Raw genomic sequence first — 115,343 nt, 5'->3', positions numbered from 1 at the left:
AACAGATGGATAACGTGCATCCACGCAGTAGCGGTAAAATGTTTTCGGGTCCATCGCTTCCAAATCTGGATGATGTTTTTTCATGTGTTCCAAATAATTTTGGTAATCCGGAACGCCCACCATTAAGCGAAAACTTTGCTGCAAACGCTGCCACAAGGTCGCAATGCGTGACCAGTTTTTCGGATTTAGGATCAAATCCTTTTGCGACATGATGGTCATTTTAATGATTTTATAAATCACCGTTTTTCCACTTTTTGCAAACTTTAGATTCATCACCATCTCCTGCTTAGTGCTGATTCGATGCAACAATGTCTTCAGGGTCACGGTAAACCGCTTCCGCTTCATGCACAGTCGGCACTGGGCTAGCTAAAGCTCTGCGCACCACGCCAATCGCAGCAATCACCATCACCACAGCAACAATCATAAAGAAGCCACACAACACGGCATTAATTTGATTGGAGAATGCAACAGTCTGCATTTCAGCCATATTTTTTGCTGGTGCCAAAAGTTCATTCTTCGCAATGGCTGCATTGAAACGGTCAGCCTGCGCCAAGAAACCAATTTTTGGGTTGGAGTGGAAGATCTTTTGCCAGCCAGCTGTCATACAGGTAATGAAGAGGAAAATTGTTGGAATAATCGTGATCCAAACATATTTCTCTTTCTTCATTTTGAACAGAATAACTGTACCCAAAATCAGCGCCATCGCTGCCAGCATTTGGTTACCAATACCAAACAGCGGCCATAAGCTGTTGATGCCGCCTAGCGGATCAACCACACCTTGGTAAACGAAGAAGCCCCAGCCTGCAACTGCAACCGCTGTACCGAGCAAATTACCAAAGAAGTTATGTGATTTTTTTACCGCTGGAATCACAATACCGACAGTATCCTGCACCATGAAACGGCAAGCACGCGTACCCGCATCAACTGCGGTTAAAATAAAGAGTGCTTCGAATAGAATGGCAAAGTGATACCAGAACGCCATCATTGAACGGTTATTGAAAATTTCCGTAATGATATGCGCCATACCAATCGCAAATGTTGGTGCGCCGCCGGTACGTGACAGAATTGAGTTTTCACCCACTTCTTTTGCCAATAAGCTCAGTGTTTCCGGTGTTACCACAAAACCGAGATTGCGTACGGCTTCAGAGGCAGATTCTACAGTCGTACCGAGTACGGCTGCCGGCGCATTAATTGCAAAATACACACCCGGCTCTAGTACTGTTGCACAGACCATCGCCATAATCGCAACGAAAGATTCCATCAGCATGCCGCCGTAGCCAATCACGCGGATATCCATTTCGTTATTGACCAGTTTTGGCGTTGTCCCAGAAGACACCAGCGCGTGGAAACCTGAAATCGCGCCGCAGGCAATGGTAATGAATAAGAATGGGAACATCGAGCCTGCAAATACAGGGCCTGTGCCATCAACGAAATGCGTCACGGACGGCATTTTCAGCATTGGCATTGCCACCATAATGCCGACTGCCAAACCTGCGATTACCCCAATTTTTAAGAAAGTGGATAAATAATCACGCGGCGCAAGCAATAGCCAAACAGGCAAAACTGAAGCAATAAAACCATAACCAATCAGCCACCACGTTAACTCAGTGCCTGAAAGGGTAAAGAATGGGCCCCAATAAGGATGCTGCGCTACATCACCGCCATAAATAATGCCGGCCATCATCAATACAAAACCGATGATTGAGACTTCTGCAATTTTACCTGGACGCAGGTAACGCATGTAGATGCCCATAAAAATGGCAATCGGTACAGTTGCAGCAATACTGAACACGCCCCATGGACTATTGGTCAAGGCTTTAACAACCACCAGTGCCAACACGGCAAGGATAATGATCATTACGCCTAAAGCACCAAGCATGACAATCACGCCAGCAAAGGAACCCAGTTCCTGTTTAGCCATTTCACCCAGTGAGCGGCCATCGCGGCGGGTCGAAATAAACAGCACTAAAAAGTCCTGTACTGCACCGGCTAACACAACGCCGATTAACAGCCAGAGCGTTCCCGGCAAATAACCCATTTGTGCAGCTAGAATCGGCCCGACCAAAGGTCCTGCGCCAGCAATAGCGGCAAAGTGATGTCCGAACAACACACTTTTATTGGTCGGCACATAGTCTAAACCGTCATTGAGCCGATGCGCTGGCGTTAAACGCCGCGGATTCAGTTCAAAAACTTTTGTGGCGATAAATAAACTGTAAAAGCGGTATGCAATGCTGTATACACAGATTGCTGCCAAGATAAGCCACACGGCATTAACATGCTCACCGCGGCTGACTGCGAGTATCCCAAAGGAAACTGCACCGACAATTGCGACAAGAATCCAAATCAGCTTTGACACTGCTCCGGGCTTCTTTTGAATAGATTCCATTTCAATCCCTCATAATCTGTTTGCATAAAATCAGCTTTAACTTTTTTCTTGTTCGAGGTACTGCTGTTTCTTCCCTTGCGACTCTACTCCTCATGCTTTACTTTTCATGTAATACTTTGGCATAAAAAAAGGGATGATTTTGATCATCCCTTTCGATAATAGTCTATTTTCAAACCATTATGCACGTTCTAAATAATCACCCGTACGAGTGTCTACACGAACGCTTTCTTCTTGCTGTACGAACAATGGAACACGCACTACAGCGCCAGTTTCCAATTTCGCTGGTTTGCCGCCGCCGCCAGAAGTATCACCGCGCACGCCTGGATCAGTTTCAACGATTTTCAATACCACGAAGTTCGGCGCATTCACAGTTAAAGGAACGCCGTTCCATAACATGATGGTGCACAATTCGTTAGAGTCATCTTTCAGCCATTTAGCCGCTTCGCCCATTGCGATTTTGTCAGCCGCGATTTGTTCGAAAGATACTGGATCCATGAAGTTCCACATTTCGCCATCGTTATACAAGTAGTTCATTTCTACTTCTTGGATGTCAGCAGCTTCTAGTGAATCGCCAGATTTGAACGTTTTTTCTAAAACTTTACCAGTTTTAAGGTTACGTAATTTTACGCGGTTAAAAGCTTGGCCTTTACCTGGTTTTACGTATTCATTTTCCATGATTGAACATGGGTTGCCATCAAGCATGACCTTAAGGCCCGACTTGAAATCATTCGTAGAATAATAGGCCATGACTGGCTCACTCCAAACTTACTAACTTTAATCTATAGATGCTATGGGCTGTAACATGTCATTTAGCAAGAACTGACTTGAACATTGGCTGCCGCATGCACATTAATGTGATATTGCGTATTCTAAATGACCAATGCCGGTTGCCGCAACGAAAAATTCCCCAATAAAGGGGCTAAGCTGCTTAACTTGCATGCAGACATGACAGAACTTTGTTTATACAACGCTTGCGAACAGGTAAAATTAGCAATTATCAAAAGTTGAATTGAATGTTTCGCCGCAATTCTTCCATTTATAAAATGTCGAGAAACCTAAGCCATTTTATAAATGGAAGAATTGCATTCAACTTTACTCTCCAATCACTACCCTGCATTTTAAACATCCGGCATGATAAACTATTTATTTCAAGAGCAAAACTGGCAAACTCAGCTGAGTGATCTGATTACCGATCCTCAAGAATTACTCGAAACACTTGAGCTTTCACAAGAGCAGCTTTTATCAGGTGCGGTGTTGGCTGTGGATCAGTTTCGCTTGCGCGTGCCGCGTGCATTTGTCGGAAAAATGCAAAAAGGCGATCCACAAGATCCATTGCTGCTGCAAGTGCTTCCTCATCATTTAGAGCTGGAAGAGCATGAAGGTTTTGTGACCGACCCGCTGGGCGAAGAACAAGCCAATCAGCAACCCGGTGTCCTGCATAAATATCAATCGCGTTTCTTGCTGACCCTGACTGGCGCTTGTGCAGTCCATTGCCGCTATTGTTTCAGACGGCATTTTCCTTATCAGGAAAATCTGCCGAAGACTGAAGATTGGCCAAACATTCAGCAGTACATTCAGAGCCAGCCTGATATAAATGAAGTGATTTTAAGCGGCGGCGACCCGCTGACCCTGTCTAACCGCAAGCTGAAAGTCTGGATTGAACGCTTAGAATCATTGCCGCAAATAAAATTTTTGAGAATTCATTCACGGGTTCCAATTGTAATCCCCAACCGTGTCGACGAAGAGCTGATTTCTATTTTAAAAAACAGTAGGCTGCGCATTATTCTAGTGGTACACTCAAATCATGCATCTGAGTTAGATGATTTTACCAGCAGCAAACTTTCAGAGTTAGTCAAGGAACAAATCACCGTACTGAATCAAGCTGTATTATTAAAAGGGGTAAATGATACTGCTGATGCATTGGTCAATTTAAGCTACCGCTTATTTGATGCGGGCGTAATGCCATATTATTTGCATGTTCTTGATAAAGTAAAAGGCGCACATCACTTTGATCGTTCGCCAGAGGACATTGACCGGATTTACGCCGAAGTGCTAGCCAGACTTCCAGGTTATTTGGTGCCTAAGCTTGTACGGGAAATTGCGGGCGAAAAAAACAAAACACCGCTTTTTGGGGTTTCAACTTTTTGAGTTAAATAATAAAGATGACTAAGCATACTTCAGATATTTTTCAGAATCCGACTGAGCTCAAACTGGATAAATTGAGCTTCTGTCCGACCAATGCTAAAGGCCTGCAAGAATGGCTTAGCGGCGTGTCTATCTTGCAGCTGGGCACATCTTCTCAATCCTTATTTAATGCGCTGCTTGAAATTTCAGAACTGAAATGCCAGGAAATGCTCCGTTTTGACTTGGTTCAGATCCTGCATCCCACACTTGAAAATATTTTAACCAGCTTAGAAAAACATTTTTCAAATCAAGGCCTGATCACCACAGAGCGCAACGATCAGATTATTGAGCTTTCAATGCTGCTGCGCAGTCATTTTGCCAAAATTTATATTGATATCGCGAAACGCTGCGAACAGCAGCTGGGCCAGCAAAAGTTTTCCATTTTTTCTTTTGGCCATAAAAAAAGCCTGCAAACTGCCCGCATGGCCTCTATTTATTACGCCATTCAGCAGCTCACCATGCTGCTGTACCAGCAGCAGATGCTTTATACCACGCCGATGGCTGGTCAATGGCTGGCTGCCCATCAATTAATCAGCTGCGCAATTCAGCATAATTTCTATCAAAGCAATTTAAACCAGATTCTCGGCACACAGCACCCGATTTCGACCATTGCTCAAGCCTATTCACAGCTGATTTTACTGGATATTTTCAATACAAACCAAATTCGGCCAGCTGAAATTCAGGGCCTGTTCCTCTGCAGTGAAGACTGGGCAAAACTCATTCAGATTCTGCCGAAAGAAACCACATTATCCCGTTACACAGTAGATACTGCGAAAGACCATCCGCCCATCTTCAATACAGAACAAACGGGAAATCACGCAACCAATATTTATATTTCTACGCAGAGCCTGCTGGACCATTTGAGCGAAACGCAAACCAAAAATGGCCAATATCTGTCTAAAAATGAAAAGCTGTTCTTAACTCCGGCCCTGCATTTCCATATTCATAATTTATTGACCAACAATACCGAGCGCCGTCATGAGCGCTATGAATACTCAGCGCAGATCAATATTTGCTTCAGCCTGTCTGTTGCGCATTTCTATTTATCCAAAGGCAAAAACCTGAACGAGACATTGGATTTAGAAGCGAACTACAATTTCCACAATGAAACAAGTTTTGTAAATTCCATGGATACCAGCACTCAGGTCTCCATGTCGAATGCCAAAGCTTTAGACCGTGAAGCAAAACAGATTCATTCAGCAGAAGTTCTGGATATCAGCGTCAATGGCTACCGCATCAAATGGACAGGCGAAACCCCTGCCCAGCTTAAAACCGGCGAATTCATTTTAATTCAGGAAAATGCTCAAAGCCAATGGCGCGGCGGCGTCATCCGCTGGATCAAGCAGTCTACAGATAAAAGCCTTGAATTGGGCTTAGAAGTGTTAACGCAAGATATGTACCCGTGCGCAGCGTATGTACGCACGGACCGCAATTCGCAGAATTTCCAGCCGGCCCTGCTGGTGCAAACCTCCCAGCTAGATCAAATAACGACAACGCTTATTTTGCCAGGTTCACATTTATTCAGAGAAAAACAGACCATTCATTTGCGTTTAGGCAAAGAAGAATTAAAAGTTTATTTAACGAAAGCGCAGCTGATCACTCAAAGCTTTATCCGCTTTGAATACGAATTACTAAATGATCAGCAGGAAAGCACTGTGAAAGATTTTATTAGCAAACAAGTCAATGAAATCAAGAATCACGATTTATGGGAAGCATTGAAGTGAGAAATCCGTTATTGTCTAAAAAGTTAAAACGTACTGAAACACGTTTGCTCATTATCGATGATAATCAAATCCGTTATAACCAGATCCGTGATCTTTTAACTGACAGCGAGCATCATGTACAGGCAACGCTGCTGGATGATCTTCAAAACTTTGAAAAGCAGCTGAATTTACCATGGGATTTGGTCATTTTCGGCCGTGCCTATGATTTGAAATATGATCAAGCGCTCAGCTTAATCCGCTTATCCAGCCAGCCGAATCTGCCGCTGATCCTTATTCAGCCGGATGATTTTGATCCAGCTCAATATGCAGCTTTTGTGCATAAAGGCATTTACGATATTCTTGACCTGCATCACACAGAGCAGTTCTATATTGGCTTTATCCGCGCACTTTCATTCAGCCGCTTGCTGCAAACGCAGCAGCATTTAATGGATGAGCTGGAAACAGCGCAAAGCCAAGCGCAATCTTTTGTTGAAGACAGCAATAAAGCCGTTGCCGTTATTCAGGAAGGCATTCATTTTGAAGCCAATAGTGAATATTTAAAGCTATTCGGCTTCAAATCGAGTGACGACATTATTGGGCTGCCGCTGCTGGACGTTCTGCAGCCGCAAGATCTGAATGATTTCAAATCCCGCTTCAAAAAAATCACTCAGGGCCAGTTTGATTTCGGCCGTTTTGAGCTGAGTTCATTGAATAGCCATATTACGGTGCAAAACCCGCTGAAAATTGAATTTATGCCGGCGTCAGAAGATGATGCGCTGCAGATTGCAATTGATATCGGCGATGCATCAGCAGGACAGGCTCCAGCAGATAAAGCCCCAGTCAAAGCCAATGCCTTCCAGCAAATTAACAGAGCCATGACCAAACAGCCTTCTGACATTAATGCCTTAGTCACTTTCTCGCTTGCAGCCTGTGACGACAGCATTTTACAGGCGGACTGGAATACCTACTCGGCCTATTTCAAAGGTATTTACGGTTTTATCAAAGAACAAACCAACGCTCCCTTATTCAAGATGGAAAGCGGTATTTATGCCGGTTTATTCCAAGCGGAATCCACAGCTAAACTGGACTCTAAACTCATCGGCTTAAATGCATTAACTAAGCCGCAGCTGATTAATGCCAACAATGAAAACCATCCATTAAGCCTGCGTATCGGCTATACCATTTTGGAAGGCGATCTGCGTGATGAAGCGCAGCTGGATCAATATACAGCCAAAGCATTTGCAACGGCCTTGCCGAAAAATCAGCCGGCCCCAGAATTAGACCTTTCTATTCCTGAACTCCAGTTCTCTATTCAAGAGTCTGACACTGCAGCTGTAGTAAAAGAAGCACCAGCTGCTGCTGAAATTCCGCTGAATATCAACTTTACTAAGCCTGAAATTGCAGCAGCGCCTGTGAACTTGAATGAGCCTGCCGTCATTAAAGCCTTGCGCAGCAGTCTGGAACGCGGTGAAATTCATCTTAAATATCAGCAGCTATATGATAAAGAAGATCTGAATCTGTACACCTATGAAGTGACCAGCGGCTTTATCTTTGAAAATAAATGGAAAGATATTGCGGCCCTGCGCGAATTGGCGGAAGATCAGGAACTCTCGATTAAATTAGACCGCTGGATTTTAGTTGAGTCGTGCAAGCAATTACATAACTTCATCACCCAATATCCTGATGCTAAGCTCATCATTAATTTAAACAAGGAAGTGCTGCTGCATGACCGCACTTTCCCTGAGTTTATCTCCAAGCTGATCAGCATCATCAGAAGCAAACTGCAGTACCCACTAATTCTGCAGTTCTCTGAATTAGATATTGAGCAGCATATAGACGCTGCACAAAAGGCAATGAAAGAACTGCGCAAAAACGGCGCTGAAATTGCGCTGCGTGATTTCGGCCACTCGATGTTCAGTGAAACTTTACTGCGTCAAATCGACATCAATTGCTTGACCCTGCATCAGAACTTAACGCAAATGCTCAGCTCTGATAAGCAATGCAATGAGCTCCGTGAGAAAATCACCGCTTATCACGACATCAGGCCTTCACAAATCATGCTTCGCGAACTGAATGACATGACCTTGTTTGCCAATGCATGGAATGTTGACGCGCGATTTATTCAGGGTGACTACTTCCAGAAAAAACTGGATCACTTGATTGATGTGCAGGACCAGTAAAATTTAAGCATTCGAAAAGGCTGATAGATTTTCTATCAGCCTTTTTTTATATTTCAATTTTTTATTTGCAGATGAAATATCTAAAATACAGATATAAAACGCGGGCATAAAAAAACGGGCTAAAAGCCCGTTTTTTCTCATTTTGAGGATTAGTCGCGTTTGATTGAACGGGACATGCCAGCAAAACGCTGTTTGAATTTGTCGATACGGCCGCCAGTGTCCACATTCTTTTGTTTACCAGTATAGAATGGGTGGCAAGCTGAACATACGTCAAGGTAAACAGTTTCTTTACCAAGCGCAGAACGAGTTTCGATTACGTTACCGCATGAACATGTAGCAACTAAAGTATCATATTTTGGGTGAATATCGGCGCGCATCGTCGATTACTCCATAAAGTTTAAGAAGGTTTTGCTGTCATCGCAATTGACCACTCTCCTGCATGCAGGAGGAAGTGCTGTCACCAGCAGATCAACACCATAACAGACCATTCTTTTGGCCCACCGAGACGGCTTCCGTCAGAGCTAAGCACAACAAGTTGAGGCAAATTATAGCTGATTTTTTATTGTTAATAAATAGCTCATTGCGGCTTAGCCGCTTTCTTCAGCGCTTCTGCTTGATTTAGAATTTTTTTGTACTTCATTTCTACACTTTTCTGGAAAGCTTGCTGATCAAAATGCTGCATGCGCTGAATCAGCACTGGACAATAAGCAGCTGCATCTACCTGCTGCAATGATCTGCTCATCTTTTCCAGCATTTCTTGAAACTGCTGTTTAAAGTCAGCTTCTATAGGCGAATTAAGTGCTTCTTCTTGCAATATTGCTATGCCTTGTTTACGGACAGAGATACCCCCTCTTTTGCAGCTTTGAGCACTTTTGCTTGAGCACCTGCATAAGCTTGTTCAAGTTCGGCATTGAGCTGCGGCTGTTTATCGCGGCAAAAATCCAGCATCGGCTGCAGCGTCAGCAAAGGCATTTTTTCCAACATGTCTCGATTGGTTTAAAGCGTTAAATCTTCACGAGCATGACATAGCTGGCCAATACTGAGCATTAAAATGAGTACAGCAATTCCTTTTTTCATTTTTGTCCATTCTGATTATAAATTTGAGCCATATACAACAAACTCAGTTTACATGATCCATTAAAAAAACTCGGAATATTCCGAGTTTTTTAACACTATAATTCGCAGATCAAATGCAATTTATTCAATACCGCGGCTTTGCTTTGACCATAAATTGGCAATGACACCGCAGACCATCAGCTGGATTTGATGAAAAATCATGATCGGCAAGACAATCATGCCCAAAGGCTGCCCGATGAACAGAATTTGCGCCATCGGCACACCGCTGGCCAAGGTTTTTTTTGAACCGCAAAAGAAGATGGCTTTTTGGTCAGCACGGCTAAAGCCCATCCAGCGCGGCACATACAGCGCCAGCAGCATAATCACGGTTAAGAATACCGAGCAGGCTAAGATCAGCAACATCAAAGTTGTTCCGCTGACTTGCTGCCACAGCCCCGCCACAACGGCGCTACTGAATGCGCCATAAACCACCATCAAAATTGAACCTTGATCAAAGACTTTCACAATCTTCGGCAGTTTCTGCATATATGGAAAAACATAAGGCCGTAAAATTTGCCCCAAAATGAACGGCACCAGCAATAGAAGCGTAATTTGAACAATAGACGCTGTCGGATCAAAGTCATGCTTCGTTTCACCCAGAATAAACAGGCTGACTAATACAGGGGTAATGAACATGCCTGCAATATTGGAAAATGAAGCGCTGCATACGGCGCTCGCGACATTACCTTGCGCAACTGAAGTAAAGGCAATAGACGACTGTACCGTTGAAGGCAAAAAGCACATGAACAGAAAGCCCCAGTACAGCTCCTGCCCCAGCATCGGCACCAGTATAGGTTTAGCCATTAACCCAAGAATAGGAAAAAGCGCAAAGGTAAATGCAAAAACGACCGCATGCAGTTTCCAATGCATCAAGCCCTCAAGGACGGCTTCACGGGATAATTTAGCGCCATGCAGAAAGAATAAGATTGCAATTGCCGCCGTTGTGACCACACCAAAAATATCAGCCGCCTGCCCCGAAACAGGCAGAAAAGTCGCCAATATCACCATTACAAATAAAAGTATCGTAAAACGGTCCAACGCCAGCAATTTCAGCATATCTACATCCTGTATTTAAAACTGTCTCAGTTTAATAAGCTATAAAATTATGAATAAACAAAAGCCCAATAAGATTTATTTACCATACGGTAATTTCCATCTTACTGGGCTGAAGCAATAAAGCCAGTTTTTCAGCGCAATGTTCAACATTTCGCTCAGCTATACTGCCTAATCTGCATGGGCTTCACTGCATTACAGCGCCTGCTCTGCATTAATTATTGCGGGCATTGCTGTCTTGCTGAATCAGCTCAATCTTGTAGCCATCTGGATCTTCTACAAATGCAATAACCGTTACGCCGCCTTTCATTGGGCCAGCTTCACGCACGACATTGCCGCCGCGCGCTTTAATTTCTTCACAGGCCTTGTAAGCATCGTCTACGGCAATCGCAATATGACCATAGGCATTGCCCAGTTCATATTTGTCGGTATCCCAGTTATGGGTTAGCTCAAGCACAGTATGGTTTTCTTCATCGCCATAGCCGACAAATGCCAAAGTAAAACGACCTTCTTCATAGTCACGCTTACGAAGCAAAGTCATACCGAGCACTTCAGTATAGAACGCCAAAGAACGTTCTAAATTGCCTACACGTAACATGGTATGCAGCATGCGCATGTTATTCACCTTTCTCATTCAATTGTGCATTGTTATGGTCACGCAGTAATTTTCCAACCCAAACCACCAGCACCAGAATTGGAATGCCGATTAAGGTGGTCATCAGGAAAAATTTTGGATAACCGATATTGCTGACTATAGTACCTGAATAGCCGCCCAAAATCTTAGGGGTTAAGGTCATCAGCGAGCTGAAAATGGCATATTGAACAGCCGTAAACGATACGCTGGTTAAACTGGATAAGAATGCGATAAATGCCGCACCCGCCAAGCCTGAAGCCAAATTATCGACAATAATGGCGAAATATAGCCAAAGTGAACTGTAAGATTTGATTACTTTGCCTTTCAGCTCAATGTGCCCCTGATCTGCCGCAGCCAAATTAATCGGCTGAATATCAATATCCAGCACTCCAGCCATATTGGCCGATGTATTTACTTCATAGCCATGATCCAGGCTGGCTTGCACTTGCTGGCCATCCAGCAGCTGTGCAGTCACTTTTTTAGAAGTAGAAGAAACCAAAGCTTTTCCTGGAATCGCGGCGCTGAAAATACCGTCCTTATCCAGTTTGGCTTCAAAAGGCTTGCCATCCAGCAGCACCTGCAGCTTTTGGCTGTCATTTAATGGCTGCGCAAACTGTCCGCGCACCACAATGCTGTTCTGGCTTTCCTTGGCATTAATCACGTTATCTGCCGTGATTGGCAATAACAGCAGCTGATTAGCAGCAGCGCCATTTAAATATGGCATAGACACAGTTACTGGCGCAGAATCATCCTGCTGATAGCCGGCGCGCGCCTGAATCGACTGCCCCTCCTTTAAGCTGTCCGCTGGAACTCGAAGTTTCCAAGCGCCTGTTTCATCTGGATGCACTGTATAGGTTTGACCGCCTGCAGTGACTTCAACATCACTCAATGGCTGGCCAGATTTCACTAAGCCAATAAAAATCAAATTGGTTGAGCTTGCCAGCACTGCACCGATAAACATCAGCTTCATGATATTCATGCGCTGCGCCAGCAGGCCGCCTAAGAAACCGCCAACCAAACTGAAAATCACGCCATAAACTTTAACGGCTTCTGCAATCTGCTCTTTGCTGAAGTTCAAATCTTGATAAAACACATTTGAAATCACGCCGGCAATAATGTCTGAAATCCGGTAAAAACCAATGAGTAGCAACAGCACCAGCGCCAGTTTCATGCCGTAACGCTTAAAGAAGTCGGCAATCGGATTGACCCAAGTCTCATAGGCCATCTGCTTATTCACTGCACCCATTTTGACCAGCGCCGAACCGACCGCCAAAGCAACCGCGCCCGAACCGATAAAACGCACTGATTCCAAGCAAAACAGCAGGAAGGAATCTTCTATTTTCAGCTGATCTTTCAACACTTCAACCGCATTGCCTGAATAAATGTAGCTCAGCACAAAACCAATCACCGCAACAAAAAACACCGCGACCAAACGGTAATAATCCACCCGTTTATAGACTTTGTACGCGCGGTCCACTTGAGGTTCACGAATAATCAATGTGGTGCAGATGCCCACCAGCATCACACCCGCCATCGCCAGATAGGTGGTTTTCCATGCCTCGTAGATATAGTTGCCTTTGGCCGTGCCTAAATAAGCCGCCAAAAATAAAGCGCCGGCGCCTGCAACAATCATCCCGATCCGGTAGCCGGCATTATATGTCGAGGCTAGCACGGTCTGCATTTCTGTTTCGGCCAGTTCAATCCGGTACGCATCAATCACAATATCCTGCGTCGCCGCCGAAAAGCCCAGCAAGACTGCACCAGCCGCCATTTGATATAAATAGCTTTGGCCCAGTGAAGGATCTGAAAAAGCCATAATGCAGATGGCGCAGATAATCAGGCACTGCGCGATCAGCAGCCACGCGCGCCGGCGCCCGAGCATTTTGGTTAAAAACGGCACAGGCAGCTCATCCACCAGCGGCGCCCAGACAAATTTAAAAGAGTAACCCAGCGCCGCCCAGCTGAAAAAAGTGACTGCGCTTTTATCAATCCCGGCTTCACCCAGCCATAAAGATAGGCTGGAAAAAATCAGCAGAATCGGAATACCCGCAGAAAAACCTAAAAACAGCATAATCAACGCACGGCGGTCTAAAAATGCCGTAAATGCCGACTTCCATCCGGATGTTTGTGTTGCCATTGGATTATTTTTGTCAAAAAACGATTGCTGCTATTCAAACGCTTAATGGCTTTGGTTTCAACTAGATTTACGCAATGATTGTTTTATTTATCGAGAAAAGCATTGCGCTTGCTTGATCTTTCGGATGAATCCAGTATACCTTTAATTTCTGCCGTCATTTATTTGTTTTGGATTTAACAGTGCCGCAAAAACTAGACAATATTCAATCTTCACTATCCACTCAACTTTCAGAACAAAACAATTCCGAACACACGGTACAGCCAGCGCAAAATCAATTGAACAGCGTGTTTGACTGTCCAGAAATTCAAACGACATTAAACAAGACCAAACTGGCTGCTGAACAGCTGACGCATCCGACCAATTTAAAGAAAATTCCAACATCGACCAAACGCATTAAGCCGTTAAATGATTTCTTAGGCCAAGACCGCGCCCGCGCCTCGGTTGAAGCGGGTATTGCCCTGCCTTATTCAGGCTACAATATTTTTGCTGTCGGCACTGCAGGCTTAGGCAAGCGCACCATGATCAAGCGCCTGCTGCAGCAGCACGCCAAAAATATGAAAACCCCGAATGACTGGGTGTATGTTTATAATTTTAAATCACCGCGCCAGCCGATTGCCCTGCGGCTGCCTGCGGGCCAAGCGCCAAAATTTCAAAGCGCGCTGCACCAGACGTGGCAAATTATTTTAAAACAGCTGGAACGCCGTTTTACTGCCGAAACCTATCACAACCGCATTGAATTGATCCGCCAGCAAGCTGGTGATGAACAGCAGCAGGCGCTGATTGAATTAACCAAAGAAGGCGAAGAGCTGGATTTAAAGCTGATTTCACAAGACGATGAACATTGTTTCGTTCCTGTCCATCTCAAAGACAATCGAATGCAGGAAATGACCAAAGATGAAATCAATGCGCTGAACAATAAAGAACGTGCAGAAATTGCCTCCAATATCCGCTACATGAATAAAAAGCTGGAGCGCCTGGGCCTGCACTTGGGCGATTTGGAAGATGATGCCCGAGATCAAGTGCAAGTGCTGAACCGCGATATTGCCAAACAAGTGGTTTTGCCCCGCATAGACTCCCTTCTGAATAAATACATTGATGTTGATGGGCTGGAAAACTACCTGAAATATTATGCTGAAGACATTATCAACAATGTTGAAATTGTGCTTGAGCAGGAAGAAGATGACTTTACACCTGGTGTATTCAGCCGCGTGCCGTCACGCTATCAGGCCAATATTATTGTATCGCATAAGCCGCATTCCGGCGCACCGGTCATCTTTGAAGATTTTCCAACGCATTATAATTTGCTGGGCCATGTCGAGCAGCTGACCCAAAACGGCACCATTACTACAGATTTCACGCTGATCCGTCCCGGCGCTTTGCATAAAGCCAACGGCGGCTTTTTAATGCTGGAAGCGGAACAGCTGCTGGAACAGCCTTATGCATGGCAAGGCCTGAAACGCGCTTTAAAATCCGGCCAGCTGAAACTGTCCTCTTTAGAACATATGCTGACTTTAACCGGCAGCATTTCTATTGAACCAGCGTCTATTCCTTTGGACATTAAAGTGATTTTGCTGGCGGAACCTGAAATTTATTATGAAATTTTAGAGCTGGAACCGGAACTTGGCAGCGTATTCAAAATCCGCGCAGATTTTACCGACACCCTGCAGCGCAATGAAAGCAATGAACAAGCCTATATGCAGCTGATCGCAGATTATGTGCAGGCCGATAAACTGCTGCCCTTTGACCGTTCCGCCCTCGCCGCGCTGCTCACCGATTCCAGCCGTCAGGCCGAAGATCAAAGCTCGCTGTCACTGCATGCCCTCACCTTAGGTGATTTAATCCGTGAAGCGCATCATCACGCCGCCAAAGCGGGCGACACCATGGTGACCGCACAGCATATCAATACAGCCTTGGATCACCGCAAATACCGCTTAGGCTATTTGCGCGAGCTGTACTGGCAGGATCTAACCCGCGGCACACAGCTGATCGAAACCCGCGGCCACCGTCTCGGCCAAATTAACGCCTTGTCGGTCATTCATTATGCCGATGTCGAATTTGGCCTGCCTTCGCGCTTGACGGCTTCGGTGTATCAAGGCGGCGGTGATATTTTAGATATTGAACGCAGTGTAGAACTTGGCGGCTCTTTGCATGCCAAAGGCGTGCTGCTGATGTCCAGCTTTTTGAAAGCGCACTTTGGCCGTGAACAGATCCTGCATTTTTCTGCCGCCTTGGCCTTTGAGCAAAGCTATGGCCAAGTCGATGGCGACAGTGCAACCGTTGCAGAATTGTCTGCACTGATTTCCGCAATCAGCCAATTGCCAATTGACCAGTCTTGGGCCATTACCGGTTCGATGAACCAATTGGGCCAAGTGCAGCCGATTGGCGGGGTGAATGCCAAAATTGAAGGCTTCTATGACGCCTGCAAACTGCAAGGCTTAACAGGCAAGCAAGGCGTGATTATTCCGCGTCAAAACATGCAGCATCTGATGCTGCGCAAAGATGTGATTGAAGCGGTTACAGCCGGCCAGTTCCATATCCATGCCATTGATACCATTGATCAGGCGCTTGAAATCCTCATGGCCCGCCCTGTCGGCACACTGGATAAAAAAGGCCGCTACAGCAAAAACTCCATCTTTGCTGCGGTAATGGAACAGCTGGAATACTGGCAAGCGATAGAAGACGGCGCAGAGCTGGAAGAAGAGCCGAAGAAAAAGAAAAAAAAGAAGAAAGACAAGAAAAAGGCCAAAACGGAAAAAAAAGCGCTTGAACAGGCTGAAAAATCAGCTGAAAGTGAGCAAACAGAAGCGCCTGCAGAAGATTAATGCAGGCTTGCGCTTCAGCTAGAAGCGCATAAAATTCAACGCAAAAAAAAGCGCCTCTTTAGGCGCTTTTTATATCGTCTGAATTAAGCTTCAGGCGCTGGGCTGTATTGTTCAACTAAAGGCTGCAATTCACCTTTTTGGAACATATCCAGCATAATGTCGCTGCCGCCGATCAACTCACCGTTGATCCATAATTGCGGGAAAGTCGGCCAGTTTGCAATTTGCGGCAAAGTTGCGCGGATATCCGGGTTTTCCAAGATATTTACATATGCAAAAGGACGGCCAATTTGACTGAGCGCTTCTACAGCACGAGCAGAGAAACCACATTGTGGAAATTGTGGTGTGCCTTTCATATAAAGTAGAACTGCATGTTTAGCAATTTGGTCACGAATTAACGCTTCTGTATCGCGTGCTTGTTCAGTCATTGATATATCCTCAATAAATCTGCTTCGCATTATACCCAAAACTGAACAAAACAGTATGACTAAAGCAATAATTCCAATTTTATTTGCAATCAGGCTTTAAATCTTAGGGAGTTTTTGCTTATATAGAACGTCTTGGCGCATAAATATATATTGTGTCCAGCCGCATTTATTTCAATCCACCTAACAGATAAGAGTTAGTCATGAACAACATTACCCTTGCCCCTGTGCAAACTGATCAACCATCTCATTTGATGCCTGTATTTGGCCGTCAGCAGATCAGCTTTGTCCGAGGACGAGGTTCTTATCTTTATACCGAAGATGGCACAGAATACTTTGATGCGCTGACAGGCATCGCTGTTTGCGGCTTAGGCCATTCGCATCCGGCGGTTACTGAAGCCATTGCAGATCAGGCCGCCACCCTCATTCATACCAGCAATATCTTTGAAGTGCCTTGGCAAACTGCCGCTGCGCAAAAACTGGCTGAAGTTGCCGGCATGGAAGAAGTCTTCTTCTCAAACTCCGGCGCAGAATCAAATGAAGGCGCAATTAAAATTGCCCGTAAATTTGGCCATATGCAAGGCGTTGCCAACCCGAAAATTATTGTTGCAGACCATTCGTTCCATGGCCGCACACTGGCGACGCTGTCGGCAACTGGCAACAAAAAAGTGCAAGAAGGCTTTGCGCCGCTGGTTGAAGGCTTTATCCGCGTGCCATTTGGCGATATTGAAGCTATTGAAGAAGCAGCCATCAACCATCCAGACATCGTGGCGATTTTAGTTGAACCGATTCAGGGTGAAGGCGGTGTGAATACTGCGCCTCAAGGCTTCAGCTACTTGGAAGAAATCCGTCAAATCTGCAACCAGCACAACTGGCTGATGATGCTGGATGAAGTGCAAACAGGCAACGGCCGTACTGGCAAATACTTTGCCTATCAGCACACCAATATCGTTCCAGATGTATTGACCACAGCCAAAGGCTTAGGCAACGGCTTCCCGATTGGCGCTGTGATGACGCAAGGCCGCGGCGTGGGCGTATTGACTGCAGGCAACCACGGCTCGACTTACAGCGGCACTCCGCTGGGTTCACGCGTGGTTTACACAGTCATCGATACTATTCAAAAAGAAAATCTCGTGGCAAATGCCGCTGAAAAAGGCGCGTACATTGTAGCGCAGCTGACTGAAAAGCTGGCAGATGAAAATGTGACTGTCCGCGGCTTTGGCTTGATGATTGGTATCGAATTGCCAAAACCATGCGCAGAGCTTGTGAACACTGCACGCGATGAATATCACCTGATCATGAATGTGACTTCCGGCAATGTCATCCGTTTGCTTCCAGCACTAAACATCACTCAAGCCGAAGCAGACCAGCTGATTGAACGCATTGTAAAATTAGTGAAGGCTTTTCTGGCTTAATTGCGCCGCATTGAAACAGCCATAAAAAAAGCCGCTTCTGCGGCTTTTTTATGGCTTATTTAAACTTCTGCTTTCAGCAGAATTGCATTCCAGTGTCTATATTTAATTCTTAAAGATTTAAGACTTAACATTCAAGATCTCAGCTGCACTTCAGCCCCAACCGCGGCCTGCAAATTAAGATGCTTCCTGATAAACACGGCCGCATGACAGCTGACTGAAATATTGTTTCAGCACATCTAGACAGCGAAGCACTTTAGCCTGCGCCTCTTCCTGTTTGACCACCACTGCATACAGCGTAAATGCCGGCAGCTTCCACTCCGGTAAAACTTCAATAAGTGAGCCCTGCATCAGATCTTTTTGCACATCCAAAAACAGGATTTTTGCAATCCCTTGATGATGAAGGCACATTGATTTTGCAGCCAGCACATTATTGGTTGATAATCTTGAAGAAATATCAACATTGACTTTTTCGCCAGATATCGTGTTTTCAAAAGAATAGGTATTCTGGTTTTTCATCATATTCAGCGCAATCACATCATGCGCGGCTAAATCTTCAGGACGCGTAATTAAGCTGGAATGATTGATAAAGCTCGGTGACGCCACCAAAACCTGTTCAACACGGGCCAATGGAATGACGCTCAGATTTTGATCGTCCAGATTTGGACTCAAGCGCAGCGCAATATCAATGCGCCCTTCCATCAAATCGATATATTGATTGTCTGCTTCAAAATGCACTGAAAGGCCGCGATGCGCAGAAAGCCAATGCGCAAGCGCCGGCGTAATATGATTTGCGCAAAGTTCAGGCGTAGACGCTATCCGAAGCTCCCCCACCAAATCATCACGCAGTTCATTGATGCGGACTTTGCCGCGTTCCGCCGCAGAAAGCATTTCTTGGCAGCTGTGCAAAAAAGCCTGTCCAGCTTCAGTCAGGCTGAGCTTGCGCGTCGAACGATGCAGCAAGACCACATCCATATCCTGTTCTAATGACCGTATTTGCTGACTGACCGCACTAGTGGTAATGCCGAGCTCTTTGGCTGCGCCGCTAAATGAATTATTTTCTACAACGCATGCAAAAACACCCATTGCCCTGAGTTGGTCTAACATAAATTCCCCTCAAATTTATGAAATGCCTTTAATGTACGTACATTAAAGGCAATTTTTTGCATTATACGAGTATATTTATGTTTTGCATCAGTTAAATTTAATTAACCGGTAAAACCGTTTCAGGATTAACCGGCTTGCCGTCTAAGCGGACTTGGAACTCAAGCATAGTGCTGCTCGCGCCTGTAGAGCCCATTTCTGCAATTTTCTGACCGGCTTGAACATTTTCTCCACTTTTCACGATCATTTTACTGTTATGCGCATAAGCGGTAATGTAGCCATTGATGTGTTTTAGCAGAATCAGATTGCCATATTCTTTCAGGCCATCAGCAGCATACACCACCTGTCCATTCGCGGCTGCATAAACCGGGTCTCCGGCATTGCCGCCAAAACGGATGCCTTTGACGTTAGACGCCAAATCAAACTTCGCAATGACTGGGCCATTGGATGGCTTAACCCAGCGCAATGCCGAACTCTGCGCGCTGACTGCTGGCGCAGGCTGTCTTTGCACCGCAGGCGCGGCTGGCGCTGCATTTTGCGGCAATGGCACAGTCTGACGCTGAATCGGCGCAGTTTGCGTCATGGCTTGCGTAGATGCAGCGCGGCGTGAAGCCGAATTTTTCAAGCGGATCGACTGACCCACATAAATTCGGTACGGAGGCGCAATGTCATTCATTTCAGCAACGCTGATATAGCTCAAGCCATACCGGCCAGAAATGCCGCTCAAAGTGTCGCCTGAACGCACAGTATAAAAATCTGGCGCTGCAGCATAGCGTGTCGCATTGTTAATTTGCGGCTTGGATGCACAACCACTCAAAATAACCGTCGAAACAGCAGCCACGGCAAGAACCAGTGACTTGATGAAACCTGTTGGCGCTGCGTTTAAGCGATATTGTGACACCAGGGACATTATCTTCCTCTCTACACGAAAAATGGGATGCGATGATAAGGCTAAGATTAGCAAAAAATGCCATCAAAAAAGCTGCATCATCTGCATTTTCACAAAGTTATAACACTACTTACGCATTTTTAGAAAATTGCATATGCAAGTTATTCAAAATTTCATAATTTGTCGCATCCATTTGAATCGGGGTAATGCTGACATAGCCATTGGCGACCGCAAAGAAATCAGACTCTATATCGGTCAAGCCTTTTTTCGGCTCGGCGACCGCTTCACCGGATAAACCGATCCAATAAACTTGACGGCCGCGCGGATCGACATGGCTGGTAATCGGCTTGGACTGGCTACGGCGCCCTTGATAGGTAATTTTCTCACCTTTCAGCACAGCCGTATCCGGGATGTTGATATTTAAGATATGGCGTGCCGGCACAGCTGGCAGACCGGCAGCAATAAAGTCATGCACCCATTTGGCTGCTGCGGCGAAATCATCCGGTGTTTCATAAGAACGGACATTCGGGCCAGCCAAAGATACAGCAATCGCTGGCTGCGCCATTAAGCGACCTTCAAATGCCGCACCGACTGTGCCCGAATACAGCACGTCATCACCTAAATTTGCACCGCTGTTGATGCCGCTGACCACCAAATCGAATTCAAAATCAAATAAGCCATTCATTGACAGATAGACGCAGTCTGCTGGCGTGCCGTTGACGGCCCACATATCCGGCGCAATCTGAATGGGACGCAGCGGACGGTCTAAGGTCAACGCGCTGGAAAAACCGCTGCGCTCAGCTTCAGGCGCAACAATGACCACACGGCCTAATGGGCGCAGCGCATGGGCTAAAGCTTGGATACCGGGAGCAAAAACACCATCATCATTGGCAATCAAAATATTCACTAGCTAAAATCTCGTATCTAAAAAATGACTGAACAGATCTTTTCGTTGAAAAATATCAGGAATTATATATATTTGAGGCTCAACATCCATCATAAATGTGTGATTTTCAAATGATTAAAACTATATCATTTCGCAGCTTATTAAGTTTAGGTTTTGCTGCAGTTTTTTCTCAAGCTGTTATGGCTGATGAGGGGTTAACGCAGGCTGAAGCAAATACAATCGTGAAAGAAGACATTGCTTCTGCTCAAGTGATGACTGAAGTCTGCCCAGGCGTGATTGGTCAAAATGCCAAATTTGACGGCAACATTAAAGTGCTGATTCAAAGCTACCTTGCAGATTTTTCTGACAAATCGATGACTTATGAAAAACTTCAGTCTGACAGCGAATATAAATCAGTTTTAAACGAAGCGCGCCAGACAGCCAAAGAAACTTCGGCGGATGAACAAAAATCGGTGTGCGGCGACGTTTTGGGTTATCAGCCTTAAAACTGCGCACTGATCTTTAAAAAAGGATAATGTGGGGTACATTATCCTTTTTTATTTCACAATTCCTTAACTTTTCAACAGCTTCAATACAAAGTGCTGCTTTCTTTTATCAAAAATAGTTTTAATCTAAACGCATTGTTTAATTTCACTGAAATTCTTAGGTTATTTTTGAATGAAAAATATTTTTGTTAAAACCTTATCGGCTCTTTCCCTATCTGCATTTGCTTTTACAGCCGGTTCCACTTTTGCCGCTGATGAAAAAATTGAAGTTACCCCCACTCCAAAAGTCACCAGTCAAGAACTGGCCGCAATTTACGTGCTGTCAGAAGTGTGCCCGAAACTGGTCAGTGATCAGGCGAAATTTGAACAGGGCTATGCCAAGCTTGCCAAAGAATACTTGCCGAATGAAAAAGCCCCAGTTGCTGCTTTAGAAAAACTCAGCAAACAAAAAAGTTTTGCCAAAATTTTAAAAGAAGCGCAAGCCGATGCTGAAAAAGCGGGCGATGCGAAAAACAAAGAAATTTGCAAAGAGCTCACCGCTTACGCAAATTAATTTCACTTGGTTACAATACTTTTAAAATAAGCCATTTTCACCCGTAGAAGTCAGCCTAGCTTTGTCCTAAAATGCTAGGCTCTTCGCGCTTATAACAAGTTATTGGAACCACCCAGAATGACCCGAAAAACCGCCCTTGCCGCATTACTACTTGCACCTAGTTTTTCTTTCGCGGCAACTGTCCTTTCTGCACCACCAGAATTAAATAATAAATCTTATGTGCTGATGGACTACGAGACAGGGCAAATCCTTGCTTCAAAAAATGAAAATGAGAAATTAGCTCCAGCATCAATGACAAAAATGATGACCAGCTACATCATTGAACAAAAGTTATTGAGCGGCGAGCTGACCGAAAATGAAAAAGTGCGCATGAATGAATCTGCATGGTGCCGCGGCAGCAGCTCAGAATCATGCATGTATGTTCCATTAAACGGTACGGCGACTGCGCTTGAAATGCTTCGCGGCATTATCATTCAATCAGGCAATGATGCATCTAAAGCCATGGCGGAACATATTGCCGGCAATGAAGGCACATTTGCCCACATGATGAATCAGGAAGCGAAACGCATCGGCATGGTGAATACGCAATTCATCAATGCAACCGGCATGCCGGCTGAAGGCCATTATTCAACAGCAAAAGACATGGCGGTATTGGCGCAGCACATTATTCATGACAGCTCTAAATACTACCCAATCTACTCTGAAAAAGAATTCAGCTTTAATGGCATTAAGCAAGGCAACCGCAATGCCCTGCTTTATACCGACCCAAGCGTTGACGGTTTAAAAACAGGCCATACAGATGAAGCGGGCTACTGCCTGACCACTTCAGCTAAGCGCGGCCCATTGCGTTTAATTTCAGTAATCTTCGGCGCGCCAAGCATGAATGAACGCGCATCGCAAACCCGTGAAATTTTAGCGTGGGGCTATGCAAACTTTGAAACTGTCAAAGTGCAGCCGGCCAATCAAGTTTTAGCCAAAGCCAAAGTTTGGTACGGTAAAGAAAACGAAGTTCAAATTGGTCTTGCTGAAAACTTTAACGTCACAATGCCTAAAGGCGATGCCAACGCAATTAAAACTCAATTGGTTGTTCAGCCAAAACTGACTGCACCTTTAAAACAAGGTCAAGTTGTGGGTAAATACGTGGCGACGCTGAACGGCAAAGTAATTGCTGAAAAACCGTTAGTGGCATTAAAAGCAGTTGAAGAAGCTGGCTTCTTTGCAAAAATGATTGATCACATCAAACAATTTTTTGCAAACTTGTTCTAAGATTTCTCGACAGCTGATTTTTTCAGCTTAGACTAAAGCATCCCTGCCTCGGTTCGGATGCTTTTTTATTTTATACTTCTCCTATTCAACGTTTTGCGATGGACCGTTATGAAAAAGAATATCCGCCCCTATTTAGAGCATCATCCTAAAATTGATTCGACTTGCTATGTTGATGAAATGTCTGTGGTGATTGGTGAAGTGACTTTGGCGGAAAATGTGTCTGTCTGGCCTTTTGCGGTGATCCGCGGTGATGTGAATCAGATTAAGATTGGCCGAAATTCAAATGTGCAGGATCATGCCATGCTGCATGTCAGCCATAAAAAAGCCGACAAGCCTGAAGGTTCTCCGCTGATGATTGGTGAGGATGTGACCATTGGCCATCATGTCACTTTGCATGGCTGCACAATTGGCAATCGGGTCTTAGTGGGCATCAACACCATTGTTTTAGATGATGTCATTATTGAAGATGATGTGATGATTGGCGCAGGCTCTCTGGTGCCGCCGCGCAAGCGGCTGGAAAGCGGCTATTTGTATGTCGGCAGCCCAGTGCAAAAAGTCCGTCCTTTAACGGATAAGGAAAAAGAGTTTTTGCCGTATTCGGCACAGCATTATGTGAAAGTGGCGGGGAATTATTTGGAACAGAACTGAGCGTTCTGCAAAGGCCCATAAATTGGGCCTTTCTTATAAGCTTGCATTATGCTGATTTTAGAAAAGCTCCATTTTTAAATGCAAAACTGGATAAGGCTTACCTTGGCCATCCAATTCAGATCGATTTTTAATTTTAAACCCTAGTTTTTGATAAAATCCAAGTGCTTGAAGGTTTTGTTCATTCACATCGACGTTTTCAATTTTTAATTCTGCAACTGCAAAATGAGTGAGGATTCGTCCTATCCCTTTAGCTCTAAACTCAGGATCAATAAACAGCATTTCGATGTTGTCACTGCTCGTGCCAATAAAACCTATGATCTGCCCATCTTGAACATATTTATGAAGCAATACATGATGAAAGTATTCATTCAGAATTAAAGGCTTTAAGTTATTGATTTCGTCTTCAGGCAAGAAATCATGAGTCGCTCTTACCGATCTTTCCCAAATATCAATAAGAATAGGAAAATCAATTTCAGAAGCTTTTTGCAGCATGGAATATCCTAAAATTATTGAGCATATCATACAAAGTAAAACAGGCTCATTTAACACCATAGCGACTATATGAAATGCTTTTTTAATATTAATTTAAGATCAGTATCTTATCTTAATTCATACCCTCTGGAACGCTCTCGTTCAACCGACTTAGAAATAAGCCGGTTTTTTTATGAGCAGCTTAATACTTCTCGCCAATAAAATTGATTAAACCTCAATCATTTTTTCATTTTGTTCTGACTTCTCAATACGCTCCATCCCGAACCTATCCCAATTTCTGCGGACAACTCTTGGGATAAAAAACAACCAATTCTGTAATCCTGAGCGCACAGCAATTTAGGGGTTTTGCGGATATTCACCTATCCCCCGTTTTTACTATCATGAAGTCATCAGGAACAGGAAGTTCCGCACAACAATAAAAATACAGATACGCACAAGGGCAATAAGGTACGACAGGAGTTATACCGAGCAAACCCATACGAAAAAGCCCGACAGGATGTCGGGCTTTTTTATGTCTTGAATCCAGATTTTGTATAAAAAGTTCTATGTTAAATAGAAAAACTATAGTAAGTAGTTTTTACTTCCTATATCTTAATAATTAAACAAAATAAGAAATTTTTTTGACATGCAAAATTGTATAAAGCAACTGGTCGAATTAGGTAAATTTCCAACTGCTGATGAATCTGTCATGGATCCTCATGGGCAAGAGCATATAGAAGAAGTAGAGAGATTAATTAAAAGTATTTCCTGCCCTGTTTCTAATGAGGAGGCCCTAGCTCTATCAAAAGTTTTTGGTGAAGATGGGTATTTTGGCTTAGCTCAAACATTAATGCATATAATTGAAACTGCACCTAATTGGCCTCTTCAACAAGTTTTCGAAAATAATGAAAATGAATGGATCAGAATGTTAAAACATCGGGCACGATTTATTAATCACTGAATAGAAAAGCGCCATAAATTGAGTTATGCTATTGTTCTAATATAAAAAATCATTTTCACCATTTAAATCCTTTACATTTGATTAAAAAGCCAAATGTAAAATTCTTTTCAATAAATTCATTAAGATTTTAAATATGCTCCTTTAAAGACGTACCAAATTTAACAAACTCTATAAATTCTGATTAATAATGAAAACTCAAATAAATTTACTTTTTGAAGAAATTGTAAAAAAAGGATTTACCGAAATTCTTAAGCCAATAGGCTTTAAGAAAAAGGGGAATAATTTTTATTTAGAACTAGATGGTTTAGGCCAAATAATTAGTATTCAAAGATCGCGCTGGAATAACCATGATCAAATTGAATTTACAATTAATTTTGGCATTTTTCTACCAGAATACTGGCTTTCAGAGTTTAACTTTCATAATAAAGAATTACCTAAATTTCCTTCAGAAGCGGAGTGCATGATCCGATATCGAATTAGTGAATTATCACATCAGGATGATATCTGGTTTATTTTGAATCATGCTTCATCTATTGATGAGCTCATTACAAGCATGCATCAAAACATCTATGAGCATATTTTGCCTTTCTTTAAAAAGACAAATAGTAAAGCTGAGCTCATCCAATATTTAGATGGTCATGATCTTCCGTATGGAACGCATCTTGCAAAGTTAATTTCTTATACCGCATGCGGGGAGTTAGCCAAAGCTCAAAATGAGTATATAAACTTAATACAAGATCAAACTTTAACAGGATACATTCATAATAAAGCTCAAATCATTGCAACCACTTATAAACTCAATAAAGATGCATAACGCCACTCTACACCTGATCTTTATTTTCAATCGGCATATTAGTCAATAAATTGGTTTCTGATACAGTTGTAACTAAATAAGCCCAGCGGTTTTTTTATTTTATTTTAAATCAAAATCTTATCACATATCAAAAAGCCTAGACATACTGTTGCGACCTTTTTTATTGATCTTCCACATTCCATGCTTATTATTTAACACATACACCACAATACTTTTTAGTTAAACGCAAAAAGCACCTCCTCTAAAGAAATCCCCAGCGAACATAGCCACACACCCCAAAATTTTATACAATAGCGCATCCCTTACCATGGTGCTTTTCTATGACCGCTTGGACTGCTCACGTTACCGTTGCAACTGTCGTTGAAAAAGACGGAAAATTCCTATTTGTTGAAGAACATACAGAAGGCGTAACGCACACTGTGTTCAATCAGCCAGCCGGCCATGTAGAATGCGGTGAGTCAATTATTCAGGCAGCCATACGTGAAACTATGGAAGAAACAGGCCATGCCGTAGATGTCGATGCCCTTCTTGGCATTTATACCTATACGCCGCCTATGTTTCCAGACCGCACCTATTTCAGATTCTGCTTTTTAGCCCATGTGCTGGAATATTTTCCAGAAGCAGAATTGGACAAAGGCATTGTCGGTCCAAAATGGATGACTTTAGAGGAACTGCTGGAAACCGCCCGTGCGCGCAGTCCACTGGTGATTAAAGCTGTACAAGATGCCCTTTCTGGTCAAAAATATCCTTTATCGCTCATTTACGAGCACCAAAATTCTCCCTTAATTTCAAATTTGGATGCTTAATCCTATGCAACAACGTGTCATCGTCGGTATGTCTGGTGGTGTAGATTCTTCTGTTTCTGCAGCGCTGCTTCTTCAACAAGGCTATCAAGTTGAAGGCCTGTTCATGAAAAACTGGGAAGAAGATGACGGCACGGAATACTGCACGGCGATGGAAGATTTAGCCGATGCGCAAGCCGTTTGTGACAAAATCGGCATCAAACTGCATACAGCCAACTTTGCCATGGAATACTGGGACCGCGTGTTCGAGCATTTCTTGGCGGAATACGCTGCAGGCCGTACACCAAACCCAGATATCCTGTGCAACAAAGAAATTAAATTCCGCGCATTTTTAGATCATGCTGTGAACTTAGGCGCAGACTTCATTGCCACAGGCCACTACTGCCGCCGCGGTGAAACTCTGAAAAATTCACGCGGTGAAGAATATGCGCCTTTGCTGCGCGGTGTCGATCAAAATAAAGACCAAACTTATTTCCTGCATGCTGTGCATGGCCGTGAAATCAACAAAACCCTATTCCCTGTTGGCGAAATTGAAAAACCTCAGGTCCGTAAAATTGCCGAAGAACTCGGTTTAGCCACCGCCAAGAAAAAAGATTCGACCGGTATCTGCTTTATTGGCGAACGCCGTTTTAATGACTTCTTAAAACAATATTTGCCTGCGCAGCCCGGAAAAATTTTGCTGGATAACGGCAAAGAGGTTGGTGAACATCACGGCTTAATGTACTATACGCTCGGTCAGCGCGGCGGCATTGGCCTTGGCGGTTTAAAAGGCGCTGAAGAAGGCGCTTGGTTTGTGCTGCATAAAGATATTGCGGGCAACCGTCTGATTGTTGGCCAAGGCCATGAACATCCGCTGATGCAAAGTACTATACTTTGGAGTGAAGCGATTGACTGGGTTGCAGGTGAACAGGATATTCCTGAATCAGGTTTCCGCTGTACGGCCAAAACCCGTTACCGCCAGCCAGATCAAGCCTGCACCATTTATAAAGACCCAGCTGCGCCAACAGGTGTTCGCGTTGAATTTGACGAACAGCAGCGCGCTGTGACACCCGGTCAAAGCGTGGTGTTTTACTCAGGTGAAGTTTGTTTAGGCGGCGGCGTGATTCATCATACCAATGCGCCTAAACCGGATTTTATAGAATAAGGATTGTTTCGGCATGACAGAGTTACCGTTTCAACAGTCTCAAACTCTGAATGTACGCCAGAACCGCGCATTGGCGCTCGCTGGCGTATTTCAAGCAGCCCAGCTGACGCATATGACTGCGCTCACGGGTCAAAAGAGCATAGGCGAAAGCGGTAACTTTTATTTAGAACAGCTGATTAAAGCCAGTTTAAACATCCGCCCCAGCGGCAAATGCAATAATCAAACTTTAGATTTCTTCAATCAGCTGGCCGATATCTCCTTAGGCCTTAAAACCCTCGAAAGCAGCATCAATCAGCCGTTCAATACTTCGCCAGCTTCCAGAATTCCAAAACTGTCCAGCGCAAAACTCCCAATGAGCTATGCCATGGCTTTGCTGCAATTAGAAAAAAAAGTTTATAGCAATCCTAAGTTTGTCGAAATTATTGAACAGTCGCAGCAAAAAATACTCAGACAGCTGTCGTTCTTTGATCATAATTACCTGCACCCCAGTGTCCTTGCCAGCCTTGCACAAACCTATGTTGACACGGCGGGGCAAATCAACCCGCGCATTATGGTGCGCGGCAATGCAGAAGCCTTTAAGGACTCTTCGCATACCAACCGCATTCGCGCTTCCCTCTTTACCGGCCTGCAAATGGCGCATTTATGGCGTCAATGCGGCGGCAGCTCGTGGGGCATGATTTTCAGCAAACGCAAACTGCTCAAAGATATTCAAGATCTTGCTCGGCTTCAGTATCAGGTGGTCTAACTTGAATTGCAGCCAGCTTTCTGTTTTACGTTTAATTCCAAAGTTTAAGGAATCGCTATGAACGCTTTAACCGCACTTTCTCCATTAGATGGACGCTACGCTAGCAAATGTGATGCTCTGCGCCCTTTCCTCTCTGAGTTTGGTTTGATCCATGCTCGTGTGACTGTTGAAGTGCGTTGGTTGCAAGCGCTTGCGAACCGTCCAGAAATCACTGAAGTTCCAGCTTTTTCTGCTGAAACCAATGCTGCGCTTGACGCAATTGTTGCGAACTTCTCCGAAGACAATGCAAACCGCATTAAAGAAATCGAACGTACAACTAACCACGACGTTAAAGCGGTTGAGTATTTCCTGAAAGAGCAAATCGCGCATATTGATGAGCTTAAAAATGCAGGCGAATTCATTCACTTTGCATGTACTTCTGAAGACATCAACAACTTGTCTCATGCGTTAATGCTGAAAAATGGCCGTGAAGTTCTCGTTGCAGCCATGCAGCAAATCATCGATTCAATTGTAGCTTTGGCTGAACAGCACGCAGAACAGCCAATGCTGTCTCGTACACACGGTCAAACGGCTAGCCCAACAACTTTGGGGAAAGAAATGGCGAACGTGGCTTACCGCCTTGCACGTCAAATCAAGCAATTCAAACAAGTTGAACTTCTCGGCAAAATCAACGGTGCTGTCGGTAACTACAACGCGCACTACTCTGCTTACCCAGAAATCAACTGGCCTGCACATTCACAAGCTTTTGTTGAATCTTTAGGTTTAACTTTCAACCCGTACACCACTCAAATTGAACCGCATGACTACATGGCGGAACTTTTTGATGCGTTACGTCGTTTCAACACCATCTTGATCGACTTTAACCGTGACGTTTGGGGCTATATCTCTCTTGGTTTCTTCAAACAACGTTTGAAAGAAGGCGAAGTGGGTTCTTCAACTATGCCGCATAAAGTTAACCCAATTGACTTCGAAAACTCTGAAGGTAACTTGGGTATTGCAAATGCAGTACTTGCACATTTAGGCGAAAAACTTCCAGTATCTCGCTGGCAGCGTGACCTAACCGACTCAACTGTACTTCGTAACATGGGTGTTGGTTTCGCGCAAAGCTTGATCGCTTTTGAAGCATGCTCTAAAGGTATTGGCAAACTTGAATTAAATGCTGCGCGTATTCTTGAAGATCTTGACCATGCACAAGAAGTTCTTGCTGAACCAATTCAAACCGTTATGCGTCGTTATGCAGTTGAAAAACCATACGAAAAACTTAAAGCTCTGACTCGTGGTCAAGCAATGACTCGCGACATGATGGTAGACTTCGTAAATGGTAACGAACTTTCTGCAGTACCTGCTGAAGATCGTGCTCGTCTTGCAGAGATGACGCCTGCAACTTACACAGGTAATGCTTCTACTCAAGCTGCACAAGTTAAAGAGCTTATTTCTAAAATCTAATTTTAGATAAATCAAAAAAACGAGGCTTTATGCCTCGTTTTTTTATCCAACATTTTTATGTCTAAATTAACAAAAACAAAACTCCTTCTCCCCTTGGGATAAAGAGCATTGCTCTGCAAGGAGAGGGAATTTTTATTGCATTGGGCAATATTTCGCCCAATCGTCTTTCATACGCTGCAACTCACAGCCTGTTAATACATCACTGTAATAAATATAGTAAGTGACTTCAGGATACTGAATTTCGTGACGGTACAGCATGCCGCGCAAAGACACAGACAGTTCTTCTGGAAAATCTTCCGATAAATCCAATTATTCAAAGTCATAATTAAAATAGCAATTCTGTTTTGCTTCGAATGCTTCTATAACAGCCATCAACACTACCTAGAAAATTTAAAAATATAAATACAGTTTAAGCGATTCAGTTATGAAAAGCCCTTGCCGCAGTCTCATCACCCTTATAATTAATTTATAAAATGGCTTAGAAAACAGCAATGAATATTCAGCTGTTTTAACAGTCAATCAATCCGCTTACGCCGCTAAAAAAGCAATCGAATTCCACCTCACACATGCTTTATGCAAAATAAGCAAACAAAAGATGGCATTGCTTAAATTTCATTTGCCATTACACTGAGACAGCTCGGCTTCAGCCCCGCCTTTTATGCCTTATTGATATTTACATTGAACATAATAAATGATTGAAACCCAGTTTAGCCTTAAACACTGGATTTGCCTCGCAATACTCTTACTGGCTGTGGCGATCGCCAGCATTCATCCGCTCGAATTTGACTCCTATTTACTGCATCAGGCAGGCACAGCATTTATGCTGGCGGCGCTTTTGTTCTGCCACAAAAAAATTGGTTTCACCTTTTACAGTTTTGCCTTATATATTGGTTTTTTACTGATTCATATTCTAGGCGCGCATTATTTATATTCTTATGTGCCTTATAATGAATGGCTGATTCAGTATTTTCATTTTGATTTAAATCAAACCATGGGCTGGCCACGCAACATGTACGATCGGTTCGTGCATCTTGCTTATGGCTTATTGCTCTATCCGGTCTTTCTCCGGCTGTTTCAAGTTTGGCTGCCTTCACTCAAACCATTTACGCTATATGTATTGGTCATTCAATTTGTGATGGCCACCAGCCTATTGTATGAATGGATCGAATGGCTAATTGCGATAGGCTTATCCCCAGAGGAAGCTGAAAATTATAATGGCCAGCAAGGCGACAATTGGGATGCGCATAAAGATATGCTGCTAGCAACGGCTGGCGCTATGATCACAGGAACGATCTGCTTGCTGAAAAAGCCGGTATCACCGCTGAAATAGCGGCCACGCTTTACCTGTCCATGAAATCAAGACACAATCATTGATCTGCGGCTGCAGTTTCCAGCTGCAGCGCCACTTTATCCGCCGTTTAAAAGTAAGGCTTTTCTTCACAAATGCGATATATTGAGCGTCTTCAGCAAATGCTCACAAATTCAAAGGGGCATCCTTTATACAGATGAGAACAGATATACTGCAGTACAAAACAGCAGACAAACCGCCATTAAAATCACTGTTGAATCAAACAGCGCGGCATGTGCCGTAAAGCGAATATTTGCTGTTTTTATCGTAAAAACCACTCATCAAAGACGATATTTTTCAAGCCAATCGTGCCAAAAAAATATGCCTGAATTTAACGCTCAGCAAACTCTTTTGGCGGCAAAGCCGCATTATCATCCACTGCGCCAGTTCAATATTTTAGATTCAGCCAAGTCTGGATTTTTAAACTTGTCCAAATATTCAAAACACACTTGCTCCCCTGTCCGTTTCCGGTCAATGTGTTCATCAAAACGCAAGTGCCGATTATATTGCCCACCATCAAATAAGATCGCAATCCGCTTAAAATGATCATGCCTTAAGGAATAGGTTTTATAAAACTGCACAGTGCCGCAGGCTTTGGATATTTCAATCGGCCGGTCTGTTTTGATATAGGCAGCCAGCGCTAAAACACATGCGCCCGGCAGCAAGCTGAAAAAAGGCAATGTTTGTTTATGATTGATATTTTTTAATCGAGGCACGACAAAGAGATAGCTTAAAAATGGCAGCAGCACCAAACTCAAAATGCCGCAAAAGACCAAAAAAGCATGCATATTTTAGTTGCCTTGCATGAGTATCACACTCAAAATCTGCCATATTGCAAACATAGCGGCACCCTTTCTCTTTTCATGCTCTTTATCAACTCTGGATAAAAAACCAGCACTTCAATAGTGTGTCGAAAAGCCAAAAATAGAACTGATCCCCCAAATAATAAAGCAATCAGGCCAAATAAAACAGCGGATGGAATATTGCTGAAAATCAGGCCTAAGCGATTGAATGATCCATAAAAAAAGCCCGCTAACGCGGGCTTTAATTGCAAAATCATTATCTTCTTAAAGTTTAGGATCGCGCAGCTGAACCAGGCTGGCATTGGCCTTGCTCAAAGACTCCATAACTTTTGACATAACAGCAGGCACCAATGAATCAGCCACTTGCGCAGCTTGCAGTCCTATTTTTTCGCCTAAAGTCGGTTTTTTGCGGGTTTCAATGACATACACATCATGCTGAGGCAATAAACTCAGCAGATATTCATCGGAAGTTTTCAGCTGATCGACCAAGTTCAAATCCAGCGCATCTTGTCCATACCAATGCTCACCGGTCGCCACTTTTTCAACATTCAGTTTCGGACGGTATTTTTCTACAAAGTGCTTGAACAGCTCATGCGTCTGCTGCAGCTCTTCTTCAAACTTGGCTTTGCCTTCTGCAGTATTTTCACCAAACATGGTGACTGTGCGCTTAAATTGGCCTGCCGTATACAGTTCAAAATCAATATGCTTTTCTTTCAGCAGGCGGTTGAAATTCGGCACTTGCGCAACCACGCCAATTGAACCCACTACAGCAAAAGGCGCAGAAATAATTTCCGAGCCAATGCACGCCATCATATAGCCGCCGCTGGCCGCCACTTTATCTACACAAATGGTGAGATGAAAGCCTGCATCACGCAAACGCACCAGCTGCGCAGCGGCCAAGCCGTAGCCATGCACCATGCCGCCCGGACTTTCCAGGCGGACCACGACACGGTCGCGGCCAGATTTTGCAGTGGCTAGAATTAAGGTAATTTCTTCACGCAAATGTTCTACAGCAGAAGCGGCTGTATCGCCTTTGAAATCCAAGACATAAATTTTTTGATTATTTTTTTTACGCGCGCGGGCTTCTTTTGCCAGCTGCTGCGTCAGTTGAAAGAATTCTAATTTCGACCCTGCCGATTGAGCCATTTTTTTTCGTTGTTCGTTAATACGCGCATTGAGATGATGAATGCGGATTTCGGCAGGCAGTTTGGTTGTATGAAATAGCATAAAAATCGAAACTCATTTAATTCATATTTATGCTGTATAACATGTGGGTTTCATCACAAAAATTCAATGTAAATTTTGAAAATAATTCTCATTGAAAAAAATGCACAGCTGCTTAAACATGATCAAAAGCACCAATTCAAATCAAAAATATCAACCTTGCAGTCCCTCAGCCAAATTAAGATCCAGCCATCATGAACAGCAGCTTAAAACTCTCAGCCATAAAAAAGAGCCTATGAAATAGGCTCTTTGGATATCGTTGGCAAAATCAGCCGAAACGGCCGGTAATATAAGCTTCCGTCAATTGATGATCCGGCTGGGTAAAGACTTTTTCAGTCGAGTTCACTTCAATCAAATCACCCAAATGGAAGTATGCCGTACGGTCAGATACACGCGCCGCTTGCTGCATGGAGTGCGTCACAATCGCAATGGTATATTGATTCGACAATTCTGAAATCAATTCTTCCACTTTGGCCGTTGCAATCGGATCCAGCGCCGAACATGGCTCATCCATCAAAATCACTTCAGGCGATACCGCAATGGTGCGCGCAATGCATAAACGCTGCTGCTGACCACCAGACAAACCTGTACCCGGCTGGCTTAAACGGTCTTTGACTTCGTCCCACAGACCGGCTTTACGCAAGCTGTTTTCCACGATCTCTTCCATGTCATATTTGTCACGCGCCAGTCCATGCAGTTTCGGGCCGTAAGCCACGTTGTCAAAAATAGACTTGGGAAATGGGTTCGGTTTCTGGAATACCATGCCGACTTGCGCGCGCAGCAGCACCACATCCAGATTTGGATCATAGATGTCTTGATTGTCCAGCATCACTTTACCGGTCACACGGCATGAATCAATGGTGTCATTCATGCGGTTTAATGTACGCAGGAAAGTCGATTTACCGCAGCCGGACGGCCCGATAAATGCGATGACTTCATTTTCATACACCTGCAGATCAATGCCTTTGATCGCTTCAGCTTCGCCATAATACACATGCACATCTGACGTGCTGAGTTTTACATTCTTGGTTTTTTCATCTTTTTTAGAATGCGGCTGTGTATCAAACTGCGATACAAATGAAGTCGAAGTTTGCTTTTGAGCATCCGAAGAAGCTGTAAAATTTGTTTGCTCTGGATTCACTGATTTATCCTGATCTAAGGAATTTGTTTTAGATGTTGCCGTTGCAGTATTCATATCATGCTCCCACTTACCAGCGGACTTCAAATTTCTTTCGTAACCAGATGGCTAAACTGTTTAAGCCGATCATGAGCGCAAGAAGTACAATAATGGCAGCCGCGGTACGGCCCTCAAAGAAGTTGCGCAGTTCGTTGCCTTGCCACAAGAAGATCTGTACTGGCAATGCTGTAGATTGATCCAATGGTGTTGCAGGCACACTTGCCACAAAAGCGCTCATGCCGATTAAAAGCAAAGGTGCAGTTTCCCCCAAGGCTTGCGCGACACCAATGATTGCGCCAGTTAAAATGCCCGGCAGCGCGAGCGGCAGCACGTGGTGAAATACCGTTTGCAAACGCGATGCGCCCAGGCCCAAAGCGGCTTGACGAATCGATGGCGGCACTGCTTTTAACGATGCGCGCGTAGTAATAATCACAGTAGGCAAAGTCATCAAACTTAATACCAAACCACCCACCAATGGTGCAGACAGCGGCAGGTGCATCCAGCCAATAAAGATGGATGCCCCAAGCAAACCGAACACAATCGATGGTACCGCTGCCAAGTTGTTGATGTTGACTTCAACCACATCGGTAATCCAGTTTTTAGGCGCAAACTCTTCCAAATAAACTGCTGATGCGACACCAATTGGAATTGAGATAATGATCACAATCATCATCATGAACAATGAGCCCATGAACGCGCCAGCCAAGCCTGCTGTTGCCGGTGAACTGCGTGAATCTGGATTGGTGAAAATACTGGTGTTGAAGCTATTGGTGATAATGCCTTGCGCTTTCAGCTGATCCGCCAATTGACGCACTTCTGGGCTCAGCTGCTGCTGATCGTCCGGCAAAGAACGATCAATATTGCCAGCCAGCCAGACATCGACATTGGCATCCGCCAAAATTTTAATGTCCTGCTTCTTGCCGACCAGCGATGGATCTGCAAACACCATGTCACGCAAACGGTAAGCTTCAGAACTGGTATACAGCGAAGTTAAATCGTCACGTTTAGATTCCAGCGCTTTATCTTTTGCAATTAAGCCATTCGCAATTAAAGCATCCCAATCCACCATGCCCATATCAGTTTGCCAAGCCACATAGCGCTCTTGATAGTGCGCGGGTGTTTCACCGGCTTTTTGCACGGGTTTTGGCCCGGCAGTGATAATGGCCGGATCGAAATACACAGGAACGGTCATGCTGCTTTGCCAAAATGACGGCAAGCCTTTAATTAAGATGCTTCCAAACAGCAGCGCAACAAACAGCAAGCCTGTGATCACTGCAGAGAAGCCGAAAAATTTAAATACTTTTTCTTTGCGGTGACGCTTCGATAATGAGCTTTCAATGGTTTTCTTACGTTTTTCGCGTAATTCAGCCGCAGCTCGAGGATCTAAAACCTGATCCATAGATGATGTGTTTGAAGTGCTCATTATTCGTATTGCTCACGGTATTTGCGCACAATGTACAGCGCGACAATGTTCAAACCTAAGGTAATCACAAACAGGGTTAAGCCTAATGCGAATGCCACCAGAGCCTGCGGGCTGGCAAAGTCCGTATCGCCCGTTAATTGGTTGACGATTGTAATGGTTACTGTCGAAATCGCTTCAAGCGGGTTTACATGCAGCAGCGGGCTATTGCCGGCAGCCAGCACCACAATCATGGTTTCGCCAATGGCGCGGGAAGCGGCCAGCAAAAATGCACCGATAATGCCCGGCAAGGCAGCTGGAACCACCACCTGACGGATTGTTTCAGACTTGGTCGCGCCAAGGCCTAATGAGCCGTCGCGAAGTGAACGCGGCACTTGCGTGATAATGTCATCCGACAGCGAAGACACAAACGGGATGATCATAATACCCATCACAAAGCCAGCGGTTAATGCGCTTGTCGCATTGATGTCTAAACCAATATACGCGCCGAGCTGTTTGAGAAACGGGCCAATCACCATTAAGGCGAAAACACCGTAAACAATCGTTGGAATACCCGCCAGAATCTCAATCGCCGGTTTTGCCCATGAACGGAAAGCTGGTTTAGCATATTCAGCAAGATAAATCGCAATCATCAGGCCTACAGGCACTGCCACCAGCAGCGCAATGCCGCTGACCATCAAGGTGCCCCAAAGCAATGGAAGCAAGCCGTAGCTGCCTTCCGCATTGCCGGAGGTGCTGAAGCCGGGGTTCCATTCTGTGCCAAAGAAGAAGTCCAGCGGGCTGACAAAACTGAAGAAACGCATCGCTTCGCTGAACATCGACATCACAATGCCGACGGTAGTCAGAATCGCGACACCCGAACACAGCGCCAAAGCCACATTAATCACTTTTTCAACTTGATTTCGAGCGCGGAACTGCTGCGCGACACGGCTTTTTGCCCAGACAAGGCCAATCAGCGCCGCACAGATCACCACCGCCAGTTTGGCAAAGGAAGCAATATTTTCAAATTTAGCCAGCTGCTGCGCCGCCGCGACTTCATACGCTGCCGGCTGATCACTGACACCGAAACCTGAAGCGATGGCCTGTACGCGGTCAATCAATACGCTGGTGCTTGCAGGATCAAGCGCTGCTTTAACTTGCGCAGGCACACTGTCTAAGACCACATGTTTTAAAATGCTTGGTTCAACAATATTCCAAACAATCAAAATTAAAAAAGCAGGGATACCGCACCAAAGTGCAACCAGAGCGCCATAATAGCCCGGGCGCGAATGCAGCATGGCTGAATTATTTCCCTTGCCTGCCATCTTCCGGCTTTTGGTTAAGCCTATTTGATAGGCGATGGCAATAATTGCCAGCAGTACACCTATAAGCAGCAGATTCATGTATTCTCCACCGTTTTTTCAATTTTCATTCTTTGAAAAAACTTTTTCTTTGCAAAAGGCCAAAGGCAGGTTATCCCTGCCCTCAGCTTATTTTTCAATCTTATTTAACCGATTTGCCTGCTTTAAAGTCCGCTAGAACTTTAGCGCGCTCTTTATCAGACATTGAAATCAAGCCTGCTTTCTCAAGCTTAGAGCCTTTGCCTGATACTTTTTTGCTCAGGAAGAACTCAGTGTACTGCGGCAAGCCTTTGATTGATTTCAAGTGTTCGCCTTTCACGTAGAAGAACAATGGGCGAGAAACCGGGTAAGAACCATTCAGAATAGTTTTCTCTGATGGCGCTACATTGTTCACTGTCGCTACACGCAATTTGTCGCGGTTTTGATCATAGAAGCCTAGACCGAATACACCTACTGCATTTGGAGACGTTTTTAAGCGGGCCAATGTTTCGGTGTAGTCACCAGAAATTTCAATGACTTTGCCATCTTTACGGAAAGTTGAACATGCTTTCTTTTGTGCATCTTTATCAAGCGCTTTGATCGCTGCATATGTTTCACAGCCCGCATCAACCATTTTCTCTTGGAACACTTCACGCGTACCGTGGTTCGATGCTGGAATCACCAAAGTGATCGCTTCATTTGGCAGTGTTGGATCGATTTGATTCCAACGGGTGTATGGGTTTGCAACCATTTTGCCGTTTGATGGCAATTCAGCTGCTAGCGCGGCATAAACGTGCTGCGGTCGAAGTTTAAATGCTGCTTTTTTTGCATTTGAAGCAAATACAATGCCGTCATAACCGATTTTAATTTCCAAGACTTGATTTACACCGGCTTTTTTACACGCTGCCAATTCAGTGTCTTTGATTTTACGAGATGCGTTTGCGATATCGATGGTATTGTCGCCAACACCAGTACAGAATTGCTTCAAGCCGCCTGATGTGCCGCCTGAACCGACCACTGGCGCTTTAAACTGCGGGAAAGTGTTGCCAAACTCTTCAGCCACAATACTTGCATAAGGCAATACGGTTGAAGAACCGGCGATTTGAATCGTGTCACGTGCTGCGTTTGCAGTTGTTGCAGCCGCCGCCCCAGTTAATGCCAATGCAATTGCGATGTTATTAAAGCGCATTCTGATCTCTCTTATTTGATACAGTTTAGGAGTACGCCACTTTTTATTCAGTTTTGTACTTATTTCGATAACTGCATTTTGAGTTTAGAGTATGACAGATAGGTTACAGCTTTATGACGGTTTAATGATAATTACTTTTTGATCTTTAATTTAATTTTATTTCTTTAATTTTCAATATCTAATGTATATTTTAATTTTATTATTCTACTGCATTTTTAATGCTCAAAACGTAAATTTTTATTGCAATGCTACATTATGCTTTCATCTTTTAAATGATGAATTGCAAAAACTCTGCAAATTAGAACACTGCTGAAAAGGATGACAATAACTCCCTAGCTCAAGAGGTTTTTGACTTTAACTTAAAATTTTTTGGCGTTGAAGTCACGGAAAATACGATATTTAGGGTTGGATTTAAGCCTTGAAACTTATTTTCCAAATGAATTTGCCCACTACTTTCAGCTTAACTTAAAGCTTTAAATTTCTTTAACAATAGACAAAATTGATTTAGATGACCGGTGGCATGGATGCCGCCATGCAGCATTGAGGGATAGGATATCCCTTCAATGCTGCAAAGGATTTTTGTTACTTTTCATCCCTGAAAAGTAAAATATCACTTACGCAATGCCATTTTAATTCTGCAAAGCAAATGCGATTGTGCAGTTTCAAGTATAAAAAAGGAAGCCATTCGGCCTCCTCTTCTCACACTTGCAATCAATTAATCAATTGCAGGTGTATATGTACCATCCGCGATTGGGCCTTTGATACGATCCGCTTCTGCAAGCACCAGTGCAAGCAAGTTCTTCACGTTATCTAAAGTCGCCACTGGGCTTAAAGTGGTCATTTTCAAAGATTGGACCTGACCGACTTTAGTGACACCAATATTCGCTTCACCACGTGCAAACAATTCGTCTGCAACGTTTTGGTTCAATGTATCCAACAATTCAGTTGGATAGCCTGCTGGCACCACACGGAACAAGACCGATGCAAATTGCGGATCAACCAACATTTCTAGACCGTCAGTTGCATTAATATAATCTGCAACATCACGCGTCAATTTCACACCGTGGTCAATCATCGAACCGTAAAGCTCTTCACCAAGTGCTTCAACCGTCATCCACAATTTCAATGCATCAAAACGGCGTGTAGTTTGCAATGACTTAGACACCAAGTTCGGAACACCGTGCTCTTCATCATAAGCCGAGTTTAAATACTCAGCTTCATAATGCATGAAACGGTAGTTTGCTTCGTCTTTCAGCAAGAATGCGCCGCATGAAATCGTTTGGAAATAATGCTTATGGAAATCCAGTGTCACAGAATCAGACAGCTCGATACCATCCAGCATCGAACGATAGTCATTCGAAAGAATCAGTGCACCACCCCATGCTGCGTCGATATGCATCCACGCGCCATATTTGTTGGTGATTTCACGGATTTCTTTCAATGGATCAATCGCGCCTGCATCAGTCGTACCTGCAGTTGCCACTACGCATGCCACAATTTTACCTTCAGACTGAAGATGTGCCATGGTTTTCTCAAGTGCATCGACATCCATCTGCGCGTTGTCGTTCACAGGAACAGTCACAACAGACTGGAAGCCCATGCCCATCATCGCCATGTTCTTTTGCACAGAGAAATGCGCATTTTCAGAACAAATGACTTTAACGTTGCGCATAGCTTCAGCAGGCACGCCATCACGCTGAACCGACCACGGATTGCCGTTTTCGTCTTTCCAGTTTTTCGCGATGCACGCATCACGCGCAAGCAAAACGCCCATCAAGTTCGACTGTGTACCGCCAGAGGTGAATACACCTGCTTGACCTGCACCGTAACCAACTTTTTGACGCAGCCAATCAATCAACTGAACTTCCATCAATGAGCCTGCAGGGCTTTGATCCCATGAGTCCATTGATTGGTTCGTTGCGTTGATCAGCACTTCTGCGATTTGACTGGTGACCATTGTTGGACAATGCAAATGCGCAAGTGAATGCGGGTGATGTACTTTTAAGCTTTTATTGAGGAAAAGCTCAACCATACGGTCTAGCGATTTTTGTACACCCATACCTTCTTTAGAAGGATTAAATGCAATTGCACTGCGAAGCTCTTTGATGCTGCCGCCGGTGTACATTTTGTCATTTTGCAACCATGCAGAAACGGCTTTTACCGCTTCGCCCATTGCTGACTGATAGTCAGCAATGGATTGTGCATCATTGCAGAATAACGCTTTACGATGTTCTGCAAAATCAACCATTACGCGCCTCGAACTGCAACTAGAGCTTCAGCAAGTGCTTTTTTGAAGCGAACAATCACTTCTTCACATTCAGCTTGATTGATGATCAATGGGCAAAGTAAACGAATGACTGTACCGTTACGACCACCTTTTTCTAACAGCAATTTGTTGTTAAAACATGCGGCTTGAATCGCTGCTGCCAATTGAGAATCACCCGGTAAAGAACCCATGTGATCTGCTTTTTGGCGTTCATCTACGATTTCAATACCAATCATCAAACCACGGCCGCGTACGTTACCGATACATGGGAATTCCACCGCTAATTTTTTCATTTCAGCTTGAAGGAAATCACCACGTTCTTGTGCGTTTTGCGCCAAGTTTTGTTCTTTAATGGTTTTGATCGTTGCAAGACCTGTACCCATCGCAAGCTGGTTACCACGGAAAGTACCGGTGTGACCCGCTGGTTGCCAAGCATCAAACTTACGTTTAATGCCCAGTACCGCAAGCGGTAAGCTGCCGCCCACTGCTTTCGACATGACTATTACGTCTGGTTCAATCCCTGCATGTTCGAACGCAAACATTTTACCTGAACGGCCAAAGCCTGCTTGAACTTCATCCAGAATCAATACGATGTTGTGCTTTTCAGTCACTTCACGGATTTTTTGCAGCCATTTTACTGGTGCAGTAACAACACCGCCTTCACCTTGAATCGCTTCAAGAATCACAGCTGCAGGTTTGGTTACACCGCTCTCGACATCTTCAATGAAGTTTTCGAAATAATAAGTTAATGCATCAACACCCGCTTCACCGCCAATACCCAATGGGCAGCGGTATTCATGCGGATATGGCATAAATTGTACACCCGGCATTAAGCCATTCACTGCATTCTTCGCTGACAAGTTACCTGTCATCGCTAAAGAACCGTGAGTCATACCATGGTAACCGCCTGAGAAGCTGATTACTGAGCTACGACCAGTGTAGGTTTTTGCTAATTTAATTGCCGCTTCTGTACCATCTGCACCAGATGGGCCACAGAACTGCAGGCAATACTCTTCTTTACCGCCAGGCAATTGCTCAAGCAATGCTTCAGTAAATGCATCTTTTAATGGCGTCGTTAAATCCAAAGTATGCAAAGGGAGACCGCTTGCAAGCGTGTCTTGAATACTTTGAATGACCGCAGGATGATTATGGCCTAAAGCCAGTGTTCCTGCCCCAGCTAAACAATCGAGGTACTCTGTACCTTCAACATCAGTAACCCAGCAGCCTAAAGCTTTTGCTATCGCAAGTGGAAGTTTACGCGGATAGCTACGAACATTGGATTCCATCTGACTTTGGCGAGTCAGGTAGTATTCGTTAGTAGAATTAGCGGCAGGGTTTACAGAAGAAACGCTCATATCGAATTACCATCTCTGATATGGGTTGAAAGAAATAAGTCTGGTGACTTGCGGTCCTTTGACTCGGTGCTTTATAAGTTTCAGTTTGACGGTTTCTTTACACATCAAAACTAAGAGGCGGATGATACAGTTTTTTTCAGGAAAATAAACGCCTTTTGTGGCTTAAATTCCCTAATTTTCATCAAAAAAACCTATCACATTTTCCTATAGGGGAAATTATCATCTTACAATGTGACAGCGCAAAGAAAACCCCTTTAGTTTAGTCTTTTTTAAATGTTCTTGGGGTTTATTGTAAAACCCCGGCACAAAATAATTTAAGGCATTCATATCTAATATTTTTTAATTATTTTCAAGCCCAGGCGCATGCAGATTTTTTTAACAATCCGACCACAATATTTTCCGAAATTTTCCACAATCAGCGTTTACCATTTTTACAAATGCTTCATAAAAGCGAAATTAAAAAACAATAGGTGTCTTATGCGTACAATCGTTCTTTCTGCTTTATTGGCTGGCGCGGCATTCAGCGCGGCCGCAAATGCGCAAAACAGCGATCAGCTCAACTACAATATCGTCAATATTCAAGCTGAAGCGGCGCGGCAAATTTCCAATGATGAAATGACTGCGGTGCTGTATATTGAAAAATCAAATAAGCAGCCTGCTGAGCTGGCTTCGCAAATCAACCAGTTGATGACGCAGGCCGTCCATACGGCGCGCAAATACCCGAATGTTAAAATTGAAACAGGCTCTCAAACCACCTACCCGATTTACGACAATGACAGCCGCAAATTAAAAGAATGGCGCGGACGTGCTGAAATCCGTTTGGAAAGCACCGATTTTAAAGCAGCCAGCCAGCTGGTGAGCGAATTGCAGCAAAACTTCCAAACGCAGTCCATCAACTTCTCTGTATCAGACGCACAGCGGAAAAAAGCTGAAAATGAGCTAATGATTGAAGCGTCAAAGAATTTTCAGCAGCGCGCGCAAGCTTTAGCGCAGGCATGGAATAAATCAAGCTATAACTTAGTCAATCTGAATTTAAACACCAGCAATTACGGCGGCCAACCCGTTCCGCGCATGTCCATGATGAAAGCCGCCCCTCCCGCAGATATGATTGCGGAACAAGCCATGGCAGGCGGTGAGTCTAAAATTACAGTGAACGCCAATGGCACCATTCAGTTTAAATAAATTACTGTCCGGCAGGCTTTTGCCCAATACGCTTTAAATGCATTTTTTGCATCTTTTTCAGATTAAAAACCGCAGCTGCTTGCTCTGAGCACTGCGGTTTTTTTCACGCTAGATCTTTCAGCAAAGATTTTTTATTCATACGCGCAAATAACTTCCTATTTGATAATAATTATTATTTATTTTTTCATTAAGCGCGCTTATCATACAGCCTCTCTGTAACCAATTTCCCACATTATCATGATTTGTTCACGCCCTCTTGCTGCGCAAAATTTAACTTTTCAAGCATCACAGCTGAGCCTCGCTGTTGCGATGTCCATGTTTTGCATTGCGGCAGCGCATGCCGAAGATGGACAATCGGCTTCCAGCAGCCAAGTGCTGCCGACCATTACCATTGAAGCCCAAGGCAACTGGCTGGAAAATGCAAATGCAGAAAAAGTACAGCAGCATGCCGGCGCGCGGACAATTGTGGACCGCAAACGCCTGGATGAAACCGCTTCGACCTCATTAAAAGATGCCCTGCGCCAAGTGCCGGGGGTTCAAGTCCAAGAAAATAACGGCACAGGCGGCAGCGATGTTTCATTGAACATTGGTGTGCGCGGCTTGGCTTCACGCCTTTCTCCGCGCTCTACCGTGCTTATGGATGGCGTGCCTTTATCCTTTGCCCCTTATGGCCAGCCGCAATTGTCTTTAGCGCCAGTATCCTTGGGCAATATTGAATCTGTCGATGTGGTCCGCGGTGCGGGTTCTGTCCGCTTTGGACCACAAAACGTAGGCGGGATCATCAATTTTACAACGCGCAGCATTCCTGAAGAATTTTCAGGCTCAGTCAGCTTAAACACTGAGTATGCTTCCGGTACGGATCAAACCAAATTCAGCCCAAATCTGTTTGTGGGCGGGACATTGGACAACGGTTTAGGCCTTGCCCTGCTGTACTCCGGCACCAAAGGCAATGGCTACCGTGAAAACAACAATAAAACCGATATTGACGATGTGATGCTGAAATCGTCTTACAGCCTTACTGACCAAGATCAAGTGGCGTTCAATCTGCACCATTACGAGGGTTTCGGCGAGATGCCTGAAGGCTTGACTGCTGCGGCTTTCGCGGAAAATCCATATCAGTCCAGCAATCAGCGCAGTTATTTCAGCGGGCGCCGTTCAGATGTTTCATTGCGCTATACGCATAAAGATAATGTTAATAATTTTGAATTGCTCAGCTATTATATTGATTCATTCCGCACCAGTAATTTACTGACCGATCAGACTGACAAAAATGGCACTGCATTCAAGCGTCTGGATGAAGCGCCGCGCGACTATAAAGTATTTGCCATTGAGCCGCGCTACTCACGCACATACAGCCTAGGCAGCACGCAAAATGAAGTGACCGTCGGCTACCGCTATATGGATGAACAAAGCTCAGAACGTGCCGGCCGCGCTGATTATGCGCTCAATGCCCAGCCAGGCGAATTTATCACACGCACCACCAGCGATGGCGGCACCAAAGCGCATGCATTCTATATAGACAACCGCTTTGAGCTAGGCCAATGGAACATCACCCCCGGCCTGCGCTTCGAATCAATTGATACCCACAACACCTTCAATGTGTACAAAAACGGCCAATTTGACTCTTCTGTCAGCCCATCCATTCAGTCTGATGAATTTCTGCCTAGCTTATCAATTTTGTATAAAGCGACTGAACAATGGAACATTTTTGCCAATGCCGGCGTTTCATTTGGCCCGCAGCAATACAACCAACTGGCCACAACCAACAGCACCAGCGGCAGCGCCGTTTCAACCTTAGACGGCCTCAATCCTGAAAAATCTAAAAACTATGAAATCGGCACCAAATATTTAGGCAATGGCCTAACTGCCGAAATGACCGTGTTTTATTTAGATTTTGATAAAGAACTACAATTAGAACGCGACAGCACTGGCAATGGCCTATGGACTAACTTAGGCGCGACCAGCCATAAAGGCGTTGAAACCGGCCTCAGCTATGATTTCGGCAGCCTATTCGAAGCATTGGAAGGCTTAAAAGTTTACGGCAATTACACCTATACCAAAGCAGTTGCGGAAGCGGGCGAATTTGAAGGCAAAGATTTACCGTTTTATTCACAGCATGTCGGCAATTTAGGTGTTGGCTATCAGCATGATCAATGGACAGTCAATGCGGATATGTTTGCCCAGTCTAAGCAGCATTCTCCAAATAACCCTGATAAATCCCTGCCTGCAGGCTATTATCAGACAGAAGAAACAGCAAACGGCAAATATGGCGATATTGTCGGCTACTCTACATTTGCTGTGCGTGCAGGATATGACTTTAGCCAGCAGCTGAATGGCTTAAAAGTTGCTGCAGGCATTAAAAACGTGTTCGACAAACAATATTACACCCGCTCTACCGATGGTACAGGCGGTAAATATGTCGGCCAGCCGCGCACGTTCTTCCTGCAAACCTCATTTGATTTCTAAGCGCTGAATAACGGCGTTAAATAGAGCTATAAATAAGCAATGGCTTAAATAAAGCTGCAAAAAATCCCGCTCAAGAGCGGGATTTTTTGATTGTGTCATCTGTTTTGCTGTCCATCTCGTTATCATCGCCATCCTCTTCACCGTAGCAATGCGGCATTGAATAAAGCAATAATAATATTTCAATTTAGCTGCATTAAATTACATTGCGCCAAATATTATTTGATAAAGTCCTTGTCAAATTTTCTTTATTATTCATATTCTTGTCATGACCATCGACAGCTTAAACCTCTATTTATTCAATATCCTGAATGCGCCTGAACAGGCCTCTCCATTCATGATGCATTATGCAATTTTTATTGCCAAGGATTTAATCTATCTGCTTGTTTTAATTTTTGTTCTGCTGTGGCTGCGCGGAGATTATCAGGTTAAAAAGCATATCTTAAAAGCCTTCATTTTCACCTGCATCACCTTAATGCTCAGTGAAATTGCATCGGCAATATTCAGCACGCCCCGGCCCTTTGTCATAGAGGCTGGCCGCACCTTAATTGAACACGCGCCCACAGGTTCATTTCCAAGCAATCACATGGCGATTTTAAGCAGCATCGGCTTCGCTTATTATTTTTCCAATCAGCGCCAAGTCGGCAAATTTTTGCTGATTCTCGCCTGGCTTGTTGCCTGGGCCCGGATATACGTCGGCGTGCATTTTCCCATTGACATGCTTGGCGCATTCTTCTTGGCCTTTGCGGTCAATGCTTCTGGTCAAAGCCTTTGGAATAAATATAAAGAACAGCTGATGGCATGGATCATGGCGGTTTACTCAAAACTGCTTCAGCCTTTAATTGCAAAAGGACTGATTAAATAAAGCTCAGCATACAATCCGACGAAGAATAAAAATTCAACATAAAAAATCCCGCTCTTGAACGGGATTTTTTATCGTTAAAGCTTTTGGTCTTTAAAATTTAATAGATTGACATATGATTGCGGTGAATCATCTCCAAAGAGCGCGCTTCGCCCAAGACCTGATGGACTTTGTCTGACGCCAAGCCTTTGACAATTTCCGCCGAGCGTGAACTGAAGTTGACACGGCCGACAGCTACGCGATGGCCTGCCGTATCAACACACTCCACCACATCACCGCGTTCAAAATGCCCTTCAACGGCTTTCACGCCCACAGGCAATAAGCTGCGGTGATTGTCACGGATGGCTTTCACCGCACCATCATCAATCACCAGACGGCCCGCGGTTTGCAAATGCGCCGCCAGCCATTGCTGATGCGCAGTCACGCGGTCATTATCGGTAATGAATAATGTTCCCAGCAGCTCACCAGCCATCACCCGTGACAGCACATTATCGCTGTCGCCGCTGGCGATCACAGTTGGACAGCCTGATTTTGCCGCCAAGCGCGCTGCACGCACTTTGGTCAGCATGCCGCCGCGGCCGAATTTACCGCCGCCGCCAGCCATATCAAACAGTGTCTCATCCATGGCACGCACGGTATGGAACAGTTTTGCGTTTGGATTCGAACGCGGATCAGAATCGAACATGCCTTCCTGATCAGTTAAAATCACCAGCAAGTCTGCATGCACCTGACCTGCCACCATGGCCGCCAAAGTGTCATTATCGCCGAAACGGATTTCATCGGTAGACACTGTGTCGTTTTCATTGATCACAGGAATCACGCGCCAATCAATCAGATGCTGCAAAGCATCGCATGAATTGAGGTAACGGCGGCGGTCTGCAAGGTCATCATGGGTCAGCAAAACTTGGGCTGTGCGGATAGAACGCTGTTCCAATACGCTCGACCAAGTATGGATGAGCCCCATCTGGCCAATGGCCGCACAAGCCTGCAGACTGGGTAGATCTGTGGGCCGGCTGTCTAATTGCATCCGAACCATACCTTCAGCCACAGCGCCGGAAGACACCAGAATGATCTCGTGCCCTGCATTATGCAGTTCTGCGATTTGCCCCGCCCAATGCGAGATCGCGTCCAGATCTAAACCTTTTCCGTTTGCTGTGAGTAAAGATGATCCGATTTTAACAACGATACGTTTACAGCCCTTGAGCTGTCGCTGACCATCTACCACTTCTATCATCTTGTCCTCAGACTTGTTTGCTTTGACTCTTCTTCAGCGATTAACGTACGTAGTACGATTCTGCTTCATCTTCACCATCTTCGTCGTCATCTTCGTCATCACCGATTAGGCCTTCAAGACGCTGCTGACGGCGTAAAGCGCGGTATGCTTCTTTCGCTGCGATGGTTTGTTCACGTGTTTCAACTTCAAGCTGATCACGGAATGCTTTCATTTCCGCTGCGTATTCTGGATCTTCAGCTTCACGCTCACGCTGTTCTTCGATTTGATCCATCAAGTAATACACAACGTCTTTGGTGCCTTCCGACATCAAGCCAGATGTTTTGAATACTGGGCCTTTCCAGTCCAGCTCTTCCAGAATATGGTCACACCATTCATCACAGCTTTCATCCGGCAATTGATCCAGCTTGTTCAATACCAGAACGATCGGCAGCTTAGACAAAGTTGGAGAGAATTTTTCCAATTCGCCCAAAATAGCTTTGGCATTATATGCAGGGTCTGAACCGTCAATCGGCTGCACATCTACAATGTGAAGCAAAATGCGGGTACGCGCCAAGTGTTTCAGGAAGCGGATCCCTAAACCTGCGCCTTCAGCCGCGCCTTCAATTAAGCCTGGAATATCCGCCATCACAAATGAACGGTGACGGTCCGCATCCACCACGCCAAGGTTCGGCACCATGGTGGTAAATGGATAATCTGCGACTTTTGGCTTAGCCGCCGATACTGCGCGGATAAAGGTTGACTTGCCAGCATTTGGCATGCCCAGCAAGCCCACATCTGCCAAAACTTTCAATTCAAGGCGGATTTCACGGTATTCGCCTTTAATGCCGTGCGTACATTGACGCGGGCTGCGGTTGGTTGACGATTTAAAATGAGTGTTGCCCAAACCGCCGTCACCGCCTTTGGCAACCAATACTTTTTGACCGTCTTCGACTAAGTCGCCAATAATGTCGCCTGATTCTGTATCAACGATGGTGGTTCCTACTGGAACTTTCAGAATGGTAGTTTCACCACCGCGGCCAGCACAGTTTGCGCCTGCACCATTTTTACCGCGCTCAGCACGGAATCTACGGGTATAACGATAATCTACAAGTGTACTGGTGTCGTCGTCAGCTTGAATATAAACACTGCCGCCACGGCCACCGTCACCGCCATCTGGACCGCCAAATGGCACGAATTTTTCACGGCGAAAACTGGCCACGCCATTGCCACCGTCGCCAGCCTCTACGGTAATGACTGCTTCATCAACAAAGCGCATCTTGCCAATCCTCTAAAAACTTTAAAACCGCCTATTCTGCCATATTTTAAAGAATTTCTCGAATAGATTTATTCAGCATTTTTCCAGTATTTAGCATTTTCACCTGTCTTTTCACTGCTTTGTCCCGCTAAAAATGATTCTGCGGTTCTGCTGCTGCGCAAATTTATGATTTCGGCCGATCGGCCATAGTGTTTTTGAATCATGCCATCGTTTTTTCTTATTTCTGTTTCCAGCAGTGCAAAGCTATAGTTCGAGGCACAATGTTCATATGGATATGTTCATGCCTCCGCAGCAGCCTCACGCCAATCCCCCATTAAATCCGCAATTTGTTTTACTGATGGCGCTGGCCTGCGGGCTCTGTGCAGGTTCGGCCTATTTTAACCAGCCGCTGATTTACTCCATTCAAAAAAGTTTAAGCATCACGGCAGATCAAGCCGGCTTGGCGGTGGTTTTAGCGCAAGCCGGCTATGGTTTGGGCCTGATGCTGCTGGTGCCTTTGGGGGATTTGCTGAATAAGCGCAAACTGATTGTCAGCCTGATGATTTTTGCCGCGCTGTCGCAAATTTTGCTGTCTTTCAGTCAAAATATCATTTGGCTTTATGCCTTTACCATGTGCGCGACCTTCGGCGCCATTTCCGCGCAAATCTTGATTCCCTTTGCCTCCAGCATCAGCCCTGCATCACAAAGCGCTGCCATTGTCGGCAAGCTGATGAGCGGCCTGGTCCTCGGCATTATTTTATCGCGCACGTTTGCAGGCTTGGTTTCAACACTATGGTCATGGCACTGGGTTTATTTCAGCAGCGGAATCGCAACTTTAATGTTTGCCCTGCTGATGTGGAAAAAACTGCCGCCTACGCAGCCTAATCCGCAGCTGACAGTCTGGAAAACCTACCGATCCTTGCTGCAATTGGCGCGTACAGAACCGCACCTCATCCGCAGGGCATGCGCAGGCGCGTTTGGCTTCGCTATTTTGTCGATGATTTTTACCTCTATGACTTTTGTCTTGGCCAATCCGCCTTACCGTTTCAGTGATTTTGAAATCGGCTTGTTTGGCTTATTGGGCGTGATCGGCATCTATTCATCCAGCTGGTCTGGAAAAAAGGCCGGCTTAGGCAAAGAAAATAAAGTGGCCTTGACCTGCATCAGCCTGCTGCTGCTGTCCTGCATTCCGCTGGCCTTTGCGCAGCAGAATATTGTGCTGTATGCCTGCGGCGTGCTAATGAGCTACTTTGGCTTAACCGCATTTCATGTGCTGAACCAAAATTTGGTTTACCGCATTAACCCTGCTGCGCGTTCGCGCATCAATGCCGTCTATATGACCATCTACTTTTCGGGAGCAGCCTTGGGCTCACTGACAGCAGTTTATGCCTGGCAACATTGGGGCTGGCTGGGCTGCGTCAGCTTTGCCTTAGGCTATGCGCTGGCGATTTTTGCCATCGACCGTTTTGACTTTAAGGCAATGCAAAAAACTGCATCATCTGCATAAAGCCTTTATGCCGTTTTGACTTTATTTTCGACAATTTCCGGCAGGCAGGTTTCAATCCAGTCAATCAAATAGATGATTTTTTCCGCCGCCTGCGAACCGGTAATGGTCAGCTGATATTCCACTTTTGGCGGCACCACCGGATAGACCGTGCGCAGAATAAAACCATCCTGCTCCAGCGTTCTCAGCGTCTGCGCCAGCATTTTTTCACTGATTCCTTCAATGCGCTGCTTTAATTCACTGAAACGGTGCACCCCATCCCTGAGACAGCGCAAAACCAGCACCGACCATTTGCTGGTAATGTGCTCCAAAATTTCCCGTGAAGGGCAATTGGCAGATAAAACTTGACCTAATAATTTACTTGGAGCGTATGTGCTCATCAATTCTCTCCAATGCGTAATAAACTTACTTTTTGGTATGTACTTTCAATAAGTAAGTTAACAGAATAAGATAACCCCATCAAGTACATTTTATAGACAAGTCTAATCCACATATTCAGAGGTCCGATCATGAAAATTGCAATCACAGGCGCAACCGGCCAACTAGGACAACTCGTCATTCAAGCGCTGTTAAAAGAAGTCCCCGCTTCACACATTATCGCCTTGGTGCGCAATGAAGCCAAAGCCGCAACACTGAAACAGCAAGGCGTAGAATTGCGCCGCTTTGATTATGATGCGCCGGAAACATTAGCCCCTGCCCTGCAAGGCATCGATAAGCTTCTGCTCATTTCCGCCAATGAGGTTGGACGCCGCACGCCGCAGCATCAAGCCGTCATTGAAGCAGCTCAACAGGCGGGCGTGCCTTATATCGCTTATACCAGCCTATTGCATGCAGACCATTCACCGCTTGGCCTAGCGCAAGAACACCGTGAAACCGAAGCGCTGATCAAAAACAGCGGCCTGGCCTATACCTTTTTGCGCAACAACTGGTATAGCGATAATTATTTAGCCGATGTGCAGCAGATTGCTGAATCCGGTGTACTGTACGGCGCAGCGCAAGACGGTAAAATCAGCTCAGCTTCCCGTAAAGACTACGCGGAAGCCGCAGCCAAAGTTTTGGCGGCGTCCGGCCATGAAAACAAAACTTATGAATTGGCTGGTTCCGCAAGTTTTACCAGGGCAGATTTAGCGCAAACCATTGCAAATGTTTCAGGTAAAGCTGTGCATTATCAAAATCTATCCGCTGCAGAATACACGCAAGGACTGTTACAGGCGGGCTTACCGCAAGGTCTGGTAGAGGTCATTGTCGATGCCGATGTGCAAACCGCCAAAGGCGCAATGTACAGCACCGACAAAACCCTTGAACAGCTGATTGGCCATCCAAGCACCTCAATTCAAGAGGCTGTCAAAGCCGCGCTGCAAAACTAAGCCAAACTAAAAAGCCCGATTCATCGATCGGGCTTTTTTTAAGCGGCTTCAGATGAATGCTTCGCTGAACTTAAGGGCGCAGGCTGTTCAGCGGCAGATCCATATTCATGTTGAGATTGGCTTTGGTATTGCGTTCCGCGTTGTACATTGTGGCATTGAAACTGGCGATTTTACGCATGGTCATCGGGTCATTGAGCTTCAGCTGCGGCGCAAATTGATGCACCACATGCAGCCCCACCATTTCATCAAACTGAAAATACACGGGGCCATTAAAATGAATTCGAACGGGAAGATGATAAGTGTGCTTTAAATGAAACGGCACATCCAGCTGAATGGGAATATCCATTTTTAACGGCTGTTCCGGCACCAGTTTATTTTTAACCACCAAATCCGTTGTGGCCTCTAAAGGCATGGTCTGATTAATTTTAATTTTGGTCAGATAATCAATATTCACAGCAATAGGCACTTCAACGCTGAATTGCAGATTCGCCAAATATTTTCCTTTTAAAGGCAATTGCAGCTGGCGGTCCAAGTCAATGTGAGTATCTAAAGTGCCAATGGACTGGGTTTGCAGATAATTGCCCACAGAAATTTTGGTCGGCAATGAATGCGACAGCTGAATATCAGCATGATTCGCGCGCACCTGCATTGACGCATACATATTTAAATACAGCCAAAACAGCACCGCCACCAAAAGCACCGCAGCAATAAAACTGAGGATCATCCGCTTAGGTGACTCAAATATCCACATAGCTTACTCCTGAGCCGCAGCATCAGGCTGTGCTTGAGCTTGTTTCAAACGCATGGTTTTCAGCGGGATCACCAGCTCGCCTTTTTGAATCTTTACCGGCAAGGTGTTTTGCACATCCACCGTGGCTTTTAATGCCGTTTTAATGGGCACATTCAAATTGCCTTCAATTGGAATATTGGTTTTTAAGGTGGCATTCAGCGGAATATGCAGATTTTCTTTCAACACGGTTTTGACTGGCGCATCAAATTTCAAATGGACTTTCTGCTCAAGCGGCACATCAATATGCACAGGAATATCCAGCTGAATCGGGATATTGCCTTTCAGCGGCAAAGTCACATCCTGCCCTAAAACCTTGACCTGAACTTGAGTGTCTACCGGTAAGCTTTGATTCACTTTTAAGGTTTCACGCACAGGAATCGTGGTTTTGATCGGCACTTGGTTATCGAAATACACCCGTGGCGTGAGCGTCTGCGTCAAAGGAATATTTAAATTTTCATGGATGGGAATTTCCGCATTCACCCGGCCTGTGACATCGACATCCAGCGCATCATGAATTTTCACTTCCGCTTGCAGCGGTTCCTGCAGGTCAATATTGACGCTTTGATTTTCAAGCGGAATGTAAATATTAAAATGTTTAAACACCCAAATGGCGATGAGCACGCCACAGAGCGCAGCAAACACAATAAATGCCAGTCCACTGAGCATGTGCTTTACTTGCAACTTCAATCCTTTTGCTTTTTTATTTATACGCCTTATCGTGCCTTAAAAATAAAACTCAGTTTGCAATTTTTTGTAGTTTTTATTGATAAATTTCATTAGTTTAATGATAAAAATATAAATATTTTCCATATTGTAACAGAGTCTGGATACAGACACAGTGGCTGAATGCCGGCAGATGCCTGCTGCTTTTGATCAATCCGAATTGCAGCCTCCCCAACTGATGTTCAGGCGGCTTTTCACACCCTGCACCATAAAGATAAGCATAAAAAAAAGGACCTCAAATGAGGCCCTTCTTTTTACTTAAAAGAATTAAGCATTCTTTTCAGCAGGAATTTTTGGATAGCTTACGCCGCCCATTTGTTCAGCAATGCGCAGCACTTGGCAGCTGTAGCCGACTTCGTTGTCATACCAAACATAAGCTGTTAAACGGTTGCCTGAAGTGATTGTTGCTTGCGCATCAAATACACCTGCAGTGCGCGAACCGATAAAGTCAGACGATACAACTTCAGTTGAGTTTGTATAGCCGATTTGACCTTGAAGGTTAGAGCTGATAGAAATTTGACGGATGTATTCGTTCACTTCTTCACGGTCAACTTCTTTATCCAGCGTCAAGTTCAGGATTGCAAGAGAAACGTTTGGTGTAGGAACGCGTACAGAGTTGCCTGTCAATTTGCCTTGAAGCGCTGGAAGCGCTTTTGCAACTGCTTTCGCTGCGCCAGTTTCAGTGATCACCATGTTTAATGTTGCTGCACGGCCGCGGCGGTCAGCTTTATGGTAATTGTCGATCAAGTTCTGGTCGTTTGTGAACGAGTGAACTGTTTCAACGTGGCCATTGATCACTGTGTACTTGTCATTCAACACTTTCAGTGTCGGTGTAATCGCGTTGGTTGTGCAGCTTGCAGCAGAAATGATGGTATCTTCATCAAGAATGTCTGCTTGGTTCACGCCAAATACAACGTTCTTCATGTCACCTTTGCCAGGTGCAGTCAAGATTACGCGGGCAGCGCCTGGGCATTTCAGGTGCTGAGCAAGGCCTTCAGCATCACGCCATTTACCAGTGTTGTCGATCACAAGCGCATTTTCGATGCCATAAGCAGTGTAATCCACTTCAGATGGGTTAGACGCATAGATCACTTTGATGAATTGACCGTTGGCAATGATTGCTTCGTTTTCTTCATCTACAGAAATAGTGCCTGAGAATGGGCCATGGATAGAGTCACGGCGCAATAAAGACGCGCGTTTTTCCAAATCGCCATCAGAAGATTTACGCACAACAATTGCTTTCAGGTTCAAGCCGCGGCCTAAACCAGATTGACCGATCATCAGGCGCGCTAAAATGCGGCCGATGCGGCCAAAACCGTAAAGAACAACGTCACGGCCTTCAACAGAAGTCGCGCGGCCTTCAACAGATTTCACTTCATTTGCAACAAATGCGTCAACATCCCCGCCTTGCTCTTTAAAAGCAACAGCCAATTTGCCAAGATCAATTTCGGCTGTACCGATATTTTCGATTTTCGCTAAAGCTTCAAGGATTGGGAATGTGTGAACAACTGAAAGCTCAACGTCCATCATACGGGTGAAACGGTGCGCTTTTAAAATCTGGATCACTGAACGGTTAACTAAAGAACGTCCGAATACTGAAACAACAATATTTTTTTCACGGTACAGCTGACCGATCAAAGCGATCATTTGTTCCGCGATTTCTTCACGGTTTTTCCAGCGACCTTGGTGCTCTGCATGTAGGGCGATAATAGTCTCTTTGCTCACAGATACGTCCTCTAATTAATTGTATATCTAGGCATAAAATTCAAAACCCGACAATTGTAATGGAATTATCCTCAAGATAGAATCCAAAAGCAGATTTTGAAGCCACTATTTTCCTATATATTCACTATAAATTAAGAAAATAGTTGTAATTATTATTATGATTTTGCTTTTAAAAAGATTTTTATCATCAATTTAAAAGATTTTTTATATTTTTGTTTATTTGCCTCTTTATCAAACAAACAGCTGCCGCTTTTAGATCATCTTCATGCCGAGCGCCTTGCTGCTGCCCTGCTTCAGCATGCTATTCACCCATCTCAGCAGCCCGCCATTGCTGTTTCCACAGGGCTTTCTGCGGCTGCCGCAACTCAGGCGCTTGATTGCCTTTGATCATTTTCTGCGGCCAGCCCGGTAGAAAAACCGCATGCCGTCATGCTCAATCATGGCCGAAAAATAAATGCTATCTTCAGCGGCTTAAATCACCTCGATTCAGAAATATTTATCAAATGCGGAACATTATTAACGCCCAGTCAAAATGACCACTCAAAATATCCAATCCAATGAATACTCGGCCAACTCAACTGGATTATTCATCAGCATAAACACGCACGCATAAAATCAAATGCTTGATTTATTCATCATCTAAACGCTTTGATAAATTAGCAGCATTCTGATCCAGCAATTTTGAATTGCGCTTTTGCTTGATCATATGGATGCAACCTTCAATGACCAGCAGCGCCACGGCCAGCCAGATTGGAATGTAGGTCAGCCATTCTGCCGCCTCGACCCGCTCACCCAGCATAATGGATGCGAACGCCAGCAAAACCGGTTCCAAATAGCTCAGCAGGCCAAAAATCACAAAAGGCAAATAGCGGCTGGCCAAAATATAGCTGCCTAAACCTAACGCGCTCAAAAAGCCCAGCCCGATGACGGCCCAAATTAAATGCGGAAAAGCCTGCATCAGCGTCAAACTGTCGCTATGCACAAATCCGAGGTAAAACGCTACAGGCAGGATCAGGAACAAATCCCACCAGAAACCGCCTAAATGGTCGGTTTTTAAGGTCCGGCGCATAAAGAAATACAGCGGATAAGCCAAGGCCACGTATATGGTTTCCCAGGCGATGCTGCCAATGCGCCACAGCTCATGCCCAACGCCCAGCACCGCAAAGATGACTGCAGTCAGCTGCCAACGGCTCAGCTTTTCTTTGTACAGCACACAGCCGACCAGCACCATCACCAACGGCAGCAAGAAGTAGCCTAAAGACACCTGCAAGCCGCGCCCGTTAATCGGCCCCCACAAAAACAGCCAGAGCTGCGTGGTGCAAAGCAGGGAGCTGAAAATCAGCCATGGCAGCATCCACGGTTCTTTTAAAATGCGCTTAAAGATCTCACTAATGTGCTTTAAGTCGCCAGACCACCACATAAATGCCGTTAAAAACGGCAAAGTCGCCAGCATGCGCCATGCAAAAGTTTCTTCGCTATCCAGAGGCTTGAGGAACTGCGTATAAAAATACAGCACACCAAAAGTGACTGATGCCAACACAGACAATGCAACGCCTTTAAACATCCCTCACCTCGATTTATATATGCGATCTCTGGCCTTAAAACCTGCTTTGCTTAAGCTTACTCTGCTTGAGTTTTCAAACCAATAAAGCGCCGCTTGAAGCGCAGGCATTCTAGCAAATAAAAAACCATGCACTAGCATGGTTTTTTGAATCATTATTAAAATAATGCTTATTGAGCAGTTTGCTTGGTATGAATAATATCTTTCAGATCATAACCGACAGATTTGGCGTACTCTAAATATTCATTAATCACGCTTGGATCGGGATGCGGCGTGCGCGACAAGACCCACATATAATTACGCCGAGGTTCACCCACAAGCACAGTTTGGTAGTGCTCATCAATTTTTAAAATCCAGTAATCCCCGCGCCCAGCAGGAATCCAGCGGATGGCTTCCGGTAAAAAACTGACTTTTAATTTGCTGTTAAAGGGCGCATTTTGCACAAAAGCCTCGCCTTGCGCCTCTGCCGCTTTGCCATTTTTCATGACGCAACGGTTATCAACCTGAATATTGCCATTTTCATTCAGTGTATATGTCGCCGTTACATCCCGATCGCACTTATTTTGAAAAGACATGGGCTTGCGGGCAACTTCGTACCAAACCCCCAAGTATTTATCCAGTTCAACTTTCTCGACTGCATGCAGCGGCTTGGTCTGCGCATAAGCCAAAGTCACTGCGCCCAGCCCAATTAAAATCGCGCCGCCGACGGCAATTTTTGCCAAGCTCAGCCCAGCTTTAGGAAGATGTTCGTTGATCATGAATAAATACCTTTACGCTTATGCTTTCACGTTTTAATCAATAGCCTGCCTTTAAAATACTGCGTAAAAATCAGCCTGACTGTCTATGTTATGTAATGATTTTCAATAAGTTTTGAAGTGCCGCCTAAACACCTTGCTCAATGGAGCATTTCTGCTTTCAAGCGTAAGATTTCATCCCGCAAACGCGCCGCCTGCTCAAACTGCAGCTCTTTCGAGGCTTTCAGCATTTCTTTTTCCAGCTTGCTGATATGTTTGGCAAAAAGTTTTGGATCTGACATCAGATGGCGTTCATCGGCACTGATCGCGCGCGCCTGATCAGAAATATTGGCTTCAATTTGCTCATCATTCAGCACTTCGCCATCATCCAAATCTTTCACCACCTGTCGCACGGCGCTGCGCGGCACAATGCCATGCAGTTCATTGAACTCCAGCTGCTTATTGCGGCGGCGCTCAGTTTCGTCAATGGCTTTTTGCATTGAATCGGTCATGCGGTCAGCATACAAAATGGCTTTACCATTTAAATTACGTGCTGCACGGCCAATAGTCTGAATCAGCGAACGCTCTGAACGTAAGAAGCCTTCTTTGTCGGCATCCAAAATAGCCACCAATGACACTTCTGGCATATCCAGACCTTCACGCAGCAGGTTAATACCCACAATGGCATCATAAATCCCTGAACGCAGTTCATGAATGATTTTGGTCCGTTCAACCGTATCAATATCCGAATGCAGATAAGCAACTTTGACACCATATTCTTTTAAATATGAAGTCAAATCTTCCGCCATGCGTTTGGTCAAAGTTGTCACCAATACACGTTCATTCAACTCTTTACGATTATTAATTTCCGACAATACATCATCGACTTGCGTCAGTACTGGACGGATTTCAATTTCAGGATCGACCAAACCTGTAGGACGCACCACCTGCTCAACAATCTGCTCAGATTTTTCCAGCTCATAACGCGCTGGTGTTGCGCTGACATAAATAGTCGCTGGAACAATCCGCTCCCACTCTTCAAATTTCATGGGACGGTTGTCTAAGGCGCTCGGCAAACGGAAGCCGTAATTCACCAAATTTTCTTTACGTGAACGGTCACCCTTATACATTGCGCCAATTTGCGGCACAGTTACATGCGATTCATCAATAATCAGCAAGGCATCATCTGGCACATAATCAAACAAAGTAGGCGGTGCTTCGCCAGAAGGCCGTCCAGATAAATGCCGTGAGTAGTTTTCAATACCGTTGGTATAGCCCAACTGCTGCATCATTTCCAAATCATAGCGGGTACGCTGTTCTATGCGCTGCGCTTCCAGCAGTTTATCGTTAGCACGGAAAAAACCCAAACGCTCTGTCAATTCTTCGCGAATTGTACCAATGGCACGGGTTAGATTGTCTTTAGGCGTTACATAATGGCTTTTTGGATAAATAGTGACACGCGGCACTTTACGCACCAATTTGCCCGTCAATGGATCAAACCAGCGGATCGAATCCACTTCATCATCAAACAGTTCTATACGAATTGCGTGCTGATCCGATTCGGCAGGGAAAATATCAATAATTTCACCACGGATACGATAGGTACCACGCAAGAATTCCAACTCATTACGCGTATATTGCATTTCGACCAAACGGCGGATGATGTCATCACGGACAATTCGATCCCCCTGCACAATGTGCAGCAGCATGCTCATATAGGCATTTGGGTCACCCAAGCCGTAAATTGCAGAAACAGATGCAACAATAATGGCGTCACGGCGCTCCAGCAGCGCACGCGTTGCAGACAGACGCATCTGGTCTATGTGATCATTAATTGACGAATCTTTTTCAATAAACGTATCTGAAGATGGCACATAGGCTTCAGGCTGGTAATAATCATAATAGCTGACGAAATATTCCACGGCGTTATTCGGGAAAAATGCTTTAAATTCGCCATACAGCTGTGCAGCTAAGGTTTTATTATGCGCCATCACAATGGTTGGGCGCTGTGTCTGTGCAATGACATTGGCCATGGTATAGGTCTTACCAGAGCCAGTAACCCCCAGCAGCAGCTGATCGTGATAGCCCTGTTCTACACCGCGCACCAATTTTTCAATGGCCTGCGGCTGGTCGCCCGCTGGCTGATAGTGGGTGACTAATTCGAAAGGCTGATGATCACTCATAAAACACTAGATCCAATGCACTGCTGAAAATACCAATATCAATTATGAGGGCTATTTGAGATTACTCAATAGTGAATTGACTTTCGAGCCAATTCAGCAGGCCGATTGCCTTAAAATTAAAGCAGATTTCTCTATTTAAATAACCTACTTCCCTATCTATTAAATACACGCTTTGACATACAGCCCTGCATGATCTGAAAAGTGCTGGCTAAATCTAAAATTTAATACATATTTTTCATAAAAGGATGGTGCATTTACCTTGACCCGCACGGCGTTCAGAGGCAACATGAAAACAATGGATTTTGACAGCAGCGCACAGCCTATGACCTACCGTTACCATGATGAAACTATCGTAAAAAGCTTACCTGAAGATACGATTTTTGTATTTGGCAGCAATATGGCAGGCACACATGCAGGCGGAGCAGCGAAAACCGCTCATCTGCATTTTGGCGCAATGAAAGGTGTTGGCCGCGGCTGGTCAGGTCAAAGTTTTGCGATACCCACCATGAATGAACATTTGCAGCAGATGCCGCTGTCGCAAATTCAGCACTATATTGATGATTTTAAAATCTACACCAAGAATCATCCCAAATCTAAATATTTTGTCACTTCTGTCGGCTGCGGCGTAGCAGGCTATAAAGTTGAAGAAATTGCTCCGATGTTCAAAGGCATTTCTCATAATGTTATTTTCCCAGCTTCGTTCCGCCCTTTTGTCGAAAAAGCATTGCCTAAACTGACCCATCATTTTCTGCATGCGCTGTTCAATGACGCCGTTATTTTTGCGGCCAATCCTGAAGAAGCGGCAGACGCACTGGCATTAAGCGACAACGAAAAAAGCGCGGCCAAAATTATTCTGAATACGCAAATCTACCCAACCGACAGCAATGGCCGTGACCGTATTTTTGAAATACAGGATATCCTGCATGTCTTGCAAGGCAAGGTTTTTGACTTCCAGCATACTGCTGATGACGCCTTGGTCTTTGGCGGCGCCATTCTCGCTTTGCTCGAACTTTACAGCATCAATGAAAAAGATTTTGCAGATGTTTGGCTGGGCCTGCGTGAAATCAGCCCGCCCAGAGCGGCCAGCAAATCGAAAAAATAACCGCTGATATAAGCTGTCAAATAAAAAGCCAATTTTTTAATTGGCTTTTTATGCATTTTTCATTCGCTTTTTTACGCATTTTCGGTTATTTTTCGAGACATTAATCACAGTAAATAAATAATATCTTGATTGATCAAGCTAAAATATTCCATTAGGCCTAAACATGACTCTGAATGATAATCCTATATTTCATATATCTCCGATTCCTTTATGGCTTGAAGACTTTAGCGAAATTAAACAGCAGCTGACGGCATGGCGTGAGCAAGGGATCACGGACTTGCGCCAATATCTCACGGCAAATATAGAAAAAGTTGCCGAAAGCGCTCGAAAAATTAAAATTCTGCAAGTCAATACGCATACGCTGGAATTATATGAAGCAGAAGATTTAGAGCATTTATGTGTAAATTTACCGCAAATTTTCCAGCAAGACATGCTGCAAACGCATATTGAAGAGCTGGTGCAGCTCTGGGAAGGGAAAACCCACTTTCTGAACACCTCTGTAAATTACACAATTTCCGGCACCCGTTTGGATATCCAGCTGCGCTGCAGCATTTTGCCTGATTACGAGCATGACTGGTCTAGAGTCCTGATCAGCACCGAGGATATTACCTCGTATCAAAATGCCCGCCGGCAGGAAGTGCAAAACCGGCAGATGGCGGAAGCGCGCTTTAATTACTCGCCCACTTCGCTTTGGGTCGAGGATTTCAGCGTTGTCAAAGCCAAGCTCGATCATTTGCGCGCTATTGGCATTGAAGACTTCACGACTTTTCTCGATGTGCATCCAGACTTTATTCAGCAGTGCATCAAAGAAATTATTATTACCGATGTCAATCAGGCAACCCTGAATCTGTTTGGCGCGCCAGATAAAAGCACGCTGCTGAAAAACATCCATAAAATTTTCAGCAATGAAATGCATCAAACCTTCCGCCATCAGCTACAAGATTTATGGAACGGTAAAATCCATCATCAGCACGAAGCTGTAAACTATGCTTTGGATGGCAGTATCCGCCATGTCATTCTGCAATTTACCATTTTCCCTGGCTATGAAGAGACGTGGAGCACCGTGCAGGTTGCCCTGGTGGATATTACCGCGCGGAAAAAAGCCGAAAATTATTTAGAATATTTGGGCAAGCACGATGTCTTAACCAAGCTGTATAACCGCACTTTCTATACGGAAGAAATCAACCGTCTGGAACGCAGCCGGCAGCGCCCTGTTTCATGTATTTTTATTGATTTAAACGGCTTAAAAGAAATCAATGATCATTTTGGCCACGATGCCGGTGACGAACAGCTGCGCCGCATGGGCAATATACTCAATCAATTGATCCAAAATACGCAGTATTCCGCCTCGCGGATTGGCGGTGATGAATTCGTCATCCTGCTGCCCGATGCCGATGAGGCCTCACTGCAGCACAGCATCAGCAGCCTGCAGGAACTGCTGCAGATTGACAATCAATATCACTCAACTCATCCCATCAGCCTGTCTATTGGCCATGCCTCAACACAGCCGGATGAGCGCATTGAAGATCTGTTAAAGCGCGCTGATGCACTGATGTATGAACAAAAGAAAAGATACTATGCCCATTGATGCAGGCTAGCCGAGCATAAAAAAACCTGCATTGCTGCAGGTTTTTTTATTAGCGCTTGCCCATAGAGCGGCGCGTACCGCGAGGCGGCATCCAAGTGCGGTCTGCATAGTTTTCTGGCTTTGGGCGCACTTGGTTATGCGCTGAATCTTGCTCAGTCTGTTCAGCTGAAACAACCGGAAACGGAAGTTTCACTGCCGCTTTTTTCTTGGGAGAATTTGGGGTGCTCATGTGATTTACTCAATTCATTCTGGCGCTATTGTACAAAAAAACCATGCCCTTTGGGAAATGCGCTGCAAGCGCGGCAAAAACTTAGAAAAATCTGTGCATAACACTTATCTAAATAGCAAAAGCACAGTCCATGCCCTGCATCATTCATCCCAACTCGCTCATTTTTTTCATTTCAAAAATATATGGTCAATGCATTCGGCGCACTATTCACTTATTTTAATCAACCTGATCACTTTTTTTGATCAACTTTTAAAAAAAATATTACGCTGTCATTGCAAGATGAATGTGCAAAATAAAAAGTCCAAGCACTTTAATTTGAATCAGCATTCAAATAAAGCTTAATAAAAACGTGAATAAAACAAAAATGGAGTCAGCCCTATGCGTCATAGCGCTTTTTTATGTGCTGCTGCGAGCATCGCATCAATATCGGGCAGCATTCACGCTGCCGATATTTCAAAATATTTCAGCATGGAAGCCAAAGGCTTTAAACGTTTTTCTGTTTCTGCGGGCGCATTGCATGTCATGCCGCAAGGCAAAGCACAGCCCTTTACCGTGCAGACAGCTGTTCCGAATGGCACTGTTGCCAAAAACGGGGACATCAAAGTCAATACTGTACTGAATAACCTGAATCCCAAAGTAGATCAGGCGGGCTTGGCAAGTGCGCTAAAAGGGCTGGGTTATTTAACAGGAGGAAATTTACCCGCAGGCGTCAGCGGCAGTTCCAAAATTAATGGGCTGGAAAGCTGGGAAAGTCAAGGCACTGGGCTGGAAGCCGATGATGTCACCACGCTCGGCCTCATGGCCAATTATTTCTTTACCGATCATATTTCACTGGAAATGAAAGCAGGCATTCCGCCGAAAGTTGATTTGCAGGGCAAAGGTAAAATCTATGCGCCTTTTTCAGCCGTGGCGACTCCTGAATTATTGGGCCTGCCTTTAAAGTTTATGAATATTGACCTGCAGAATAATATTTTTATTACAGACTTAGGCGCTCAGGGGCCGGCAGCTTCTGCGCGCGCATGGACACCGGCTTTTGAGTTTCAATATCATTTTGGCAAAACCGGCGTCAATAAATTCCGCCCTTATGTCGGCGCAGGCCTGATGTATGCGTATTTTAATGAACTGGAAATGAATCCGCGCATAGAGCAGGACTTGATCGCCGCCGGACACATGATTGCCAACATTAAAGAAGGCAAAGCCGGCGCGTCCTTGGAAAGAAAGCTCAGCAGCGCCAATCCGCAGGTTGATCTAGAAGCGACCGATGCTTTTGCACCCATTGTCACAGCAGGCTTCACCTATGATTTTAATGACAAATGGTTCGCTGCGGCATCTGTCAGCTATGCGCATTTGAAAAACGAAACCACCATTACCGTCACAGACGCAAAATTAGGCGAGCTGATCCGTTCTAAGGCGGATATTGAAGTCAATCCATTAATGGTTTATGCAGGCGTCGGCATCCGTTTCTAATTTAATCCAATAAAATTCAAAAAAAGCAGGCACTTAATGTCTGCTTTTTTTATAACTTTTTATAATATTTTTTACATAAAAACTAAAACAAAATAATCATCACTCAACATATAAGCGCCCAGCTTACATGAAATCAACTTGTTCACTCGATTTTAATAACAATGATTACAAAGTTTCATTCCCATAATGGCCCTACTAAAAAAATACCAATTTGCTTGATTTGGACACGGAGTCCTTTAAATGAAAAAAACATTGTTTTGCGTGGCGGCGTCCGCGCTTGCCATGCCAATGATCAGCCATGCTGATTCCCCATATTTCAGCCTGCATGATGGCGATGGCTTTAAGCGCTTCTCTGTTTCGGTCGGCGCACTGCATGTTATGCCGCAAGGCAAAGCGCAGCCACTTCATGTTGATACAGCTGTTAAAGATGGTGAAGTTGCAAAAAATGGCGACATTCAGGTTGATACAGTTCTAAACAACCTAGACCCTGCAGTCGATCAAAAACTGCTGGGTGAAGCACTTAAGCTTTTAGGTTTTGTGACAGGCGGTAAGTTAAGTTCGGGCCTCAGCGGCAGTTCTAATATCACGGGTCTGGAAAGCTGGGACAACCCAGGTACAGGTTTAGAAGCGGATGATGTCACTACCCTCGGCATCATGACCAACTACTTCTTTACTGATAATGTTTCATTTGAAATGAAAGCCGGCATACCGCCCAAAGTAGACTTAATGGGTAAAGGTAAAATTTATGCACCATTTGCAGCAATTGCCACGCCGCAAATTGGCAACCTTCCGCTAGAATTTTTAGATATTGCTTTAAAAAATGATATTGAAATTACAGATCTAGGCGCGCATGGCCCTGCAGCATCTGCACGTGCTTGGACACCAGCTTTTGAAATGCAGTATCACTTTGGTAAAACCGGCGTCAATAAATTCCGTCCATATGTAGGCTTAGGTGTTATGTATGCTTACTTTAACGAATTAGAAATTAACCCGCGCATTGAACAAGACTTGATTGCTGCTGGTCACATGATTGCCAACATTAAAGAAGGCAATGCTGGTGCGGCGCTTGAAGGGAAAAAGAGTAAAGCCAATCCTCAAGTGGATGTTGAAGCCTCAGATGCTTTTGCGCCTGTTGCAACGGTAGGCTTTACTTATGACTTCAATGACCGCTGGTTTGCGGTCGGATCGGTTTCCTATGCTCACCTGAAAAGCGACACCACCATTACCGTCAGTGACGATACCCATGGCGAGCTGATCCGCTCCAAGGCGGATATTGAAATCAATCCAATTCTGGCTTATGCAGGGGTCGGCATGCGGTTCTAAAGCCTGCGGTTTAATCAGCGGAAAAGACGGTTTATGCCGTCTTTTTTTATGGTCTTCATGCATAAAAAAAGTTTATTGTTTATTAAAAATTAATTAATCGTTTTCATGTAATTAATCGAATAACATAAGCCTATTGCACCGCATGCAGAACAACTGATGACCGATACCCGATTTTCACAACCTCTCATTTATATGCTGATCGGCAGCGCCATTATTTTAGCGCTGTCCTTAGGCATACGGCATGGCTTTGGATTGTATCTGGTTCCCATGAGCGATGAATTTGGCTGGGGGCACAATGTATTCAGCCTCGCCATTGCCATGCAAAACCTGATTTGGGGCGCTGTCCAGCCCATTACCGGCGCATTTGCCGATAAATACGGCAGCAAGGTTGTGGTTGCTGCAGGTGGAGTCTTATATGCGCTGGGCTTATTGATGATGGCTTTCAGCTCTACAGGGCTGATGCTGAATCTGAGTGTCGGCCTGATTTTAGGGCTTGCGCTCTCCGCCACTTCTTTCCCTGTGCTGCTGTCGGCTGTCGGCCGCGCTGCGCATCCAGAAAAACGTAGTCTGGCCATGGGTATTGCCAGCGCAGCGGGTTCTTTTGGCCAGTTTATTATGCTGCCGTCTACCCTGCTGCTGCTGCAAAATATTGGCTGGTCGGCGGCTTTAATCGTCAGCGCAATACTCGCCGCATTCATTATCCCGCTGGCGTGGATGCTGAAAGCTCCTATATACGCCGCACCCAATGCATCTGCAGCGCAGCTGAAGCCAGCTTTGGGCTTTAAAGATATTTTAATTATTGCAAAAAACCATAAGCCTTTTTGGTTTCTGGCTCTCGGCTTTCTCGTCTGCGGCTTCCAAGTGGTGTTTATTGGCATTCATTTGCCTGGCTATTTAATAGATCATGGCTTTAATGCCACCACCGGCACCATCTTTCTTGCGCTTGTTGGTTTATTCAATATTTTTGGCACCTATGGCGCAGGTTGGCTGGGTGGAAAATTTTCTAAACCGCATTTGCTGATGGGACTTTACGGCCTGCGCGGTATGGCCATTATTGCATTTCTGCTGCTGCCGCTCAGCACATGGACGATTTATGCATTTGGTGTCATCATGGGGTTATTGTGGCTCTCTACCGTACCGCTGACCAATGGCATTGTCGCCAATATGTTTGGCGTAAGGTATTTATCCATGCTGAGCGGCATTGTGTTTTTTACCCATCAAGTCGGTTCATTCTTTGGCGGCTGGCTGGGCGGCGTCAACCATGACATGACCGGCAATTACAATATGGTTTGGGCATTTTCCATTGTGCTGAGCGCCTTTGGCGTACTGGTGCATTACTTTGTGACAGAGGAGCACGTGATTCATGACTGATTCTTTGCTTGGCTTAAAACTCGCGGTTTTATGCATCGTGCTGGCTTTCTTTGCCGTCGCCATTGCCCTTTGGCTGAAAACACCGCAATTATTTGAATACTTCAATCAAGCTTTCTGCGCGCATTGATCGCTGAAAACCAAAACGGAAATGTCAAAACATGGGCATTTCCCCCCACTCTTTTCCTGCCTATATTTTCTAAAGCTTTTCCAAAACAACCAAATGCCATCTCCTCTTACGTCCTACCTAGATAAATCTCTGCTGCGCTTCATCTAAGAAGTAAAAAGCTAAAAGCATTCAATCTTCAGCCCTTTGGCATTCCATAATGATCGTCTCGCCATCTTTTTGATCCAGCAGATAATGCGTGATCGCTGTATGCGCCTGAATCATCTCCACCAAGGCTTCCGAATGGCTGGTGACCCACAGCTGCGTATAGCGGCTGGCTTCTGCAATCAGCAGCGCCAATGCCGGCAGCAAATCTGGATGCAGGCTGTTTTCCGGTTCATTCAAGGCCATAAAGCGCGGCGGACGCGGACTGAGCAACGCCACGGCCAAGCACAGAAAGCGCAATGTGCCATCGGAAAACTCGCTGCTTTCCAAAGGCCTTAAAATTCCATCGCATTTCATCATCATTTGGAACCGCCCGCCCATTTCCTGAACATAAAACTGGCTATTCGGAAATGCTGCATTCAAAACCTCATATAAAGTCTCGGTTTGCCCACGCTCACGCAGCGTTTCAAAAGCGGCAGCAAGATTGGCGCCATCATGCGATAACACCGGCGAACGGATGCCCACTTGCGGAACACGCATAGGAGATTGAGAACTTACAGCAAATTCGTGATAAAAACGCCACTGTTTCATCTGCTCCCGAATTTGCGAAACTTCAGGATATAGATGCGGATCAGACAATTGTCCAAAAATAGAGTCTTCCTGAGTCAAGGAGGCAGGATAGGCAATGCGTTCATCATCGGTATTTTTCAAAAATGCAGCCTGATTCACGCGCTCCATAAGCAGGCTGACAGGCCGGCGCTGATAACCGCTGAGCCACAGCATTTCTTTTTTAACCAGCGGGTCTAAGGCAAACAGGCTGATTAATGGCTCAGGAAAGCCGATTTCAATCTGATACTCATGATCCTGCATTTCAACGGCAAGAATCATGCGTTTAGGGTCTTTTTTATAATCCCCCTTACGCTGTCCGCCCGCCCACATAACTTTTTGGATGCCGCCTTCTTCGGCTATCGCTTGCGACAGCCTGCCGCAGGCCGCTTCATGCAATAAGCGCACGGCTTTATACAAATTGGATTTGCCGCAGCCATTGGGCCCGCTCACAATATTCAATTGCGACAGCTGAAGCGTCATATTGCGTACAGAGCGGAAACCTTGAATTGTGATCGTACGAATCGTCATAACATTCTCTTGCTGGCTGAACATCAATGCCGTAAAGCATGCCTTATTTTTAGCTGATCAATAAAAAAACCCGCAAGCTATCACTCACGGGTTTTTCTGAACACAGGCAGACCCGCTTAGAATAAGCGGTTCATGCCATTCAAGGTTGCCACACGATACGCTTCCGCCATCGTTGGATAGTTGAACGTGGTCTCCACAAAATACTTAATTGTATTGTTCGGGCTGTTCATAACCGCCTGACCAATGTGGATAATTTCGGCAGCGTTATTGCCGAAGCAATGCACGCCCAAAACTTCCAAAGTGTCGCGGTGGAACAGAATTTTCAATTCACCGACCGTATCACCGGTAATTTGCGCGCGCGCCAAGTAGCGGAAAGATGCCTGACCCACTTCATACGGAATCTTTTCTTCAGTCAGCTGCTGTTCATTCTTGCCGATTGATGAAATTTCCGGAATGGTATAAATACCTGTTGGAATAGACGTTACAGGTTTAAGACCTTCTTCACCGCTCATGTTGCCGCCGGCGTTACGGCCTTGGTCATACGCTGCAGAAGCAAGAGATGGCCAGCCAATCACATCACCAGCAGCGTAAATGTTTTCCACTTCAGTCTGGTATTGTTCATTGACCGTCAATTGGCCGCGGCTGTTCGGCTTCAAGCCGACATTTTCAAGGCCCAAGCCATCAGTATTGCCTGAACGGCCGTTGCACCACAAAATTGCATCGGCTTTAATTTTCTTGCCGCTTTGCAAATGCATCACCACATGATCATCAAAAGTTTCCAAATGATCAATTTGCTCATTGTGGCGGATCAGTACGCCCTGCTCACGCAAGTGGTAAGACAGCGCATCAGAAATTTCATCATCCAGATAGCTCAGCAGCTTATGCTGGGTATTGATCAAATCAACTTTGTGATCCAAACCGATGAAGATTGATGCATATTCACAGCCAATCACGCCTGCGCCATAAATGATGATTTTCTTGATCGAGAAATCCAGATCCAGAATTTTGTCTGAATCAAAGACGCGCGGATGATTGAAGTCCAGCACAGATGGACGGTACGGACGTGAACCCGTTGCAATCACGAGCTGCTGAAAGCTTAACGTCTCAGTAATGCCGTCTGAACTGAAGACTAAAATCGTATTTTTGTCTTGGATATAAGCGCGGCCATGATAGATATCAATTTTGTTGCGGTCATAAAAGCGTGAGTGCGTATCCACTTGCAGCTGGATCACTTTATGCGCATTGCGCAGCACTTGCTTCATGGTGAACTGTTTCCATTCACCTACTTTTTGGAACATTGGATCGCGCTGGTAGCGGATAATGCTGGAAACCGTTTGACGCAAGGCCTTGCTTGGAATTGTCCCGACGTGCGTACAGTTGCCGCCCAGCTGCTCGCGCATATCCACAATGGCAACGCGCTTGCCTGATTTTGCAAGTTTCATTGCCGCGCCTTCACCCGCAGGGCCCGAACCGAGAACTACCGCATCGTACTTAACGAAAGTCCCACTAATGACCTCTTTCTTACGTGGCATTCAACGCTCCTCAAAATGACTTATTGCTTATCTTGCGCATATTATGACGTACTTGGCGCCATTTTGCTGTATTTAGCTTACATATATTAAGTGATAACCACATTTAGCAAATGAATAGTATTTTTGCCCTATCATTAGGCATTTCCGCTATAATGGATGGGCTATTTTTGAGAACATCTCCCCCGTCAAAACAGTGGAAAAGTTGAATATGTCTGAAAACCGTAAACCAGAACAGGGTGTCAAACTCCGCGGCGCAGAAAAAGTCGCCCGTATTCCTGTAAAAGTTGTCCCTACGGTAGAAGCGCCACGAAAGCCAGACTGGATTCGGGTAAAAATGGCGGCCCCAGATGAAGTGCAGCGCATCAAAACAACCTTACGCGCACAAAAGCTGCATACCGTATGTGAAGAAGCGGCATGTCCAAACTTGCCTGAATGCTTTGGCGGCGGTACCGCGACATTCATGATTATGGGTGATATTTGCACGCGCCGCTGCCCATTCTGCGATGTTGCGCATGGCCGTCCAAATGCTTTGGATCCGGATGAACCGCGCCACATGGCTGAAACCATTGCCAACCTTGGCCTTAAATATGCCGTAATCACTTCTGTAGACCGTGATGATCTATTGGATGGCGGCGCGCAGCATTTTGTCGACTGCATTAAGCAGGCCCGCGACTTAAGCCCGAAAACTTTGCTGGAAATTTTAGTTCCAGACTTCCGCGGCCGCATGGATATTGCGCTTCGCATTATGACTGAATGCCCGCCGGATGTGTTCAACCATAATATTGAAACGGTGCCGCGCCTGTATAAAGCGATGCGTCCAGGTTCTGATTATCAGCACTCTTTGAAGTTGCTGAAAATGTTTAAAGAATACTGCCCATATGTGCCGACCAAATGCGGCCTGATGGTGGGTATCGGTGAGACTGAAGAAGAAGTGCTGGCGCTGCTGGATGATTTAAAAGCGCACGATGTCGACTATGTGACGATTGGCCAGTATCTGCAGCCGTCTAAAGAGCATGCGCCTATTGACCGTTTTGTTACGCCTGAAGAGTTTGAGCGCTATACAGAGCACGGTCAAAAACTGGGCTTTAAAAATATTTGGGCTGCGCCTATGGTGCGTTCAAGCTACTTTGCAGACCGTCAATACTATGGCGAGCCAGTTCCAGCTGTGCGCCGCAAAGCGGACCCTGCGAAAAAAATTGCTGTGCAAACCATTGAAGCTTAATTTTCAAATCATTTGAAATACTAAGTATAGAAGCCCTCATGATTGAGGGCTTTTTATTGCCTGAAAAAACCAAGCCAAGCCTCCAAGTCAAAGGCGAAGGATGCGCTGAGACGGCTAATCCATTCATTCCAGCTTACGCAATGTGACATTTCTTTGCCCGAATCAAATTGCTTTCAGTTCATTTTTCAACCAATCTATCCATAAACATAATATTTGCTCTTTCATGGCTTTAGAGCGATTTCATCCATTGCGCCCATCAGTCTCGTGATGCTTTTTACAGTCCCAGCCTCCCTTAAAGCCAGAAATTCAGACGATGAGATAACAAGACTTTTACTGAACCATGGCTGTCATGAAGCGCTGATCACACTGAACTTTTGTCACTGGAGCTAAAATAATGCTATTCATACTCAGTGCGGTACTGTTGATTTTCGCCCTGTGGGCCGTTTTTTTCTTTGAATTGCCACGCGCTTCCGGCGCAATCATCCTCATGATCGCCTCCATTGCCGCGGCCTGGATCAGCCCATGGTCCATGATTTTAGGCATCCCGCTCATTCTGATCAGCCTGATTGTGCTGATCGAGCCTTTAAGAATGAGGTTCATTTCCCAGCCTGCCTATAAAGTTCTTGCCGACGCCATGCCCAGCATGAGCAGCACCGAACGCGAAGCATTAGACTCCGGCACCAGCTGGTGGGAAAAAGAGCTGTTCATGGGCGCGCCGGATTGGAAAAAATTTGATGCCTATCCTTATCCAAAGCTCAGTACGGAAGAACAATCCTTTTTAGACAACGAAGTGGAACAGCTCTGCGGCATGCTGAACGAATGGGATATTCATCATAAGCATAAAGATCTGCCGCCGGAAGCCTGGCAGTTTATTAAAGACAATGGCTTTCTCGGCTTGGTGATTCCCAAAGAATACGGCGGCCGCGAATTCAGTTCATTTGCGCAAAGCCGCGTGATGAGCAAAATTGCTTCCCGCTCCCTCACCGCTGCGGTCAGCTGCATGGTGCCGAACTCTTTAGGCCCGGGTGAGCTGCTGCTGCATTACGGCACAGATGCACAAAAAGACCGCTATCTGCCCGGCCTAGCCAAAGGCACGGAAATCCCCTGTTTTGGCCTGACTAGCCCAGAGGCCGGTTCAGATGCCGGCGCCATTCCGGATACGGGCGTGGTCTGCTACGGCGACTTTGAAGGCCAGCGCATCTTAGGCTTGAAAATGAATTTTTCCAAGCGCTGGATTACCCTTGCGCCCATCGCAACAGTCATTGGCCTTGCTTTTAAATTGTATGATCCAGACGGCTTATTGGGCGATAAAAACAAGGCAGAATACGGCATTACTTGCGCACTGCTGAACGCCAGTCATGACGGTGTCATTACAGGGCCGCGCCATAACCCTGGCTCGCCCTTTATGAACGGCACGATTGAAGGCAAAAATGTGTTTATTCCGCTCGATTGGATTATTGGCGGAGTGAAGAATGCAGGCAAAGGCTGGCGCATGCTGATGGAATGCCTGGCTGTGGGCCGCGGAATTTCATTGCCTGCGCTGTCAACGGCAGCGGGTGAAATGTCTTATTTGAATGTCGGCGCATTTGCCAAAGTCCGCCAGCAATTTAAAATTTCAGTAGGCCAGTTTGAAGGCGTGCAGGAAGCCTCCAGCGATATCGCCAGTGATGCCTATATGCTGGAAGCTTTCCGCTACCTAGTCACCTGCGGCTTGAATCAAGGCGGCAAGCCAGCCGTCATGACCGCCATGGCCAAATACTATGCGACCGAAACCATGCGTAAAACCGTCAATCACGGCATGGACATTGTCGGCGGACGTGCGGTGCAAATGGGCCCGCGCAATTTCTTGGCTTTGAATTATCAGGCCATTCCGGTATCCATTACCGTAGAAGGCGCCAACATTCTCAGCCGTTCTTTAATGATCTTTGGGCAAGGCTCAATGCGCTGCCACCCCTATCTGTTTGAAGAATTGCAGCTGCTGCAGGCAAAAGATAAAGATACAGCGCTGAAAAGCTTTAATCACTTGCTGTTCAAGCATTTAGGCTATACCTTTAACCGCACTGCCCGTGCATTGGCCTATGCTTTTACTGGCGGATCGTCCGATGCCTCTGAGCATGCTGATGAATTCAGCCGGCCTTATTATAAAAAAATCAACCGTTTCAGCGCCGACTTTGCCTTAACCGCAGATATGTGCCTTGGCTTGCTGGCAGGCGATATTAAACGCAAAGAAATGCTTTCCGGACGCTTAGCCGACATTCACGCCTATCTGTTTATTGCCACAGCCATCCTTAAATATTATGAGCAAGGCAAAAGAACGGATGCTGAACAAAACCATGCGCAGCTGGCTTTAGACAAAGCGCTGCATAATGTGCAGGAAGCTTTTTATGGCCTGTTTGAAAACTTCCCGATTCGACTGGCTTCAAGTCTCATCAAACTGATTTGTTTCCCCTTTGGCTGCGCCGTCAGTAAACCGGCTGATAAGCTGAAACGCGAAGCGGCTGAATACATGATGCAGGATAATGCTTTCCGTCAAGAGCTGAAAAAGCACGTGTATTACACCACTCAACCGCATGAAGTCTGCGGCCGGATGGAAAATGCCTTTTTGCAGCTGCTGAGCATTGAACCCTTATGGGATCGGTTCAAAAAAGCAGAATCCAAAGGCCAATTCAGAGGCTTGACCTTTGAAGAGCATCTTGCCGATGCTTTGGCGCAAAACTTTATCAGCGAGACGGAGGCAGAACAGCTGACAGCTTATAATATTCAGCGCTATGACAGCATGCTGACCGATATTTTTGACATGCAGCTGCTGCATGAACTGGAACTGTCCAACCCGCATGCGCCTCCAGCGCCGCATGCTGAAAAACAGCAGCATACGGATGATGCGCCAGAAGCATTCCTGCGTTACTGATGGATGGAAGAACGCATCTGCAACGATTCTGTTAAGTGGCGAATTTCTGGGTTTGATCATTCCAAATGAATGCAGGTTTTTCTGATAAAACAGCGCTTATACAGCGCTGTTTTATTTTTTATACGACCATCAGCCAATGGATTCCATCGCCAGGAAGTATAGTCTATGAGCGGAAAATAAACATTCAGAGGGTATGCAGCATGTCGCAGCAAGATTATGAAAATGGATTGAAAGTCCGCACAGAAGTCATGGGTGAAAGCTTTGTCAAACGCGCGCAGGAGAATACTGTGCCGTTTACCCAGCCGTTGCAGGACTGGATCAATGAGCATGCTTGGGGCTCAACTTGGCAGCGTGAAGGCGTGCTGCCGCGCAAATACCGTTCACTCATCACCCTGGCCTTTTTAACTGCGCAAAAAAGCCCGACCGAATTAAAAGGCCATGTGCGCGGCGCACTCAATAACGGCGCGACCGTCGAAGAAATTCAGGAAGTGCTGCTGCACAGCTTGCCGTATTGCGGAGCACCAGCGACTCAAGAAGCATTCCGCGCCGCGTTGGAAGTCATTAATGATTATCAAAAGCCAGAGTAAAGCTTAGACATTGGTAATCAAAAACCGCAGGCTGCTGCGGTTTTTTTCATGATGAATCAAGCTCAGGACAGTTCAATCTGATTCAGCGGTTCCAAGTTTTTTACCTCAGCCGAGAAATCAAGCCAAACTATACTTACACCAAATGCATAGCGGGCAATTACAAGTTTTCCTCAGCCATCAAATCCACCGCAATGCCTATATCTTATTACAGTAGATCTAAGGCAAAGGTTTTATCAAAACGGCGGTTGAGCACGCGCAAGCATCTCAATTCATCATATGCCGGTAAAAAGTACGCCTGCTGCATACGTTCAGATTGCGCCAAATTTTCCTGATGATTTAAAACCCATCGGGCGGATATAAATAGCGCCTAAACGTGCACATACCTTGCCGCACCGCTATTGTTCCATCGAACGAATACGCGAATAAAAACATTTGCATGCATCCAGCCAGCTGCTGATGAAGACAGTCCATGCGCATGCAGGATTTTAAATCCAATACACATTCACACTGTAAAAAAACTCATTCACCTCAAAGCGCACCTGATATCCCAGTTCCGTCAGCTCGGCGGAAAGATTGCGAATATCCTCCAAAGGCAAATGCTTTGGCAGCACAGTAAAAACCGCTGTATTGCCCTGCTTTGCATTGCTTTCAATCATTTGCGCCAAACGGGTTTTATATAATTCGATATTTAAATTGGCGTTGGCCGAAAATTCTTTGGCCAATGCGGCAGAGATAAAGCTGGTCATTGTTATTGCGCTCATTATTTTTAGACGTGACTAATAACATAAACGCTGCATCATAAAATTCCGTGTACATTTTGCAGCCAAAACAGAAGAATGGACTGCAAAAAAATCCCTCAGATGAGGGATTTTTTTATTCAAAATGCAAACATATGTGCTGCGGCTTGCTTAAATTTACACTGCTTACAAACAGCGCTTAAATTTAGCGGGGCAGTGGAATATATTGCGATTCTGCATTCTGCTCCTGAGGTTTGCGCTCAGTAATAATCACATCCAGCGTCATGGGCTTGCCGTTGCGTTCCAGCGCAATTTGCACCATGCTGTTTGGCGCTTGCATCGCCACATAGTTGATTAAATGCGATGCAGAAGTAATCACTTCATTGTTCACTTTTAAAATCTTATCACCGCGCTTAATGCCGGCTTTGCCTGCAGGGCCGAGAGCCTGCACATCAGCAACAATCACGCCTTGCTCTTTCGGTTCAAACGCATCATTCTGCGCAACAGACTGAACGGTAATCCCTAAATAACCGCGCACGACACGGCCATCTTTTAAAATTGAATTCAGCACTTGCTGGCAGATCTTGGCAGGAATAGCGAAACCAATCCCTAATGAACCGCCGGATTGCGAGAAGATTGCGGTATTTACCCCAATCAGGTTGCCGGCAACATCAATCAATGCGCCGCCAGAGTTGCCCGGGTTAATCGCGGCATCCGTCTGAATGAAGTCTTCATAGGTATTGATGCCCAAGTCTGAACGGCCTGTTGCAGAAATAATCCCCTGCGTCACCGTCTGCCCGACACCAAACGGGTTGCCAATCGCCAAAACCACATCACCAACTTCGTTGCCGCTAAGCTTAAACGGCAATACCGGCAGCTGCGTCATTTCAATTTTAATTACAGCTAAATCCGTATCGGGATCTGTACCGATTACTTTTGCTGACGCGCGGCGGCCATCATGCAGCCCCACAATGATTTTGTCGGCCTGAGCAATCACATGGTTATTTGTTAAAATATAGCCATCTGGGCTGACAATGACGCCTGAACCCAAGCTGTTTTCATTCGGGTCTTGCTTCAATTGATCCGGCAGCTGATTGCCGAAAAATTCACGGAAAGCGGGGTCATTCAGCAAAGGATGATCCAGCTGTTTCACTTTTTGCGTGGTAAAAATATTCACAACCGCAGGCGCTGCCACTTTAACCGCCGCACTGTAGGACACCACACCGCCCGTGCGCGATGTATTGATCAACGGTTCTACTTTTTCTGCAGGCAGCTTCACCCCGTCAGGCATGACAGGCGCTTTAGGCTTTTGCAGCTGCTGCCAGCCTAAAAAGCCTAAAATAACGATAATCAGCAGCACCCAAGGCAACCACGTAAAACTCCGGCGCACAGTTCTATCCTCTAAATTATTATTTGTGATGACTCAATTATTTAAGTCATATTGTAAAGTAATTTTCCATACAGGCTTTAAAAAAAACACAGAGTTTTGTGCTGCTTTAGTTACAATTAAATGCATGTTTAAATAGTAAAAATTGATTTTTGAATTGGCGGACTGCAGATGGCTCAACTAAATGACATTATTCAATGGTGCAATCAGACCTTAAAGTCGCACGAATTTAAAGATTATGCGCCCAATGGCCTGCAGATTGAGGGCAAATCAGAGGTTAACAAAATACTGTGCGCTGTGACGGCTTCGCAAGATGCGATTGATGCCGCGATCGCGCAAGGCGCTGACCTGCTGCTGGTGCATCATGGCTATTTTTGGAAAGGTGAACCCTACCCGATTACCGGCATGCGCGGCAAACGCATTAAATCATTGATTCAGCATGACATCTCATTGGTAGGCTATCATTTGCCTTTAGACAGCCACCCTATCTTAGGCAACAATGCCGCCATTGCCGATTTGCTGCAGCTAGAGCGCATCGAAGCTTTGGATCCAAGCGAACGCAATCCTATCGGCAATATTGGCTTTTTAAAACTGCCGATGACGCCGCAGGAGTTCAAAGCCTTTGTGTCAGAGCAATTGCATTTTGATGCCATTCATTTGCCGGCAGATAAAACTGCGGTGCAAAAAATCGGGTATTGTACGGGCGGCGCGCAGGATTTTATCGGCAAGGCGGCTGAACAGAATTGCGATGCCTATATTTCCGGCGAAGTCAGCGAACGCACCTTCTATGAAGCCAAAGAACTCAATGTGCATTATTACGCCTGCGGCCATCATGCGACCGAGCGCTATGGCGTACAGCGCCTCGCAAAAGCTATTTCAGAACAGTTCAATATTGAGTATAGTTATTTCGAATTAAACAATCCGATTTAATTTAGTAGAAGCCTGCTTTTGGCATTATTCTTTATACGTATGCATTCGGGCTTTATTCTGTATTCTTATTTATAAGCAATGCGCAATTTAAGCCAAGAATCTATTACAATAAGGCTACTTAATGTCAAAACCCAGCAAAATGCAAGGAATTGAAAACATGACAACGATTACTTTACCAGCGTTACCTTACGGTTACGAAGATCTTGCTCCGCACATCAGCAAAGAAACTTTAGAATACCATCACGACAAACACCACAACACTTATGTGGTGAACCTGAACAACCTGATCAAAGGCACTGACCTTGAAGGTAAAACTTTAGAAGAAATCATCAAAGCGGTTGCTGGCGATGCTTCTAAAGCAGGCGTATTCAACAATGCTGCGCAAGTTTGGAACCACACGTTCTACTGGAACTGTATGGCTAAAAACGGCGGCGGTAAAGCAACTGGCGCTTTAGCTGCTAAAATTGACGAAGCTTTCGGTTCTTACGAAAAATTCGCTGAAGAATTTGCTGCTGCTGCAACGACTCAGTTCGGTTCAGGTTGGGCTTGGTTAGTTGCTGACGAAGTTAATGGTAACCTTTCTATCCTTAAAACTTCAAATGCTGACACTCCGCTTGCTCACGGTAAAGTTGCTGTGTTGACTATCGATGTTTGGGAACATGCTTACTACATCGATTTCCGCAATGCACGTCCTAAGTACATCTCTACTTTCCTTGAAAGCCTAGTAAACTGGGATTACGCAAACGCTAAATATGCAGGTCAAGCTGCTGGCGTTGAAAAATAAGATTAGCTTTAATCTTATTTTTTGCAAAAAATCACCCTTCTAGGGTGATTTTTTATGCATTAAATAAAACTAAAAAAATTGTGAAACATGGTCAGTGTATTGATCTTGGAACGTGATAAGCCTATTAAAAATTACAGATCAGCAGTTCTGGGGTTTTAATTAAAGCATAAGATATTGAAATAAATTAATAAATTTCGTATAGCGTGTATTATGTTAATTGTAGAAATATTACATAAAACGGGTGATTACAACGTTTGGTTTCTTCTCTTTTAGAATAATCAAACATAACCAATAAAATAAGCCTATGGATAATGTAAAAATTAAAAAAGATATATCAGTATAGATCGCCCACCATTTTAGAGGGATGTCTCCTCCCATAGAATTTACTGTTGGAGAAATTTCACCTTTAAAACACCATCTCAGAAAAAGGCAAAATGGTGTAGAGATAATTAAAGGGCTAATACAGATGGTTAATAAGTTGAGGCGGCTATAATGATTTAAAAGAATAGAGAAAATGAAACTAAAAGGTACGATCAAAATGCAATAAGCTAAATAAACAAGACTATAAGCTAAAAAGCCAAGAAAAATAGCGAAAAAGAAATCTGCATTTAAGCTGATTTTTCCTTCATGATTCATGAATTTAAATAAGAAATGAAATAAGAGTATTGGTAACGGAGCAAGTAAGAGGGTCTTTTTGATTTTTTCTTTTGAGTATTTCATTAACTTAATGTTCTTATTCATTCAATAAGCATATTACTACTATTAGTCTTTTGGAAAGAGTTAGTAAAAACTTCCGTTTAACATAAAGCCACTTATACAGAACTACGTAACGCAGTACTCTCCACATATTCGGAACTAGAACAGCAATCTAACGCAACTGTATTCATATCTATTAATCACTCTTCCAAGTATATACGCCAAAGTTTTCTGATGCCTTGTAATCCTTCCAAAAGCCCAAAAGAATCAATAAATAAGCAACACGCCAATCTTTGGATAATAAAAAAACATTTAAGCGCTTAATCCTCCATTTTTACTTGACCACCTTAGCTTTCATCCCTAAAATGCGCATCAGATTCTCCAATAGCTCAGTCGGTAGAGCGACGGACTGTTAATCCGCAGGTCCCTGGTTCGAGCCCAGGTTGGAGAGCCATCTATTCTTCCATAGCTCAGTCGGTAGAGCGACGGACTGTTAATCCGCAGGTCCCTGGTTCGAGCCCAGGTGGAAGAGCCAAGATTCTAAGAAGCCCAAGCATGATGACTTGGGCTTTTTTTTATGCACAAATAGACTGCCACAGACCAAACTGCTTAGATTTAGTGCATTCAGTTCATTTTAAAGCGCTATTATTCATTTTGGGCTTGACCCAACTGCCTGCTGTGCATAAAATCCTTTCCAGATTCTCCAATAGCTCAGTCGGTAGAGCGACGGACTGTTAATCCGCAGGTCCCTGGTTCGAGCCCAGGTTGGAGAGCCAAATTCTAAAAGCCCAAGCATCATGACTTGGGCTTTTTTTATGCATAAAAATAATTATAATGTGCTAACGTAATAATAATTCTAGACAATTAGAAATGTATATTCCACCGCCTAAAGCAAAATCCAAAGACTTCCTGCGCCTTAAAGCTATTGCTTATGCACTGCTGATTGTTGTGCTGCCCTGCTGCTTCTTTCTCTATACCTGTGCACCCAAGTCTAAACTTGAGAAGCAAATTGCGCATGCACCCGAACTGTTTGATCAATCCAGCAATGAAGAAATTCCAGATTCACAGCAGTTAATGATTCCAGCCAGTGCTTTCTCAGGCGAAACACTGCACATTGATGATCAAGGTGATATTTTGGCTCAATTCAAAGCATTGCCGCATTGGGAATCTCCGATTATGCGGGTACAGAATGATTTTGGTCAGCTCTTTATGCATTTGGATTTTGCAGGGATTCAAAATACACGTAAGGATGCAGAAATTTATGTTTTAGCTGTATGTCATTTGGGCAATCATCAAACGATTTGTCCTTTAAATACTTTATTTCCGCAAGAGCATGTGTATTTAAATGCATCAACGAAAGACAACACTGAATATCAAACGCTAAGCGGCTCTTCGGGCAAGTCTTGGTATTACTATGCCAAAGGTTATACTGCAGAGTACCTGATCAGCTCTCCCGTACAGGATGTTAGCTTTATTGCGGTTGCGTCCTTACCTCAAGACTATCAATCCAAATGGATCCGTTTGAGCACATCAACCCACATCATCAAGCACTCGCAAACTTCTTATTTTTTCCAAAGTCATCATTCAAAGTATTATAAATTTCTGCTGCTTCTACTCCCGATTATTGCAGGAATGATGTTTGTGCATTATCAAGGCTTCGAAAGTACACAAGTGCTTGCTCTAGGTATCCTCAGCTTAATCTTTTTTACCTTAAGCACATATATTTGGGATATGCATTATCTCGTGATTAGCTGCCTGCTCATGTCGCTAGCCAGTGTGTTTTATATTTATTCAAATGGATATTTCAGACTTATTTATCTGCTTGGCTTTTTAATGCTGGCTGGTTTTGCTTTGCAGTTCTATGGCGGTATGAACAAAGATTTCTTGATTAAAATTGGCATGCCTACCCTCATTGGCGTAGCTTTGTTATTTTCTAAATAATATCGAAAGATAAAATGGCAAGCTATGCACTTGCCATTTTCACTGCTTCCATTTACTTCGCGGTGACATTAAAGCTCAAGGTATATTTATAACGCTTCAGCTCATTGCCTTTATGGTCAAATGGCTGCTGATAATCTATTTTCAGCAAATATTGCCCTTTTTCAGCCAAAGAAAAATTCAAAACACCTTGCTCATCAGTGGTCACAGTTTTTAGAACCTTAGTATCACGGCTGTAATCCGTAGTCTGCACTAAAATTTCAGCATTTAAACCTTTAATACCCTGCTGGTTATCCAACACTTTAAATTGTATAGGCTGATTAACCTGAATTGCATTTGGATGAGTGATAAATTGCACATCAAAACCGTCACGTACTTGCGCTGCTGCAGCACTTGAAATAGTGCGTCGCGAAACAAAAGTTTCTATAATTTCTTGGGTTTGAACAGTTTTAATTTTTGCATTTTTAGCCAATTGTGAACGGTAAACCACATTCGGACTGATTGCTTTATCTACTGCAGGCTGTCCGCCAATTAAAGCTTTCCACTCTTTATTGACTTGCGCAAAACTGCTCATGTTGCCCGTCTTTTCACCGCGAATACGATAAGTACCATCAACCTTATTTTCCAAACTATAACTGCTCAGCGTTTGAGTATTTGACCAGTCTGTATCTTTTAATTCAATTTTTTCACCTGCAGGTGTATACACTTGAAACTTAAAGTTTTTAATGGCAATTTCAGATACAAAAGGATTGTCGTAGAAGCCCGATATAATCGCCGAATGATTGTTGAAGGTTTGATAACTTAAAGGCGCAATATAGGGATAATGCGCATATGCAGCAGAGGCAATCACCAAGCTACTGCTGATTAAGCTTAAATTTCGGACTAAATTCATGGTACATCATTCATGTAAAGTTTGATGAATTTTAGGAGCTTCGATCCATAATGTAAATAATTCTTATTTACTTAAATTTTAAAGGTATAAAAAATCCTCCTAATTAGGAGGACTTTCTTTCCACATTTACGCCGCTTTGACTGGCACACCACTGTGAAAACGGAACATATCATCTGGACTCAAAATGAGGTCTTTTTCAACTTCACGAATCCGCTCAATACGCATTTGAATATCTTCTTTCGGATTTTTCAGTTTTGAGGTGGTCGCAACATCCATCGCCAATGCCAAATAGTCTTCATAATGACGCGATTCAGACTTCAGCAAGTAACGGTAATAACGCCCCAGCTCTTCATCAACTAACGGTGCAAGCGCGTAAAAACGCTCACATGAACGCGCTTCTACAAAGGCGCCAACCACAAGAATATCAATTAAAGCTTCAGGCTCAAATGTACGCACTTCTTTACGCAATCCACCTGCATAACGGCCAGCGCTAATTGCTGTCCATTCCTGACCGCGTTTAGCCATCAACTCCAGCACCTGCTCATAATGCAGCATTTCTTCGCGCACCAGTTGAGCCAGCTTAATTTGCAAATCAGAAAAAAAACTGTAGCGGAACATGAGATTCATGGCCGTACTGGCAGCTTTCTTCTCGCAGTTCGCATGGTCCTGCATCAAAATATCTAAATTTTGCACAGCTTCATCTAACCATGCTTTGGGAGTTTCACAGCCTAAGAAGCTGATCACTGGCTTCATCAGCTCAGCGTAATCAAGATTTGACATAGATCTAAACTAAATAAAATTAACGTGCAGCTTTAATGGCTGTTTTCATACGCTGTACAGCTTGTTCCAAGCCCACAAATACTGCTTCTGCAATAATGGAATGACCAATGTTTAATTCATGAATCTGCGGAATTTGCGCAATTGGCATAACATTGTCTAGGTTTAAACCGTGACCCGCATTGACGATTAAGCCCTTAGATGCAGCATATTCTGCACCTCGAACAATACGTTCAAGCTCATGCTGCTGTGCTTCTGGCGTTGCCGCATCTGCATATGCGCCTGTATGCAATTCAATCACAGGTGCACCGCAGGCTACAGCTGCATCAATTTGCGCAATATCGGCATCAATAAACAATGAGACTTCACAGCCTATCGCAGTCAGTTCATGCGTTGCTTTTTTAACATCTTCAAAATGACCAACAACATCTAAACCGCCTTCAGTGGTCACTTCTTGACGTTTTTCAGGCACAAAGCACACATGCTGCGGCTGAATTTCTTTAGCAAACTCAACCATTTCCGCTGTCACCGCCATTTCCAAATTCATATGCGTTGTGAGCACCGGGCGCATGCGGCGCACATCATCATCCTGAATATGGCGGCGGTCTTCACGCAAATGCAGCGTAATGCCCTCAGCGCCTGCCTGTTCACAAATCTGCGCAGCTTTTACAGGATCAGGATAAGCCGTGCCGCGCGCTTGACGCAAAGTCGCCACATGGTCAATATTTACACCCAATAATGCTGCCATCATATTTTCCTCTATTACGATTGTGCTTGAGAATTCTGTATCCACAGCTGCCGGCTTTTCAATGGGCGGTCACCCAGCAGTGAACTGATCATCTGCCGGTACAGCTGAGACAATAATTGTAACTGTTCTGCATTAAAATCCCTACCCTTTTCATAATCACACATGGATAGGATGCGCTGCCCGGCAAGAGCGCTTCGGGAGGCTTGTGCTGTCGGCATAAAGCCATCGTTCAGCTGAAACAAATACTGCTGCTGTGCAGCAATTTCCTGCTGATTGGCATCCGTCGAAAAATCCAGCGAATAGCCTAGCTCTTCCAGCAGTTCATGTTCAAATTTGCGCAGAATTTGCCTTAAAAATAAATTGGCGTTGTCCTGCTGTGCCAAATGCTGCAGCTGCGCTAAGGTTTCGGCATATTGTGCATAGGTTTGCGGCATTTCAACTTCTAAAGGACAGAGGCGCAATAAAACCTCATTCAGATAAAACCCGGAAAAAAAGGCATCACCAAAAAAGAAAATTGGCTGATTGACAATCTCAAGTTTAGTGAAATTTTTAAGTTCAGATTTACCGGATGCCTGCAAGCAAATGGGCTGGTATTGCGGCGGCGGTGTTTGCCGTAAAATGCCGTCGACACGGCCATGCTCCTGCGTAAACAGATGCACAATATGGCTGCGTTCGCGGTATTTTCGATGATGGATTAAATAACCATGCAAAACTTCATTGCGCATGATTAAAAAAGCTAATCCTTGTTATTCTTTTTAGAGTCTTCACTCTCTTCATCATCTCCATCCGGAATGACGGCGCCCACAACGGCGGCGGTGCCTTTCACCACACCTTTGGTGGTTTTATAAGCGACTTTAACAGGAACAGTAACGATTTTAGTAATGCACCCTTGCAGAAAAATAACACATACTGCAATTGCCAGCACTTTCATCATTACCATTCCCTCTTAATCCAAATCAAGTTCAGCGTTAAATATCGCTATAACCCAAGCTTTTTAATGCGCGCTCATCATCAGACCAGCCGCCTTTCACTTTCACCCAAAGCGTCAACATGATTTTCTGTTCGAACATTTTTTCCATGTCAACGCGGGCATCCATACCGATTTTTTTCAGTTTAGCGCCCTTTTCACCAATCACAATGGCTTTTTGCCCTGGACGGTCAACGAAAATTGTAGCGTCAATGTAAGTGCAGGCTGCTTTTGGACGGCCTGTTTTTTCATTGATAGTCGCTTCTTCTGTCTTGAAGGATTCGATTTGAACCGTTAAATCATACGGAAGCTCTTCACCCAATTGACGCATGATTTTTTCACGGATCACTTCAGACGCCAAGAAACGTTCAGAACGGTCAGTCAGCTGTTCCAATGAATACAATGGCGGCTGGAATGGCAAATAATTTTCAATGGTATTGCGCAAGTGATCCAAGTTCGCGCCGCGCAGTGCAGACACCGGAACAATCTCAGCAAAATTCATTAATTTTGCGCGCTCTTGAATCAGCGGCAAAGCATGGTTTTTATTTTCTAGCGTATCAATTTTATTGATGACCAAAATCACCGGCATGTCAGCGTTTTTCAGCTTCTCCAGCACAAGCTCATCATTTTGCGTCCATTTGTCTGCATCCAGGACAAATAAAACCAGATTGACATCACGCAAAGCGGAATGCGCCGCGCGGTTCATCATTTTATTGATGGCGCGCACTTCTTTCTTGTGCATCCCTGGGGTATCCACAAAGACCGCTTGAGATTTTTCACGTGAATCAATACCGACAATTTTATGGCGGGTAGTTTGCGGCTTACGTGAAGTAATCGAAAGTTTTTGACCCAAAATATGATTCATCAACGTTGACTTTCCGACATTGGGGCGGCCGACAATGGCCACAAAACCGCTGCGGTAGTCAGAAGGGATTTCAGTGCCTTGAGAACTGAAAAATTGACTGATTAAGTCATTACTGTCGCTTTGCGACTCGTGATCAGCATCGTTGTGATCGGAATGAGTAGTCATTAAGACTTTTTCTCCAAAATTTCTAAAATATCTGCCGCTACTGCCTGTTCAGCAAAACGGCGGCTTGATCCTTCACCATATTTCACAGGCAAACCATCTACAATGCATTCCACTTTGAAATGCTGATTAGGCGCATCACCTTGAATATCAACCACTTCATAAACAGGTAAAGGTTTTTTGCGCGCTTGCAGATATTCCTGCAGACGTGATTTCGGATCTTTCAGCTGATCGGTTGGTTCAATATGATCTAAATATGGCACGTACCATTTCAGAACAATCGGTTCCAGAATTTTCAAATCCTGACAATCGACATAAATTGCGCCAATAATCGACTCTACGGTATCTGCAAGTATAGACTCGCGATGATGACCGCCGGATTTCAATTCACCGGTACTTAGAATTAAGTTTTGGCTTAATTTCAAGTCATTGGCGATTTTGCCTAAAGCCTCCTGACGCACCAGCGTCGCCCGCATGCGGGTCAGGCGGCCTTCATTCTCATGCGGATAGGCATGATAGAGATAATTGGCAATAATCATCCCTAATAATGAATCGCCTAGAAACTCCAGGCGCTCATAATTGGTTTTATGGCTCACCGATCGGTGGGTCAAGGCCAGCTGCAGCAACTCAGGCTGTTTAAACTGATAACCGATACGACTTGCTAAACGTGCATCATTTAGCTTGGACTGAGCTTTGATCAAAACTTTTCTCGAACTTCAACACAATATCTATATTCAATAAGAAAGGTTTTCTTATTTCATAATCTTTTTTCACTTGAATACCATCAATATTTGTCACTTGAGCCACATCGGCAAATTTCAGATCACGAATATTATTCATGTCTAAACGCCGATCCATTTCCTGGACAAATTTGGCAGGGCTTAGATTTTTCGGCCCATTTTGCAGCTGCTCTTCGATTTGCGTATCAAGCAGCCGATCATCCAAATACGGTCCCCAAACCGCAATTGCAACTTTGGCCATAAACGCACAGCCAATAACTGCAATTAATATCGCAATATACGATGCCCCTTGTTGATGTCGCATTTTTATTTTCCTAATGATGCATTAATCAATCTTGCCGTTACGGCTAAATGACGGCAATTTAAAGCCAGGCTCTTTATGCATCCATTTATAGAACGCACGGCCTGTTAAGTTTTCTTCAGGTACAAATCCCCAAAAACGGCTGTCAGCACTTTGGTCGCGGTTATCCCCCATCGCGAAGTAATGACCTTTAGGAACCTTCACTTCCCAATATAAACCATTTTCATTCGAATATTTACCATTATCCAAATAATTAATAAACGGCGCTTGACGGGCGATATTCACCCCTTCAAGTTCCCGCATGGTAAACGTATGCGTACCCAGAGTTTCCTTATGGTAAATCGATTCAGGCGTATCCTGCACATCTTTGGCGCGGCTGAATTCAACAGGAACTTTCGGCACTTTCTGACCGTTAATCGTCAGCTGGCCATGATCATAAACGATATGATCGCCCGGCAAGCCCACAACACGCTTGATGTAGCTGATGCTTGGCTGCGGCGGGTAGCGGAATACAATCACATCACCGCGCTCAGGCTCACCCACACTGATAATTTTTTTGTTGATGATTGGCAGGCGCACACCGTAATCAAATTTATTCACCAAAATAAAATCGCCGGTTTCCAAAGTCGGCACCATTGAATCCGATGGAATATTAAACGGCTCATACAGGAAAGAACGTAAAATTAAGACCACGGCCAATACCGGCCAGAAGTCATACGCCCATGTGATCATGACATTTTCATTGCCCTTGCCTTTTGTCTGCCGCTGTTTCCAGACCAGCTTATCCAGAAGCCACACTAAAAAGAAAATCAGTGTGACTGGTACAAGGATTAAATTAAAATCAAAATCCATGAGCGCAATATCCTCTCGTTATTATCTTTCTACTTTCAACACAGCAAGGAACGCTTCTTGCGGGATTTCTACACTGCCCACTTGCTTCATGCGCTTCTTGCCTTCTTTTTGCTTGGACAAAAGTTTCTTCTTACGTGACACGTCGCCGCCATAACATTTCGCCAATACGTTTTTACGCATGGCTTTCACTGTTGAGCGGGCAATGATCTGCGCGCCAATAGCGGCTTGAATAGCGACATCAAACATTTGACGCGGAATCAAATCTTTCATTTTTTCCACCAAAGCGATACCGCGGTGGCGGGCATCATTACGGTGGCAAATCATGGCCAAAGCATCCACTTTATCGCCATTAATTAGCACGTCTACCTTAACCAAAGATGAAGATTCGAAACGGACAAAGTTATAATCCAGTGACGCAAAACCGCGTGAGCAGGATTTCAGCTTATCAAAGAAGTCCATCACCACTTCCGCCATCGGAATTTCAAACGTAATCGAAACTTGGTTGCCCAGGAATTTCATATCTTTTTGCACGCCGCGGCGCTCGATGCACAGCGTCATCACATTGCCCAAGTACTCTTGCGGCACCAGGATATGGCACTCTGCAATCGGTTCACGCAAATCTTCAACCGTTGAGCCATCCGGCATTTTTGATGGGCTGTCGATATATTTGGTTTCACCGTTTTTCATCAGCGCTTCATAAATCACGGTCGGCGCAGAGCTGATCAGGTCTAAATCGTATTCACGCTCTAAACGCTCCTGCACAATTTCCATGTGCAGCATGCCCAAGAAGCCGCAACGGAAACCGAAGCCTAACGCATCTGAACTTTCAGGCTCAAAGAACAGCGCCGAGTCATTAATTTGCAGCTTGTGCAGCGCTTCACGGAAAGGTTCAAAATCACTGGCATCAATTGGGAACAAACCGGCATATACCTGCGGTTTGACCTTTTTGAAGCCCGGCAAAGTCGGCACTTCCGGTGTAGTCGATAAAGTAATGGTATCGCCCACTGGCGCGCCAAAAATATCTTTAATGCCGGCAATCACAAAGCCGACTTCACCAGCTTCCAGCATGCCAGTTTCAGTATGTTTTGGATTAAAAATACCAACAGAAGTAATAATGTGGGTTTGACCGGTCGATTTCACCAGCATCTTGTCGCCTTTGCGCACGCGGCCCTGTTTAATGCGGACCAGCGATACAACACCAAGATAGTTATCAAACCAAGAGTCAATAATCAGCGCTTGCAGCGGCGCATCACGGTCGCCTTGCGGCGCAGGAATCACATCAACCAGTGTTTCCAGTACACCCTCAACACCCAAGCCGGTTTTGGCTGAACAGGTTGGCGCATTGGTCGCTTCAATGCCTATGATTTCTTCAATCTCATGAATCACGCGTTCAGGTTCGGCTTGCGGCAAATCAATTTTATTTAAGACCGGCAGCACTTCCAGATCTTGCTCAATTGCGGTATAGCAGTTGGCAACCGATTGCGCTTCTACGCCCTGCGCGGCATCCACAACCAGCAAAGCGCCTTCACATGCTGCCAGCGAGCGTGATACTTCATAAGAAAAATCCACGTGCCCTGGAGTATCAATGAAATTCAGCTGATATTCCAGGCCATTGGGATGTGTATAGTACAAGGTAACCGATGTCGCTTTAATGGTGATGCCGCGCTCACGTTCCAGCTCCATAGAGTCTAAAACTTGCGCCTGCATTTCACGGTCCTGCAAGCCGCCGCACATTTGAATAAAGCGGTCTGCAAGTGTCGATTTACCATGATCGATATGCGCAATGATCGAAAAGTTACGGATGTTTTTAATATCAACAGATTTTTTAGCTTGCGCCATGGGCTACCTTGAGAAAAAACGCGCTATGCATGCAATTTGATCTGCACAGCAAAAACTGAATAGAAATTGCGGAGGATTATAGCAGATGGATTTTTTAATGTATCCATAATAATGAACTCCTTTTATGCATTAAACGCTTGCGTTCAAAGCTTTACTGCAGCATCACTGAAAATGCCCAATCATTCATGCCTCATAAGCGCTGAAATCTGCTGGATTTTCAGATGCAGGCAAAGGCTGATACGCTTGCGTAAAGGTGGGTGACATGCGTTTAGGGCGCCCTGTGGCAATTTCAACGCAAGCCCATTGCGTATTGCCGGCAAATAAAATGGCTTTGTCTTTGGGCCGGTAAAATACATACTGGCGGTATAAATAAAGGGCGCTGATGTCATTCAGCCAAGTGCGCAAAATAATTTCATCGCCTTCCATCGCCGCTTTGCGGTATTGCACATGATGCTCGACAGCCACCATGGCATGCTTCAATTCCAGATATTCTTTCAGCCCCAAACCGAGCGCATCAATATGCGCTGTGGCAACATCCTGCATCCAGCTCACGTACACCACGTTATTCACATGCCCCAGCACATCAATATGTTCCGGCTGCACAGTTAGTTTCATATCAAAAATACTGCTCATTTGTCCCTGCTGATTGGATGATTCATCGCCATACAGTCTACGGCAAATCTGCAGGCAGTAAATTGCAAAAAATAAAAAAACCGTTCATGCAGAACGGTTTTAAAACAAGCTATAAATATAAATGATTACTCAATACGCATGCCGACAATGGCGCGCTGACCTTCACGGATGATGGTCACCCGCGCCACACTGTTCTTTTTCAAATCAGTCACCGCAGCAATAAAATCTTTCGTATCATTGATTTGCTTATTGTTGATTTGCGTCACAACATCTCCGGGCATAATGCGCGCTTGTGATGCAATACCGCCGCGGCGCACATCTTGAATCAGCACCCCGCCTTTGGTATCCAGCTGGCGCAGTTCATTGGCGTTTAAATCACGGATGCTCACGCCCAAAACCGGCCCTTTGCTGGACGTCTGGCCTGCATCATTTTTAGCTGGCGTATCATCCGGCGCCGTGGCCAAAGTTGCAGAAATATTGCGGCGGCTGTCATCACGCAGCACTTCCAGCTGAATGCTTTGATTCGGCGCAGCGCGGTTCAAATAATTCAAGAGCTCTGAAGTACGGGAGATCGGTGTGCCATTGTATTTTAAAATCACATCCCCTGATTTAAAGCCCGCTTTGGCCGCTGGAGAATTTGGCGCCACCTGTGTAATCAGCGAACCTTCCGGCTTCGACAGCTTGTAGGATTCAGCCAAATTACGGTCAATATCCTGCAAGCTCACGCCGAGATAAGCGCGCGTTACTTTTCCGTATTTTTTCAATTGCTCGGCAACATCCATCGCCACATCAATCGGAATAGAGAATGACAGGCCCATGTAGCCGCCCGTGCCGCTGAAAATGCGTGAATTCACACCCACGACTTCACCGCGCTGGTTAAATAAAGGACCGCCGGAGTTTCCTGGATTTAAGGCCACATCGGTCTGAATAAACGGTACGGAGGTCTCGCCCATCATATTGCGCATTTTGGCGCTGACAATGCCCGCAGACGCAGAATAATCAAAACCGAATGGCGAACCGATGGCCAGCACCGGCTCCCCCACCTTCAGCTGCCCGACATTGCCTGTACGCAGTTCTGGAAAACCTGAACCTGAAACTTTCAACAACGCCACATCGGTACGCTCATCGCTGCCTACGACTTTAGCGTCAATTTCACGGCGGTCATTCAGCACAATCGTCACTTTAGTGGCATCTTCCACCACATGATGATTGGTCAGCAAATAGCCATCTTTACTGATGAAAAATGCGCTGCCATACGCGGTTTTTTCCTGCGGCATCTGCTGCTGAGGAATAATGACTTGATTGCCGAAAAAGCGTTTTAGAATTTCCGGCACCTGCTGCTGCATCAGTTCTTCTTGGCTGAGTTTTTTCACCACATTGACGCTAACGACCGCAGGGCTGACTTGCTCGACCAAATTGGAAAAATCGACAGGCGCAGCGGCATGCGACTGAACAGCAGCAACGGTAAATACCGCTGCATATAATCCTTTTTGCATAGACTGATTTTTCATCTTAAGCGTTCACTCAAATTATTGATGTTTTGAAATATGTTTGGTTTTAACATAAAGCATTCAGCTTAACCGTTACAATATGTTTGAATATATTCTTATAAACAGCCGCTTAATCATTCCTTAAAATTTGCCGCATTATTAATTTTATTCATCAAGCTGGCGCATTTTTGCTCTTGCCTTTTGTTCAAAAAAGCGTTGTCATTACCAAACTTTTTTCAAATTAGCTGATGGATATGTCTAATTTAGAAACAACACATCATTTTGATGTGATTATTGTGGGAAGCGGCGGTGCAGGACTGAGCTTAGCCCTATCGCTGCCGGATCATTTCAATATTGCGGTTTTAGCAAAATCCACACTGACCGATGCCAGCACCTATTTTGCTCAAGGCGGCGTCGCTGCCGTTTTGGATAAAACTGATTCGATTGAACAGCATATTGATGACACGATGATTGCCGGCGCGCACTTATGTGAGCGCGACGCCGTCAAGCAAACTGTAGAAGGCGGCAAGCCTTCCGTCGATTTTCTGCTGCAGCATGGCGTGCAATTTACCTTAGATGAACAAGAACAGCTGCACCTGACCCGTGAAGGCGGCCATTCGCAGCGCCGCATCATTCACGCAGCGGATGCCACGGGCCGCGCCATTTCAACCACACTGGTGCAGCGCGCCCAAGAAAAAGCCAACATCAGTATTTTTGAAAATTATATCGCCATTGACCTGATCACCTCGCACAAGCTGAACCTGAACGGTGAAAACCGCGCGCTGGGCTTATATGCGCTGGATGAAAAAACCGAGAAGGTGCATACCTTTCTTGCGCCATTTACTGCACTGGCCTGCGGCGGCGCAATGAAAGCCTATCTGTATACTTCCAATCCAGACATTGCGACAGGTGACGGCATTGCCATGGCCTACCGTGCAGGCTGCCGTGTGGCCAATATGGAATTCAATCAATTCCACCCGACCTGCTTATACCACCCGCAAGCGCGTTCTTTTTTAATCACCGAAGCGATGCGCGGTGAAGGCGCCTATTTGCGCTTGCCGGATGGCGAACGCTTTATGCTGCGTTTTGATGAGCGCGCTGAATTGGCGCCGCGTGACATTGTCGCGCGCGCAATTGACTATGAAATCAAACGCCTTGGCATCCGCCATGTTTGGCTGGATATTACCCACAAACCTGCGGAATTTGTCAAAGAACATTTCCCAACGCTGTATGAGCGCTTATTGGAGCTTGGCATCGACATCACCAAGGAAATGATTCCTGTGGTGCCGGCTGCGCACTATACCTGCGGCGGCGTTGTCGTGGATGAAAACAGCCAAACTGATATTGCCGGCTTATATGCAATTGGAGAAACGTCCTATACCGGACTGCACGGCGCCAACCGCATGGCCAGCAACTCACTGCTGGAGTGTTTTGTCTATGGCATGGCCGCGGCGAAACATATTCAAGATGGGTTGCAGCACGGCTATCAGTCACCGCAAGTTCCTGCTTGGGATGATTCTCAAGTCATGAACCCAGACGAAGACGTGGTGATTTTGCAAAACTGGGATGAACTGCGTCAGACCATGTGGAACTATGTCGGCATTGTGCGCAGCACCAAACGCCTGCAGCGCGCCCTGCACCGCATTGAAATGCTGAAACGCGAAATCACTGAGTATTATCAGGATTACCAAGTCAGTAAAAACCTGATTGAACTGCGCAATCTGGTGCTTGTATCGGAAATGATTGTACGCTGCGCCATGGAACGCAAAGAATCCCGTGGCCTGCATTACACGCTGGACTATCCGGAACTAGGCCCTGAACTGCGTAAAACCGTGCTGGCCCCGCCAGATTTTCAAGTGCAGTGCCCGCTGGTGAATACCGCGGATCATTCCGCGTAGCGCGCTGCCTGAATCCAAGTAAAGACTGCAACAAGCCGAATGAATATTCGGCTTTTTTTATCTCTGCGCATTTAATCTTGTAATCTTGCAGTCTAAATTCAACTCATCAGCCGCGATTGCTGCCTAAAAACTGTATCGATATAAATGCAGTCAATGACACTCCATCGGCTAAAGGCTGAGAGCCTTTGGTAAGCTCAAACATGGGAGATGCAGCTTCTTTTGACCAGCAGAAATGCCGATTTAAAGCGGCAATCTTGCTTTGAGTTTTATTCTATTTTGGGACTGTGCTTTAAAATACGCTGCTTGATCCACAGAAACAGCAGAGCAAAAGATTATTCTTGATATAACTAACTGTTTTAAAAAAATTACACTCTAATTAACAAAAATCTTCCACATCCACCTAAAAATATTGCCAACAGCATTCGGAAATACATACCCGATCGCAAAACAGCAGGCCACTGTAAACATCACAATGTGAGCTGAACTGATCGACAGGCTGAGATAGAGCGATGAAAAAATTGCCAGCCCCAGACCTAGGATTATGCCGCCTATTGATTAAAACAGTGCTGTTATCAAGCGTTCATACTGATCCATATCTCCCCCCCAATAAAGTAAAGCTATTATCTTGATTTAAGATCGATTATAAAAAGCCTCTTTATCTTATTCAGATAAGGCTGCTGAATGACTGTTTTAAAACACAGCTATTTTTTTAATTATTTTACAGAATCCGCAACGCACAGCAGAAATAATCAAATAAATGACCGATCAGCAAAACTGACATTTTGGCGGCAGTGCACATTTGTATTCAATCGAATGCGGCGCATGGCTCCATCTGATGCCGCGCCGCATGCTGCTGATTTTTTAAAGCTGATGTCTTCAAAAACTAGGCTTGCGCTGCCCGCTGCGGCGGCACGGAATAGGTTCCCGTTACATGCGCAACAGGCTCATCCTGCTGATTTTCAGAATAAATCCAGACTTCTCCCACAATCAGCGCTTTACCGATTTTGATCAGTTTGCAGACACCGCGCAGATTTTCTGCGCCCGCAGGCTTGCGCAAAAAATTAATATTCATATTGGTGGTCACCGCCAAACCGACTAAGCCGATCTCCCCCAAAATGGCGATATACATGGCCAGATCCGCCAACGCCATCATGGTCGGTCCAGACACTGTGCCGCCCGGGCGCAAATCATCTTCAGCCACGTGCCACATCACTTCAGCGCCTTTATTGCCCACCTCTTTAATGCTGCATTTGGTCAAACTCGGCGGGAAAAATTTTTCTAAATATTCAACAATGTCCTGCTTCGCGCTGGCCATAAAAAATCATCCATAACATAGGCTATGAATGATTTTTAAAGCAGTTTGGGTTTTTAATCCAGCATTATTTTAACCATGCTCTTGATTATTCAGAACTCGCTGACGGCATTTTATTCCATCAGCTTTTGAACAGATGTTTAAATACGTGCAAAATCCCGCCTCAAAGCTTATTAAAGATAAGCCAAGGCTTGCTTAAAAACCTGCTCAGGCGATTGCGATGCATCCAAACGCTTCAAACGCTCTGGATGACGCTCTGCCAGCGTTGCATAGCCGCCTCTGACTTTTTCGAAAAAAGTGACTTTTTCCTGCTCAAAACGGTCTAAAGCGCCGCGCGCGCGCGCGCGGTCCATGCCCAGCTCAATCGGCGCATCCAGCCAAAACGTAATGTCCGGCATGCGGCTGACAAAATTAGCATTCAGCAGCTGCAGTTTTTCTTCGCTCAAGCCGCGCCCTGCGCACTGATACGCAAAACTGGCATCACTGAAACGGTCACACAGTACAATTTTCCCTGCCTGCAAAGCCGGCATAATCACCTGATCTAAATGCTGCGCACGGGCCGCATACATCAGCAAAAGCTCCGTATCATTGCACATTTTTTCGTCGTGGTTCACCGCCAGCAGCAATGCGCGGATCTGCTCCGCCATCGGCGTACCGCCCGGTTCACGGCTCAAGACCACCTCTTTGCCTTGACTGAGAAAATAGTCATAAATTTTACGGATGAGCGTGGTTTTACCAACCCCTTCGGTGCCTTCAAAACTGATAAACATGCTCGCTCCTTAATTTTTTGCACGAATGACCGCAAGATATTCTTGCACTGCGCGGTTGTGGTCCTGCAGATTTGCCGTAAATTTATGTCCGCCATTGCCGGTGGCCACAAAGTAAATATTGCTGGAATTGTCCGGATGCATGGCCGCTTCAATGGCTTTTTTGCTCGGCAATGCAATCGGTGTCGGCGGCAAGCCGCTCATGGTATAGGTATTATACGGCGTTGGGGTGCGCAAATCTTGGCGGCTGATATTGCCTGTGTATTTATCACCCATGCCGTAAATGACGGTGGGGTCAGTCTGCAAGCGCATGCCTTGCTGCAGGCGGCGCACAAACACCCCAGACACCTGCTCCAGCTCGCTGTCCAAACTGGTTTCTTTTTCCACAATGGACGCCATAACCAGCGCTTCATATTTATCTTTATACGGCAAATTAGATGCGCGTTTTTCCCACGCCTGATCCAATGCTTTCATTTGCCGAGTATATAAATCTTTAAGAATCTTCTTGTCCGATTCGCCTTTGGCAAAGAAATAGGTATCCGGCGCAAACAAACCTTCAGGATGGCTGTAAGGAATATCCAAAGCCTGTAAAATTTGCGGATACGGCAAATTGCTGATGTCATGCGTCACCAGCGGATCATGCTTTAATGCCTCAATCAACTGTTTAAAAGTCGTGCCTTCAATCACCAAAATCCGGTTCATCTGCGCATTGTCAATATTGGAAATCATGTCCATCACTTCACGGATGCTCATGCCTTGACGCACCTCATAAACACCAGCTTTTAACGTGTCATGAATCATCAGCTTTTGATACAGCTTCGGCACAATCGGAAAGCTGACTTTGCCTTCTTTGGCTAAGCGGTCAATAAACCCGGAATAAGTATCCCCCTGCCCAATGGCCAGCATTTGCTTGTTGCCTTCAACCGGATAAGCCTTGAATAAGCTTGACCATAAAACCGCGCACAGCAGCACGGCCAAAACCATGGCTGTGAGCAAAATCATTTTCGGTTTTTTGGATGGCTGTGTTTTTTTCTTTTTAGATTTAGGCTTGACTGATGACATATTAGCGGATCTGATTCAGTTGAAGTTTTTGGAACAGTTCAGTACAGGCCTGAACATCTAAAGGCGCGCCATTGAGGCTGGACGCAATTCTCATCGCATTTAACGCATTGCAGAAAAATACACTTTGTATCTGCGGAATATTTTCCATATCCACCGCACGCTGCTGACACGCTATGCCCTGCGACTGCATGCGCGATAAAATTTCAGCGCGCATGACGCCATGCACACCATTATAGCGAAGTTCAGGGGTAATCCATGTATCCTTTATTCGAATGAAACAATTACTGCTCACACCCTCAACAATCATGCCCTGCACATCCAGCACCAGCGCTTCCTGCCAGCCTTTTTGATCAGCCTCATGTTTCAGCAGCACCTGCTCCAGACGGTTCAGCGATTTCAAGCCGGCAAGATTCGGCATGCTCAGTCCAATCACTTGTTCCAGCACGCCGCTTGGCAGCGCATCGTAGTGAAAATCCGCCACTTCCTTTGGATAGTAAAATACCCAAACATCGGCAGGATGCTCCGGCAGGCTGTAGCCGCGCTGGCCCTCACCACGGCTCAATATGATTTTCACTGTGCCTGACGCTGCAGCATCGACAGACTGAATTTTAGCTAAAGTCTGCCCGATTAAATTGAGATCTGCATTCAGCAGCAAGCGCTCATTGGCATTGCTTAAGCGCGCCATATGCAGGTCATGCAGTTCCAGCGCGCCGTTACGCAAGCGCGCTGTGGTGAAGCAGCCGTCACCATAATGAAATGCGCGGTCTAGAACTGAAACTTCATCGGCTTCCTGCGCATTTTTAAAATACGGCATAACATTGACCTCAAAACTGCGCCCTCAAAAACAGCGCTCAGAATAGAGCGTTTAGTTTAAGAAGACTGCTCAAGAATTAATAGCTTTTTTATTCATATCAAATTCGTTTCTTATTATTTTTTATACAAAAAACTTCCCGCTATTCTTCGATTCATCAGCAAACACCCATGCATCAAAATCAAGGATATCAAAATGCGATCATTAAAAATCGGGCTACTTGCCGCGCTTCTTTCAGCAACGTCTTTCAGCGCGCTGGCCAAAGACTTTTTAAATGTGTCATACGACCCGACCCGCGAACTATATGACAGCTTTAATAAGGAATTCAGCGCTTACTGGAAAAAAAGCACTGGCCAAGACATCAACTTTAAACAATCGCACGGCGGTTCAGGCAAACAGGCCCGTTCCGTGATTGACGGCTTAGACGCCGACGTCGTGACCTTGGCTTTGGCAGCCGATATTGATGAAATTGCCAAACGCGGCCTGCTGCCGAAAGACTGGCAAAAGAAATTTCCGCAAAACTCCACGCCGTACACTTCGACCATTGTGTTTTTAGTGCGCAAAGGCAATCCCAAAGGCATAAAAGACTGGGGCGATTTAATCAAACCGGGGGTCGATATTATTACCCCAAACCCGAAAACTTCGGGCGGCGCGCGCTGGAATTATTTAGCGGCATGGGCATGGGCGAAACATCAAGCCGGCGGCAATGATGCCAAAGCGCAGGAATTTGTCCGTCAGATTTACAAACAGACCAAAGTGCTGGATTCTGGCGCACGCGGCGCAACCACGACCTTTGCTGAACGCGGCATCGGCGATGTGCTGCTGGCTTGGGAAAATGAAGCCTTTTTAGCGGTGCGCGAACAGCCGGGCAAGTTTGAAATCATTACCCCATCACTGTCCATTTTGGCCGAACCGCCAGTTGCAGTGGTTGAAAAAAATGCCAAGAAAAAAGGCAATGAAAATTTAGCCAAAGCCTATCTAAATTATCTGTATTCACCCGCAGGTCAAACGGTGGCCGCCAATAACTTCTACCGCCCGCGCAATGCTGCTGTGGCAGCCAAATACAAGTCGGTATTCAAGCCGCTGAAACTGGTCACCATTGACAAAGAATTTGGCGGCTGGAGCAAAGTGCAAGGCAAACACTTTGACAATAACGGCGTGTTTGACCAAATCGTCAAAGCAAACAGCGTCAAATAAGCGCTTGCACAGTTCAATAAAATAAAAGTACCGGCTATAGCGCTATAGCCGGTACAGTCTGGCCTTAGAAAACCACTTATCTTATTTACTCATATAAAATTCATTTTTTATTATTTTTTATGCATAAAGAATGGCGCTATTCTGCATTCAAGTTACAAAACATCAAAAATTTTTTGAGGTTCTCATGAGCATTTCAGCAAAATTGAAACTGGGAGTTTTAGCTGCAGTGATTTCTACGCTGTCATTCAGCGCGGCAGCAAAAGGCTAAATAAAGGAGCATCGACATGACCCATACCGTAATTGTTCCAGGTGTAGGCGGCAGTGAATACCATCACTGGCAGTCTTGGCTGCAGCGCCAGCTCATGTCGTGCTCCCGTGTGCAGCAGCAGAATTGGCATCAGCCTGTATTAAAAGAATGGATCGCGCAGTTTGTGAAAACGGTTGCACCGATTCAGGATGACATCCAAATTGTAGCGCACAGCTTTGGCTGCCTGACCACTGTGGCGGCGCTGGCGCAGCATCCGGAACTCAACCAGAAAGTTAAAAATTTGATTCTGGCTGCGCCAGCCAATCCTGCCCGTTTTGGGGATGCCGGTTTTTCCCGTGACAGCCAAAATGATTATGCCGACTATTTTCATCAGCTGAAAATCAGCGTTCCCGCCACCATGCTGATCAGTGAAAATGATCCTTGGCTGGCTTTTGAAGATGCAAAACAGCTTGCAGACGCCTGGAAACTTTATCCAGTGAATTTAGGATCCGTGGGGCACATTAATGTTGCTTCGGGTTTTGGCCCTTTTCCTGAAATTTTCGACTATTTAATTTCAGAAAATCCTATGCACCATATCAGTATTGCTGATGACGGCAAGTATTTATTTAAATTTGCTTTTTGAGCACTGCTAACTATGCTTGTCGCGAATTCGTTTTTTAAATTTTGCTGGCTTTTTACTGCCAGCCTTTCTCTTTTTTGAGGAGTCATCATGTCGCAGCGATCCCGAGTGCTGCCAGGATTTGGTCTGTCTCTGGGCTTTACCCTAGCGTATTTGTCATTAATCGTGCTTATTCCATTGTCAGCGGTTTTTATTAAATCGATTGGCATTGGCTGGGACGGTTTATGGGAAATTCTCAGTTCAGAACGTATTTTAAAATCTTTGCAATTAAGTTTCAGCACCGCCCTTATCGCCGCGCTGATCAATGTGGTGTTTGGTTTATTGCTGGCATGGTGCCTCGTACGCTACAGCTTTCCAGGCAAACGCATTGTTGATGCTTTAGTGGACTTGCCATTTGCCCTGCCGACTGCAGTTGCAGGCATTGCCTTAACCTCGCTGTATGCGCCGACAGGCTGGATTGGTCAATATTTGGAACCGATCGGCATCAAAGTCGCCTATACCCCCATCGGCATTACACTGGCCTTGATTTTTATCGGCATTCCTTTTGTGGTGCGTACCGTACAGCCTGTCCTCAGCGATTTAGAAACTGAACTGGAAGAAGCGGCGTCAGCACTGGGCGCAAACCGTTTTCAAATTGTCACCAAAGTCATTCTGCCGATTTTATTTCCCGCTTTAATTACCGGCTTTGCTTTGGCATTTGCCCGCGGTGTCGGCGAATACGGTTCGGTGATTTTCATCGCCGGCAACCAGCCTTTTGAAACTGAAATTGCGCCGCTGCTGATTATTTCCCGCTTGGAAGAATACGACTATGCTGGCGCGACCACCATTGCTGTGGTGATGCTGGTGATTTCCTTTGCCATTTTGTTTGTCATTAACTTAATTCAAGCTTGGGCAAGCCGCCGCACCGGGAGAACTGCACGATGAATACCAACAGCAATGCCTTGGCTGAAAAATTGCAGTCGCGCGATGCGACCCGTGAACCGACTTGGGTGCGCCGCCTGCTGATTGCTATTGCAATGATTTTCTTTATCAGCTGCTTAATGCTGCCGCTGATCTTAGTATTTGTTGAAGCCTTCAAACAAGGCGTAAGCGTTTATTTTCAAGCGCTGGTCAATCCAGATACCTTATCGGCAGTCAAACTGACTCTGCTCACCGCAGCGATTGCTGTGCCGATGAACGTGGTCTTTGGCGTGGCGGCCGCATGGTGTGTAGCGAAATTCCATTTCCGCGGCAAATCCATTTTAACCACCATTATTGATATGCCTTTTTCCGTATCACCGGTGATTGCAGGTTTAATGCTGGTGCTGATTTTCGGTGCGCAAGGCTGGTTTGGCGGCTGGCTGATGGATCATGACATTAAAATTTTATATGCTGTACCTGCTATTGTATTAGCCACCGTATTTATTACCGTGCCTTTTGTTGCCCGTGAGCTGATTCCGCTCATGGAAGCGCAAGGCACAGAAGAAGAAGAAGCCGCGATTGTCTTGGGCGCTTCAGGCTGGCAAACCTTTTGGAACGTGACGCTGCCGAATATCAAATGGGGTTTGATTTACGGCGTGATTCTGTGCAACGCCCGTGCAATGGGCGAATTCGGCGCGGTATCGGTGGTTTCTGGCCACATCCGCGGTGAAACCAATACCTTGCCGCTGCACGTCGAAATTCTCTATAACGAATATACGTTCAGCGCAGCCTTTGCCGTTTCATCCCTCTTGGCGCTGCTGGCGATTGTGACCCTGATTTTAAAAACATGGGTCGAAATCCGCCAAGAGAAACAAGACAAACGCAATGAAGATACAACCGCTTCTTAAGGAATGACCTCATGAGTATTCAAGTCAAAAATATTGAAAAACACTTTGGTGCATTCCATGCGCTGAAAAATATCTCTTTAGATTTCCCAGATGGCCAATTGGTGGCATTACTGGGACCATCGGGCTGCGGAAAAACCACTTTGCTGCGCATTATTGCAGGCTTGGAATCGGCCGATGGCGGTAAGGTGATTCTGGAAGGTGAAGATGCTACCAATGTGCATGTGCGTGAACGTGAAGTCGGTTTTGTCTTCCAGCACTATGCGCTGTTCCGCCACATGACTGTATTTGACAATATTGCTTTTGGCCTGCGTGTGCGTCCGCGCGCAACGCGCCCGTCTGAAGCAGACATCAAAAAACGGGTAACGCGTTTACTGGATTTGGTGCAGCTGGGCTTCTTGGCCGACCGTTACCCTGCTCAGCTTTCTGGCGGTCAGCGCCAGCGTATTGCCCTTGCGCGTGCATTGGCAGTTGAACCACGCGTATTGCTGCTGGATGAACCTTTTGGCGCCTTAGATGCCAAAGTACGTAAAGAACTGCGCCGCTGGTTGCGTACCCTGCATGATGAACTGCATATCACGTCTATTTTTGTGACGCACGATCAGGAAGAAGCGCTGGAAGTGGCCGATCAGATTATTGTGATGAACAAAGGCAATGTCGAGCAGATCGGTTCGCCGCGGGAAGTCTACGAAAAGCCGGCAACCCCGTTTGTTTTCGATTTCTTGGGTCAAGCCAACCGTTTTGAAGGCCAAAACAGCGGCGGCATCATCCAAATCGGTGAAGACCGCATTCAATTGCCGCAAGCGCCCAATGCGCCTCAAGGCCCTGTAATTGCTTTTGCCCGTCCTGACGAATTGCGCATTCATGCACAGCCGCAGGAAAATGCCATTCAGGCGACCTTCCTGCGTGAAGTCTGGATTGCCGGAAAAGTGCTGGCCGAACTGAATGACCGTCAAGGCAACTTGATTGAAATATCACTGACACCGGATGAGGCCAAGCTGCATCAATTCCGTCCAAATCAAACCGTATGGCTGAGCGCATCGACTTTGCATTTATTTGAAAACCAAGTCGCCTAAAGCCGCTGATGGGGCATGAAGCCCCATCTCTTTTGAGGTATACAAAAAAATGAATTTCCAGCAACTGAGAATTATTAGAGAAACTGTTCGGCAAAACTTCAATTTAACCGAAGCTTCCGCGGCGCTGTACACTTCGCAATCCGGTGTAAGCAAGCATATTAAAGATTTAGAAGATGAACTGGGCGTCCAGCTGTTTATCCGCAAAGGCAAACGCCTTTTAGGCCTCACTGAACCGGGCCAATCATTGCTGGGGATTGTGGAACGCATGCTGGTGGATGCCGACAATATTAAACGTCTTGCAGATGATTTCAATAAAGTCGATGAAGGCACATTGACCATTGCGACCACGCATACGCAGGCGCGCTATGTCTTGCCGCCGATCGTGAACCAATTTAAAAAAGAATTCCCGAAGGTGCATTTGATTCTGCAGCAGGCTAGCCCAGTAGAAATCACTGAAATGCTGCTGCAAGGCGAAGCGGATATTGGCATTGCCACAGAATCTTTGACCACGGAAGAAAATCTGGCCAGCGTGCCTTACTATAACTGGCAGCACAGCATCATTACCCCGCAAAATCATCCCTTAACGCAAAAAGCCCAGATCAGCATTGAGGATTTATCCAACTATCCTATTATTACCTATCATGGCGGTTTTACCGGCCGTTCAAAAATTGATAAAGCGTTTGAAGATGCTGGTTTTGATGTGGATATCGTCATGTCCGCGCTGGATGCGGACGTGATTAAAACCTATGTCGAACTGAACATGGGTGTCGGCATTGTCAACAACGTGGCTTATGATGCTGAACGCGACTATCGATTAAAGCAAATTCCAACGGATATTTTTGGGGTCAATACCACTTGGATTGCTGTACGTAAAGGGCATCTGCTGCGCGGCTACGGCTATGAGTTTATCTCACTCTGCTCACCAAATGCAGACATTAAAGCGCTGAAAAAAGTGGCTTTCCCCGACGACTGACATAAAAAAGTGAATAAAAAGTGACGCATGTCTCTTTTTATTCATCGTAATTTCATGTAACTGACTGCATAATAACTGCTTATAAAACAAAAACTTTTGGGCGCCAGACCAATGAAACCTGCGGTAATTCTTGCAATTGCATCATTATGCACGTCTATGCATATACAAGCTGCGGCTTTAGAGCGTTCAGGACAAAGCACGCTTCCCTTTCTTGAGCCTGGCAATTATGCAGAAATTAATTTTGGCGCCGCTCAGGGCAATATCAGCGGCGAAAATGCCAATAAAGAACAATTGTCTCAAGCACTGAATGTCACTGACTTTTCAACCGGAAATTTAGTTGAAACACTCATTTTTATACAAGGCGCTATAAAATGGCAGCTGTATCCCCAACTATCTGCCGGTTTGCTCTTTGATCAGCCTTATGGCATTAAACTCCGCTATGACTATTCACCTGAATCCATTCTTGGGCGCGAACAGCTGGAAGCCATTCATATTGACCTCAAGTCGCAAAATATAACTGGTCTGATCGGCTATCAGCCCACTCCGCACTGGAATATTTATGGAGGGCTGGCTTACCAAAGCTTTAACGGCGATGTCAGCCTTTTTGGCCAGAGTTTCTATTTTTTTAATGGCTACAATGTCGAATTTAAAAAAGACTATGCGCTGGGATGGCTTGCAGGCATCAGCTATCAAATTCCTGAAATTGCGTTGCGCACCAACCTGACCTACCGCTCTGAAATCAAGCATAAGAATCAGACCGTGGAAAGCACGGCAATGAATGGTAATTTTGCCGGCAGCACGCACATTACCGCACCGCAATCGGTGAATTTTGATTTTATCAGTGCAATCAGCACTCAAAACCTGATCTATGGCTCTTTAAGATGGGTCGATTGGTCGAATTTTAAAATCAAGCCTGACGGCTTTTCCAGCATCATCCAGCCCTATCTGCCTTATCTTCCCGCTTTAGCTGAATTCAACCTGATTGATTACCAGTCTGATCAATGGTCTGCAAAACTCGGCATTGCGCATAAACTGAATGAGCGCGCCTTCGCCAGTTTAGAAACGATCTGGGACAGCGGCAGCGACAATCCGGCATCGACCATTAATCCGGCAAACGGCTATAACGGCCTTGGTACAGGTTTCCGCTATCAGCTTTCACCTAAAACCGCGCTGTCCGGAGGGCTTTACTATTTAAGGTTCAGACCATCTAAACAAGACCAAGGCGGCATTTCAGTCAACGCCATTTCCTCGTTAGAGGATAAAGAAGCTTGGGCTTATGGCCTTAAAATCGGCCATCACTTTTAAAAGCAGGCTATTGCATTTTTAGCGTAAAAAAACAGGCCGAAGCCTGTTTTTTATTTGGCAATCACTTACCAGTGGTAGCTTACGCCCACTTTGCCGACAGGCATCCATTGATATTTGTCGTCATTGGCAATTTTATGCGCTTCCGCCGCCAATTCATCATCTAAATTAACGCCTGGTAAATTTGAAGTTGCCGAACCGGAAACACGCTGCAGGTTAACAGATGGGTTACCGGTATAGTAAGCGCCGACTTCACCAAATACGCCCCAATTTTTATTGATTTTCGGCGCCCAGCCTAGACCGACATAGGGTGCGAATTCGTTATCATAATTCAGATTGCCTTTAATATTAACGCCTTCAGCACCGGCTTGGAAATCAGCATTGTTGACGCTGAAATTTCGGCCGCCATCAACACGGCGATCTAAACCATAATCGTTGTCAATATAGCCCACACCAGCCGCTACATATAAGCCTTGCACCCAACGGTTTGCGCTTGCACCCCATGGGCGGATCTCAGCATTCAAATATGCAACACTGTTATCCATGTCCATATCATATGTAGAGCCATTCACTTTGACATCATCAGACCATGATACATCGCCGCCGTTATAACCCAGCGCCAAGCCCACATAAGGGTTTGCAGTCCAAAGCAAAGCGCCGCCATAGCCGGTAGTGCCCGCTTCAAGACGCGCGCCAGTAGGAATTAATTTATTTTGGTCAAATGCGTAGCCATCATGAACAACGGATGAATCCGCCATAGCTGTACCGGCGGCCGCCAATAGAGACACTGCTAAAACTGTACGTAGAGCTTTCATTAGGTTTCTCCTCGAATACAAACTTTATAGAATTATTGAAAATCTGTTCCTCTTGGGATGAACTATAAAATAGATAACGGTCACGTTTTATTCAAAATTTGCTTATTTTTTGTTGCTTTTTGATACAAATTCGGTTTCATATTGATTATCAATAAATATTTTTCATAATTTTTTAACCATATTTGTTTTTGCAGCTTTTAATTTCTGCAGCTTTCATAATTAATTCCGGCCTATCGTTTATTTTCCATCTATTCTTGGCCTAATTTAGTGTAAAATCTTCGGAAAATTTTTTTCTGGATAGAAGAACATGTCTCAGCTTTCAACAATCATTGAACAAGCGTTTGAAGACCGAGCGAATTTCACAGCAGCCGATTGTTCTGCTGAAATCCGTCAAGCTGTTGAAGACGTTATTGCTGGTCTTGATAACGGTTCATTGCGCGTTGCTGAAAAAATTGACGGTGAATGGATTGTTCACCAATGGATTAAAAAAGCAGTACTGCTATCGTTCAAACTCAATGACAACAAACCAATGGAAGCATGCGACCTGCGCTTCTATGACAAAGTTGAGACTAAGTTTGGTGATTGGACTGAAGAACAGTTTAAAGCTGCTGGCGTACGTGTTGTTCCTCCTGCAGTTGCACGCAAGGGTTCTTTCCAGGCGAAAAATGTTGTATTGATGCCATCTTATGTCAACATCGGCGCTTATGTGGATGAAGGCACGATGGTTGATACATGGGCGACTGTAGGCTCATGCGCTCAAATCGGTAAAAATGTACACTTGTCTGGCGGTGTCGGCATTGGCGGTGTTCTTGAACCGCTTCAAGCCAACCCGACCATCATTGAAGACAACTGCTTTATCGGCGCGCGTTCTGAAATCGTTGAAGGCGTTATTGTCGAAGAAGGTTCTGTGATTTCTATGGGCGTGTTCATCGGCCAATCGACAAAAATTTATGACCGTGAAACTGGCGAAATCCACTATGGCCGCGTACCTGCAGGTTCTGTGGTGGTTTCTGGCAGCCTGCCTTCTAAATGCGGCACTTACAGCCTGTATGCGGCAATCATCGTGAAGAAAGTCGATGCTAAGACACGCGCTAAAACCAGCCTGAACGATTTATTGCGCGAAGACTAAGTTTTAAATTTATACGGGGCATCCGTGCTCCTCGTCTCTACGGTCAGAAATGATCGTAGAGATTTTTGTTTTTCTATATGTGGTTAATTTTGTTATGAGTACGCTTCGTTCTTCCGCTATTCCTGTTTCTGATCCGTCTGCGGGCTTACGTATCACGGAGATTTTTTATTCATTGCAAGGTGAAGCCAATGCGGCAGGACTGCCGACTGTATTTATCCGCTTAACCGGATGCCCATTACGCTGCACCTATTGCGATACAACCTATTCATTTGAAGGCGGCGAGCGCAAATCATTAGAAGAAATTATTCAAACTGCGCTGGATTTTAAGACGCCGTATATTTGCGTGACTGGCGGCGAACCTCTTGCGCAGCCGAATGCCCTGCCGCTGATGCAGCGCTTATCCGATTTAGGCTGTGAAGTTTCCCTCGAAACCAGCGGCGCTTTGGATGTGTCCAAAGTTGATCCGCGTGTTTCTAAAGTTTTAGATTTAAAAACGCCAACCTCTGGCGAATCTGCACGAAATTTGCTTTCAAATATTGATTATTTAACTGAGCATGATCAAATTAAGTTTGTAATCTGCAACCGTGAAGACTATGAATGGTCTAAACAGCAGGTTGAACAGCTTCGTTTGAATGAAAAAGCCGGCACCATCTGGTTTTCACCTGCCTTTGCGGTGGAAAAAGGCGCTGTCCGCTTGCCTCAGCTTGCGCGTGATCTTGCGCAATGGATTTTAGAAGACCATCTCCCTGTCCGTTTCCAGCTGCAGCTGCATAAGCTGCTTTGGAACGATGAAACTGGTCGTTAATTGATATAGATTTTTTGGAGAAAGACATGCGTCCTCGCGCGATTGTACTGTTATCTGGCGGTTTAGACTCAACCACTTGCCTTGCTTGGGCCCAATCTCAGTATGAATGCATTGCCCTCAGCTTTATGTATGGCCAGCGTTCAACCACTGAACTGGATGCTGCCCGTGCATTGACTAAGCAGGCCGGCATCGAACATCGTGTCATTAATATTGATTTAGGCAATCTGGGCGGTTCTGCGTTGACCGACCACAGCATTGAAGTGCCGGATCATGAACAAGATGGCATTCCTGTAACCTATGTTCCAGCACGTAATACTATTTTCTTGTCTTATGCGCTGGCAGCTGCCGAAGTTTTTGATGCGCAAGCCATCGTCATTGGCATTAACGCCGTTGATTATTCAGGCTATCCGGACTGCCGCCCTGCATTTATTGAGGCTTTTGCCAACATGGCCCGCCTTGCAACAAAAGTCGGCGTAGAAGGAAAACCACTTAAATTTGAAACACCTCTGTTACATTTATCCAAAGCAAATATTATTCGCTTAGGCATAGAACATGGCGTAGACTACAGTCAAACGGTATCTTGCTACCAAGCAGATGACCAAGGGCGTGCTTGCGGTACATGCGACAGCTGCCGCCTGCGTAAACAAGGTTTTGCGCAAGCAGGTGTTGAAGATCCGACACGTTACATACCGAAATAACAAGGTAGGGTTTATGAATATTTTAAAATCAAACATTATTCTTTCTGCTGCAATTTCTGCCGCTGCGCTGTTCGCGTCTGCTGCACATGCTGACACTGAAAAACTTCAGCAAGCGTATAAAAGCACAAACGTAAAATCTGCGTTAATTAATGTTTGTAAAGAAGAAACAGGCAAAGGTAAAAAATTGTCTGCAGCTGAAGTCAGCAAATACTGTTCTTGCGCTGTAGAGGCTGATGGCCGTTTAACCAATGCTCAAAAATGGGAAATCCAAAGTACCATTAACCAAAAGAAAAGCCCTGCAACTTTAGCCTTTGTTCAAAAGCAGAATAAAGACCTGCAAGCTTGTTTTGGCCCTGACTTGACTGGCAAATTAAAATCTTTGACTGAAGAAGCAATGAAATCTGCTCAAGCTCAAAAGAAATAATTTTGCTGTCTTAAAAAAGCCTGCGTTTTGCAGGCTTTTTTATGCTCTGAATCATGGAAAAATTATGCATACAACATGGGGAAAGCTGCCGCAAAGCGAAAAGTTCATTGCCTCTTACAGCGGCGGCAAAGACAGCACATTGGCCTTATACCACGCCATGCAGCATGGTGAAGCCCTCGGCCTGATTGTCATGCTGGAAGAACACGGTTTACGCTCACGCTCGCATGCCATGCCGCTGTCTATTATTCATGCCCAAGCGGAAGCCATTGGCCTGCCTATTTGGATGGCCAAAGCGCAGTGGCAAGATTATGAAACTGAATTTTTAAGCCTTTTGCAGCATGCCCAAACACAGGGTGCGCAGGCCTTAGTCACTGGCGATTTAGATTTGCCTGAAGACGATTGCTGGCACCATAAAATGACCCAGCAAGCGCATTTGAATCTGTATACCCCGCTTTGGCAGCGTCCACATTTAGAGGTCATTCACGAGTTTATTTCTCTGGGTTTTGAAACCATGATTGTGACTGTGAATTTAAAGCTTGGCATGACAGCAAATGATTTGGGGCAAATTTTGACGCAAAGCTATATCGAGACCTTAATCCATCGCGGAATTGACCCTTGCGGCGAAGGCGGTGAATTTCATACAACTGTGCTGGATGGGCCTTTATTTAAAAACGCAATTCCTGTCAGCAAAGGTGAAATTCTGTATCATGGTGATTATGCTTTTTTGGCGCTTGAATTAGAACATCAGTAAATATTGAAAAGGAAGCCTTATGTCCGATATTACCTTACTCAATCAAACCTTTCCTGCCACTGCAGGCGAAATTAATCTTGCTGAACTGCCTGCAGAATGGCTGATTGTGTATTTTTACCCAAAAGACTCCACTCCTGGCTGCACCACGCAAGCTGTAGGCTTTTCCTGCTTAAAAGATCAATTTGATGCATTGAACACCACGATTATCGGGATCTCCCGCGACTCGGTGAAAGCGCATCAAAACTTTACCGAAAAGCAAAACCTCACGATTAACCTCATCAGCGATAAAGAAGAAGTGCTGTGCAATCACTTTGATGTGATTAAAGAAAAAAATATGTATGGCAAAAAAGTCATGGGCATTGAGCGTTCAACTTTCATTTTCCATCACGGCAAATTAGTCAAAGAATACCGTAAAGTCAAAGCAGCTGGCCACGCAGAGCAAGTGCTGGAAGATCTCAAGGCGCTGCAGGCTTAAAAACTTTTCGTCCCGCCATTTTGATTAAAACAAAAGCCCTTTAGGGGCTTTTGTTTTTAGCTCTAACTATGCAGCTCTAACTACGCATCAGCAAGGACAGCGCAATGCCCCACATCACACAGGCGATCAGCAGATCCAAAATCCGCCATGCATTGGGATTCTTAAAAATAGGCAGCAGCAGCCGTGCGCCATAACCTAAAGTGAAAAAGAACAGCCACGATGCGCTCATCGCGCCTAAAGCAAAATACAAAGGCTGCTGAAACTGTGCAGAGAGCGATCCAAGCAAAATAACCGTGTCTAAATAAACATGCGGATTGAGCCAAGTGAAAGCCAGGCAGGTCAACATTACAGGCAGTAACTTTTGCTCATGGCCCGAGCCCAGCAGCATGGCGGACTGATTTTGATAGGCTTGCACAGCATGTAAACAGCCATAATAAAATAGAAAGGCCGCGCCGCCCCATTTTGCATATTGAATGATTTGCGGATAATGCATGATCACGGCCGAAAAGCCAGCCACCCCCAAGAAAATCAGCAAGGCATCTGACATCGCGCAGATCAGGCACACCCAAAAAACATGCTGCCGCTTCAGGCCTTGCTGAAGCACGAAAGCATTTTGCGCGCCAATCGCCACAATCAGGCTGAGGCCTAAAGCCAGCCCTTGCATATAAGTATTCAGCATATCGATCAACCCATATTTCAACTCGTAGCGCATTATCTGCTGATTTCTGATAAATTAAATATTCTTAAGTAAATATCAGTCTAGTTAAATATTTTTTAGCCAAAAGAGAAACCATTTATGCTGAATCATAAACAATGCGAAGCATTCTTAGCGGTTGCTGAAACAGGCAGTTTTGATTTGGCGGCAGCGCGCTTGCATCTCACCGCATCTGCAGTCACGCTGCGCATGCAAAGTTTAGAAAAATATTTAGGCCAGATGCTGATTGTCCGTGAACGCCCCTGCAAAACGACTGCCGCAGGAATGGCTTTGCTGCATTATTTGCAGCACAGCCGGCTGCTTGAACAAAACTTTATTCAAAGCTTGACAGGACAAACTTCGGGTGATTTTTACCAAGTCAATATTGCCGCCAATGCCGACTCACTCGCTACGTGGCTGCTTCCCGCCCTGCAGCCGGCCTTAACCGCGCACAGAATTACGGTGCATTTTCAGGTCGATGACCAGTCTCAGACGCATCATCTGCTTGAAGCGGGCTTAGTGAATGCCTGTGTTGCGCAGGAATCCAAAGCCATGAAAGGCTGTAAGGCGCAATATTTGGGAAGCATGACTTACCGTTTTGCCTGCACGCCGGATTTTGCCGAAAAATACTTTGCACAAGGCGTGCATCGGGAATCTTTACGCGCTGCACCAGCCATTATTTTCAATGCTAAAGACCAAATGCACACCGCCAAAATTCAGCAGCGTTTTGGCCTCAACCCAGCGCAATATCCGCATTTTTTTGTTCCATCGTCCTGCGCATTTATCGATGCTGTCATGATGGGTTTAGGTTATGGCTGGCTGCCGGATTATCAAGCCGTAACACACATCAAAGAACGGACATTGATCGAAGCGGCGCCAGAACTGCGTTTAGAATTACCATTATATTGGCATCATTGGAATCAGCAGTCGGATATGCTGAATATTTTAAGCAGCGCCTTGCTTGCTCATGCAGAAAGCATGATGAACCAGCCTGTGGATTAACGCGGACATCACTTAGGCTGCCATTGCCCGATCAGCTGTATATTCACTTTATCACCAACATCGGCATAAGATCGCTTCATGCCAAAATCACTGCGGTTAATTGATCCTGAAGCATTGATATCCAACAGCTTCGCGTTAGCAGCATTGGGTTTCAATACAACATCAAAAGTAATTGGCTTGATAATGCCGCGCAGGGTCAATTCCCCTGCGACCCAATAGTGGCCAACCGCGTGCTGTCTAAATTCGGTGCTTTTAAACGTAACATTTTTAAATTGCGCAGCATCAAAAAAATTTTCACCGAGAATCATTGGACGCAGCGCATCATTGCTGAACTTTAGCGTGCTGGCAGGCAAAATCAGCTGCACAGATGAGTTTTCAGGCAAATTGATATCAAAAAACAGGCGCGAATCAGGCTGGTTCGACACTCCTTTCACCGCAGACAGTCCTACCGTTTTAATATCAAAACTGATAATGCTAGCCTCTGTCAGCGTCCAATTCTGCGCATGCAGCTGACTCATCCAGCCCAATGCAGTAAAAAAAACCGCCAGCTTCAGCTTCAAAGATTGTTTGATCGCCATTTTAAATTCTGCTTTAGCATTCCTATCGCATTTTCAAGCGCACATTCCATGTGCGGCTTCCGCCCATCTACATCCTCTAAATTACAGAAAATCACTCTAAATTGCTTTTATCTTGAGTCAAAAATTTGTGCTGTAATTGTAGATAAATTGGAGTTTCTTTAAATTTATGTAAAAATTCGCTGGTGCCGGCAGGAAAGGCCGATTCTATAATTTCGCCGCGGTAATAGGCTTCCCGGACAGGCGTCGCAGACATGGAGCCGTGCAGGCTATCCAGCTCCACCATTTCCCACTCGGGGAAAAATTTTAAATAATAAGATGAATCATCTTTAAAATGCCCAATCAAGCCAATCCGGTCGCTCGGCAGCGTAATTTCGGCAACCAACGATTTCACCAGTTTTTGCCATTTTTCATCATTGTAGACATCAATGACCGGGACAAATTTAATCCGCTGCTGATCTTCTGCTGAAAAATTCGACAGAATCATCTGTTCCCGCTCATCAACTGTAAACGGATTTTTGATATTGCGTTCATTCTGCGCAGAGCCCAAAGCCAGAATGATATTGCGGCTTTGCTTCAGCGCAATCCGGATCGTTTGCAAGTGCGCCAAATGAAAAGGCTGAAAACGGCCAATGAATACCAAATAATCAAATTTATCGTTCATAACAGAATCATCGTGATTTATGAACTCATGAGTTGCGCCTGCAATTTGAAAATGAGACATAATGAGCCCATAAATTTGAATTAAATTGAAAGCAAGGATAGTACGATGACACTGAGCTGTATTCAACAACCTCATGAACATTTGAATGCAAATTTAGACAATGGCGTGCTGACGCTTGCAATTAACCGTCCGCAGGCTAAAAACGCGCTCTACAGCGAACTCTATTTGTGGATTGCCAAAGCGCTGGATGAAGCCGACCAAGACAGTGCTGTCCGTGCCGTGATTTTACGTGGTGAAGATGCTGACTTTACCGCAGGCAATGACATGCAGGATTTTATGAAATCAGCTGCGCAAAAAGGTCAAGCACCTGCTTCTGAAGGCGCTCCATTTATTTTGCTCAAATCTGCTGCGAAATTTTCTAAGCCGTTAATTGCCGCTGTACGCGGTGTCGCGATTGGCATCGGGGTAACGATTCTTTTGCACTGCGATTTGGTCTATAGCGACAATACTGCGCTGTTCCAAATTCCATTTGTCAGCTTAGGTTTATCGCCTGAAGGTGCATCTAGCAAACTTTTGGTGGCACAAGCTGGCTATCACAAAGCAGCGGAATTGCTTTTAACTGCGCAGAAATTTGACAGTGCAACTGCGGTTTCTGTAAATCTAGTCAATAGCATTGAAGACGATGTCTATGCTGCTGCTGCGAAGAAAGCGGCGCAATTGTCTGCATTGCCTTTGGCATCACTGGTTCAGTCTAAAGCACTGATGAAACACAATGTAGATGAAATTGTGGCGTGGATTGATCATGAAGCAGAAATCTTTATGGATCGCGTAGGTTCACCAGAAATGATGGAAGCGGTTGCGGCCTTTATGCAAAAACGTAAACCTGATTTTTCTCAATTTAACTAAGCTTATTTTTATTGCGCTGAAAACCACTTAGCGGCCCTCGTTAAGTGGTTTTTTCATATTTGATCCCTATTAAAATTTAAAAATCATCACCGGATTTATCGCCATGACTGAACAAGTAAAAACTGAAAAGAAACGTTCTTTTGAGCCTGCGCCTGAAGGCATTGATATCGAAAATTTTAAAAAAGTCGTTCAAAGCCGCCGTTCTGTGCGTAAATTTACCCAAACGCCTATCCCAAGTGATGTGCTGGATGAATGTTTAGATTTGGCACTGCTTGCACCAAACTCATCAAACTTGTAGCCTTGGACTTTTTATTTGGTGCAAAACCCAAGTAAAAAGAAACAGCTGGTGAAAGCCTGCTTAAGTCAATTGGCAGCAAAAACAGCGTCTGAATTGATCGTCTGTGTTGCACGCACCGATCGCGTAGATGAAATGGCAAAACGCAATGTTTCCGAATTTCCATTTCCTGAAGCCCCTGCTGCTGTGCAAAAGTATTACAAGTTCATTCCTTATAACTATAAAACTGGTTACTTCAATGCACTGGGTAACTTTAAGAAAGTTGCTTTCAAAGTTGCACGCAGCTTTGATAAGCAATTGCCTGTGACGGCTTTTAATGAAGCCGATGCAAAACTTTGGGCGTCTAAAACCACTGCGTTAGCGTGTGAAAACTTAGTTTTGGCTTTACGTGCTTATGGTTTTGACAGCTGCATGATGGAAGGTTTTGATGAGCCGTTGGTACGCAAAATTTTAGGGCTAAATGCTCAGCAGTATCCTGTCATGGTGATTGGTGCGGGTGAACGCGCCAAAGATGGCGTATTCTTCCCTCAATATCGTTTTGACCGTGAGTTGTTTATTCAGAAGGTTTAAAACTGACAGGCTATTCCCTCTCCTTTAAGGAGAGGGTTAGGATGAGGTAATTTTTAAATCCCCTCATCCTCTTGCGGAATATATTCCTCATTCCACAGGGAGAAGGAGCTTTTTAATATTTAACATCCACCATCTGAATAAACTCAAAAGCAGGTTCTTCATAAGGATGACTGGCTTTTAATGCTCTCGCGACAGCACTAGCTTTCTCTTCAGGCACAATGGTTTCCACTCGCCATTCAGGAATTCTTTCTAAAGTATCCAACTCGCCAATAAATGGATTTGCGCCTTTTACCGGTTTAAACTGCCCTGTGCCTAACACTTGCCACGCACAATGTTCATAGTTGCCTATACCGCCTGCACCTGCTTCAAATACGGCAAGTTTGGTGGATTCAAGGTGTGATCCTGGAACGTAGTAGATGAGTTTGAGCATATCGATTTAATGCATATTCTATTAATATCAAATCAATCATATTGATCGATCATAACTATGTCTAATAAAAATACTGCCCGTGAGCTTGCTTTAACAACAGCTGAAAACCTAGGAGATGAAATACTTTTTAAAGCTGCCAATACATTTTTAGAAGATGCTATTAAATCTATCCCTTTTGCATCACTTATTAGTGGATCAATTCAAACTTATACGCAATTTCGAACACTTAAGGAGCAAAAACAGCTTTTAGCTTTTATTCAAGAAACAAAAACCAATAGTCCTGATTTTATAAATAATTTCTTTAAAGATAAAAACAACACTGAACTCGGTTTGGAAATTCTAGGCATACTAGATCAAACCTATTTAGAGCATCAAGCTAGAATGATTGGGCGTGCTACTTTATTAAAACATCATGGGAAAATATCTAAACAAGAGTTTGATAAATACACTTACATTATTACTAAACTTAATAATTAACCCGAATCGCGGATAAGAAATAAACTTGAAAATAAGAGGACTAGAGCCATCAGTTGAGTTACCACACAAAACTCACAACTCTAGTCCTAATGTTCAATAGTACCGAATTATTCTGCGTAATTG

General features: G+C 45.0%; 107 protein-coding genes, 3 tRNA genes and 2 pseudogenes (1 of these 112 running past the window's edge). 54 read left to right on the top strand and 58 right to left on the bottom strand.

The features are described 5' to 3' along the window. The 3 genes from ACE3T3_RS02810 to efp form a co-directional block, all read right to left on the bottom strand. On the bottom strand, positions 1-276 hold the 5' portion of the coding sequence (locus ACE3T3_RS02810; protein WP_374663847.1) for a YbdD/YjiX family protein. It extends 30 nt beyond the left edge of the window; the window shows 276 of its 306 coding nt (coding positions 1-276); it begins with the start codon at positions 274-276; the stop codon falls past the left edge of the window. Positions 277-286: 10 nt separating this feature from the next. After that, positions 287-2,386 (bottom strand): carbon starvation CstA family protein, encoded by a 2,100-nt coding sequence (locus ACE3T3_RS02805; protein ID WP_374663845.1) that lies wholly within the window; start codon positions 2,384-2,386, stop codon positions 287-289. 177 nt (positions 2,387-2,563) lie between these two features. Then, positions 2,564-3,133, bottom strand: a complete 570-nt coding sequence (gene efp / locus ACE3T3_RS02800; protein ID WP_374663843.1) for an elongation factor P — start codon at positions 3,131-3,133, stop codon at positions 2,564-2,566. A gap of 384 nt (positions 3,134-3,517) precedes the next feature. On the opposite strand from efp, the gene epmB reads away from it, so the two are divergent. The 3 genes from epmB to ACE3T3_RS02785 are packed head-to-tail and all read left to right on the top strand — an operon-like array spanning position 3,518 to position 8,453. Beyond that, complete coding sequence (epmB, locus tag ACE3T3_RS02795; protein ID WP_374663841.1) at positions 3,518-4,534, top strand: EF-P beta-lysylation protein EpmB; 1,017 nt, start codon at positions 3,518-3,520, stop codon at positions 4,532-4,534. A gap of 14 nt (positions 4,535-4,548) precedes the next feature. Continuing rightward, the gene (locus tag ACE3T3_RS02790) at positions 4,549-6,294 is read left to right on the top strand and encodes a GTPase (RefSeq protein ID WP_374663839.1); all 1,746 of its coding nucleotides are present in this window, start codon (positions 4,549-4,551) and stop codon (positions 6,292-6,294) included. Then, the gene (locus ACE3T3_RS02785; protein ID WP_374663837.1) at positions 6,276-8,453 is read left to right on the top strand and encodes an EAL domain-containing protein; all 2,178 of its coding nucleotides are present in this window, start codon (positions 6,276-6,278) and stop codon (positions 8,451-8,453) included. The genes ACE3T3_RS02790 and ACE3T3_RS02785 overlap by 19 nt, the downstream gene beginning before the upstream one ends. A 149-nt stretch (positions 8,454-8,602) precedes the next feature. On the opposite strand, the gene rpmE is transcribed toward ACE3T3_RS02785, so the two are convergent. The 6 genes from rpmE to ACE3T3_RS02755 all read right to left on the bottom strand — a co-directional run bounded on the left by rpmE (position 8,603) and on the right by ACE3T3_RS02755 (position 13,393). Then, on the bottom strand, positions 8,603-8,830 hold the full coding sequence (gene rpmE / locus ACE3T3_RS02780) for a 50S ribosomal protein L31 (RefSeq protein ID WP_086177409.1): 228 nt from the start codon (positions 8,828-8,830) through the stop codon (positions 8,603-8,605). Positions 8,831-9,030: 200 nt separating this feature from the next. Beyond that, the gene (locus tag ACE3T3_RS02775) at positions 9,031-9,267 is read right to left on the bottom strand and encodes a hypothetical protein (RefSeq protein ID WP_374663834.1); all 237 of its coding nucleotides are present in this window, start codon (positions 9,265-9,267) and stop codon (positions 9,031-9,033) included. A 5-nt stretch (positions 9,268-9,272) separates the two neighbouring features. Continuing rightward, a complete protein-coding gene (locus tag ACE3T3_RS02770; RefSeq protein ID WP_374663832.1) occupies positions 9,273-9,437 on the bottom strand; it encodes a hypothetical protein in 165 nt (54 codons plus the stop codon). Between the two features lie 213 nt (positions 9,438-9,650). After that, positions 9,651-10,625 carry a bile acid:sodium symporter family protein gene (locus ACE3T3_RS02765; protein ID WP_374663830.1) on the bottom strand — a complete coding sequence of 325 codons (975 nt, stop codon included), beginning with the start codon at positions 10,623-10,625 and terminating at the stop codon, positions 9,651-9,653. Between the two features lie 211 nt (positions 10,626-10,836). Beyond that, positions 10,837-11,238, bottom strand: coding sequence for a lactoylglutathione lyase (gene gloA, locus ACE3T3_RS02760; protein WP_374663829.1), 402 nt, complete (start codon positions 11,236-11,238; stop codon positions 10,837-10,839). A 1-nt stretch (position 11,239) separates the two neighbouring features. Beyond that, a complete protein-coding gene (locus ACE3T3_RS02755; protein ID WP_374663828.1) occupies positions 11,240-13,393 on the bottom strand; it encodes an MFS transporter in 2,154 nt (717 codons plus the stop codon). Positions 13,394-13,572: 179 nt separating this feature from the next. Between ACE3T3_RS02755 and ACE3T3_RS02750 the strand changes: the two genes are divergently transcribed. Continuing rightward, positions 13,573-16,215 (top strand): Lon protease family protein, encoded by a 2,643-nt coding sequence (locus ACE3T3_RS02750; protein ID WP_374663826.1) that lies wholly within the window; start codon positions 13,573-13,575, stop codon positions 16,213-16,215. An 83-nt stretch (positions 16,216-16,298) separates the two neighbouring features. Here the strand turns inward: ACE3T3_RS02750 and grxD are convergent, their stop codons facing one another. Continuing rightward, positions 16,299-16,640, bottom strand: a complete 342-nt coding sequence (gene grxD / locus ACE3T3_RS02745; RefSeq protein ID WP_068913101.1) for a Grx4 family monothiol glutaredoxin — start codon at positions 16,638-16,640, stop codon at positions 16,299-16,301. Between the two features lie 200 nt (positions 16,641-16,840). Here grxD and ACE3T3_RS02740 point away from each other — a divergent pair, with 200 nt between their 5' ends. Next, the gene (locus ACE3T3_RS02740) at positions 16,841-18,052 is read left to right on the top strand and encodes an aspartate aminotransferase family protein (RefSeq protein ID WP_374663824.1); all 1,212 of its coding nucleotides are present in this window, start codon (positions 16,841-16,843) and stop codon (positions 18,050-18,052) included. A gap of 174 nt (positions 18,053-18,226) precedes the next feature. Here ACE3T3_RS02740 and ACE3T3_RS02735 read toward each other — a convergent pair whose 3' ends face one another. The 3 genes from ACE3T3_RS02735 to surE all read right to left on the bottom strand — a co-directional run bounded on the left by ACE3T3_RS02735 (position 18,227) and on the right by surE (position 20,949). Further along, positions 18,227-19,156, bottom strand: a complete 930-nt coding sequence (locus tag ACE3T3_RS02735; protein ID WP_374663822.1) for a LysR family transcriptional regulator — start codon at positions 19,154-19,156, stop codon at positions 18,227-18,229. Between the two features lie 97 nt (positions 19,157-19,253). Continuing rightward, complete coding sequence (locus ACE3T3_RS02730) at positions 19,254-20,063, bottom strand: peptidoglycan DD-metalloendopeptidase family protein (RefSeq protein WP_374663820.1); 810 nt, start codon at positions 20,061-20,063, stop codon at positions 19,254-19,256. Positions 20,064-20,172: 109 nt separating this feature from the next. Continuing rightward, positions 20,173-20,949, bottom strand: a complete 777-nt coding sequence (surE, locus tag ACE3T3_RS02725) for a 5'/3'-nucleotidase SurE (protein ID WP_374663818.1) — start codon at positions 20,947-20,949, stop codon at positions 20,173-20,175. A gap of 110 nt (positions 20,950-21,059) precedes the next feature. On the opposite strand from surE, the gene ACE3T3_RS02720 reads away from it, so the two are divergent. The 4 genes from ACE3T3_RS02720 (at position 21,060) to ACE3T3_RS02705 (ending at position 23,901) form a co-directional block, all read left to right on the top strand. Beyond that, positions 21,060-21,434 (top strand): MCR_0457 family protein, encoded by a 375-nt coding sequence (locus tag ACE3T3_RS02720; RefSeq protein ID WP_374663816.1) that lies wholly within the window; start codon positions 21,060-21,062, stop codon positions 21,432-21,434. Positions 21,435-21,606: 172 nt separating this feature from the next. Next, positions 21,607-21,987, top strand: a complete 381-nt coding sequence (locus tag ACE3T3_RS02715; RefSeq protein ID WP_374663814.1) for an MCR_0457 family protein — start codon at positions 21,607-21,609, stop codon at positions 21,985-21,987. A 117-nt stretch (positions 21,988-22,104) separates the two neighbouring features. Continuing rightward, positions 22,105-23,253, top strand: a complete 1,149-nt coding sequence (gene dacC / locus ACE3T3_RS02710; protein WP_374663812.1) for a D-alanyl-D-alanine carboxypeptidase PBP5/6 — start codon at positions 22,105-22,107, stop codon at positions 23,251-23,253. 108 nt (positions 23,254-23,361) lie between these two features. Further along, positions 23,362-23,901, top strand: coding sequence for a gamma carbonic anhydrase family protein (locus ACE3T3_RS02705; RefSeq protein WP_374663810.1), 540 nt, complete (start codon positions 23,362-23,364; stop codon positions 23,899-23,901). Between the two features lie 57 nt (positions 23,902-23,958). Here ACE3T3_RS02705 and ACE3T3_RS02700 read toward each other — a convergent pair whose 3' ends face one another. Beyond that, positions 23,959-24,393 (bottom strand): GNAT family N-acetyltransferase, encoded by a 435-nt coding sequence (locus ACE3T3_RS02700; RefSeq protein ID WP_374663808.1) that lies wholly within the window; start codon positions 24,391-24,393, stop codon positions 23,959-23,961. Between the two features lie 625 nt (positions 24,394-25,018). On the opposite strand from ACE3T3_RS02700, the gene ACE3T3_RS02695 reads away from it, so the two are divergent. The 6 genes from ACE3T3_RS02695 to purB all read left to right on the top strand — a co-directional run bounded on the left by ACE3T3_RS02695 (position 25,019) and on the right by purB (position 30,285). Next, positions 25,019-25,333, top strand: a complete 315-nt coding sequence (locus ACE3T3_RS02695) for a hypothetical protein (protein ID WP_374663806.1) — start codon at positions 25,019-25,021, stop codon at positions 25,331-25,333. Positions 25,334-25,520: 187 nt separating this feature from the next. Beyond that, on the top strand, positions 25,521-26,147 hold the full coding sequence (locus tag ACE3T3_RS02690; RefSeq protein ID WP_374663804.1) for a DUF4304 domain-containing protein: 627 nt from the start codon (positions 25,521-25,523) through the stop codon (positions 26,145-26,147). Between the two features lie 320 nt (positions 26,148-26,467). Continuing rightward, a complete protein-coding gene (locus tag ACE3T3_RS02685) occupies positions 26,468-26,953 on the top strand; it encodes an NUDIX hydrolase (RefSeq protein WP_374663802.1) in 486 nt (161 codons plus the stop codon). A 4-nt stretch (positions 26,954-26,957) separates the two neighbouring features. Continuing rightward, positions 26,958-28,094 carry a tRNA 2-thiouridine(34) synthase MnmA gene (mnmA, locus tag ACE3T3_RS02680; protein ID WP_374663800.1) on the top strand — a complete coding sequence of 379 codons (1,137 nt, stop codon included), beginning with the start codon at positions 26,958-26,960 and terminating at the stop codon, positions 28,092-28,094. A gap of 13 nt (positions 28,095-28,107) precedes the next feature. After that, entirely contained in the window at positions 28,108-28,839 is a 732-nt protein-coding gene (gene hflD / locus ACE3T3_RS02675) for a high frequency lysogenization protein HflD (protein ID WP_374663798.1), read from the top strand. 57 nt (positions 28,840-28,896) lie between these two features. Next, positions 28,897-30,285 (top strand): adenylosuccinate lyase, encoded by a 1,389-nt coding sequence (purB, locus tag ACE3T3_RS02670; RefSeq protein WP_374663796.1) that lies wholly within the window; start codon positions 28,897-28,899, stop codon positions 30,283-30,285. Between the two features lie 132 nt (positions 30,286-30,417). On the opposite strand, the pseudogene ACE3T3_RS02665 reads toward purB, so the two are convergent. Then, positions 30,418-30,657: pseudogene (locus ACE3T3_RS02665) on the bottom strand (hypothetical protein). 319 nt (positions 30,658-30,976) lie between these two features. On the opposite strand from ACE3T3_RS02665, the gene ACE3T3_RS02660 reads away from it, so the two are divergent. Then, a complete protein-coding gene (locus tag ACE3T3_RS02660; protein ID WP_374663794.1) occupies positions 30,977-31,615 on the top strand; it encodes a DUF2238 domain-containing protein in 639 nt (212 codons plus the stop codon). A gap of 389 nt (positions 31,616-32,004) precedes the next feature. Here ACE3T3_RS02660 and ACE3T3_RS02655 read toward each other — a convergent pair whose 3' ends face one another. The 8 genes from ACE3T3_RS02655 to ACE3T3_RS02620 all read right to left on the bottom strand — a co-directional run bounded on the left by ACE3T3_RS02655 (position 32,005) and on the right by ACE3T3_RS02620 (position 42,386). After that, positions 32,005-32,421 carry a hypothetical protein gene (locus ACE3T3_RS02655; protein ID WP_374663792.1) on the bottom strand — a complete coding sequence of 139 codons (417 nt, stop codon included), beginning with the start codon at positions 32,419-32,421 and terminating at the stop codon, positions 32,005-32,007. Between the two features lie 279 nt (positions 32,422-32,700). Continuing rightward, positions 32,701-33,663, bottom strand: a complete 963-nt coding sequence (sohB, locus tag ACE3T3_RS02650) for a protease SohB (RefSeq protein ID WP_374663790.1) — start codon at positions 33,661-33,663, stop codon at positions 32,701-32,703. Between the two features lie 265 nt (positions 33,664-33,928). Next, entirely contained in the window at positions 33,929-34,855 is a 927-nt protein-coding gene (gene pstB / locus ACE3T3_RS02645; RefSeq protein WP_374663788.1) for a phosphate ABC transporter ATP-binding protein PstB, read from the bottom strand. 13 nt (positions 34,856-34,868) lie between these two features. Continuing rightward, the gene (gene pstA / locus ACE3T3_RS02640) at positions 34,869-36,260 is read right to left on the bottom strand and encodes a phosphate ABC transporter permease PstA (RefSeq protein ID WP_374663786.1); all 1,392 of its coding nucleotides are present in this window, start codon (positions 36,258-36,260) and stop codon (positions 34,869-34,871) included. After that, positions 36,260-37,639, bottom strand: coding sequence for a phosphate ABC transporter permease subunit PstC (pstC, locus tag ACE3T3_RS02635; protein WP_374663784.1), 1,380 nt, complete (start codon positions 37,637-37,639; stop codon positions 36,260-36,262). The genes pstA and pstC overlap by 1 nt, the downstream gene beginning before the upstream one ends. 100 nt (positions 37,640-37,739) lie before the next feature. Further along, positions 37,740-38,765: a substrate-binding domain-containing protein gene (locus ACE3T3_RS02630; protein WP_374663782.1), complete on the bottom strand. Its 1,026-nt coding sequence runs from the start codon at positions 38,763-38,765 to the stop codon at positions 37,740-37,742. A 715-nt stretch (positions 38,766-39,480) separates the two neighbouring features. Beyond that, a complete protein-coding gene (locus tag ACE3T3_RS02625; protein WP_374663780.1) occupies positions 39,481-41,013 on the bottom strand; it encodes an aspartate aminotransferase family protein in 1,533 nt (510 codons plus the stop codon). Next, on the bottom strand, positions 41,013-42,386 hold the full coding sequence (locus ACE3T3_RS02620; protein ID WP_374663778.1) for a diaminobutyrate--2-oxoglutarate transaminase: 1,374 nt from the start codon (positions 42,384-42,386) through the stop codon (positions 41,013-41,015). The genes ACE3T3_RS02625 and ACE3T3_RS02620 overlap by 1 nt, the downstream gene beginning before the upstream one ends. A gap of 477 nt (positions 42,387-42,863) precedes the next feature. Here ACE3T3_RS02620 and ACE3T3_RS02615 point away from each other — a divergent pair, with 477 nt between their 5' ends. The 3 genes from ACE3T3_RS02615 to ACE3T3_RS02605 all read left to right on the top strand — a co-directional run bounded on the left by ACE3T3_RS02615 (position 42,864) and on the right by ACE3T3_RS02605 (position 46,896). Continuing rightward, the gene (locus ACE3T3_RS02615; RefSeq protein ID WP_374663776.1) at positions 42,864-43,568 is read left to right on the top strand and encodes an SIMPL domain-containing protein; all 705 of its coding nucleotides are present in this window, start codon (positions 42,864-42,866) and stop codon (positions 43,566-43,568) included. 237 nt (positions 43,569-43,805) lie between these two features. Then, complete coding sequence (locus tag ACE3T3_RS02610; RefSeq protein ID WP_374663774.1) at positions 43,806-46,034, top strand: TonB-dependent receptor family protein; 2,229 nt, start codon at positions 43,806-43,808, stop codon at positions 46,032-46,034. Between the two features lie 265 nt (positions 46,035-46,299). Next, positions 46,300-46,896 carry an undecaprenyl-diphosphatase gene (locus ACE3T3_RS02605; RefSeq protein WP_374663772.1) on the top strand — a complete coding sequence of 199 codons (597 nt, stop codon included), beginning with the start codon at positions 46,300-46,302 and terminating at the stop codon, positions 46,894-46,896. A 97-nt stretch (positions 46,897-46,993) separates the two neighbouring features. Here the strand turns inward: ACE3T3_RS02605 and proB are convergent, their stop codons facing one another. After that, the gene (gene proB / locus ACE3T3_RS02600) at positions 46,994-48,127 is read right to left on the bottom strand and encodes a glutamate 5-kinase (protein ID WP_374663770.1); all 1,134 of its coding nucleotides are present in this window, start codon (positions 48,125-48,127) and stop codon (positions 46,994-46,996) included. A 40-nt stretch (positions 48,128-48,167) separates the two neighbouring features. Further along, a complete protein-coding gene (cgtA, locus tag ACE3T3_RS02595) occupies positions 48,168-49,382 on the bottom strand; it encodes an Obg family GTPase CgtA (protein ID WP_374663768.1) in 1,215 nt (404 codons plus the stop codon). A 280-nt stretch (positions 49,383-49,662) separates the two neighbouring features. On the opposite strand from cgtA, the gene ACE3T3_RS02590 reads away from it, so the two are divergent. Further along, entirely contained in the window at positions 49,663-50,868 is a 1,206-nt protein-coding gene (locus ACE3T3_RS02590; protein ID WP_374663766.1) for an MFS transporter, read from the top strand. A gap of 5 nt (positions 50,869-50,873) precedes the next feature. On the opposite strand, the gene ACE3T3_RS02585 is transcribed toward ACE3T3_RS02590, so the two are convergent. Continuing rightward, positions 50,874-51,245 (bottom strand): winged helix-turn-helix transcriptional regulator, encoded by a 372-nt coding sequence (locus ACE3T3_RS02585; protein ID WP_374663764.1) that lies wholly within the window; start codon positions 51,243-51,245, stop codon positions 50,874-50,876. A gap of 129 nt (positions 51,246-51,374) precedes the next feature. On the opposite strand from ACE3T3_RS02585, the gene ACE3T3_RS02580 reads away from it, so the two are divergent. After that, positions 51,375-52,232, top strand: coding sequence for an SDR family oxidoreductase (locus ACE3T3_RS02580; RefSeq protein WP_374663762.1), 858 nt, complete (start codon positions 51,375-51,377; stop codon positions 52,230-52,232). 70 nt (positions 52,233-52,302) lie between these two features. Here ACE3T3_RS02580 and ACE3T3_RS02575 read toward each other — a convergent pair whose 3' ends face one another. The 6 genes from ACE3T3_RS02575 to uvrB all read right to left on the bottom strand — a co-directional run bounded on the left by ACE3T3_RS02575 (position 52,303) and on the right by uvrB (position 59,948). Further along, positions 52,303-52,983: a hypothetical protein gene (locus tag ACE3T3_RS02575; protein ID WP_374663760.1), complete on the bottom strand. Its 681-nt coding sequence runs from the start codon at positions 52,981-52,983 to the stop codon at positions 52,303-52,305. Between the two features lie 3 nt (positions 52,984-52,986). After that, positions 52,987-53,688, bottom strand: coding sequence for an MFS transporter (locus ACE3T3_RS02570; protein WP_374663985.1), 702 nt, complete (start codon positions 53,686-53,688; stop codon positions 52,987-52,989). 324 nt (positions 53,689-54,012) lie between these two features. Beyond that, positions 54,013-55,470 (bottom strand): glyceraldehyde-3-phosphate dehydrogenase, encoded by a 1,458-nt coding sequence (locus ACE3T3_RS02565; protein WP_374663758.1) that lies wholly within the window; start codon positions 55,468-55,470, stop codon positions 54,013-54,015. A 628-nt stretch (positions 55,471-56,098) separates the two neighbouring features. Next, positions 56,099-57,034 carry an EamA family transporter RarD gene (gene rarD, locus ACE3T3_RS02560; protein ID WP_374663756.1) on the bottom strand — a complete coding sequence of 312 codons (936 nt, stop codon included), beginning with the start codon at positions 57,032-57,034 and terminating at the stop codon, positions 56,099-56,101. Positions 57,035-57,201: 167 nt separating this feature from the next. Further along, complete coding sequence (locus ACE3T3_RS02555; protein WP_374663754.1) at positions 57,202-57,789, bottom strand: lipocalin family protein; 588 nt, start codon at positions 57,787-57,789, stop codon at positions 57,202-57,204. A 137-nt stretch (positions 57,790-57,926) separates the two neighbouring features. After that, positions 57,927-59,948 (bottom strand): excinuclease ABC subunit UvrB, encoded by a 2,022-nt coding sequence (gene uvrB / locus ACE3T3_RS02550; RefSeq protein ID WP_374663752.1) that lies wholly within the window; start codon positions 59,946-59,948, stop codon positions 57,927-57,929. A gap of 322 nt (positions 59,949-60,270) precedes the next feature. Between uvrB and ACE3T3_RS02545 the strand changes: the two genes are divergently transcribed. Next, entirely contained in the window at positions 60,271-61,050 is a 780-nt protein-coding gene (locus ACE3T3_RS02545; protein ID WP_374663983.1) for a hypothetical protein, read from the top strand. Between the two features lie 163 nt (positions 61,051-61,213). Continuing rightward, positions 61,214-62,638 carry a diguanylate cyclase domain-containing protein gene (locus ACE3T3_RS02540; protein WP_374663750.1) on the top strand — a complete coding sequence of 475 codons (1,425 nt, stop codon included), beginning with the start codon at positions 61,214-61,216 and terminating at the stop codon, positions 62,636-62,638. Between the two features lie 49 nt (positions 62,639-62,687). Here ACE3T3_RS02540 and ACE3T3_RS02535 read toward each other — a convergent pair whose 3' ends face one another. Next, entirely contained in the window at positions 62,688-62,867 is a 180-nt protein-coding gene (locus ACE3T3_RS02535) for a hypothetical protein (RefSeq protein WP_374663748.1), read from the bottom strand. 378 nt (positions 62,868-63,245) lie between these two features. Between ACE3T3_RS02535 and ACE3T3_RS02530 the strand changes: the two genes are divergently transcribed. The 4 genes from ACE3T3_RS02530 (at position 63,246) to ACE3T3_RS02515 (ending at position 67,155) form a co-directional block, all read left to right on the top strand. Then, on the top strand, positions 63,246-64,334 hold the full coding sequence (locus tag ACE3T3_RS02530; RefSeq protein ID WP_374663746.1) for an OmpW family protein: 1,089 nt from the start codon (positions 63,246-63,248) through the stop codon (positions 64,332-64,334). A gap of 240 nt (positions 64,335-64,574) precedes the next feature. Continuing rightward, entirely contained in the window at positions 64,575-65,657 is a 1,083-nt protein-coding gene (locus ACE3T3_RS02525) for an OmpW family protein (RefSeq protein WP_374663744.1), read from the top strand. Positions 65,658-65,813: 156 nt separating this feature from the next. Then, a complete protein-coding gene (locus ACE3T3_RS02520; RefSeq protein ID WP_374663742.1) occupies positions 65,814-67,028 on the top strand; it encodes an MFS transporter in 1,215 nt (404 codons plus the stop codon). Continuing rightward, complete coding sequence (locus ACE3T3_RS02515) at positions 67,021-67,155, top strand: hypothetical protein (RefSeq protein WP_374663740.1); 135 nt, start codon at positions 67,021-67,023, stop codon at positions 67,153-67,155. The genes ACE3T3_RS02520 and ACE3T3_RS02515 overlap by 8 nt, the downstream gene beginning before the upstream one ends. A gap of 168 nt (positions 67,156-67,323) precedes the next feature. Here ACE3T3_RS02515 and ACE3T3_RS02510 read toward each other — a convergent pair whose 3' ends face one another. Both ACE3T3_RS02510 and sthA read right to left on the bottom strand, forming a co-directional pair. Then, positions 67,324-68,433 carry an AAA family ATPase gene (locus ACE3T3_RS02510; RefSeq protein WP_374663738.1) on the bottom strand — a complete coding sequence of 370 codons (1,110 nt, stop codon included), beginning with the start codon at positions 68,431-68,433 and terminating at the stop codon, positions 67,324-67,326. Between the two features lie 116 nt (positions 68,434-68,549). Beyond that, a complete protein-coding gene (gene sthA, locus ACE3T3_RS02505; protein WP_374663736.1) occupies positions 68,550-69,965 on the bottom strand; it encodes a Si-specific NAD(P)(+) transhydrogenase in 1,416 nt (471 codons plus the stop codon). Between the two features lie 208 nt (positions 69,966-70,173). On the opposite strand from sthA, the gene lipA reads away from it, so the two are divergent. The 3 genes from lipA (at position 70,174) to ACE3T3_RS02490 (ending at position 74,682) form a co-directional block, all read left to right on the top strand. Next, on the top strand, positions 70,174-71,187 hold the full coding sequence (lipA, locus tag ACE3T3_RS02500) for a lipoyl synthase (RefSeq protein ID WP_374663734.1): 1,014 nt from the start codon (positions 70,174-70,176) through the stop codon (positions 71,185-71,187). A gap of 394 nt (positions 71,188-71,581) precedes the next feature. Then, positions 71,582-74,095 (top strand): acyl-CoA dehydrogenase, encoded by a 2,514-nt coding sequence (locus ACE3T3_RS02495; protein ID WP_374663732.1) that lies wholly within the window; start codon positions 71,582-71,584, stop codon positions 74,093-74,095. 200 nt (positions 74,096-74,295) lie between these two features. Continuing rightward, entirely contained in the window at positions 74,296-74,682 is a 387-nt protein-coding gene (locus ACE3T3_RS02490) for a carboxymuconolactone decarboxylase family protein (protein WP_374663730.1), read from the top strand. 485 nt (positions 74,683-75,167) lie between these two features. Here ACE3T3_RS02490 and ACE3T3_RS02485 read toward each other — a convergent pair whose 3' ends face one another. Both ACE3T3_RS02485 and ACE3T3_RS02480 read right to left on the bottom strand, forming a co-directional pair. Beyond that, the gene (locus ACE3T3_RS02485; protein ID WP_374663728.1) at positions 75,168-75,428 is read right to left on the bottom strand and encodes a hypothetical protein; all 261 of its coding nucleotides are present in this window, start codon (positions 75,426-75,428) and stop codon (positions 75,168-75,170) included. A 196-nt stretch (positions 75,429-75,624) separates the two neighbouring features. After that, positions 75,625-76,809, bottom strand: coding sequence for a S1C family serine protease (locus tag ACE3T3_RS02480; protein WP_374663726.1), 1,185 nt, complete (start codon positions 76,807-76,809; stop codon positions 75,625-75,627). Positions 76,810-76,977: 168 nt separating this feature from the next. Here ACE3T3_RS02480 and ACE3T3_RS02475 point away from each other — a divergent pair, with 168 nt between their 5' ends. The 6 genes from ACE3T3_RS02475 to ACE3T3_RS02450 all read left to right on the top strand — a co-directional run bounded on the left by ACE3T3_RS02475 (position 76,978) and on the right by ACE3T3_RS02450 (position 81,157). Then, on the top strand, positions 76,978-77,736 hold the full coding sequence (locus tag ACE3T3_RS02475) for a Nif3-like dinuclear metal center hexameric protein (protein WP_374663724.1): 759 nt from the start codon (positions 76,978-76,980) through the stop codon (positions 77,734-77,736). A gap of 157 nt (positions 77,737-77,893) precedes the next feature. Beyond that, positions 77,894-78,520, top strand: a complete 627-nt coding sequence (locus ACE3T3_RS02470; RefSeq protein ID WP_005008780.1) for a superoxide dismutase — start codon at positions 77,894-77,896, stop codon at positions 78,518-78,520. Positions 78,521-79,594: 1,074 nt separating this feature from the next. After that, positions 79,595-79,670: transfer RNA gene (locus ACE3T3_RS02465), tRNA-Asn, on the top strand. A 5-nt stretch (positions 79,671-79,675) separates the two neighbouring features. Further along, positions 79,676-79,751: transfer RNA gene (locus tag ACE3T3_RS02460), tRNA-Asn, on the top strand. Positions 79,752-79,916: 165 nt separating this feature from the next. Beyond that, positions 79,917-79,992: transfer RNA gene (locus tag ACE3T3_RS02455), tRNA-Asn, on the top strand. 94 nt (positions 79,993-80,086) lie between these two features. After that, positions 80,087-81,157: a hypothetical protein gene (locus ACE3T3_RS02450; RefSeq protein ID WP_374663722.1), complete on the top strand. Its 1,071-nt coding sequence runs from the start codon at positions 80,087-80,089 to the stop codon at positions 81,155-81,157. Positions 81,158-81,209: 52 nt separating this feature from the next. Here ACE3T3_RS02450 and ACE3T3_RS02445 read toward each other — a convergent pair whose 3' ends face one another. The 12 genes from ACE3T3_RS02445 to ACE3T3_RS02390 form a co-directional block, all read right to left on the bottom strand. After that, the gene (locus tag ACE3T3_RS02445; RefSeq protein ID WP_374663720.1) at positions 81,210-82,046 is read right to left on the bottom strand and encodes a DUF4198 domain-containing protein; all 837 of its coding nucleotides are present in this window, start codon (positions 82,044-82,046) and stop codon (positions 81,210-81,212) included. Positions 82,047-82,172: 126 nt separating this feature from the next. Then, positions 82,173-82,826: a tRNA-(ms[2]io[6]A)-hydroxylase gene (locus ACE3T3_RS02440; protein ID WP_374663718.1), complete on the bottom strand. Its 654-nt coding sequence runs from the start codon at positions 82,824-82,826 to the stop codon at positions 82,173-82,175. A 19-nt stretch (positions 82,827-82,845) separates the two neighbouring features. Further along, on the bottom strand, positions 82,846-83,571 hold the full coding sequence (gene pdxJ, locus ACE3T3_RS02435; RefSeq protein WP_374663716.1) for a pyridoxine 5'-phosphate synthase: 726 nt from the start codon (positions 83,569-83,571) through the stop codon (positions 82,846-82,848). 14 nt (positions 83,572-83,585) lie between these two features. After that, positions 83,586-84,299, bottom strand: coding sequence for a DNA repair protein RecO (recO, locus tag ACE3T3_RS02430; RefSeq protein WP_374663981.1), 714 nt, complete (start codon positions 84,297-84,299; stop codon positions 83,586-83,588). An 8-nt stretch (positions 84,300-84,307) separates the two neighbouring features. Then, a complete protein-coding gene (locus tag ACE3T3_RS02425; RefSeq protein ID WP_374663714.1) occupies positions 84,308-84,505 on the bottom strand; it encodes an NF038104 family lipoprotein in 198 nt (65 codons plus the stop codon). 34 nt (positions 84,506-84,539) lie between these two features. Further along, positions 84,540-85,568, bottom strand: coding sequence for a GTPase Era (era, locus tag ACE3T3_RS02420; RefSeq protein WP_374663712.1), 1,029 nt, complete (start codon positions 85,566-85,568; stop codon positions 84,540-84,542). Continuing rightward, positions 85,568-86,266, bottom strand: a complete 699-nt coding sequence (gene rnc / locus ACE3T3_RS02415; RefSeq protein ID WP_374663710.1) for a ribonuclease III — start codon at positions 86,264-86,266, stop codon at positions 85,568-85,570. The genes era and rnc overlap by 1 nt, the downstream gene beginning before the upstream one ends. Beyond that, the gene (locus ACE3T3_RS02410; RefSeq protein ID WP_374663708.1) at positions 86,238-86,609 is read right to left on the bottom strand and encodes a DUF4845 domain-containing protein; all 372 of its coding nucleotides are present in this window, start codon (positions 86,607-86,609) and stop codon (positions 86,238-86,240) included. Before ACE3T3_RS02410 ends, rnc begins: the two co-directional genes overlap by 29 nt. A 21-nt stretch (positions 86,610-86,630) precedes the next feature. Beyond that, positions 86,631-87,458 (bottom strand): signal peptidase I, encoded by an 828-nt coding sequence (lepB, locus tag ACE3T3_RS02405; protein ID WP_374663706.1) that lies wholly within the window; start codon positions 87,456-87,458, stop codon positions 86,631-86,633. 21 nt (positions 87,459-87,479) lie between these two features. After that, positions 87,480-89,297 (bottom strand): translation elongation factor 4, encoded by a 1,818-nt coding sequence (lepA, locus tag ACE3T3_RS02400; RefSeq protein WP_374663704.1) that lies wholly within the window; start codon positions 89,295-89,297, stop codon positions 87,480-87,482. Positions 89,298-89,480: 183 nt separating this feature from the next. Then, complete coding sequence (locus tag ACE3T3_RS02395; protein ID WP_374663702.1) at positions 89,481-89,930, bottom strand: acyl-CoA thioesterase; 450 nt, start codon at positions 89,928-89,930, stop codon at positions 89,481-89,483. Positions 89,931-90,055: 125 nt separating this feature from the next. Further along, on the bottom strand, positions 90,056-91,441 hold the full coding sequence (locus tag ACE3T3_RS02390; protein ID WP_374663700.1) for a Do family serine endopeptidase: 1,386 nt from the start codon (positions 91,439-91,441) through the stop codon (positions 90,056-90,058). Positions 91,442-91,668: 227 nt separating this feature from the next. Here ACE3T3_RS02390 and nadB point away from each other — a divergent pair, with 227 nt between their 5' ends. Next, positions 91,669-93,318: an L-aspartate oxidase gene (gene nadB / locus ACE3T3_RS02385; RefSeq protein ID WP_374663698.1), complete on the top strand. Its 1,650-nt coding sequence runs from the start codon at positions 91,669-91,671 to the stop codon at positions 93,316-93,318. 883 nt (positions 93,319-94,201) lie between these two features. Here the strand turns inward: nadB and ACE3T3_RS02380 are convergent. The 4 genes from ACE3T3_RS02380 to pabC form a co-directional block, all read right to left on the bottom strand. After that, the gene (locus ACE3T3_RS02380) at positions 94,202-94,633 is read right to left on the bottom strand and encodes a PaaI family thioesterase (RefSeq protein WP_374663696.1); all 432 of its coding nucleotides are present in this window, start codon (positions 94,631-94,633) and stop codon (positions 94,202-94,204) included. Between the two features lie 170 nt (positions 94,634-94,803). After that, positions 94,804-95,400, bottom strand: coding sequence for a dTMP kinase (tmk, locus tag ACE3T3_RS02375; protein WP_374663694.1), 597 nt, complete (start codon positions 95,398-95,400; stop codon positions 94,804-94,806). Between the two features lie 9 nt (positions 95,401-95,409). Further along, positions 95,410-96,399 carry an endolytic transglycosylase MltG gene (gene mltG / locus ACE3T3_RS02370; RefSeq protein ID WP_374663979.1) on the bottom strand — a complete coding sequence of 330 codons (990 nt, stop codon included), beginning with the start codon at positions 96,397-96,399 and terminating at the stop codon, positions 95,410-95,412. A gap of 61 nt (positions 96,400-96,460) precedes the next feature. Then, a complete protein-coding gene (gene pabC, locus ACE3T3_RS02365) occupies positions 96,461-97,273 on the bottom strand; it encodes an aminodeoxychorismate lyase (protein ID WP_374663692.1) in 813 nt (270 codons plus the stop codon). A gap of 192 nt (positions 97,274-97,465) precedes the next feature. Between pabC and ACE3T3_RS02360 the strand changes: the two genes are divergently transcribed. From ACE3T3_RS02360 to ACE3T3_RS02330, 7 genes are all read left to right on the top strand, one after another. Next, the gene (locus ACE3T3_RS02360) at positions 97,466-98,467 is read left to right on the top strand and encodes a sulfate ABC transporter substrate-binding protein (RefSeq protein ID WP_374663690.1); all 1,002 of its coding nucleotides are present in this window, start codon (positions 97,466-97,468) and stop codon (positions 98,465-98,467) included. 284 nt (positions 98,468-98,751) lie between these two features. Further along, on the top strand, positions 98,752-99,357 hold the full coding sequence (locus ACE3T3_RS02355; RefSeq protein ID WP_374663688.1) for an RBBP9/YdeN family alpha/beta hydrolase: 606 nt from the start codon (positions 98,752-98,754) through the stop codon (positions 99,355-99,357). Between the two features lie 87 nt (positions 99,358-99,444). Beyond that, positions 99,445-100,278 carry a sulfate ABC transporter permease subunit CysT gene (gene cysT / locus ACE3T3_RS02350; protein ID WP_374663686.1) on the top strand — a complete coding sequence of 278 codons (834 nt, stop codon included), beginning with the start codon at positions 99,445-99,447 and terminating at the stop codon, positions 100,276-100,278. Beyond that, a complete protein-coding gene (gene cysW, locus ACE3T3_RS02345; protein ID WP_374663684.1) occupies positions 100,275-101,162 on the top strand; it encodes a sulfate ABC transporter permease subunit CysW in 888 nt (295 codons plus the stop codon). The genes cysT and cysW overlap by 4 nt, the downstream gene beginning before the upstream one ends. An 11-nt stretch (positions 101,163-101,173) precedes the next feature. Then, positions 101,174-102,235, top strand: a complete 1,062-nt coding sequence (locus tag ACE3T3_RS02340; protein WP_374663682.1) for a sulfate/molybdate ABC transporter ATP-binding protein — start codon at positions 101,174-101,176, stop codon at positions 102,233-102,235. A gap of 49 nt (positions 102,236-102,284) precedes the next feature. Continuing rightward, a complete protein-coding gene (locus ACE3T3_RS02335) occupies positions 102,285-103,208 on the top strand; it encodes a CysB family HTH-type transcriptional regulator (RefSeq protein ID WP_374663680.1) in 924 nt (307 codons plus the stop codon). Positions 103,209-103,319: 111 nt separating this feature from the next. Next, the gene (locus tag ACE3T3_RS02330) at positions 103,320-104,513 is read left to right on the top strand and encodes an OmpP1/FadL family transporter (protein WP_374663678.1); all 1,194 of its coding nucleotides are present in this window, start codon (positions 103,320-103,322) and stop codon (positions 104,511-104,513) included. A 65-nt stretch (positions 104,514-104,578) separates the two neighbouring features. Here ACE3T3_RS02330 and carO read toward each other — a convergent pair whose 3' ends face one another. After that, positions 104,579-105,325, bottom strand: coding sequence for an ornithine uptake porin CarO (gene carO, locus ACE3T3_RS02325; protein ID WP_374663676.1), 747 nt, complete (start codon positions 105,323-105,325; stop codon positions 104,579-104,581). Positions 105,326-105,632: 307 nt separating this feature from the next. On the opposite strand from carO, the gene dapD reads away from it, so the two are divergent. The 6 genes from dapD (at position 105,633) to ACE3T3_RS02295 (ending at position 109,607) form a co-directional block, all read left to right on the top strand. Then, positions 105,633-106,454: a 2,3,4,5-tetrahydropyridine-2,6-dicarboxylate N-succinyltransferase gene (dapD, locus tag ACE3T3_RS02320; protein WP_374663674.1), complete on the top strand. Its 822-nt coding sequence runs from the start codon at positions 105,633-105,635 to the stop codon at positions 106,452-106,454. Positions 106,455-106,548: 94 nt separating this feature from the next. Next, positions 106,549-107,259 (top strand): 7-carboxy-7-deazaguanine synthase QueE, encoded by a 711-nt coding sequence (gene queE / locus ACE3T3_RS02315; RefSeq protein ID WP_374663672.1) that lies wholly within the window; start codon positions 106,549-106,551, stop codon positions 107,257-107,259. A gap of 26 nt (positions 107,260-107,285) precedes the next feature. Beyond that, a complete protein-coding gene (gene queC, locus ACE3T3_RS02310; protein ID WP_374663670.1) occupies positions 107,286-107,957 on the top strand; it encodes a 7-cyano-7-deazaguanine synthase QueC in 672 nt (223 codons plus the stop codon). A 13-nt stretch (positions 107,958-107,970) separates the two neighbouring features. Then, on the top strand, positions 107,971-108,381 hold the full coding sequence (locus tag ACE3T3_RS02305; RefSeq protein WP_374663668.1) for a hypothetical protein: 411 nt from the start codon (positions 107,971-107,973) through the stop codon (positions 108,379-108,381). Positions 108,382-108,445: 64 nt separating this feature from the next. Next, positions 108,446-109,132 (top strand): diphthine--ammonia ligase, encoded by a 687-nt coding sequence (locus tag ACE3T3_RS02300; RefSeq protein WP_374663666.1) that lies wholly within the window; start codon positions 108,446-108,448, stop codon positions 109,130-109,132. A gap of 19 nt (positions 109,133-109,151) precedes the next feature. Beyond that, complete coding sequence (locus ACE3T3_RS02295) at positions 109,152-109,607, top strand: peroxiredoxin (RefSeq protein ID WP_374663664.1); 456 nt, start codon at positions 109,152-109,154, stop codon at positions 109,605-109,607. Between the two features lie 76 nt (positions 109,608-109,683). Here the strand turns inward: ACE3T3_RS02295 and ACE3T3_RS02290 are convergent, their stop codons facing one another. Further along, positions 109,684-110,286 carry a LysE/ArgO family amino acid transporter gene (locus ACE3T3_RS02290; RefSeq protein ID WP_374663977.1) on the bottom strand — a complete coding sequence of 201 codons (603 nt, stop codon included), beginning with the start codon at positions 110,284-110,286 and terminating at the stop codon, positions 109,684-109,686. Positions 110,287-110,403: 117 nt separating this feature from the next. Between ACE3T3_RS02290 and ACE3T3_RS02285 the strand changes: the two genes are divergently transcribed. Continuing rightward, positions 110,404-111,303, top strand: coding sequence for a LysR family transcriptional regulator ArgP (locus tag ACE3T3_RS02285; RefSeq protein WP_374663662.1), 900 nt, complete (start codon positions 110,404-110,406; stop codon positions 111,301-111,303). Positions 111,304-111,311: 8 nt separating this feature from the next. Here ACE3T3_RS02285 and ACE3T3_RS02280 read toward each other — a convergent pair whose 3' ends face one another. Both ACE3T3_RS02280 and ACE3T3_RS02275 read right to left on the bottom strand, forming a co-directional pair. Beyond that, on the bottom strand, positions 111,312-111,881 hold the full coding sequence (locus ACE3T3_RS02280) for a YceI family protein (protein WP_374663660.1): 570 nt from the start codon (positions 111,879-111,881) through the stop codon (positions 111,312-111,314). Positions 111,882-111,972: 91 nt separating this feature from the next. Next, entirely contained in the window at positions 111,973-112,542 is a 570-nt protein-coding gene (locus ACE3T3_RS02275; RefSeq protein WP_374663658.1) for a nicotinate-nicotinamide nucleotide adenylyltransferase, read from the bottom strand. Between the two features lie 105 nt (positions 112,543-112,647). Here ACE3T3_RS02275 and ACE3T3_RS02270 point away from each other — a divergent pair, with 105 nt between their 5' ends. Together ACE3T3_RS02270 and ACE3T3_RS02265 are read left to right on the top strand one after the other, a co-directional pair. Continuing rightward, entirely contained in the window at positions 112,648-113,448 is an 801-nt protein-coding gene (locus ACE3T3_RS02270; RefSeq protein WP_374663656.1) for an enoyl-CoA hydratase-related protein, read from the top strand. A 103-nt stretch (positions 113,449-113,551) separates the two neighbouring features. Continuing rightward, positions 113,552-114,313 (top strand): annotated as a pseudogene (locus tag ACE3T3_RS02265) (nitroreductase family protein). A gap of 112 nt (positions 114,314-114,425) precedes the next feature. On the opposite strand, the gene ACE3T3_RS02260 reads toward ACE3T3_RS02265, so the two are convergent. Next, positions 114,426-114,743 (bottom strand): NGG1p interacting factor NIF3, encoded by a 318-nt coding sequence (locus ACE3T3_RS02260; RefSeq protein WP_374663654.1) that lies wholly within the window; start codon positions 114,741-114,743, stop codon positions 114,426-114,428. Between the two features lie 57 nt (positions 114,744-114,800). Here ACE3T3_RS02260 and ACE3T3_RS02255 point away from each other — a divergent pair, with 57 nt between their 5' ends. Continuing rightward, positions 114,801-115,220 carry a hypothetical protein gene (locus ACE3T3_RS02255; RefSeq protein WP_374663652.1) on the top strand — a complete coding sequence of 140 codons (420 nt, stop codon included), beginning with the start codon at positions 114,801-114,803 and terminating at the stop codon, positions 115,218-115,220. Positions 115,221-115,343 lie beyond the last annotated feature (123 nt).

The sequence above is a fragment of the Acinetobacter sp. genome, assembly GCF_041919735.1.
Classification (GTDB): Bacteria; Pseudomonadota; Gammaproteobacteria; order Pseudomonadales; family Moraxellaceae; genus Acinetobacter.
The sequence above is the reverse complement of the archived record's forward strand: the minus strand, read 5'-3'. Positions and strand labels throughout refer to the sequence as shown.

Excerpts from the sequence above, each read along its gene's own strand:
- ACE3T3_RS02805 (WP_374663845.1), bottom strand. The coding sequence starts at position 2,386 with ATGGAATCTATTCAAAAGAAGCCCGGAGCAGTGTCAAAGCTGATTTGG.
- efp (WP_374663843.1), bottom strand. The coding sequence starts at position 3,133 with ATGGCCTATTATTCTACGAATGATTTCAAGTCGGGCCTTAAGGTCATG.
- epmB (WP_374663841.1), top strand. The coding sequence starts at position 3,518 with ATGATAAACTATTTATTTCAAGAGCAAAACTGGCAAACTCAGCTGAGT.
- ACE3T3_RS02790 (WP_374663839.1), top strand. The coding sequence starts at position 4,549 with ATGACTAAGCATACTTCAGATATTTTTCAGAATCCGACTGAGCTCAAA.
- ACE3T3_RS02785 (WP_374663837.1), top strand. The coding sequence starts at position 6,276 with ATGGGAAGCATTGAAGTGAGAAATCCGTTATTGTCTAAAAAGTTAAAA.
- rpmE (WP_086177409.1), bottom strand. The coding sequence starts at position 8,830 with ATGCGCGCCGATATTCACCCAAAATATGATACTTTAGTTGCTACATGT.
- ACE3T3_RS02770 (WP_374663832.1), bottom strand. The coding sequence starts at position 9,437 with ATGTTGGAAAAAATGCCTTTGCTGACGCTGCAGCCGATGCTGGATTTT.
- ACE3T3_RS02765 (WP_374663830.1), bottom strand. The coding sequence starts at position 10,625 with ATGCTGAAATTGCTGGCGTTGGACCGTTTTACGATACTTTTATTTGTA.
- gloA (WP_374663829.1), bottom strand. The coding sequence starts at position 11,238 with ATGCGCATGCTGCATACCATGTTACGTGTAGGCAATTTAGAACGTTCT.
- ACE3T3_RS02755 (WP_374663828.1), bottom strand. The coding sequence starts at position 13,393 with ATGGCAACACAAACATCCGGATGGAAGTCGGCATTTACGGCATTTTTA.
- grxD (WP_068913101.1), bottom strand. The coding sequence starts at position 16,640 with ATGACTGAACAAGCACGCGATACAGAAGCGTTAATTCGTGACCAAATT.
- ACE3T3_RS02740 (WP_374663824.1), top strand. The coding sequence starts at position 16,841 with ATGAACAACATTACCCTTGCCCCTGTGCAAACTGATCAACCATCTCAT.
- ACE3T3_RS02735 (WP_374663822.1), bottom strand. The coding sequence starts at position 19,156 with ATGTTAGACCAACTCAGGGCAATGGGTGTTTTTGCATGCGTTGTAGAA.
- ACE3T3_RS02730 (WP_374663820.1), bottom strand. The coding sequence starts at position 20,063 with ATGTCCCTGGTGTCACAATATCGCTTAAACGCAGCGCCAACAGGTTTC.
- ACE3T3_RS02720 (WP_374663816.1), top strand. The coding sequence starts at position 21,060 with ATGATTAAAACTATATCATTTCGCAGCTTATTAAGTTTAGGTTTTGCT.
- ACE3T3_RS02715 (WP_374663814.1), top strand. The coding sequence starts at position 21,607 with ATGAAAAATATTTTTGTTAAAACCTTATCGGCTCTTTCCCTATCTGCA.
- dacC (WP_374663812.1), top strand. The coding sequence starts at position 22,105 with ATGACCCGAAAAACCGCCCTTGCCGCATTACTACTTGCACCTAGTTTT.
- ACE3T3_RS02705 (WP_374663810.1), top strand. The coding sequence starts at position 23,362 with ATGAAAAAGAATATCCGCCCCTATTTAGAGCATCATCCTAAAATTGAT.
- ACE3T3_RS02700 (WP_374663808.1), bottom strand. The coding sequence starts at position 24,393 with ATGCTGCAAAAAGCTTCTGAAATTGATTTTCCTATTCTTATTGATATT.
- ACE3T3_RS02695 (WP_374663806.1), top strand. The coding sequence starts at position 25,019 with ATGCAAAATTGTATAAAGCAACTGGTCGAATTAGGTAAATTTCCAACT.
- ACE3T3_RS02690 (WP_374663804.1), top strand. The coding sequence starts at position 25,521 with ATGAAAACTCAAATAAATTTACTTTTTGAAGAAATTGTAAAAAAAGGA.
- ACE3T3_RS02685 (WP_374663802.1), top strand. The coding sequence starts at position 26,468 with ATGACCGCTTGGACTGCTCACGTTACCGTTGCAACTGTCGTTGAAAAA.
- mnmA (WP_374663800.1), top strand. The coding sequence starts at position 26,958 with ATGCAACAACGTGTCATCGTCGGTATGTCTGGTGGTGTAGATTCTTCT.
- hflD (WP_374663798.1), top strand. The coding sequence starts at position 28,108 with ATGACAGAGTTACCGTTTCAACAGTCTCAAACTCTGAATGTACGCCAG.
- purB (WP_374663796.1), top strand. The coding sequence starts at position 28,897 with ATGAACGCTTTAACCGCACTTTCTCCATTAGATGGACGCTACGCTAGC.
- ACE3T3_RS02660 (WP_374663794.1), top strand. The coding sequence starts at position 30,977 with ATGATTGAAACCCAGTTTAGCCTTAAACACTGGATTTGCCTCGCAATA.
- ACE3T3_RS02655 (WP_374663792.1), bottom strand. The coding sequence starts at position 32,421 with ATGCATGCTTTTTTGGTCTTTTGCGGCATTTTGAGTTTGGTGCTGCTG.
- sohB (WP_374663790.1), bottom strand. The coding sequence starts at position 33,663 with ATGCTATTTCATACAACCAAACTGCCTGCCGAAATCCGCATTCATCAT.
- pstB (WP_374663788.1), bottom strand. The coding sequence starts at position 34,855 with ATGAATACTGCAACGGCAACATCTAAAACAAATTCCTTAGATCAGGAT.
- pstA (WP_374663786.1), bottom strand. The coding sequence starts at position 36,260 with ATGAGCACTTCAAACACATCATCTATGGATCAGGTTTTAGATCCTCGA.
- pstC (WP_374663784.1), bottom strand. The coding sequence starts at position 37,639 with ATGAATCTGCTGCTTATAGGTGTACTGCTGGCAATTATTGCCATCGCC.
- ACE3T3_RS02630 (WP_374663782.1), bottom strand. The coding sequence starts at position 38,765 with ATGCGCTTTAATAACATCGCAATTGCATTGGCATTAACTGGGGCGGCG.
- ACE3T3_RS02625 (WP_374663780.1), bottom strand. The coding sequence starts at position 41,013 with ATGGTTGATTTTGCAGAACATCGTAAAGCGTTATTCTGCAATGATGCA.
- ACE3T3_RS02620 (WP_374663778.1), bottom strand. The coding sequence starts at position 42,386 with ATGAGCGTTTCTTCTGTAAACCCTGCCGCTAATTCTACTAACGAATAC.
- ACE3T3_RS02615 (WP_374663776.1), top strand. The coding sequence starts at position 42,864 with ATGCGTACAATCGTTCTTTCTGCTTTATTGGCTGGCGCGGCATTCAGC.
- ACE3T3_RS02610 (WP_374663774.1), top strand. The coding sequence starts at position 43,806 with ATGATTTGTTCACGCCCTCTTGCTGCGCAAAATTTAACTTTTCAAGCA.
- ACE3T3_RS02605 (WP_374663772.1), top strand. The coding sequence starts at position 46,300 with ATGACCATCGACAGCTTAAACCTCTATTTATTCAATATCCTGAATGCG.
- proB (WP_374663770.1), bottom strand. The coding sequence starts at position 48,127 with ATGATAGAAGTGGTAGATGGTCAGCGACAGCTCAAGGGCTGTAAACGT.
- cgtA (WP_374663768.1), bottom strand. The coding sequence starts at position 49,382 with ATGCGCTTTGTTGATGAAGCAGTCATTACCGTAGAGGCTGGCGACGGT.
- ACE3T3_RS02590 (WP_374663766.1), top strand. The coding sequence starts at position 49,663 with ATGCCTCCGCAGCAGCCTCACGCCAATCCCCCATTAAATCCGCAATTT.
- ACE3T3_RS02585 (WP_374663764.1), bottom strand. The coding sequence starts at position 51,245 with ATGAGCACATACGCTCCAAGTAAATTATTAGGTCAAGTTTTATCTGCC.
- ACE3T3_RS02580 (WP_374663762.1), top strand. The coding sequence starts at position 51,375 with ATGAAAATTGCAATCACAGGCGCAACCGGCCAACTAGGACAACTCGTC.
- ACE3T3_RS02575 (WP_374663760.1), bottom strand. The coding sequence starts at position 52,983 with ATGTGGATATTTGAGTCACCTAAGCGGATGATCCTCAGTTTTATTGCT.
- ACE3T3_RS02570 (WP_374663985.1), bottom strand. The coding sequence starts at position 53,688 with ATGCTCAGTGGACTGGCATTTATTGTGTTTGCTGCGCTCTGTGGCGTG.
- rarD (WP_374663756.1), bottom strand. The coding sequence starts at position 57,034 with ATGTTTAAAGGCGTTGCATTGTCTGTGTTGGCATCAGTCACTTTTGGT.
- ACE3T3_RS02555 (WP_374663754.1), bottom strand. The coding sequence starts at position 57,789 with ATGATCAACGAACATCTTCCTAAAGCTGGGCTGAGCTTGGCAAAAATT.
- uvrB (WP_374663752.1), bottom strand. The coding sequence starts at position 59,948 with ATGAGTGATCATCAGCCTTTCGAATTAGTCACCCACTATCAGCCAGCG.
- ACE3T3_RS02545 (WP_374663983.1), top strand. The coding sequence starts at position 60,271 with ATGACCTACCGTTACCATGATGAAACTATCGTAAAAAGCTTACCTGAA.
- ACE3T3_RS02540 (WP_374663750.1), top strand. The coding sequence starts at position 61,214 with ATGACTCTGAATGATAATCCTATATTTCATATATCTCCGATTCCTTTA.
- ACE3T3_RS02535 (WP_374663748.1), bottom strand. The coding sequence starts at position 62,867 with ATGAGCACCCCAAATTCTCCCAAGAAAAAAGCGGCAGTGAAACTTCCG.
- ACE3T3_RS02530 (WP_374663746.1), top strand. The coding sequence starts at position 63,246 with ATGCGTCATAGCGCTTTTTTATGTGCTGCTGCGAGCATCGCATCAATA.
- ACE3T3_RS02525 (WP_374663744.1), top strand. The coding sequence starts at position 64,575 with ATGAAAAAAACATTGTTTTGCGTGGCGGCGTCCGCGCTTGCCATGCCA.
- ACE3T3_RS02520 (WP_374663742.1), top strand. The coding sequence starts at position 65,814 with ATGACCGATACCCGATTTTCACAACCTCTCATTTATATGCTGATCGGC.
- ACE3T3_RS02515 (WP_374663740.1), top strand. The coding sequence starts at position 67,021 with ATGACTGATTCTTTGCTTGGCTTAAAACTCGCGGTTTTATGCATCGTG.
- ACE3T3_RS02510 (WP_374663738.1), bottom strand. The coding sequence starts at position 68,433 with ATGACGATTCGTACGATCACAATTCAAGGTTTCCGCTCTGTACGCAAT.
- sthA (WP_374663736.1), bottom strand. The coding sequence starts at position 69,965 with ATGCCACGTAAGAAAGAGGTCATTAGTGGGACTTTCGTTAAGTACGAT.
- lipA (WP_374663734.1), top strand. The coding sequence starts at position 70,174 with ATGTCTGAAAACCGTAAACCAGAACAGGGTGTCAAACTCCGCGGCGCA.
- ACE3T3_RS02495 (WP_374663732.1), top strand. The coding sequence starts at position 71,582 with ATGCTATTCATACTCAGTGCGGTACTGTTGATTTTCGCCCTGTGGGCC.
- ACE3T3_RS02490 (WP_374663730.1), top strand. The coding sequence starts at position 74,296 with ATGTCGCAGCAAGATTATGAAAATGGATTGAAAGTCCGCACAGAAGTC.
- ACE3T3_RS02485 (WP_374663728.1), bottom strand. The coding sequence starts at position 75,428 with ATGACCAGCTTTATCTCTGCCGCATTGGCCAAAGAATTTTCGGCCAAC.
- ACE3T3_RS02475 (WP_374663724.1), top strand. The coding sequence starts at position 76,978 with ATGGCTCAACTAAATGACATTATTCAATGGTGCAATCAGACCTTAAAG.
- ACE3T3_RS02470 (WP_005008780.1), top strand. The coding sequence starts at position 77,894 with ATGACAACGATTACTTTACCAGCGTTACCTTACGGTTACGAAGATCTT.
- ACE3T3_RS02450 (WP_374663722.1), top strand. The coding sequence starts at position 80,087 with ATGTATATTCCACCGCCTAAAGCAAAATCCAAAGACTTCCTGCGCCTT.
- ACE3T3_RS02445 (WP_374663720.1), bottom strand. The coding sequence starts at position 82,046 with ATGAATTTAGTCCGAAATTTAAGCTTAATCAGCAGTAGCTTGGTGATT.
- ACE3T3_RS02440 (WP_374663718.1), bottom strand. The coding sequence starts at position 82,826 with ATGTCAAATCTTGATTACGCTGAGCTGATGAAGCCAGTGATCAGCTTC.
- pdxJ (WP_374663716.1), bottom strand. The coding sequence starts at position 83,571 with ATGGCAGCATTATTGGGTGTAAATATTGACCATGTGGCGACTTTGCGT.
- ACE3T3_RS02425 (WP_374663714.1), bottom strand. The coding sequence starts at position 84,505 with ATGATGAAAGTGCTGGCAATTGCAGTATGTGTTATTTTTCTGCAAGGG.
- era (WP_374663712.1), bottom strand. The coding sequence starts at position 85,568 with ATGACTACTCATTCCGATCACAACGATGCTGATCACGAGTCGCAAAGC.
- ACE3T3_RS02410 (WP_374663708.1), bottom strand. The coding sequence starts at position 86,609 with ATGCGACATCAACAAGGGGCATCGTATATTGCGATATTAATTGCAGTT.
- lepB (WP_374663706.1), bottom strand. The coding sequence starts at position 87,458 with ATGGATTTTGATTTTAATTTAATCCTTGTACCAGTCACACTGATTTTC.
- lepA (WP_374663704.1), bottom strand. The coding sequence starts at position 89,297 with ATGGCGCAAGCTAAAAAATCTGTTGATATTAAAAACATCCGTAACTTT.
- ACE3T3_RS02395 (WP_374663702.1), bottom strand. The coding sequence starts at position 89,930 with ATGAGCAGTATTTTTGATATGAAACTAACTGTGCAGCCGGAACATATT.
- ACE3T3_RS02390 (WP_374663700.1), bottom strand. The coding sequence starts at position 91,441 with ATGAAAAATCAGTCTATGCAAAAAGGATTATATGCAGCGGTATTTACC.
- nadB (WP_374663698.1), top strand. The coding sequence starts at position 91,669 with ATGGATATGTCTAATTTAGAAACAACACATCATTTTGATGTGATTATT.
- ACE3T3_RS02380 (WP_374663696.1), bottom strand. The coding sequence starts at position 94,633 with ATGGCCAGCGCGAAGCAGGACATTGTTGAATATTTAGAAAAATTTTTC.
- tmk (WP_374663694.1), bottom strand. The coding sequence starts at position 95,400 with ATGTTTATCAGTTTTGAAGGCACCGAAGGGGTTGGTAAAACCACGCTC.
- mltG (WP_374663979.1), bottom strand. The coding sequence starts at position 96,399 with ATGATTTTGCTCACAGCCATGGTTTTGGCCGTGCTGCTGTGCGCGGTT.
- pabC (WP_374663692.1), bottom strand. The coding sequence starts at position 97,273 with ATGCCGTATTTTAAAAATGCGCAGGAAGCCGATGAAGTTTCAGTTCTA.
- ACE3T3_RS02360 (WP_374663690.1), top strand. The coding sequence starts at position 97,466 with ATGCGATCATTAAAAATCGGGCTACTTGCCGCGCTTCTTTCAGCAACG.
- ACE3T3_RS02355 (WP_374663688.1), top strand. The coding sequence starts at position 98,752 with ATGACCCATACCGTAATTGTTCCAGGTGTAGGCGGCAGTGAATACCAT.
- cysT (WP_374663686.1), top strand. The coding sequence starts at position 99,445 with ATGTCGCAGCGATCCCGAGTGCTGCCAGGATTTGGTCTGTCTCTGGGC.
- cysW (WP_374663684.1), top strand. The coding sequence starts at position 100,275 with ATGAATACCAACAGCAATGCCTTGGCTGAAAAATTGCAGTCGCGCGAT.
- ACE3T3_RS02340 (WP_374663682.1), top strand. The coding sequence starts at position 101,174 with ATGAGTATTCAAGTCAAAAATATTGAAAAACACTTTGGTGCATTCCAT.
- ACE3T3_RS02335 (WP_374663680.1), top strand. The coding sequence starts at position 102,285 with ATGAATTTCCAGCAACTGAGAATTATTAGAGAAACTGTTCGGCAAAAC.
- ACE3T3_RS02330 (WP_374663678.1), top strand. The coding sequence starts at position 103,320 with ATGAAACCTGCGGTAATTCTTGCAATTGCATCATTATGCACGTCTATG.
- carO (WP_374663676.1), bottom strand. The coding sequence starts at position 105,325 with ATGAAAGCTCTACGTACAGTTTTAGCAGTGTCTCTATTGGCGGCCGCC.
- dapD (WP_374663674.1), top strand. The coding sequence starts at position 105,633 with ATGTCTCAGCTTTCAACAATCATTGAACAAGCGTTTGAAGACCGAGCG.
- queE (WP_374663672.1), top strand. The coding sequence starts at position 106,549 with ATGAGTACGCTTCGTTCTTCCGCTATTCCTGTTTCTGATCCGTCTGCG.
- queC (WP_374663670.1), top strand. The coding sequence starts at position 107,286 with ATGCGTCCTCGCGCGATTGTACTGTTATCTGGCGGTTTAGACTCAACC.
- ACE3T3_RS02305 (WP_374663668.1), top strand. The coding sequence starts at position 107,971 with ATGAATATTTTAAAATCAAACATTATTCTTTCTGCTGCAATTTCTGCC.
- ACE3T3_RS02300 (WP_374663666.1), top strand. The coding sequence starts at position 108,446 with ATGCATACAACATGGGGAAAGCTGCCGCAAAGCGAAAAGTTCATTGCC.
- ACE3T3_RS02295 (WP_374663664.1), top strand. The coding sequence starts at position 109,152 with ATGTCCGATATTACCTTACTCAATCAAACCTTTCCTGCCACTGCAGGC.
- ACE3T3_RS02290 (WP_374663977.1), bottom strand. The coding sequence starts at position 110,286 with ATGCTGAATACTTATATGCAAGGGCTGGCTTTAGGCCTCAGCCTGATT.
- ACE3T3_RS02285 (WP_374663662.1), top strand. The coding sequence starts at position 110,404 with ATGCTGAATCATAAACAATGCGAAGCATTCTTAGCGGTTGCTGAAACA.
- ACE3T3_RS02280 (WP_374663660.1), bottom strand. The coding sequence starts at position 111,881 with ATGGCGATCAAACAATCTTTGAAGCTGAAGCTGGCGGTTTTTTTTACT.
- ACE3T3_RS02275 (WP_374663658.1), bottom strand. The coding sequence starts at position 112,542 with ATGAACGATAAATTTGATTATTTGGTATTCATTGGCCGTTTTCAGCCT.
- ACE3T3_RS02270 (WP_374663656.1), top strand. The coding sequence starts at position 112,648 with ATGACACTGAGCTGTATTCAACAACCTCATGAACATTTGAATGCAAAT.
- ACE3T3_RS02260 (WP_374663654.1), bottom strand. The coding sequence starts at position 114,743 with ATGCTCAAACTCATCTACTACGTTCCAGGATCACACCTTGAATCCACC.
- ACE3T3_RS02255 (WP_374663652.1), top strand. The coding sequence starts at position 114,801 with ATGTCTAATAAAAATACTGCCCGTGAGCTTGCTTTAACAACAGCTGAA.